The organism is Agromyces sp. NSFZ, from assembly GCF_056156205.1.
In genome coordinates, this window is record NZ_CM149585.1 from 3,375,700 (window position 1) to 3,485,394 (window position 109,695).

Genomic DNA, 109,695 nt, shown 5'->3' on the forward strand with positions numbered 1-109,695 from the left:
TCCTCGCCGTCGACGAGGTCGCCGATGACGTCGAGCACGGCGTCGCGGTGGATCGCGTAGTTGTAGTCGAGCTCGTCGTTGCCGGCGTAGTTGACGCCCACGAGCGCACCCTGCGGGTCGACCAGCGGGCCACCCGAGTTGCCGCCGCGGATGCGCGCATCGTGCTCGATGACACCGTCGATCGAGGCCCACGGCGTCTCGCCGCTCGTGCTCGCCTTGGAGACGATGCCCTTGGTCTCGGTGAACGTCGGGTCGCCGAGCGGGAAGCCGGCGGCATACACGTCGAGCGCGGTCTCGATCTCGCCCCTGCGCCAGTCCATGAAGGGATAGCTGCCCTTCTCGAGCTGCACGACGGCGAGGTCGAGGCACTCCGAAGAGCCGAGCACCTTGGCGCTGAGCTCGTTCGTGGTGTCGCCGCCACGCCACACCTTGAGGGTGCCCGCGCCCGTCACGACGTGGTTGTTCGTGACGGCGAGCCCGTCGGAGGTGATGAGGAAGCCGGAGCCGCGGCCGGCGGCCTCGTAGCCGCCCTCCTCCGGCGAGACGAACGTGCCGACGGCTTCGAGCTGGATGGTGGCGGACTGCACGCCGTCGAAGCCGACGGGGCGGTCGGCGGAGCCGGTGGAGACGCAGCCCGCGAGCATCGCGGCGACGGCAGTGGCGCCCGCGAGCGCGCCGAACTTGGTGAGGTTCTCAGACATGTGCACGAACGTATGGCCGGGGGCGTATACGGCAGCACCGGGGTACCACCGGGGGCGGGCAGCGGTGCCCCTGAACGCCGACCCGGGGTTATCCCCGAGACACGGCGCGTCGCGGCGAGGCTCGAGCCGGCCGCACCGCTGTTGCCGGTCATGCGGAAGCCGCCTCCATCGACCGTGATCGTCTGCCCGGTGATCCACCGCGCCTGGTCGGTGAGGAGGAAGAACGCCGCACGCGCGATGTCCCAGTTGTTGCCTTCGGTCTGCAGCAGCACGTTGTTCGCACGCAGGCTGCGCTGCTCCTCCGACATGCCGCGCGCGGCGAACGCGCCCCAGATCATGCCGACCCGTACGCGGTTCACGCGGATGCCCCGTGCTGCGAGGCTTCCCGCCGCCCCTGACGTGAGCTTCTCGAGCGCGGCCTTGCCGAAGGAGTAGGGCAGCCCCGGCCCGCGTCCTTCCGCGGCCGCCGACGAGATGGTGACCATGGATGCCCCGCGATCCATGTGCCGTTGGGCATGCCGCATGACGTACCAGACCGCGGCCCCAGGACGATCGCCCTGGCGATCAGCACTCGCTGGCGTTGGCCGCCGCTGAGCTCCTGCGGGAACCGGTGGACGAAGGATTCCGCGGGCGTCAGTCCGACCAGCTCAAGCGCCTCGATGACCTTGGCGTAGACCTCGTCGCGCCCCCTGGCGATGCCGTGCAGCGTGACGATCTCGCCGATGGTGCGACCGACGGTCTTGCGGGGGTTCAGCGAGCCGGACGGGTCCTGGAGCACGGCCTGCACGGTACGCCGGTAGCCCTTGCGCTGGGCGGCGTTCATGTGCGCGATGTCGACGCCGTCGACCTCGATGCTTCCGGATGTCGCGGGGATGAGCCCCAGGAGCATCCGGGCGAGCGTGCTCTTGCCGGACCCGCTCTCGCCGACGATCGCGACGAACTCGCCGGGCCGGGCGGTGAGGTCGGCGTCGACCACGGCGGCGACGTCCTGCCCGCCGCGCCGCGACCGGAACACCTTCGACGCGTGCTCGACCTGGATCATGCGTTCGCTCCGTCCGTCACGAGGGCGTCGATCTCGCGGCGCAGCTCGGGGGTGATGGACCACAGGTCCACGCCGTCGTCGGTGAGGCTGCGGACGCTGCGCAGCAGGGCCTGGGTGTAGAGGTGCCGCGGCGCGGTGAGCACCTGCCGGGACGGCCCGGATTCGACGACGCGACCCGCGTGCATCACGGAGATGGTGTCGGTCATGCTCGCGACCACCGCCAGGTCGTGCGAGATGAGGATCAGCGAGGTGCCGAGGGTGGTGACCGTCTCGTCGAGCGTGTTCAGGACCTTGCGCTGCACGGTGGCGTCGAGCGCGGTCGTCGGCTCGTCGGCGATAGCCCGGCGGCCCGACGATCGTTCGCCGCTGCCGACCCGTGAATAGTGGCAACAGCCGACGGCGCGCTCAACGAACGCTTCCATCATGCGGAAGCGTTTGGTCCCGGCGATGGCCGCGCGGCGGCGCCGTGCGTCGCGCTCGATTTCGCCTCTCGCGCGTGCTGGCTTAGCCTCGTGACATGAGCACCGAAGTTGTTGCCGATGTCGTCGTCCGTCCCATCCGCGACTCGGATGTGGAGGCGCTGGGTCGGGTTCACGCCACCTGCTGGCACGAGACCTACGACCACCTGATCAGCGCGGCCGCCTTCGAGAACCTGTCACCGCGACGCATGGCGGAGCTCTGGACGCACATGGCCGCACGGGGCGAGGAGTACAACCAGTACGCGGCCCTCGTCGACGGCGAGATCGTCGGGTTCGTCGGCTCGGGGCCCGCTCGCGATGACAACCCGCCCCGCGAACGCGAGCTCTACTTCATCTACCTGCTCCACGCGTACCACGGCACCGGCATCGGCCAGAAGCTCTTCGACGCGGCGTGCGGCGACCGCCCCGGCTACCTCTGGGTCGCCAAGGACAATCCCCGCGCGCACGCGTTCTACAAGCGCAACGGCTTCGTCGCCGACGGCGCCGAGCAGCTGCAGCCCTTCCTCGGCGAGGAGATCCTCGAGGTGCGCCTGGTCCGCTAGCAGCGCGGCGCCGACGCCCGACGGGTTCGGTGCCAGACGGGTTCCCTCGGTGGAACCCGTCAGGCGGCCGCGCGTGCCGTCAGCGTGCTCGTGAACTCGTACAGCCCGGCCAGGTCGAGCCTCGATCCGACGGCCATGGCCTGGGCGCGCTCGCGGGGCGTGAGCGCCTCGGCGACCCGCTGCCGGTGCACCTCGACGTCGGCGCCCTCGGCGATGACCGGGTTGTAGTCGTAGCGGGCGCCGAGCCGGTCGACCGCGGCGAAGATCACGGCCCCATCGTAGTGTCGCTCGAGGAGTGCGCACGCGCCGCCGACGAGGTGCGAGAGCGCGAGCGCGCTCGTCGGATGCCCCTCGTCCAGCGCCTCCCCGATGCCCGGCACGAGCACCGCGATGGCGTCCCTCCCGCGCCGCACGTCGACGAGCACCTTGCCGGTCAGGTACGTGGCCGAGCTCGCGATCCACTCGTATCCCGTGCGCAGGGCCACCGAGCGGGCCGAGTGCAGCGCCTCGAGCGCCTGCGCCGGCCGCCCCAGGCTCCGCAGCGCCTGGCCCTCGCAGAGCAGGACCGAGCACTGCACCCATGGTGCGACGGAACCGAGCAGGGCCTCGGCCTGCGCGACGAGCGACTCGGCGGCCTCCTGGTCGCCGAGCAAGCTCCGTCCGTAGGCGGAGTAGCCGAGCAGCACCGCCTGTCGATCGACGTCACCGGCCGCCCGGGCTGCGGCGAGGGCCGGTTCGGCGTACGGGAGGGCCGCCTCGACACCGCCGCTCTGGAAGGCGAGCAGCGCGACGCCGAGGAGCGCGCGGGCCTCGACGGCGGGATCCGCCACGCCGGGCACGGCGAGCGCCCGAGCCACCTCGGCGCGACCGTCGACGAGTCGACCCTCGCGCATCCAGTGTTCGGCCTGCCCACCGGCGATCCGAAGCGCCGTCTCCCGGTCACCGGCGTCGATGGCGGTGTCGAGCGCCAGCCGGAGGTCGGGCGCCGCGGCGATCAGCTCGTCGCGCGCGGCGTGGCGTTCGTGGCCGCGGATCTCGGGCCCGAATCGATCGGCGAGGTCGGCGTACCAAGCGGCGTGCCGTGCACGCCAGGCCGCGGCATCCGCCGCGCCGAGCGGATGCCTCGCCCTGACGAACGCCTTGACGGACTCGAGCACGCGGTAGCGGCGGGGCCGACCCTCGCGCTCGACGACGGCGAGGAGCGACTGCTGGGCCAGGCGGGCGCCCGCGGCGACGGGGTCGTCGCCGTGGACGGTGCAGACGGCCGCGACATCCGCGAGATCGAAGGTGCCGGCGAACCACGCCAGTTGTGCGAGCAGCTCGAGCTCGGCCTCGTCGAGCAGGTCGATGCTCCAGCCGATCGCGGCGTTGAGACTCGAGTGCCGTCCGCCGCGCGGCTCGGCCGCTGCGGCCGCGGATCCGAGCATGGAGTGCACGAGCCGATCGATCTCCATGACGCCGAGCCGCGCGGCCGCGAGCTCGAGCGCGAGCGGCACGCCGTCGAGGGCGGCGCAGAGCGACCGCACGTCGTCGAGGTTGGTGTCGTCGAGCACGAAGCCGGGGCGCGCGTCGGCGGCGCGTTCCGCGAACAGCTCGACCGCGTCGTCGGCGGTGGCGCCGCCGAACGGCGCGACCGGGACGAGGCGCTCTCCGGGGATGCAGAGCGGCTCCCGGCTCGTGACGAGCACCGCCAGCCCCTCGCACCGCTCGAGCAGACGGCGCGTGAGCGCGCGGCACTCGTCGAGCACGTGCTCGGCGTTGTCGAGCACGACGAGCGCGCGACGCCCGTCGAGCCGCCGCACGATGGCGTCGGCGTCGTGGCTCGTCGCACCGACCGCGTCGGCTGCGGCCGCGACGACTCCCGCACCCTCGGGCACCGCGGCGAGGTCGACCATCCACTGCTCCTCATCGAGTTCGCGGCCGCTGCGGCGCGCGCTCTCGATGGCCAGTCGCGTCTTGCCGACGCCGCCGGGGCCGACCAGGGTCACCAGCCGGGCACCGGTGCGCGCCTCGGCGATCGCCTCGAGCACGTCGAGCCGACCGACCAGCCGGGTCAGCGGCAGCGGGATGCCGTGCCGCTCGACGTGGGTCCGGCGGCGAGCGGGCGCGATGACCGACCGATCGGCCCGCAGCACCGACGTCCGCAGTTCGGCGAGTGCCGGCGGAAGCTCGAGGCCGAGCTCATCGGCGAGCACGTCGCGGAACGCGTCGATGGCGCCGAGGGCCTCGCTCGTGCGCCCCGCGCCCGCGAGCGCGAGCGCCTCGAGCCGTACGGGCTCCTCGGCCAGCGGGGTGCGCGACCGGAGCACGGCGATGCCGGCGAGGGCGGTCTGGAAGTCGCCGCGTTCGAGGTGCAGTGCGGCCAGTTCCTGCCCCGCGAATCGTCGCTCCTCCGCCAGCTCCGCCCGGAGTTCGACCGCGAACGGCAGGTCGGCGAGGTCGGTGACGGGATCGCCGCCCCAGAGCACGTCGGCGAAGTCGAGTCGGTTGAGCAGGCCGGGGTCGGGGAGGCCGGATGCCACGGCGGCGCGCAATTCGCGGATCGCGCCTCGAAGGCGCAGCACGTCGACCTGCGCGGGGCCGACGTCGAGCCGGTATCCGCCGCGCCCGCCCGAGAGCCAGGGCCCGAGCGGTCCGGCTCGCAGCTTCGACACGTTCACGCGCACCGACACGGAGGCGGTGTCGGTCGGCTCCGCCCAGAGCGAGCGGACGAGCTCCTCGGTCGACACCGCGTCGCCTGCGGCGAGGGCGAGCCGGCCGACGATGCCCCGGGCGATCTCACCCCGGAGGGGCAGATCGGCGCCGTCGACGCGGACGACGAGGCGCCCGAGGAGTTCGACGGCGAGAGGAGTAGGGTCCTTCGCGGTGGTCACCGCGTGATTCTAGGCGTGCCGGGTCGACCGGCGCTCCCCCGCGTTCGAGGGAGCGCCGGTGCCGGTTCAGCGCCGGGCGCGGGCCACGGACCGTGCCGTCAGGACGATCCCGCCGGCGACGACGAGGCCGCCGGCCAGCATCACCGCGGGAAGCAGCGGGAATCCGGTGTCGGCGAGGCCGGTGGCCCGGTCGCCCGAGGAGGCGGGCGCGGCCGGTGCGGCTGGTGCGCCGGCGCCATCCTGGTCGCCGCCGTCGGCGCCACCGGGCGTCTCGTCGCTCGCCTCGACCACGGTGTACACGATCTGCGTCGTCGTGACGTTGCCGGCGTTGTCGCGCGCCGCGAGATTCACCGACTGCTCGCCGAGCTCGTCGGTCGGCAGCGCGCTCAGTGCGGCGGTCGCCGGCCGGTTGTCGGAGGCACCGCAGGATTCGATGCCGGAGTGCGCGTCGACGCACTCGAACTCGAGCGGCACGACCTCGCCCTGCTCGACCTCGAACTCGCTCTCGGCGAGCGGATTGGGCAGTGCGGGCGACGCGATGTCGATGCGCGGGACCACGGTGTCGATGCGCACCGTCGAGGTGCGGCGCTCCGAGCTGTTGCCGGCGATGTCGATCGCCCAGTACGTGATCTCGGTGACACCGTCGACGTCGAGGTCGAACGTCGCCTCGGGCTCGCCGACGACGTCACCGTTCGACGAGACCGCGCCGTCGGTGACGTAGTGCACGGAGGCGATGCCCGATGCATCGGACGCGACGACCGCGGCGCCCAGGTGGCTCCGGTACCAGCCGGAGGCCGGTTCGGGGGCGAGGCGCAGCTCCACGGCGGGAGGCGTGTCATCGGACCCGACCACGGTGTACCGGTACTCGGCGTTCGTCACGTGGCCGGCCGCATCCGACGCCGCGACGTGCACGACGTACTCGCCGGGGGTGTCGGTTCGGAGCCGCTCCTTGTTCGGCACGTCCGCGTCGCAGGACGTCACGCCCGAGATCGCGTCGTCGCAGACATACGTGAACACCGCATTCTGGCCGACCGTGAACACGGTGGCCGTGGGCAGCGTGATCGTCGGCGCCACGGTGTCGACCTTCACCGTGTGGCGCTGGTGGAACGACTCGTTCCCGGCGGTGTCGATGGTCCAGATCTCGATCTCGTGCACGCCCTCGGCCGACATGTCGATCGCGATCTGGTCGTCGTGCTCGATGACGACCGGACCGCCGTCGATCGAGTACGAGATACTGTCCACCTCCGAGCCGCCGCGCTCGATGGCGTGCGCCCGGTAGCCCGGGTCGCCGTGGTGCCATCCGCTCGGCGCAGGCGCGAGGATGCTCGTGTTGAGCAGCGGCGGCGTCGTGTCGGGCCCCTCGGGCTCGGCGGCCACTGCGGCGGCGGCCATGACCGCGGGCACCGCGAGCCCGATGGCGGCGGCTCCGGCGACGGCGAAGATGGGAGCGCGCTTGAGGCGCCCGCGATGGCGAGGAAGGGATCGAGTCATGCCACGATCCTGCGATCCGTCCGCCGTGCCGACCGACCGATGGACGCACCGATTACCTCCCGGTTACGCGTGTGATCACGCGGCCGCGGATTGCACCGCCAGCGTGCGCACGAACCCGAGGAGTTCCGCGACGTCGAAGCCCGACCCCACCGCCGCGGCCCGTGCGCGCTCCCGAGGCGTCAGCGCCTCGGCGATGCGTCGCCGATGGACCTCGGCGTCGGGACCCTCGGACACCACGGGGTTGTAGTCGTAGCGGGCCCCGATGCGGTCGACCGCGGCGTGGATCACGGCACCGTCGGCGTGCCGTTCGAGGAGCGCGCACGCGCCCCCCACCAGGTGGAGCAGCGCCAGCGCCCCGAGTGTCTCGCCGTCCTCGAGGACGGCGATGATGCCCGGGACGAGCACGTCGATCGCATCCTGCGCACGACCCACGTCCACGAGCACCTTGCCGATGAGATACGTCGCCGAGCCCGCGACCCAGGCGTAGCCGATGCGCACCGCGAGCGCGCGCGAGGCATGCAGGGCCTCGAGCGCCTTGGCGGGATTGCCGAGCGTGCGGTGCGCCTGCCCGACGCAGAAGAGGACGGTGCAGCGTGCCCACGGAGCCGCCGAGTCGGGCAGCGACTCGGCCTGCGCCACGAGTGCCTGCGCGACCGCCGCGTCGCCGCGAAGGCACTGGCCGTAGGCCATGTACGCCGACAGTGCGGCCCGCGTGTCCACGTCGCCGGCGGCGTCGGCGGCCGCGAGGCCGCGGTCCGCATACGCGACGGCGGCCTCGAAGGCGCCGCCCTGGTACGCGAGCAGCGCGACGCCGAAGAGCGCCCTGGCCTCGACGCCCGGGTCGGCGTCCCCGTCGACCGCGAGCGCGCGTTCGACGTCGGCGCGCCCGTCGACGAGGAGCCCCTCGCGCATCCAGTGCTCGGACTGACCGCCCGAGATGCGCAGGGCGGCCTCGCGGTCGCCGGCGCTCACTGCCGCGTCGAGCGCGAGCCGGAAGTCGGGATACGACGCGAGGAACAGGTCGCGCACCGCACGTCGTTCGTGTCCCCGCAGCTCCGACGCGAGCCGATCGGCGAGATCCGCGTACCACGCGACGTGCCTCGCCGACCAGGCGTCAGCCTCGACCTCGGAGAGCGGATGCCTCGACCTGACGTGCGCCTTCACGGACTCCAGCATGCGGTAGCGACGAGACCGGCCGTCGCGTTCGACGACCGCGAGCAGCGACTGCTGCGCGAGTCGCACCGCCACGGCGACCGGGTCGTCTCCGTGCACCACGCAGACGGCGGCGACATCCGCGAAGTCGAAGGTGCCCGCGAACCGGGCGAGCTGGGCGAGCAGTTCGTGCTCGGCCGGGTCGAGCAGGTTCACGCTCCAGGCGATGGCGTCGACGAGGCTCGCGTGCCGGTCGCCCGTCGGTCGCGACACGGCGGAGTCGAGTACGGAGCCCGCCAGCTGGGTGAGGTCCATGACGCCGAGTCGTGCGGCGGCCAGTTCCAAGGCGAGCGGCATGCCGTCGAGGGCCGCGCAGAGCGAGCGCACGGCGTCGCGGTTGCCGGCGTCGACCATGAACCCGGGGCGTGCATCGGCGGCACGCTCGGCGAACAGCTCGACGGCGTCGTCGGCGGTGGCGCCGGCGAAGACCGGCACCGGCACGAGGCGTTCGCCGGCGATCCCGAGCGGCTCGCGGCTGGTGACGAGCACGGCGAGTCCTTCGCATCGCTCGAGCAGGCCCCTGGCGAGCGCCCGGCACCCGTCGAGCACGTGCTCGGCGTTGTCGAGCACGATGAGCGCTCGCTGACCGTCCAAGCGGCGCACGATGCCGTCGAGATCCTGGACCATCGCTCCGACCGCATGGGCCACCGGGCCGACGACGTCCGCACCCGCCGGGATCGACGCCAGGTCGACCATCCACTGCACGTCGTCGAACTCGCGGCCGGTACGGCGGGCGCTCTCGACGGCCATCCGGGTCTTGCCCACTCCGCCGGGGCCGACGAGAGTCACGAGACGCGCATTGCGCCGTGCCTCGGCGATCGCCTCGAGCACGTCGATGCGGCCGACCAGCCGGGTCAGCGGCAACGGAATCCCGTGCCGCTCGACGCGGTCGCGTTGCCGGCCGCCCGGCATCAGCGCGGGATCGGCGCGCAGCACCGACATCCGGAGTTCGGCGAGTGCCGGCGGCAGCTCGAGGCCGAGCTCGTCGGCGAGCAGCTCGCGGAACCCGTCGATGGCCCCGAGCGCTTCGCTCGTGCGCCCCGCTCCGGCGAGCGCGAGCGCCTCGAGGCGCACGGGTTCCTCGGCCAGCGGAGTACGCGCCCGCAGTACCGCGATCGCCGCCAGGGCCGCGGGGAACTCCCCGCGCTCGAGTTGCAGCGCCGCGAGTTCCTGCCCGGCGAATCGCCGCTCCTGCGCCAGCTCCGCCCGCAGTTCGATCGCGAACGGCAGCTCGGCGTGGTCGGTGAGCGGCTCGTCGCCCCAGAGCACGTCGGCGAAGTCGAGGCGGTCGAGCAGGCCGGGATCGGGAAGACCGGATGCCACCGCCGCACGCAGTTCGCCGATCGCTCGCCGCAGGCGCAGCACGTCGACCTGCTCGGGGTCGACGTCGAGCCGGTACCCGCCGCGGCCGCCCGAGAGCCGCGGCCCGAATGCACCGGCGCGGAGCTTCGACACGTTCACACGCACCGAGACCGGGGCGGTGTCGGTCGGCTCCGCCCAGAGCGCGCGGACGAGCTCTCCCGTGGGCACCGCGTCGCCGGCGGCGAGGGCGAGCCGGGCGACGATGCCGCGGGCGATCTCACCCCTGAGAGACACGTCGGCGCCGTCGACGCGGACGACGAGGCGCCCGAGGAGGTCGACGGCGAGAGGAGCAGGGTCCTTCGCGGTGGTCACCGCGCGAGTCTAGGGGTGCACTCGGCCGCGGCGCTGTCCCACCTTCGCGGGATACGGCGAAGCGGATGCCCCGGGCGCGTGCCCGGAGCATCCGCTCGTCGTGGGTGGTCTTCGGGTCAGAAGACCGCGACGAAGCTCGCCAGGACCCGGTCGATCGCCGCGATGTCGGCATCGGTCGCCGCCTGGGCGCTGACCAGGATGATGTAGTCGCCGGCCACCGAATTCGCCGCGACCACGACGGCCGAGGTGCCCACGCCGCCGCAGTCCGTCCAGTAGCTGTACACGCCGAGGTGGTAGCCGTCGTCGTAGCTGTCGGCGTCGGCCTGCTGGCAACCGTCGGTGGCCATCGACGAGGTCATGAGCTCGTGCAGCGCCTCGGGGGTCGTGGTGGCCACCGCCGACTGGGAGGCGTAGATGGCCACCCCCGGCACGTTCCAGGTGCTCTCGAACTCGGCGAGGTTCGTGCTCGCCTGCACGCCCACGAACTCGTTGCCGGCGTTGTCGGTGAACGGCGCGCCGTCGACCTGCGACCAGTTGGCCGGGACCTCGACGATCACGACGCCGGAGTCGTCGGTGACGGTGACGAACTCGCCCGCGGAGGCGCTCGAGCTCGTCGTGCCGGTCGCATCGGCGATCACGCTCACCGGCTCGAGTTGCTCGTCGCCGTTGAACTGGCCGCGGTAGTAGGCCTCCTCCGCCGGGCGGTAGAGCTCGACCGAGAGCGTGGCGTCGTGTCCGTGGGTGCGCAGCACGTCGCAGTACTCGGTCATGGTGCCGTTCAGGCCGAGGCTCACGCCCTCCATGCGGGTGAGCAGGTCGCCGGGCTCGACGCCGGCCTTGTCGGCCGAGGAACCCGACTTCACGGAGTTCACCCAGATGCCGAGTCCATTGCCCTCCTCGTCCTGCAGCGCGGTGCCGTTGATGCCGAGGCTCAGCACGTCCTCGCCCTCGCGCATCTTCTTCACCGCATCGGTGACCTCGTCGCGGTGGATGGCGTAGTTGTAGTCGAGCGCGTCGTTGCCGGCGTAGTTGACCCCCACGACCGCGCCGTCGGCGTCGACCAGGGGGCCGCCCGAATTGCCGCCGCGGATGCGGGCGTCGTGCTCGATGACGTTGTCGATCGACGCCCACGGCGTCTCGCCGTCGGTCGACGCCTTCGACACGATGCCGCGCGTCATGGTGAACGTCGGGTCGCCGAGCGGGAAGCCGGCGGCGTAGACGTCGGTCGCGGTGCCGATGTCGCCCTTGTGCCAGCCGAGGTACGGGTAGCCGTCGCCCTCCAGTTCGATCACGGCGAGGTCGAGGCACTCCGAGGTGCCGAGCACCTTGGCGCCGATCTCCTCGGTGGTGTCGCCGCCGCGCCACACCTTGATGGTGCCGGCGCCGGTCACGACGTGGTTGTTCGTCACGGCGATGCCGGAGTCGGCGATGAGGAAGCCCGAGCCGCGCCCCGCGGCCTCGTAGCCCCCCTCGGAGGGATCGACGAAGGTGCCGACGGCCTCGATCTGGATGGTGGCGGACTGCACGCCGTCGAACGAGACGGCGCCTCCGCTCTGCCCTCCGAGGGGGAGTTGGATGCATCCGGTGAGCGACAGCGCGACGGGCGCGGCGATCACCGGGATGAGCGCGCGGCGGATCGCCCGCGCGCTGGGCCGCGTGCGGCCGGGTTCACGGCTGCCGTGGCGCGTGGCGCGCGGCAGCGAGGAGTCATGGTGTGCAGTCATGGCTACGACGGTAGGAAGCGGAGCAGCCGAGCGGATGCCCCGGATCAGCCCGACTACGTTGCGATTACGCTGCACGGGGCCTGCGTAATCGGCCCGACCGCACCCGAGGGCATGGGCGCCGGCCGGCAGTCCGTCTTCCGGCGTCCAATACGCTTGCCGTATGCCGATCCCCATCGTGCTCGACGTCGACACGGGCGTCGACGATGCCATGGCCATCCTGTTCGCCGTGAGGCATCCGGGGATCGACGTCCTCGGCATCTCGTGCGTGGCCGGCAACGCACCGCTCGCGCAGGTCGTCGACAACACGTTGCGCATCCTCGACGCCGCGGACGCACCCGAGGATCTTCCGGTCGCGGCCGGCGCCGTCAGGCCCCTGCTCGAGCCGCCGCGGGCGGCTCGTCACGTGCATGGACCCGCCGGGCTCGGCGACCTCGTGCTCCCGCCGACCCGGCGCCAGGCCGTCGGGGAGAGCGCGGTGCAGCTCATGCGGCGCCTCATCCTCGAGCACCCGACGCCGGTGACCCTCGTGGCGCTGGCCCCGCAGACGAACCTCGCCCTGCTGCTGCGCACGTATCCCGAGGTCGCCGGCAACCTCGAGCGCATCGTCTTCATGGGCGGATCGGCGAGCGTCGGAAACGCCACCGCCGTCGCCGAGTTCAACGTGTGGCACGACCCCGAGGCGGCGGCCATCGTGCTCGACTCGAACGTGCCCGCCTACATGTACGGGCTCGACGTCTTCAACCGCGTGGCCGTCGACCACCAGGTCGCGGTGGCGCTCGAGCACGGCGACGACGCGCTCGGGCGGGTCGTCGGCACGTTGCTCGGCCATCGCGTCGCACTCTCCGAGGACGAACGCGCCGAGTACACGGGCCTCATCGGCGATGCGGGCGCCGTGTGCTCGCTCGTCGACCCGCTCGCGCTGCGCACCGAGGTGCGGCCGGTGCGGGTCGAGCTCGCCGGCTACGGACGCGGGCAGACGCTCGTCGACCTCCGCGAGCTCGGCCGCGGGGAGAGCATGGTGCAGGCGCGCCCCGACGAATGGACGAGCGTGGAGGTCGCGCTCGAGGTCGACGGCGAGCGGATCGCGCGCCTGTTCCTCGACACGCTCGGCCTCGCCTGACGCTCGCCGATTGGTTCCGTTCCCGCGCAGTGTTGCCCGCGGAGCGGGCACCCCGCGCGGGAACGGAACCAATCGGCGCAGGCGGATCGGGCGGGCCGAGTGTCGCCCGGCGCTAGCGGAGGGCGCCGACCGAGGCGAGGGCCTGCTTCAGCAGCAGCCCCCTTCCGCCCTCCATCTCGGCGGCCACGCCGGGGGACACCGCCTCGGCGGGGGTCATCCAGGTGACCTCGAGGGCGTCCTGACGCGGTTCGCAGGTGCCCGTCACGGGCACCACGTAGGCGAGCGACACGGCGTGCTGGCGTTCGTCGGTGAACGGGGACAGACCGGGCAGCGGGAAGTACTCGGCCACCGTGAAGGGCACGGGGCTCGCGGGCAGCAGCGGGAACGCCATCGGCCCGAGGTCCTTCTCGAGGTGGCGGAACAGCGCATCGCGCAGGGTCTCGCCGTACATGACGCGCCCCGACACGAGCGTGCGCGTCATCTCGCCGAGCGCGTTCGCGCGCAGGAGCACGCCGACCTCGGTGACCTGCCCGAGCCCGTCGACGCGCACGGGCACCGCCTCGACGTAGAGCAGCGGCAACCGTCCGCGGATCTCGGCGAGCTCGAGGTCGCTCAACCAGCCCGGATTCACCGGCGGTCGCGCGACGGGCTCGTCGTCGGGCGTCCAATCGGGGTCGGGAGTGCGCACGCTCATGCCTCGATTCTGCCCCACGGGGCGGCTGAGCCCACGGAATCGGCGGGTACGCTCGAACACGGGCATGAACGCGGACGGCCGGCTCGTGGCATCCGCCGCCCGGACTGGAGGACCCATGCCCGACCTGCGCGTCGATGATCAGGCCGTGATCTGGTCGGCCTCGGAGGCCGATCGCGAGGGGCGGCCGTTGCTCGTGCTGCTGCACGGCTACAACTCGAACGAGGGCGATCTCTTCGGCTTGGCGCCGTACCTGCCGCTCGAGCCAGCGATCGCGTCACTGCGCGCGCCGATCTTCACGGGGTACGGTCACGCGTGGTTCCCGCTGCTCGCCGAGGGCCGCGAACTCGCACTCGCGGCGGCGGATGCCTCGACCGACGCGATCCTGGCCTGGCTCGACCGCACGGCGCCCGACGCCACCGCCGTCGGCCTGCTCGGGTTCTCGCAGGGCGGCGCCATGGCGCTCGAGCTCCTGCGGCGCGCACCCGAGCGCTTCGCCTTCGCGGTGAACCTCTCGGGGTTCGCGCTTCCCGGCGAGCGCGAGGGCGACCCCCGGCTCGCGGAGCTCGCGACACCCGTGTTCTGGGGCCGCGGCACGGCCGACGGCGTCATCTCCCCCGACTACGTCACCTTCACGCAGGAGTGGCTGCCCGGGCATTCCGACCTCGACGAGCGCATCTACGAGGGACTCGCGCATTCGATCGCCGAGCGGGAACTCGCCGACGTCGCGGCGTTCCTGCGCGCGCGGTACTCGCGCGCGGCCTGAGCACGGTGGCGCCGGCCCGGGAACGACGCGGCCGCGTGTCCTCCCGGAGTCGAACGGTCGCAGATGCACGGTTCCACCCTGCATCCGCGACTTCTCGATGCCGGGGCGGTCCTCCCGCAATCGGAGGGTCGGCCGCCGGTTCCGTCCGGAGTCGAACGGTCGCAGATGCACGGTTCCACCCTGCATCCGCGACTTCTCGATGCCGGGGCGGTCCGCGGGCGGTCCGCGGCGACGGCGCGCGGAACTAGACCCCGCCGCCGCCCTTCGCGGCCCTGGCGGCGTCGCGCTCGGCGACCCGCCGCTTCTCGGCGCGCACGGCGGCCTGCGTGGCCCGCTCCTGCACGAGCCACTCGGGCGGGGCGGCGAGGAGCGACTTGATCTGCGCCGTGGTGAGCGGCTCGGTGACGCCGCCGCGGGCGAGTCCGGAGTTCGAGACGCCGAGCTTCGCGGCGACGACGCCGCGCGGGTGCGGCCCCTCGCGGCGGAGCACCTGCAGCCACTCGGGCGGATCGGCCTGGAGTGCGGTGAGCTCGTCCCTCGTGACGACGCCCTCGCGGAACTCCGCGGGCGCGGCCTCGAGCAGGATGCCGAGCTTCTTCGCGGCGGTCTCGGGCTTCATCGACTGGCTCTGGCTCACCCTGACACCGTAGCCGATAGCCTGAACGGATGGTCCTGAGGCTCCGCTACGTCGCCGGGGTGAGTCCCGCCAAGTGGCTGCGGGCCTGGGCCGAACGTCGGCCCGACCTGCCCATCGAGGCCGCCCGGGTCGAGGAGCCCGTGCAGCTCGACGAGCTCCTCGCCGGCGACGCGGACGTCGCATTCGTGCGCCTTCCCGTCGAGGCCGAGGGCCTGCACCTGATCCCGCTGTGGGAGGAGCGCACGGTGGCGGTGCTGCCGGCGGGTCATCCGCTCGCCGAGGCCGAGTCGGTCACGCTGGCCGATCTCGACGGTGAGACGCTCGCCCCCGTGCAGCCCGATTCGGCCATGACGGTCGAGCTCGTCGCGGCCGGCACGGGCCACGCGCTGCTCCCCCACGGCGTCGCGCGGCTGCACCACCGTCGCGATGTCGTCGCCGTTCCGGTGACGGATGCCCCGACCACGCGCATCGCGCTCGTCTGGCGGGTCGAGCGCGACGACGCCGACGTGCAGGAGTTCGTGGCCGTGGTGCGCGGGCGCACCCCGCGCAGTTCCCGCGGTGCGGCGGCCGGCCCCGAGGCATCCACCGCGTCAGGAGCCGCGCAATCGGGCCAGCGCGCGAAACCCGCGGGCAGTGAGCAGAGTGCCCGGCGCGGGGCATCCGCTCGACGTGGACGACCGGTGCGCAAGCGCGGCCGCGGGCGATGAAGCCCTACCTGTTCCTCTCGGCACGCCCCGAGATCGAGGCCGTCGGGCCCGAGTACGAGTCCGTGCGCCGGGCGATGGGCGTCGACGCGTCCCGCCTCGAACACCTGCGGCTCGATGCGGAGGCGCTCGGCGACGTGCGGCTCGAGGAGTTCTCGGGCATCGTCGTCGGCGGCAGCCCCTACAACGTGACCACGCCCGATGCGCACAAGCACGCGGTGCAACGCCGCGTCGAGTCCGACCTCGCGCGCCTGGCCGAGGCTGCGCTCGCACGCGATCACCCGCTGCTGTTCACGTGCTACGGCATCGGCGTGCTCACGCGAGTGCTCGGCGGCCACGTCGGCACCCTTCACGGCGAGCAGGCGGCCGCAGTCGAGATCACGCTCAGCGCCGAGGGTCTCGCCGACCCGCTCACGGGCATCCTGCCCGAGCGGTTCGACGCGCTCGTGGGGCACAAGGAGGCGACCGAACGGCTCCCGGCCGACGCGGTGCTGCTCGCGTCCTCCGCCGCATGTCCCGTGCAGGTGTACCGGGTGGGCCGTCGCGTCTACGCGACGCAGTTCCATCCGGAGGTGTCGGCGAACGACTTCGTGGCGCGTGCCCAGGTGTACCGGCACCACGGCTACTTCCCGGCGAGCGAACTGCGCGCGGTGAGCGAGCGGCTCGCCGCGGCATCCGTCACCGAACCGCAGCGGATGCTCCGGCGCTTCGTCGAGCTCGCCGAGGGCTGACTGCGGCTGCCTGTGCCCCGAACGCCATCGAGCGGATGGCGGGAGTCCCGCCATCCGCTCGACGCGTGGTGTTCCCGGATCAGGTGGTGCGGGTCCGGTTCCGCGTGACGAGACCCCAGATGAGCAGCACGATGATCGCACCGGCGATCGCGAGCAGCCAGGTGCTCAGGTCCCAGAACTCCTCGAGGCCGACGCCGAAGAGCAGGCTACCGAGCCAGCCGCCGAGGATGGCGCCCACGACACCGAGCAGCAGCGTCACCAGCCAGCCGCCACCCTGCTTTCCGGGCAGGATGAGCTTGGCGATGGCACCGGCGATCAGGCCGAGGATCAGAAATGCAAGGAAACCCATTGTGTGCTCCTTCTTTCGTTGGGGGCCCCACTTCGGGGGTGACTCAGAGAACCACAACCTGAGAATCTGCCGCAACCCCTTGCCGAGCCCTGAGATTCAGCAGTATGCGCACCAGATCGGGCGCTCGCGGTGCAGACTGGTCGCGTGAGCCTCCCCGGGGAGAATTGGGTGCTGCACGTCGACCTCGATCAGTTCATCGCGGCCGTCGAGGTGCTGCGGCATCCGGAACTCGCGGGGAAGCCGCTGATCGTCGGCGGCCGAGGCGACCCGGCCGAGCGGGCCGTGGTCTCCACCGCCTCCTACGAGGCGCGCGAGTTCGGCGTCGGTTCGGGGATGCCGCTGCGCATCGCCGCCCGTAAGGTGCCCGATGCCGTCATCCTGCCGGTCGACCACGAGGCGTACACCGCGGCTTCCGCCGAGGTCATGGCGACCCTGCGCGGACGACCGGGCGCCACCGTGCAGGTGCTGGGCTGGGACGAGGCGTTCATCGGCGTGGCCACCGACGACCCCGAGGGCTATGCCAGGCAGCTGCAGCACGCCGTGCATGACCGCACCGGGCTGCACTGCAGCGTCGGCATCGGCGACACGCTCGTACGGGCGAAGGTCGCCACGGGTTTCGGCAAGCCGCGCGGGGTCTTCCGGCTCACCGCGTCGAACTGGCTCGAGGTCATGGGCGATCGGCCGACCATCGAGCTCTGGGGCGTGGGCTCGAAGATCTCGGCACGCCTCGCGCGGCATGGCATCATGACGGTCGCAGAGCTCGCCACTGCCGACCCCGCGGTGCTCATCAGCGAGTTCGGGCCAAGAATGGGTCCGTGGTACGGCCTGCTCGGCCGTGGCGAGGGAGCCCGCATCGTCGACGACACGCCGTGGGTGGCACGGGGGCACAGCCGGGAGACCACGTTCCAGCAGGACCTGGTCGAGCCGGGCGAGATCGTGGCCGCGGTGCGGGAACTGGCGGCCAAGGTGCTCGAGGACGTCGCGACCGAGGGTCGACCCGTGATCGGCCTGACCCTCAAGGTGCGCTACGCGCCATTCATCACGAAGACGATGCAGCGGAAGATCCCCGAGACCGGCGACCCCGAGGTCGTCACCGCCCGGGCGCTCGAGCTGGCCGAGAAGATCGAGGCGGGGCGGCCGATCCGCCTGCTCGGGCTGCGCGCCGAGATGACCATGCCCGACGACGCCCGCGAGGGGCACACGCCGACGCGCAGCGGGTGGTGAGACCCCGCTGAGTGCCTACGGCGAGAGGGATGCAGGTCCCTCGCACGGGGGCCTTGTCGCCTGTCGCCCGCGAGCATATTCTTCGAGGAATCCTCGCGTTCTGAAGCGAGCGCCAACCCGAATTCCCCTTCGACGCGACCTTGCCTCCGTACGCGAGGAGCGGGGGCGCAGCCGCGTTCCCGCTGAGCCGGGCGACGATGCCCGGTGGATTCCGAAGGGGGGAATCATGCGGAAGATGCTCGCAACGCTCGCACTCACCGGCTTCCTGGTCGGCGCGTCGGCGATGGGCGCGGTGGCGGCGCCACTTCCCGAGAACTGTGATCGCGTCCAGGGAACGGTGACGTGCACGACGTTCGAGGGGCCTGGCAACAACCAGGCCGGTGTCGGCTCGACCGAAACCACTGAGACCCAGGGCAACACCACCAACAAGAGCCCCGAGCCTCAGGACCTGCAGGACGACTGCACGGTCAACCCGCCGAAGAGCCAGGGGGCGCCCGACTCCTGCCCGTGACGGCATGAGCGGATAGCCGCACTCCGAAGCCCCCGGTGAGCCCCTGGCTTGCCGGGGGCTTCTCCCATTGCCACCACCGGTCGCCGCAGCACCCCGGATTCGGCATTTGTTCTTTTACGCGTACATACATAGTCTTGTAATAAACATCTGCTCGTGGAAGAGAACACCTGCTCGACCGACTCCCAGGAGGATCCTCGAATGCCCATGCCCGCCGCCCTGAAACCCTGCCCGTTCGCCGATCGGGTCCCCACCGACCTGACCGACGACGAGTGGACGGAGGTCGCGGGACAGGCGACACCGAACCGCGTCGCCGGTACGGAGCTGGAGTACCGTGCCATCCGCACGGGCGCAGGGCTGCTCGACTTCTCGATGCTGCCGAAGTGGGAGATCATCGGCGTCGGCGCCCTCGACGCCCTCAACGAGATCTTCAGCCGGGACGTCAGCGCACTGCGCCCCGGCAGCATCGCATACGGGGTGATCGTCGACGACGCGGGCATGATGCTCGACGACTGCACCGTGCTCGTCTACGGTCCCGACCGGGTGCGCATCACCGGGGGCAACCTCGAGGTCGAGGACGTCATCCGCCGCTACCTCACCCCGGGGCTCGAGCTGGTCGAGCTCCGTGACACGCTCGCGACGCTCTCGGTGCAGGGCCCGAAGAGCCGGGAGATCCTGCAGCGGCTGACGACCGCCGACCTCAGCAACGAGGCGTTCCCGTACTACACCTTCCAGACCGGGATCGAACTGGCCGGCATCCCCGCCCACCTCAACCGCATGGGCTTCACCGCCGAACTCGGCTACGAGGTCATGGTGCCGATCGAGCGCGGCGTCGAGCTGTGGGACGCGATCGTGGCGGCGGGCGGCGACGCCACCGTGGCGGGCTGCGGCGGCGACGCGCTGATGATCGTGCGCACGGAGGCCGGCCTCATCATGGGCGGCCTCGAGTACGACGACGAGACCACGCCGTTCGAGTGCCGCATGGGCTGGGCGGTCGACCTCGAGAAGCAGTCGTTCCACGGCCGCGACGCATTGCGTGCGATGGGCGCGGCACGACGTACGGTCGTCAGCCTCGTGACGGATGCCGCGGCCGACGACGTCGACGGCGCCGTGCTCCACGACGGCGACGCCGAGGTCGGCCGGATCACGATGGCCGTGCCGTCGCCGCACCTCGGCGGACGCACCCTCGCCCTCGCTCGCGTGGCGAAGGGGCACCACGCGCCCGGCACACTCCTCACCGTGCAGGCGTCGGCCGGGAGGACCGTCACGGCGGAGATCGTGGACACCCCGGTGTACGACCCGCAGCGGCTGAAGGTGCGCTCCTGATGCCCGAGGCGACGACCGCGGTCGCGTACGTCCTGACCGTGCACTGCCTCGACCGGCCGGGCATCGTCGCCACGGTGTCGCAGGCGATCCTCGGGGTCGGCGGCAACATCGTCGACAGCGCCCAGTACGCGCACGAGCGGAGCGGAACCTTCACGCTGCGGATGGAGGTCGACGTCCCGTCGGAACAGCACGAGCACTTCGGCGAGCGGCTGCGGAACGACCTGGCCAGGTTCGACCCCGAGATCTCCCTTCGGAGACGATCGGACCTGCGCCGGGTCATGCTCATGGTGAGCACGGCCGACCACTGCCTGTTGGACATCCTCTACCACTGGTCCTCCGGCGACCTCCCGATCGAGATCACCGGGGTCGTCTCGAACCACGAGAAGCTCCGGCCGATCGTCGAGGCCAACGGCATCCCGTTCCATCTGCTGCCGATCACCCCCGACACCAAGGCCGAGCGCGAGCGGCAGCTGCACGACCTCGTGGCCGCGACCGGCACCGACTTCATCGTCCTCGCCCGCTACATGCAGATCCTGAGCGACGGGTTCTGCAGCCGTTATCCCGGCCGGATCATCAACATCCACCACTCGTTCCTCCCCGGCTTCAAGGGCGCGAAACCGTATCACCAGGCCTACGATCGCGGGGTCAAGCTGGTGGGCGCGACCGCCCACTACGTGACTGCGGACCTCGACGAAGGCCCGATCATCGAGCAGGACGTCGTGCGGATCTCGCACCGCATGCTCGAGGACGATCTCGTGAAGATCGGTCGTGACGTCGAACGCCGGGTGCTCACGCGAGCGATCCGCTGGCACGCGGAGGACCGCGTGATGCTCACGGGTCCACGTACCGTCGTGTTCGAGTGAAGGCACGCTCGGAAGCCCGCCGGCCCGGTGAACCTCACTTGATGGCAATGGCATTCGGCGGAGAGCCGACGCCGCCGGGCAGGTTCAGCGGCTTGCAGCTGACGAAGAACTCGTAGACGCCGTCGGTCGCGCAATCCTCGGCCAATTCGTCGAGCTTCCACAGTTCCCCGACCGCCATTCCCAGAAGGGCGATCAGCGGCCGGTGCAGCATGCCACTGTGGTCGACGCCCTTCTCGGGCACCGAGTCACCGGGCGTGCGGAAGTCGGATTCCACCACTGGATCCGCCTCGACGGCGAGATTGTCGGCGGCGACGAGTGCGATCTCGCGATCCCAGAGCCACCGGAGGATCGCCTCGCGTTGCGCGAGGCCGGGCGAGCTCCGCCACGGTGCGACGCGTCTCATCTCGGGCGTCAGAGCGAGCCAGTGCTCGGCCCAACCCGTGCGCAGAAGCAGCAGATCACCACCGTGCCACGAGACGCCTTGGGCAGCAGCGACGTCGTCGAGGAGGTCGGGACCGATCGCGAGGGTCCGGGCGGAATCGTATGGCCGTCCGTGCTCGGCGAAGTACCGGGGGACGTCGAGCAGCACCCCGCGGCCGGCGATGCCCGCCGTCGCCCAGTTGTGGATGCCCAGCTCGGTCGACCGCTCGTCGTTTCGCGCAGGATCGAGGCCGTTGTAGAACCCGTGCTCGGGATGCGCGATGTGCCGGAGCGCGTCCAGCTGCGAGGAGGATTGCAGGTAGAACGAGTCCACCCAGTCGTCGCGGTGCCACTCGTTGTTCGCGAAGACGTGGTGCTCGAGCGGGCGGCGCGTGCCGGTCGGATACGGCTCGAATGCGGTGATCGGATAGTCGAGCCCGAACCGTCTGCCGGTTCGGACCATCGTCGCTCCGGCCGCCACACGATCAGGGGTCAGGAAGTTGATCGTGCCGAGCTGGTCGCCCGGCCCGAAGAACTCCCAGCTCGAGTGGGGCGGCGTCGCCGAACCCAGATCGTCGTATGTCATCAATCGAGGTCTCCCTCTCAAGGCGCCCGCAGGCGGAGTCATGGTGCGTCGGCAACGGGGGCCCCGCCCCCCAGCTCGTCGCTGAGGGCGGCCGCGGTGTCGCCGACGCGGGCGATCACCGCGGCCCGCGACACGGGATCGGCGAGCTGGTCTCCGCCGAGCACGGCGACGGTCGCCGCGATCCCGTTGTCATCGAACACGGGCGCGGCAACCGAGTAGAAGCCGTCGGGCAGCGTGGCGAACGCGGTCCCCGTTCGCCGGACGTTGTAGATCGCCGTCTCCATCTCGGAGCGATCCGTCGGCGACAGCGTCGCCAGGATGCCCTCGATGACCTGGTGGTCGGTGAGGTGTGCGAGGAAGACGCGGATCTGGGCCGACGACATGTCGAGCCGGGTGCCCGGACGCACCGTCACCATGACGGTGCGTGAGGTGTCCTCCTGCACGAGGGCGACGACCGGTCCACCGGCCCCCCAGAGGCTCAGCACGGACGTCAGGCCGACGGCCGTGCTGAGCTCTCGGAGGAACGGCTGGGCGAGATCGACCACCCGCCGCCGGTCGAGCGCCTGGATCCCCAGCTGGAGCATGAGCCCGCCGAGCACGAAGGATCCACGTCGGGGCCCGCGATCCAGGATGCCGGCGGCGACGAGCGACGCACAGTAGCGGTACGCCGTCGTCCGGTTCAGCCCGAGCCGCTCGGCCACGTCAGCGGCGGTCAACTCGGTGGTCTGGGGTCCGTACAGGCTGAGGATCTGGCCCACTCGCGACACCGACTGGATATCGAAACTCGTGCCTTCGCCGACCTCGGGGTTCGCCATCGCTAAATCGTATTTCATGGCATACCTCTCCGATTGCGGGTCGGGTCAGAGGTCGGAGCACGACGTCAGCCGGCCAGCCAGTTCGTGAGCTTCTCCGTCGCCTGGTTGAAGTTGTCGGCGTACCACGGAATGTCCTGGAGCACGCTGTCTCCCGTGTTCACGTCGCCGTAGACCTCCACCTGCGCGGCGTACTCGTCGAGCTTCGGCTTCGCGGCGAGATTGATCGGGGCAACGCCGAGCAGCTCGGAGATCTTCGCGACGGGCCCGGGCTGCGTGACACTCGCGATGAACGCCTCGGCGGCGGCCTTCTTCGTGGAGCCCTTCGGCACGGCGAACCCGTTGATCGAGGCGACGGTCACGTCCCACACCACCGTGAGGTCGTTTCCGTCCTTGAGCAGCGGCACGATGCGAGAGTCCGGGAGGAAGAACATGTCCACCTGCCCTGAGGCGACGGCCTGTTGCAGCGCACCGACGTTCGGTGCGAACGTCGTCACGTCGCGGATGGTGTCGAGGCTGTCGAGCGCCCGGTCGACGTCGAGCGGGTACAGGTCGTCGGGCGCCACTCCGTCGCCGAGGAGCGCGTACTCGAGGATGCCGTTCTGCAGGTTGGTGACGAATCCGCGCTGTCCGGGGAACTTCTCGACGTCGAAGAAGTCCTCGATGGTCTCGGGCGCCTTGCCTTCGGGGAAGGCGTCGGTTCGGTACGCCATCGGCGTGGCGTTGATCCAGTTGCCGACGTAGCACTCGCCCACGGCACCCTCGAGCAGGTCGGTGGTGTCGATGTCGGACGTGTCGAGCGGCTCGAAGAGCGTGTCGCAATTCTGCTCGGCCGCGTAGGGGGCGACCGCCATGACGTCCCACTGCACGGCGCCGTTCTCGACCTGCGCCTTGACTTGGGCGACATCGGGTGGGGAGGTGTTGATGAAGGTGACGTTCGGGTGCGCTTGCGTGTACGGCTGCTGCCACGCCTGGATCTGCGCGGCCTGACCGTCACCGCCGTAGCCGACATAGGTGATCGTGACGGGCGCCTCCGCCTCATCGCCGGCGGGTGCCGATGCCGGCGATGAGGCGCAACCGGCGAGGAGGCCCGAGACGGCCACGGTGGAGAGCGCGAGTACTGCGATTCGTGATCGGGAGGACATGGTCTGGTTCCTTCGTGACGGGAGGTCGGCCGCCATTGGCCGACTTCGTTGGACTGATATGTTCGTATTGCGAAACTTAAGTAGCGTTATTTGAACATGTTATACAGCGCCCTTCCCGTCGTCTCGTGGATGACGGTAATCCGGGAACACTGATACCAAATCGTGAAGTTCGTTGTTCACGATGCGAACGAGCGACCGAAGGACCGCTCACGCGGCGACGACGCGCTGCCGTTCAGGCCGCCACCACACCCGAACGCGCTCCCCGATCGAGGGGCCCGACTCGAATGCCGGCACGCGAGCGGTGCCCGGGATTCCCGCGTCTCCCAGGCCCAGCACGAGCGTTCGATACGAACCCATGAACTCCAGGTCGCGCACCACCGCGTCGGCCGCGTTGACGCCGGGCGGGACGCCGTCGGGAGTGCGGGCGATGCTGACGTCCTCGGGACGCACGACCACCGCGCTCCGCTCCGCGACACCCGGATGCGGCGCCACGGTCGAGGCGTCGACGACCCATTCACGGCCGCCCCATGAGACGGTCGGACCGGTCGCGCGGGGCTCGAGCTCGAACACGTTCGAGTCGCCGAGGAAGCGTGCAGCGAACAGCGTCTCGGGAGACTGGTAGAGCTGCTCGGGTGTCCCCACCTGCTCGATGCGACCGTCGCGGAAGAGGGCGATGCGATCGGAGAGGTTCATCGCCTCCTCCTGATCGTGGGTCACGAACACGAACGTCGATCCGACTTCACGGTGGATGCGTCGGATCTCGATCTGGAGGGCGGCACGCAGGTTCCGGTCGAGCGCCCCGAGGGGCTCGTCCAGGAGCAACGCGTTCGGACTGAACACGATGGCCCGGGCCAGGGCGACGCGCTGCTGCTGTCCGCCCGACAACTGGGACGGGTAGTGGCCGTCGCGACCGGTGAGTTGCACGAGCTCGAGCACCTCGGCGACCTTCCGCCTGATCTGCTCCTTGGGCAGCCGGCGCTCGCGGAGCGGATAGGCGACGTTCTGCGCCACGTTCATGTGCGGGAAGAGGGCGTAGCTCTGGAACAGCATGCCGAGATTCCGCTTGTGCGGCGGCAGCCCGCTGACCTCGCGGCCGTTGAACGAGATGGCCCCGCTCGTGAGCGTCTCGAAGCCCGCGATGAGGTTGAGCGTGGTGGTCTTGCCCGATCCCGACGGACCGAGCAACGTCATGAACTCACCGGGTTCGATGGTGAGCGAGATGTCGTCGACGGCGGGCGCTGCCAGCCCGTAGTCCTTGGTGACCGCGTCGAGGCGGATCCGGGTGCCCTGCGCGGCGCGGGCGGCGGCGACGGCGGGAGGGACCAGGGCGGTCGGTGCGGGGGTACGTGTGGACATGGGTTCTCCTTATCGGCGCGAGCGACGGGGGCGCACGAGCTGGGGCAGCAAGAGGATGGCGGTGACGGACACCACGACGAGGCTCGAGGCTGCGGCGATGGTCGGGTCGATCTCGACGGTGACGCTGTTGTACATCTGGACGGGCAGCGTCTGGAATGTCGGCGAGCGAAGGAACAGGGCGATGACCACCTCGTCGAGCGACGTGACGAAGGCGAAGATCGCTCCCGTCAGGATGCCGCGGCTGATGAGCGGCATCGTCACGCGGACGAACGTCCGCGTGGGCGAGGCGCCCAGCGACGCCGATGCACGGAGCAGCCTGGAGTCGAAGCCGCCGAGGGCGCTGGTGACCGCGACGAGCACGAACGGGACGCCGATCGCGGCATGGGCGAGCACGTAGCCGCCCAGGGATCCGGTCAGGCGCCACTGGAGGAACGAGCCGTAGACGGCGACGGCGATGACGATGGCGGGCGTCACCATCGACACCATCAGGAGGGTCCGCACGAAGCGGGCCAGCCGCCCGGTGAGCGCGTGCAATCCCAGCGCGGCCGCGGTTCCCACCACAGTGGCCAGCATCGAGGCGAGGAGCGCCACGAGCAGCGAGTTGCCGAGGGAGCCGATCCACACCGGGTTCGTGAAGAAGTTCTCGTAGAGACGGAGCGAGAACCCCTTCGGCGGGAACTGGAAGGTGGAGGAACTGCCGAAGCTCATGGGGATCACGATCAGCGTCGGCAGGATGAAGTAGACCGCCACCAGCACGCCGATCGTGGTCAGCCACCACGGCGTCGGGTCGACGCCCCGGTCACGACGCCGACGCCGACGTCGCGAGGCATCCGCTGACGGCGACTCGACCTCGGGGGCCGGCGCGAGCCGCGCGCTCGAGGATTCGGTGAGGAGCGGTGAGGCGGTCATCGGTCGTCCTTCGTTCCCGTGGTGGCCACGACGCCGATCGCGGAGACCGCGCCGCCCACTCGGTTGGCCCATGCCACGAGCACCAGGGTGACGACGAGCACGAGCATGCCGAGCGCGCCGGCGCCGGCGAAGTCGAGCAGCTGCGTCGTGCGCTGCGCGAGCAGTTGGGCGACGAGCGATTGCTGGGGAGAGCCGAGCAGCGCGGGCGTGACGTAGAAGCCCAGGCTGAGCGTGAAGACCAGGATGACGCCCGCCGCCACCCCGCCTCGGGAGAGCGGCCAGTAGACCCGCCAGAACGCGACGATCGGCGGCGAGCCGAGCCCTCGGGCGGCGAGGAGCAGCTTGCGGTCGATCGCGCTGAGGGCGCTGAACAGCGGCAGCACCATGAACGGCAGCAGCACCTGGCTCATCGCGATGGTGACCCCGACGGTCGTGCCGACGAAGGCGATGTCATGCGCGCCGAAGAACTCGAGGAACGTCTGCAGCGGCCCTCCGCGCTGCAGGATGATGATCCACGCGAAGTTGCGCGCCATGACCGAGGTCCAGAACGGGATGAGGGCGACGATCAGCAGGACCGCCCGCGCCCGCGGCCCCACCCTCGTCATCAGGTAGGCGTACGGATATCCGAGCAGGAACGCGACGACGGTGACCACGGCCGCCGTCGCGGCGGTTCGGCCGAGCACGGTCAGGGTCACGCCGTCGGTGAACAGCCGCGCGTAGTTGTCGAGCGTCCACGTGGGGCGGGAGAGGCTGGTGAGCAGGCTCTGGGCCAGTGGCACGAGCAGGATGGCGGTGAGCAGGGCCAGGGCGGGCAGCAGCAGCAGCCAGTTGCGGTCGGGCGGTCGCAGCCGTCGTTCGGTGGGATCGGACATCGTCGTCTTCCGGATCTTGGGCTCCGAGACTGGGCTCGGAGCCGGGCGGTCAGGGGTCAGGGGGTGACGAGGGAGCTGAGCTTCTCGGCCGCGTCTCGGAGGGCCGCGACACGGTGTTCGGCGCCCTCACCGGACACGAGCATCGCCGACGTGCCGATGATGCCGATGGCGGCCTGCACGTCCTGGCTCCCGAACACAGGCGCAGCCACGGATGCGACGCCGACCCGGTCGAGGTCGGCCCACGCGAGGCGGTCGCGGCGCACGCGTGCGAGCTCCGTCTCCTCGCCGCGAAGCTGCGCGGGCGAGAGGCCGGCGTGGGCACGGGCGACGACCGTCGGGTCGGATTGGAAGGCGAACAGCGCCCGCGACTGTGCGGCTTTCAGCTCGAGCATCGTGCCGACGCGCACCGTGATGAGGATCGTGCCTTCGTGGGCCTCCTCGACGTGGGTGACGACCGCGCCGGATCGGCCCAGGAAGCTGAGCACCGCAGTCAGGCCGGTACGGTCCGAGAGTTCGCGCAGCACCGACGGCCCGACGGAGAGGATCTGCTGCCGCACCGAGACCAGGGCCGACAGCTGGTCGAGGAGCTGTCCCGGCCCATACGCGGAGTTCAGGAAGCCCGACGCCTGCAACGACTGGAGATAGCGGTGCGCGGTGGTGCGGTTGAGCCCGAGCCGCTCCGAGACGAGCGCCGGGGTGAGCGCGCTCGTGTGCTGGTCGAGCAGCGACAGCACATCGGCCGCCCGCTCGATCGATTGGATGACGCCGCGGTCGCCGGCAGCCGGAGCGATCACGGGCGGGCTTCCGGTGTCGTCGAGATTCGGGGATTCGATCGCCAAGTCGCCTCCTCGTCGAGGTTCGTGGTGGAGCGGGTCAGGGCCTCAGTAAAGCAAGAGAATGTTCATAGTGCAATCACGATTTTCAGAATACGAACGCCCGCCATGGACCGACGCACCACGAAAGTGCCGAGAACACGCTAGACAAGGCGGTACCCGATCCGTATTCTGAACCTCGGTTACACGATCCGAACACAAGGAGGCACTCGGAGCATGTCCGACGACCGTCAGAAGCCATCCCCCGCCTTACGCAGAGTCCTCGAGGGCGCCGTCGACCTGCACGTCCACTCCGGACCCAGTCCCTTTCCACGACGCCTCAACCATGTCGAGGCGTCGTACGACGCGGCCCGGATCGGGATGCGGGCGATCCTGATCAAGTCGCACCACCACAACACCGTGATGGACCTCCTGGCCATGCAGGACCAGCTGAAGGATGCCCCCACTCCCGCGTACGGCGGCGTGGCGCTCAACTCCGAGGTCGGCGGCGTCAATCCGTCGGCCGTCGCAGTGGCGATTCAGATGGGGGGTCGGGCGGTGTGGTTCCCGACCGTCTCGGCCGCCCAGCACATCCGCGCGCACAGCCACGACGACGGCTTCCCAACGATCGGCTCCAACCTCGAGGAGAAGGAGGAATCCATCTGGGATGATGCGGGGAACGTCTCGGCGCAGACCGTGCGCGTCACGCAACTCGTCGCCGAGGCGGACATCATGATGACCGGCGGGCACCTCGACCCCGAGTCGATGACCGCGCTCTTCGCGACCGCGAGCGAGCAGGGGGTGCGCCGGATGCTGCTGCACCACCCCGACTTCATCGTCGACGTGCCCGAACAGGACATCGAGCAGATGCTCCGGTACGGCGCCTTCGTCGAGCACGAGATGTCGATGTACCACCCCGACGTCGAGGCTCCCGGATTCCCGATCGAGCAGCTGGTCGACTGGATCCACAAGATCGGCCCCGAGCGCACGGTCATCGACTCGGATCTCGGCCAGCTGATCAACCCGCTGCCTGTCGACGGGTACCTCTGGGTCATCCAGGCACTGCTCGACCACGGCATCGCCGAGAACGACATCCGGCAGATGATCTGTCGCAACACGGCCTTCCTGCTCGGCCTCGAGGAGACGAACTGATGCGCAGGGCGGAGAAGGTCATCATCACCACGGCGGTGACGGGATCGGTCAACGTCCCCTCTCAGAGCCCGTACCTCCCGCTCTCGGCCGATCAGGTGGTGGATGCCGCGATCGGGGCGGTCGACGCGGGGTCTGCGATCGTGCACATCCATGCCAGGCACCCCGACGGCCGGCCGGCGTTCGAGCCCGAGGTGTTCGAGGAGATCGTCCCCCGCATCACCGAGCGCACCGACGCGATCATCAACATCACCACCGGCGGTTCTTCGGCGATGACGATGGAGCAACGACTCGCGGCCGCCATGCGGTTCCGTCCCGAGCTCGCGTCGATGAACATGGGCTCGATGAACTTCGTGTACTCGGGGATCGCCGACAAGGTGACGGACTGGCGATACGACTGGGAGAGGCCCTACGTGCTGAACACGTACTCCCAGCCCTTCATCAACACGTTCGATCGCATCGAGCACACGCTCCTGACGCTGGGTGCGAACGGCACCCGATTCGAGTTCGAGTGCTACGACATCGGTCATCTCTACTCGCTCGCCTACTTCGTCGACCGGGGCCTCGTGACGCCGCCCCTGCTCATCCAGGGGGTCTTCGGAATCCTCGGCGGCATCGGCGCCGACCACGAGAACCTCGAGCACATGGTGCGGATCGCCGACAAGCTCTTCGGTGACGACTACTCGTTCTCGGCGTTCGCGGCCGGACGCGACCAGATGCAGTTCGGCACCCACAGCGCATGGCTGGGAGGTCACGTGCGGGTGGGGCTCGAGGACAGCCTGTGGATCGCCAAGGGCCGTCTCGCCGAGAGCAACGCGCAACAGGTGCGCAAGATCCGAGGGGTCATCGAGGACCTCGGCAAGCAGATCGCCACACCGGCCGATGCCCGGGAGATGCTCGCGCTCAGCGGCATCCGCGCCACCGACGGGAGCACCCTCGCATGAGCACCTACGCGGCCGACGACATCCGATCCCGACTCGCCACCGCGACTCCCACGCGCGTGGTCGACGCCGCCACCCCCATCAAGCCGTCGCAGTGGATCGAGTTCCGCGAACTCCCGCCGGCGGAGGTCGGCCCGAACGGCAGCCGGACCTGGCTCGCCCGCGCGGCCAACCTGGTGATCGCCTATACCGACGCCAAGGCGGGCGACGTCTTCGCCAGGGCGGCGCAGCCCGACGAGTACACGGTGCTCATGTACTCGGAGAGCGCGCCCGTGACGGTGACGGCCGGCGGCACGACCGAGTCCGTCGACGAGGAGGCCTTCGTGGTCGTGCCGCCGGGCGACAGCGAGGTCCGCGTCGATGGCGACGGACCGCTCATCCGCCTCTTCTCCACCGAGGCCACCGATCTCGCCGACGCTTCGCTCAACGCTGACGCGTACCGGGAGCCCGACGAACGCACGGCACCGCTCGAGCCGTGGCCCGACCCGGTGGGCGGGTTCGCGCTGCGCGTCTACCGACTCGCCGACACCCCCATCGCCGAGGGCCGCTTCGGGCGCATCTTCCGAACGACCAACGTCATGGTCAACTTCCTGGCCGAGGAGCCGGCGCCCCGCAACGAGCGCAAGCTCTCACCGCATCACCACGACGACTTCGAGCAGATCTCGCTCGCCGTCACGGGCACATTCGTGCACCACATCCGCTACCCCTGGGGACCCGACTCCACGCAATGGCGCCCCGACGAGCACCGCGAGATCGGCAGCCCGTCGATCTGCATCATCCCCCCGCCGACCGTGCACACGACACAGGGCGTCGGGCCGCGCCAGCAGTTGATCGACATCTTCGCGCCACCGCGGGTCGACTTCTCGGCCTCGGGGTGGGTGCTCAACGCCGACGAATACCCCGCGCCATGATCGACGCGACCGGGCGGTCGAGCCGCTTCCGCGAAGCCCTGGCCCGTGCCGACGCCCCCGCCCTCGGCACGTGGGTCAAGATCCCGGCCATGGAGATCATGGAGTTGGTGGCACTGGCGGGCTTCGACTTCGCCGTCATCGATCTGGAGCACTCGCCGATCACCCTGGAATCGGCGTATCGGCTCATCGGGACCGCGCTGTACACCGGCGTCTCCCCCCTCGTGCGAGTGCCGGGTCTCGATCCCGGCATGATCCAGCGAGTGCTCGACGCGGGCGCCGAGGGCATCATGGTGCCGCACGTCGACAGCGTTGAACAGGCCAGGGCCGCGGTAGCGGCGGCGCGCTTCCCCCCGCTCGGCGCGCGCGGTGTCGGTTCCACGAGTCGGGCCGGATCCTGGGGCGGCCGATCCCGCGACGAGTACCTCCGGTACGGCCAGCAGGAGGTCGCGCTCATCGCCCAGATCGAGAGCATCGCGGGCGTGCAGAACGCCGGCGCGATCGCCTCGACCGAGGGCGTGGATGCGCTGCTCGTCGGAGCAGCCGACCTGTCGGTGAGCGAGGGCACCGTCGAGTCCGACCCGGTCATCGTGCAACTCGTCGGGCGAGTGGTCGAACAGGCCCGGCACGCCGGGGTTCCCGTCGGCAATGCCGGCGCGTCCACGGTGGATTCCGTGCGCGCCGCCGTCGAGACGGGCTTCACGTTCACCATGCTGAGCAACGACGCGAGCCTGTTCGGCGCCGCGGCGAAGGCGGCGGTCGACGCCGCGCGAACGGTCAGGTACCGATGACCCGCGGCGGCGTGCGCGCCGAGAAGAGAAGCTCCGAGAAGAGAAATGGAGATGCAATGCCCGACCCACAGGCCACCCCACCCCCGCTCGCCGGCAAGGTCATCCTCGTCGTCGGCGCGAGCGCAGGCATCGGTGCAGATGCCGCGCGCGTCCTCGCCGCCGACGGCGCCAGCCTCATGCTCGTCGCGCGAACCGAGGGTCCCCTCGTCTCACTGGCCGACGAGCTTCGATCGGCCGGGCATGACGTCGCCCACACCACCGGTGACGTGGCGAGCGCGGCGGAGGTCTCGAGCTTCGTCCGCGGCACGGTCGAACGGTTCGGCCGGCTCGACGGAGCCTTCAACAACGCGGCGATGACCCAGGCCGGTCGGCTCGACCGGGTCCCGGAGGAGGAGTTCGACCGGATCATGGCCGTGAACGTGAAGGGCACGTGGCTCTGCATGCGGGAACAGGTGCGGGTGATGGAGCCGCACGGTTCCGGGGCCATCGTCAACATGAGCAGCATCGGCGGCCTGCGGGGCAGCTCCGGCATGGGCGCGTACCAGGCCACGAAGCACGCCGTCATCGGTCTCACGCGCACCGCGGCCCACGACTTCGGGCCGCTCGGCATCCGCGTGAACGTCATCGCGCCGGGGCCGACGGAGACTCCCATGCTCGAGAAGACCCGTGCGGCCATCCCCGGCGGGGTCGAGGCTCGCGTCGCGGCGACGCCGCTGCGGAAGGTCGGAACCGGAGCGGAGGTCGGGGCAGCAGCGTCGTTCCTGCTGAGCGACCGAGCCAGCCATGTCAGCGGCGTCGTGCTGCCCGTCGACGGAGGCTTCAGTGCCTGAGCGACCGGTCCCCTCCCAGCACGGTGGCATCGGGACGCTCCGGCTGCCGTCGCGAGTGCATTTCGGCTCGGGCGCTCGGGCGCAGCTGCCCGAGATCCTGCGCGTGCACGGCCGCCGCGTACTCGCGGTCGTCGACCCGTTCCTCGTCGGCACGGCGTACTTCGACGACACCCTCGGTGCGCTCGACTCGGCCGGCCTCGACGTGCGCGTCTACTCGGACATCACGCCCGAGCTCCCGGTCGACTCGCTCGACACCGCTGCGGGCGTCGCACGCGACTTCGGCACCGACGTCGTGCTGGCGATCGGCGGGGGCAGCGCTCTCGATGCGGCGAAGCTCGTCTCCCTGCTCTCCGCGCACGAGGGCCCGCTCAGTCGCTACTACGGCGAGAACCTCGTACCGGGTCCGGTGCTGCCCATCGTGGCAGTACCGACCACCGCGGGGACCGGGTCGGAGGTGACTCCGGTCGCGGTCGTCTCGGACCCGGCGCGAGCGATGAAGGTGGGGATCTCCAGCCCATTCCTGGTACCGATCGCCGCGGTGGTCGACCCCGAGCTCACCCTCGGCGCTCCGCGGAGCGTGACGGCGTTCTCGGGCATCGACGCTCTGGTGCACGCCGTCGAGTCGTTCACCGCCGCCCCCCTCGATGTCGACTGGTCGGCGCAGCTCCCGGTGTTCATCGGGCGGAACCTCCTCGTCGACGCCATCGCGTTGCAGGCCGCGCGCCACCTCGGCCCATGGCTCCCCCGTGCGGTCGACGACGCCGACGATCTGCGCGCTCGCGAGGAGGTCGCCATGGGCGCACTCCTCGGCGGGGTGGCCTTCGGCTCGACCGGCACCCACCTCTGCCACGCGCTCCAGTATCCGATCGGCGCGCTCACCAAGACGCCGCACGGCCTCGGCACCGGCCTGATGCTCCCCTATGCCCTCGACTCCCTCATCACGGACGCAGGCACCGCCGAGCGCATCGCTGCGATCGGGGCGGCCCTCGAAGGCATCCCACGGGAGGATGCATCCCCAGAACGAACGCTGGCGCGGATCCTGGAGATCAACCGGCGAATCGGCGTGCCAGAGACGCTGGCCGAGATCGGACTGACGCGCGATCAACTGCCCCGGATCGCCGAGCTCGCGCTGGCGTCCACACGACTCCTCGCCATCGCGCCGGTCCACCCCTCCCACGACCTGTTGCTCGACATCCTCGAGCGCGCCCACGAAGGAGCCTTGATGTCTCGGAGCGCCGCATGACCGTCTTCACCGACCTCTTCATCGACGGCCGATGGCGGGCCGGCTCCGACGGACGGCGTTTCGACGTCGTCGATCCCGCCGACCTCTCGACGATCGGCCGATTCGCGATCGCGACGGAGCAGGACTGCATGGCCGCCGTCGATGCCGCCGCCGCGGCACAGGCGGGGTGGTCTGCGACGCCGCCTCGCCAACGCGGTGAGCTGCTGCGGACCGCGTACGAGATCCTCACCGAGGAGATCGAGGCGGTCGCCGAACTCATGGTGCGTGAGAACGGCAAGTCCTGGGCCGACGCGATCGCCGAGGCGAACTACGCCAAGGAGTTCTTCCGCTGGTTCTCGGAGGAAGCCGTGCGGATCCCCGGCGACTACCGTCTCTCGCCGTCCGGCGACAAGCGGATCATCGTCGATCGCCAGCCGATCGGGGTGTCGCTTCTGATCACCCCGTGGAACTTCCCCGCCGCGATGGCCACGCGGAAGCTCGGCCCCGCGCTCGCCGCCGGGTGCACCACCATCCTCAAGCCCGCCCGCGAGACGCCCCTGACCGCGGCATACATCGTCGATGTGCTGAATCGGGCCGGGATTCCCCGTGGGGTGGTGAACCTCGTCACTCCCGCACCCACCGGGCCGCTCGTGAAGCTGATGATCGACCGCCCAGAGGTCAGGAAGGTGTCCTTCACGGGTTCGACCGAGGTCGGCCGCGAACTGCTGCACGCGTGCGCCGACAGCGTCGTGAGCACCTCGATGGAGCTCGGCGGCAACGCTCCGCTCATCGTGCTGCCAGGCGCCGACCTCGAGACCACGATCGCGGGGGCCCTGCTCGCCAAGATGCGCAACGGCGGTTCGGCGTGCACCGCGGCGAATCGGTTCTACGTCCACGGCTCCCTGCACGACGAGTTCGTCAGCCGCATGGACGCCGAGCTCTCGAAGATCTCGGTGGGGCCTGGGCTCGACCGATCGAACGGACTGGGGGCCCTGGTCTCCCTGCTCGAGCGCGACAAGGTCGCGAGTCTCGTCGAGGGAGCGGTGGCTGACGGCGCGAGCCTGGTGCGCGGGGGCCGGGCCTCGAGCGCGGGCGCGTTCTACGACGCCACCCTCCTCACGAACGTCGAACACGGGTCGAGGATCAACACCACCGAGGTCTTCGGCCCGGTCACCGCCGTGGTCCGGTTCGATGACGTCGACGACGCGGTGCGCATGGCGAACGACACGGATTTCGGCCTCATGGCCTACGTCTTCGGTGAGGAACGCGCGGCGATCGACGTCGCCCGGCGTCTGGAGGTCGGCATGGTCGCCGTCAATCGCGGCGTCGTCAGCGATCCGGCCGCCCCGTTCGGGGGCGTCAAGCAGAGCGGCCTCGGACGCGAGGGCGGCTCCGAGGGCATCCTCGAGTTCCTCGAGGAGAAGTACCTCGCGCTGACCGCGTGAATCGTCCGGTCCTTCGCGCCCCGACGTCGCCAGCCGGAGGAGGATCACCCCGGGATCTGATAACACGCACTCGTGACCCGCAAGCTCAGCACGGAATCGGATGGTTCGTACCCGAGAGAGATGTCCGGGTGGCCCTCCACGTCGGTGGGGACGAGGTGTCGGCGGTCGAGCGCGGCGGAGCTTGGGACGTAGTCGCCTTCTCCCGCTACTTCCCATCCCGCTCGCTCGTAGTCATCGCCAATCCGCCTGAGAAGCGCACGCGGGCCTGGTCCGTCGCCCATTGCTCCGCGGCCGGCTGCTCCGCGAGCGGCACTCTGCTGATGCATCCGGTCAGCAGCAAGGGCTGAAGGACGCCCCTCCTGGATCCTCATCTGGCGCTCGCGAGGCGCAGCCGGAGTTCGGGGTCTCGGTGGGCGTTATTACGCGGCACTTTGACTCTCGAGCGCGCTCGTGACCTCGCGAACGGGGAGAAGGGGGGATGACCGCTCTCGGCGGAACGACGAAGGCCCCGATTCCCTTGAGCATGCAAGGGAATCGGGGCCTTCGCGTTTGGCGGTACCGGTGGGATTTGAACCCACGGTGGGCGTTAACCCACACAACTTTTCGAGAGTTGCACCTTCGGCCGCTCGGACACGGTACCGGGATCGATCTTAGACGACCTCGCGAGATCATCCAAAACGCCCGGATGCCTCAGCGACATGAGATCCGGCACCGCGCGCGCACGCAGCATCCGCTCAGCCGACGGTCAGCAACGCGTCCTACCGTCGCTTCCGTGCGCGAGGATCGCCCGGGGGCGGCGGCAGCCCTCATCCCGCTCGGAGTCGCCGCCGGCATCGTGACCGGCGTCGTGCTCGCGGTTCGCGCCGCGTGGCGGGCGTTCCGCGCTCGCCTCACCGCGAACGCGGCCATCATCAACGAGACGCTCCCTGTGCACTCCGCGTGGTGGCGCGCCCATGCGAAGCGGCGCGGTGAGGTGCTCTACGTCGCCATGGGCGACAGCGCTGCGCAGGGCATCGGCGCGAGCAGACCCGATCGCAGCTACGTCGGCGTGCTCGCCCGCGACATCCGCGAGGTGACGGGTCGAAGTGTGCGCGTCGTCAACCTCAGCGTCTCGGGCGCGACCGTCGAGCTCGCCGTGCGCGACCAGCTGCCGAAGTTCGCGAAGTTCAAGCCCGACGTCGTGACCGTGGCGATCGGCGCGAACGACATCGCCAAGTGGGACCCCGAGGTCTTCGAGCGCGGCATCCGCGAGCTCTTCGCCGCGCTGCCGCCGCACGCCCTCGTCGCCAACCTCCCGTTCTTCTACTTCCCGCGCAACGAGCGCAGGGTGGCGGTCGCGAATCGCATCCTCCGCACGGTCGCCGAGGAGTTCGGCCTGACCGTCGTGCCGCTGCACACGGTGACCCGGCTCCGCGGGGTGCGGCGCATGTTCACGCACTTCGCCGCCGACTTCTTCCATCCCAACGACCACGGCTACAAGGTCTGGGCCGAGGCGTTCCGTCCGTCGCTCGTCGCCGACCTCGTCGCCAGGTTCCCGGCGGATGCCACGGCGCCGACGCCGGCCGAGATCCCCGACGCGCCCGGGGTGGCCCCCGAATCGGTCCGACCCGCGACACGCGGATCGCACGCCGCCGCCATGTGACCGGATGTCGGGGGCGGCGCCTACGCTCGGAGCATGGCCAAGCCCACCTCCGCCTTTCGCTGCACGGAATGCGGGTGGACCACCGCGAAATGGGCGGGTCGCTGCGCCGAGTGCCAACAGTGGGGCACCGTGGTCGATGCCGCCGAGCAGACGGGCATCGTGCGCTCGCTGCAGGCCGTCGTCCCGAGCGCGGCGCGCGTCGCGCGCCCGATCTCCGAGGTGCAGACCGAAGACGCGGCGCACCGGCCCACCGGCATCGGCGAGTTCGATCGCGTGCTCGGCGGGGGCATCGTCGCGGGCGCCGCGATCCTGCTCTCGGGCGAACCGGGCGTGGGCAAGTCCACGCTCCTCCTCGAGGTGGCGGCCCGGGTGGCGGCCGCAGGCCGGCGCGTGCTCTACGTGAGCGCCGAGGAGTCCACGGCCCAGGTGCGGCTCCGTGCGGGGCGCACCGGCGCGTTGCACGACGAGCTCTACCTCGCCGCCGAGACCGATCTCGCCACCATCCTCGGCCAGGTCGACCAGGTCGCACCCGAACTGCTCGTGGTCGACTCCGTGCAGACGGTGTCCAGCTCCCTCTCCGACGGACTGCCCGGCCAGCCGAGCCAGGTGCGCGAGGTGGCGTCGACGCTCATCCGGGTCGCGAAGGAGCGGCAGCTGCCCGTGCTCCTCGTCGGCCACGTCACCAAAGACGGCTCCATCGCCGGCCCGCGCCTCCTCGAGCACCTCGTCGACGTGGTGTGCCAGTTCGAGGGCGACCGGCAGACGGCGCTCCGGTTCGTCCGCGCCCTGAAGAACCGCTTCGGGCCCACCGACGAGGTCGGATGCTTCGAGATGACGGGCGACGGCATCGCCGAGGTGCCCGACCCATCCGGTCTCTTCCTCAGCCGTTCGCGCAACGCGGTGAGCGGCACTTGCGTGACCGTCGCACTCGAGGGGCGTCGTGCGCTGCCCGTCGAGGTGCAGGCCCTCGTGGTCACGACCAAGGCCCCGCAGCCGCGTCGCGTGGTCAACGGCGTCGATCCGTCGCGCGTGGCCATGATCATCGCGGTGCTCGAGCGTCGGGCGGGGCTCAGACAGCTCGGCGAGCACGACGTCTACGTGTCCACCGTCGGCGGTGTGCGGCTCGTCGAGCCCGGCGCCGATCTCGCCATCGCGGTCGCCATCGCCTCGGCCATGCGCGATCGCGCGGTGCCGCATGAACTCGCCGCGTTCGGCGAGATCAGCCTCGCGGGCGAGGTGCGGCCCGTGACCTCGGCCCGCCAGCGGGGCAACGAGGCTCGGCGACTCGGCTACACGACGATCCTCGACGTCGAGGCCGGCAGCGTGCATGCGGCCGTCGAGCGCGCCATGGTCGCGGCGTCCTCGAGCCGTGAACGCGAGCTCGACGCCGCCTTCTGACGGCCGCCGGTCGCCGGTCAGGCCTCGAGTGCCCGCAGCAGTTCGGTGGGCGACGCCTGCATGGGGTGCGGCCCGGCAATGTCGAGGAACACCGTCGTGATCGTCGACTCGTATCGCTTCAGGAATGAACGAAGCCACGCCGGGCTGTGCAGGCCGACCGCGGGCGGCAGGTTGGCGGGCTTGTTCGCCGCGTCGCTGAAGAGCAGGAGCGCGACCTCGCCCGACTTGGGGTCGCGGTACGTCCACACCTCGCCGCCGTCGAGCGGACGATCACGCGGGCCCGGCTTGAGGAGCGGTACGACCGTGTTGCCGTTCCTGAGGGCGAGCGCCACCGCGGCCATGTCCTGCCGTTCGAGCGCCTCGGCGAGCGCCTGCGAGCGGAACTCCATCGGCTCGCCCCTGCCCGGTTTCCTCCGCTGCGCCATGGTTCCCAGCGTATCGAGCGGATGCCGCGAGCCGACGCTCGTCCGCGAGCGGCGAACGCACCGAGCGTCTGGGCGCTACGAGCCGCCGAGATCGCCGTTCAGCAGGCCGATGCGCAGCGACGGGTCGAGTTCGTCGCGCTGGCGCTCGGCTCGCTCGAGGCGGTCGACGTCTCGGGCGTCCACCGCCGCCTCCCCGTTCGGGACCGGCACCGCACCTTCCGCCCGCAGGCGGTCGCGCACCTCGTGCTCCACGAGCACCGGCACGAAATCCCGGATCGGATTCCCCTCGAGTTCGAGGTGCTCCTCGGCGACGATGGCCGCGACGCGCTCGCGCGTCACCGTCGGAAACCGCTCAGCGAGGCGATCGACCACGTCGTCGAGCGCCCGAGCTTCGTCATCGGTGTGCATGTCACGAGTCTCCCTCCCCCGGGGCGTGCGAACAACCCTCGGGGCCCGATCGCCGCGGTCAGGATTCCCGGCCCTCCGGGCCGACGCCCGCGGCGAACCGATCCTCGTACCGTCGCTCCGCCTCCTCGAGGAGCGTGTCGGTGAGCTCTGCCACGAACACCGCTTCAGCGAGGAGCGGCTCGCAGTCGGGGCCCCGACCGACCAGCGTGCCGTGCAGCACCCAAGCGATGCGATCGGGATTGCGGTCGCGCAGGTGCTTGTACTGGCAGAGCTGGCGTGCCAGCCAGTCCTCGGTCGGGCGCGTCCACCAGGGTTCGGGATCCAGCGGGTTCGCCGAGAGGCCGGGCAACTCGAGCCCGCTCTCGGTGTCGACCGAGGTGGACTCGAAGTCGTGGTCGGGCCCTTCCGAGTACCGGACGTACAGCGGCTTGGTCCCGAGTTCGGACCCCAACGCCTGCAACGAGTCGAGTCGGCGATCAGGGGAGTCGCTGTGGTGCACCCTCGAACGCTAGACCGGTCGGGCATGAAGTGGGAGGGGATTGACTACTCGGGTGGCTCAGGCACCACCGTGAGTCCCCGGGTCGACCCCGCGGCCTCGGCGAGGTGCTCCAGCCAGGTTCGGTTCAGCACGGGGTGACGGTTGCCGTGGTAGACGAATTGCAGGGGCGTCTCGGGAGTCATCCAGATGACCCGCTCCTGCTTGCCGTCTTCGACGACGAGCGGGAACCGCTCGTCCCTGCGAAGCTTGTCGATGATCACGACTTGAAGGTGTGCGAGGGTGCGGTCCTCGATGTCCAGTTCGAAGTCACGGTCATACACCAAGACGCCCACGCCTGCTCCTGCCGATCGCTTCCCTGACCCTACTCTGCCCCTTGCAGGAGCCACTTCGCCACTCCCGCGGCACACGCACGGCGCGTCGACGCGCCGACGCGCCGACGCGTCGCCTGGGCGCGGTATGGAGGCGCCGTCAGTAGAGCAGGAACTGCTTGTCGGCCGCCGACTCGAAGCCGTCGACGCTCACCCCGAGGTGGTACGACGCTCCCCCGGCCGGCACCGCCTCACGCGGGCCCTCGCACGTCTCCGCGCTCGAGCGGGTGCGGTCCCAGACGATCGGAACGCTCGAGCTCACCGGCGTGCCCGGGGCGAGCGAGACCTCCGCGTCGACGGGGTCGACCTGGCAGTCGGTCGACCGCCAGTACACCTCGGAACCGCTCGTGATCGTGAAGACCTGGGCACTCGTGCCCGCGTTCAGCACGCAGACGTTCTTCCCGATGTTCGTGATGGTGACCGACAGGTGCGGCTGCTCGCCCGCCTCGTAACTCGACTTGTCGGTGACCGCCTCCACGATGAGGCTCGTCTCGGCGCACGCGTCGCCGTCGGCGGCCGTCGCCTCCGTCGGGATGGCCGTCGTGGCGGGCTCGGTGGCCCCGGTCGTGGCCGGCGCGTTCGCCGTCGGAGGATCGGTCTCGTCGCCCTGGCTCGAGCCCGGTCGCACGATGATGAGCACGATCGCCACGATGACCGCGATCAGCCCGAGCAGCACCATCAGCCGACGGCGCCGGTACACCTGCGGCGATTGCCGCCGTGCGGGGGCGGGATTCGTCGACATGGTCACAGGGTACGACCGGGGAGCCCCGGCGGGCGGCATCCGTTCGGCGCGCCGGAGCGCTCTCAGAGAAGCTTCAGCATGCGCGTGTTGCCCAGGGTGTTCTGCTTCACGCGAGCGAGGTCGAGGAACTCGGCGACACCCTCGTCGTGCGAGCGCACGAGCTCCGCGTACACCTCGGGATCGACGGTCTCGTGCCCCATGTCCTCGAAGCCGTGGCGGGCGAAGAAGTCCACCTCGAAGGTGAGGCAGAACAGACGGGTGAGGCCGAGTTCGCGGGCGTCGACCTCGAGCGCGTCGAGGAGCGCATGACCGACGCCCTTGCCGAGCCAGGCGTCGTCGACCGCGAGGGTGCGGACCTCGCCGAGGTCCTCCCACATGACATGCAGCGCACCCGCGCCGATGAGCCGACCCTCATCGCCGGCGGCTTCGGCCACCCTGAACTCCTGCACGTCGCCGTAGAGATCGACCCGCTCCTTGCCGAGCAGGATGCGTCGCTGCACGAGCGGCTCCACGAGTGCGAGGATCTTCGGCACGTCGCTCGTGCGCGCTCGGCGCACCGTGAATGGCCCTGAGCCGGGCGAAGGGGTCATCCGATCATCGTAGGCGCAGACGAAGGGGGCGGATGCCTCGCAGGACTCGTGCCGAGCCCGTCGAAGCATCCGCCCCCTGGTCGTTCAGCTCACTCGCCGGATGCCGCGGCGAGGTCGGGGCTCACGGGCCCCGTGCCGATCGCGGCGCCCGTGTTCACGCCCACGCCCACAGGCAGCGCCCGCTGCGACGTGGTGAACACGAACTCGCCGTCCTTGAAGTCGACGTGCACGTGGTCGCCCGAGTTGAGCTCGCCGTGCAGGATCTTCTCGGACAGGCGGTCTTCGACCTCATGCTGCACCGCGCGACGCAGCGGCCGGGCGCCGAGCGCGGGGTCGAAGCCGACCTCGATCAGGCGCTCCTTCGCGGGAACCGTGAGCTCGACGGTCATGTCGCGGTCGAGCATGCGCTCGCCGAGGCGCTTGATGAACAGGTCGACGATCTGGAGGAGCTCCGCCTTCGACAGCTGCGGGAAGACGATGATCTCGTCGACGCGGTTCAGGAACTCGGGCTTGAAGTGCTTCTTCAGCTCCTCCTTCACCTTGCCGCTCATGAGGTCGTAGCCCGTGCGGGTGTCGCCCTCGATCGCGAAGCCCACGGGCCCGCTCGAGATGTCCTTCGTGCCGAGGTTCGTCGTCATGATGATGACGGTGTTCTTGAAGTCCACCACGCGACCCTGGCCGTCGGTGAGGCGGCCCTCCTCCAGGATCTGGAGGAGCGAGTTGAAGATGTCGGGGTGCGCCTTCTCGATCTCGTCGAAGAGCACGACGCTGAACGGCTTGCGGCGCACCTTCTCGGTGAGCTGGCCGCCCTCCTCGAAGCCGACGAACCCGGGAGGGGCACCGAACAGCCGTGAGACCGTGTGCTTCTCGCCGTACTCCGACATGTCGAGCGAGATCATCGCCGCCTCATCGTCGAAGAGGAACTCGGCGAGCGCCTTGGCCAGCTCGGTCTTGCCGACGCCCGTGGGCCCCGCGAAGATGAACGAGCCAGAGGGTCGCTTCGGGTCCTTGAGGCCGGCGCGCGTACGACGGATGGTCTTGGCGAGGGCCGAGATGGCCTCCTCCTGGCCGATGACACGCTCATGCAGCGCCTTCTCCATGAAGACGAGCCGCGAGCTCTCCTCCTCGGTGAGCTTGAACACCGGGATGCCGGTGGCCTGGGCGAGCACCTCGGCGATCAGGCCCTCGTCGACGACCGCAGTGGTCTTGACGTCTCCCGACTTCCACTGCTTCTCGAGCCGCAGGCGCTCGCCGAGCAGGTTCTTCTCCTCGTCGCGGAGCGACGCGGCCTTCTCGAAGTCCTGCTCCTCGATCGCGGTCTCCTTCGCGGCCCGCACCACGGCGATCTTCTCGTCGAACTCGCGCAGCTCGGGTGGCGACGACAGGATCGACAGGCGCAGGCGGGCGCCGGCCTCGTCGATCAGGTCGATGGCCTTGTCGGGGAGGAACCGGTCGCTCACGTAGCGGTCGGCGAGGTTCGCGGCGGCGACGATGGCACCGTCGGTGATGGACACCTTGTGGTGCGCCTCGTACCGGTCGCGCAGGCCCTTGAGGATGTTGATCGCGTGCGGCAGCGACGGCTCCTGCACCTGGATCGGCTGGAAGCGGCGCTCGAGTGCGGCATCCTTCTCGAAGTGCTTGCGGTACTCGTCGAGCGTGGTCGCGCCGATCGTCTGCAGCTCGCCGCGGGCGAGCAGCGGCTTCAGGATCGATGCGGCGTCGATCGCGCCCTCGGCCGCACCGGCGCCCACGAGCGTGTGGATCTCATCGATGAAGACGATGATGTCGCCGCGGGTACGGATCTCCTTGGTGACCTTCTTCAGGCGTTCCTCGAAGTCGCCGCGGTACCGGGAACCGGCGATGAGCGAGCCCAGGTCGAGCGAGTAGAGCTGCTTGTCCTTCAGCGTCTCGGGCACCTCGCCCTTGACGATCGCCTGCGCGAGGCCCTCGACGACGGCGGTCTTGCCGACGCCGGGCTCGCCGATGAGCACGGGGTTGTTCTTCGACCGGCGGGAGAGGATCTGCATGACCCGCTCGATCTCCTTCTCGCGCCCGATCACGGGGTCGAGCTTCGACTCGCGCGCGGCCTGCGTGAGGTTCCGGCCGAACTGGTCGAGGATCTGCGAGCCGCCCGCGGGCTGCTGCTGGTCGTTGGCACCCACCTGCACCTGCTCCTTGCCCTGGTAGCCGGAGAGGAGCTGGATGACCTGCTGGCGCACACGGTTGAGGTCGGCGCCGAGCTTCACGAGCACCTGGGCGGCGACGCCCTCGCCCTCCCGGATGAGACCGAGCAGGATGTGCTCGGTGCCGATGTAGTTGTGGCCGAGCTGCAGGGCTTCGCGGAGCGAGAGCTCCAGCACCTTCTTGGCGCGCGGCGTGAACGGGATGTGACCGGTGGGCTGCTGCTGCCCCTGGCCGATGATGTCCTGCACCTGCTCGCGCACCGCGTCGAGCGAGATGCCGAGCGACTCGAGCGCCTTGGCGGCGACGCCTTCGCCCTCGTGGATGAGACCGAGCAGGATGTGCTCGGTGCCGATGTAGTTGTGGTTCAGCATCTTGGCCTCTTCTTGGGCCAGGACGACGACACGACGGGCTCGGTCGGTGAATCTCTCGAACATCTCAACTCCTCACGACCCCTCTGGGCAGGGGCGCCGATACATCGAGCGTAAACACTCCGGATGTCGCGTGGGCCGCTGTTCGCCGTGGGCGCAGCGTTCGCAGCCCCCTTGACCTCGGTTGTGCAGTCTGCGTAACATATCGATCATCGTTATTATCGATATTCGTTATTCATCCCACGATCGCCATGACCGACTCCGGAGCAGACATGACCGCAACGCGCACCCCTCCCGCACTCGGCATCGCGGACCGCATCGGCATCGTCGGCGTGCTCGCCATCGCGGTCGCGTGGCCCGCGCTCATGCTCGTCTCGCTCTGGCTCTCGCTCAAGCAGAAGGTGATCGACGGGCTCTACGTATTCGGCTTCACCCTGGCCGGCCAGACCCGCGAGATCGACCTCGGCCCCACGGATCCCGTGCGGGTCGAGCGCGCGGCCCAGTCGAACGAGGTCTGGGTGCAGGCCACGAACGTGAGCGACGCCGTCGTCGGCCTGACGATCGCCGGTCACCTGCTCGGGGCCGTGCTCTCCGTGTCGATCGCCGCCGCCGCCGTCTACCTGGGGGTGCGCCTCTGGCGCGGCCGACCCTTCGTCCGCTCCCTGACGGTCACGTTGCAGGCGCTCGCCATCGTGCTCCTCGTCGGCGGAACCGGGCTCGAGGTGATCGTGAACCTGGCCGATTCGATGGCCCTGGCCGAACTCACAGCGAGCAACCCGGACACGCCGCTCAGCACGACCTGGGCCTGGACGTTCACCGGCGGCTGGCTCTTCGCCGGCGTCGCGCTCGCGCTCGTCGCCGGCGCGTTCCAGGTCAGCGAGCGCCTTCAGCGCGACACCGAGGGACTCGTCTGATGTCCCCGGCCGAGCCCGACGAGGCATCCGACATCCACTGCCGCCTCGATGAACTGCTCGAGGCGCGCGGACTGACGCTCAGCCGACTCAGCGAGCTCGTCGGAGTGAGCGTCGTGAACCTCAGCATCCTGAAGAACGACCGGGCCCGCGCCATCCGGTTCTCGACGCTGCAGGCCGTCTGCGAGGCGCTCGACTGCGAGGTCGGCGACGTCCTCGTGATCCGCGCGCGGAGCGCGGCGACGCGGCCTACTTGACCGGGACCGTCACGGTCTCGCCGACGACCTCGACGATGAGCTCCTCGGTCGTGGTGACGTGCACGGGGGTCCAGAACACCGTGGTGTGCGGAACGAGATCCATGGTGCAGGGCTCGTCCTCATCGCGCTCGACGACGTCGATCGCGACCCGGTTGCCCTCGCCGGCCTCCTCGAGCACGCGGATACGGCTGCCGACGACCGGGCAGGTGGAGCTGCCGGGTATCGTCACCGCGAGCTGGCCGCCCTGCTGCAGGTAGACCGCCTGCACGGCGTCTTCGGCTCCGGACTCGTGCCCGTCGGCGTCGCCGGCGTGGTCGCTCACCGGCAGCCCGCGGTAGTCCTCGACGGCGGCGCTGCCGGGATTGCAGGCGGAGAGCAGGAAGACGGATGCCGCGGCCACGGCCACGAGGCCGGCACGGCGGAGGGAAACGGAGGAGACCATGCCGTCATGCTATCGGTCGTGACGCCGCCGTCGGAGCACGCGGGTAGCATGCCGGACATGAGCAACCTCGAACGCGATCCGGTCGAGCTCACGTGCCCGCCCGACGAACCGTCGAGCCCGGTCGTGCAGGTGCTCATGCCCCGCGACGTCCCGCTCGGCGGCCCCCGCGCCATGAACGTGCGACGCACGCTCCCCCAGCGCGGGCGCACCACCGTCGGCGCCTGGTGCTTCGCCGACCACTACGGCCCAGACGACGTCGCCGTCTCGGGCGGCATGGTCGTGCCGCCGCATCCGCACACCGGGCTGCAGACCGTGAGCTGGCTCTTCGAGGGCGAGATCGAGCACCGCGACAGCGCCGGCAGCCACGCCCTCGTGCGCCCGGGCGCCGTGAACCTGATGACCGCCGGGCGCGGCATCTCCCACTCCGAGGTGTCGACCGCCGGCACCACGCGGCTGCACGGCGTGCAGCTCTGGGTCGCGCTGCCCGAGGCATCCCGTCACGTCGGGCCGTTCTTCGAGCACGCCGAGACCGTGCCCGTGACGATCGACGACGCGACCGTGCGGGTGTTCGTCGGATCCCTCGCCGGCGCCGCGTGCGACGTGACGGTGTTCTCGCCGCTCCTCGGCGCCCAGGTCGACCTGCCCGCCGGCGGTCGCGTCGAGCTCGAGCTCGAACCCGGATTCGAGCACGGCGTGCTCGTCGATCTCGGCCCCGTCGCCGTCGCCGTCGATTCCGATGGCACGGATGCCCCGGCCGACGTGAACCGGTCGGAGCTCGCGTACCTCGAGCCCGGCCGACGGCGACTCGTGCTCGCCGCTCCCCACGGGCCGGCGCGGGTCGTGCTGCTCGGCGGCGTGCCGTTCGGCGAGCAGCTCGTGATGTGGTGGAACTTCATCGGCCGCTCGCACGACGAGATCGTGGAGTTCCGGCGCCAGTGGCAGGCCGACGTCATCGGCCGCGACAACCCCGACGGACGCTTCGGCACCGTCGCCGGATACGACGGCGCGCCGCTGCCCGCTCCCGAGCTTCCGACGGTGCGGCTGAAGCCGCGGTCGTGACGGCGGGCGCCCGATGCCACGGCGTCGGGCACGGGGCATCCGCCCGCGACCCCCGCCGGCCGTGCGACTACTGCAGCGCCGACGTGAGCCGCGCGAGGTTGTCGAGCACCGTGGAGCGCAGCGGCTGGCGCTCCCACTCCTCGAGCGAGAGCTCGCGGCTCTCGCGGCGGTAGCCGTCTTCGACGGCGCGCATCTCGCGCACGAAGGATGAGCCGCGCACGAGGAGCGACACCTCCATGTTGAGCTCGAAGGAGCGGATGTCCATGTTGCTCGAGCCGATGACGGCGACGTCGTCGTCGATCGTGAAGTGCTTCGAGTGCAGGATGTAGGGCGCCTTGTAGAGCCAGATCTTCACGCCGCCGCGCAGCAGCGCCTCGTAGTACGAGCGCTGCGCGTGGTACACGAGGGCCTGGTCGCCGATCTCCGAGACGAAGAGCTCGACGTGGACGCCCCGTTGCGTCGCCCCGGTGATGGCACGGAGCATCGCCTCGTCGGGCACGAAGTACGGGCTCGTGAGGATGATGCGCTCGCGCGCCGCGTACATGAGCGCGAGGAAGAGCTTGAGGTTGTTCTCACTCGTGTAACCGGGGCCACTCGGGACGACCTGGCAGTCGAGGTCCTGCGCCTCGCTCGCCTGGCCGAGGGGCACGATCTCCCGCATCGGCGCCTCACCGGTCTCGAGGTACCAGTCGGTCGCGAAGATGGCCTCGAGGCCCGACACGATCGGCCCCTCGACCCGTGCGACGAGTTCCTTCCACTTCAGGCCGCGACGGATGTTGCCGGGCTTGTTGTACGAGCGGTCGATGATGTTCTGCGAGCCCATGAAGCCGATCTCGCCGTCGACCACGAGGATCTTGCGGTGGTTGCGGAGGTCGGGGCGCTGGTACCGTCCGAGCCAGGGCTGCACGGGGAGCATGAGCTGCCAGCGCACGCCCATGTCGTCGAGGCGCTTCAGCGTCTTGCGGTAGCCGGCCACCCTGGCCGAGGCGATGTGGTCGAGGAGCACGCGCACCTCAACGCCCCGCGACGCCGCCGCTCCGAGCGCGTCGAAGAACGGCGCGGTCGTGCGGTCGTAGGCGAAGATGTAGAACTCGACGTGCACGTAGCGCTCGGCACGCCGGATCGCCTCGGTCATCGCGTCGAGAGATCCCTGGTAGTCGCCGATGAGCGTCGCGCTGTTCGAGCCGATGAGCGGCATCGCGCCGAGGTTGCGGTTCAGGCGCACGACGCCGTCGAACCACGCCGGCCACGTCGTGCTGTCGCTCACGCGCTCGACGCCGAGCGTCGACTCGCGGATGTACTCGTCGACCTCCGCCTGCTTCTCACGCCGCCGCTTCGGCAGCTTCGGATTGCCGATGAGGAGGAAGAACAGGACGCCGATGACCGGGAGGAAGAAGATGGCGAGGAGCCACGCCATGCCGGCGGTGGGGCGGCGGTTGCGCGGCACCACGATGACCGCGATGACGCGGATGATGATGTCGACGACGATGACGGCGGCGGCGATGATGGCGGTGACCGTCGACGCCGTGATGTCGATCGTCATCCGGCGGGGCGTTCGCGACCGAGCTTCGCGCGCTCCTCGGCTTCGATGCGGGCGTAGGCGTTGCGCTCACTGCGATCGGCGCGGATGACCGCGCGCAGCACGAACCAGAAGATGAGCCCGATGAGCACGGTCGGCGCAAGCGACCAGATCGCATTCGCCCAGAATTCGTCCATAGTCCCCTCAGGATACGGTCAAAACCTCGGAATCCGCCCATCGCGCCCGCCATGGCAGCCTGTGGCGCCCGACCCGGGCGAGACGAGGCGAGACAGGAGCAGGGCATCCAGAAGTCGCGGATGCACGGTGCGACCCGCCATTCGCGCCCGTTCGGTGTGCGGGGGGGCGGGCTGGCCGGAGGCGGGGTCCGGCTCAGCCGTCCGGCTCAGCCGTCCGGCTCAGCCGCCCGTGACGATGCCCCAGATCCCCGAGCCGACGAGGTACAGGCCGATGGCGCCCACCACGATCCAGAGCATGAGGCGCGCGTTCGACGGGCGCTTCGGGTCGGGGTCGGGCTCGAGTTCCTTCTTGGGCAGGTAGTCGTTCATTCGCGGCATCCGCTCACTTCACCAGCGGGAACAGGATCGTCTCGCGGATGCCGAGCCCCGTGATCGCCATGAGCAGGCGGTCGATGCCCATGCCCATGCCGCCCGTCGGCGGCATGCCGAACTCGAGCGCGCGCAGGAACTCCTCGTCGAGGCGCATGGCCTCGGGGTCGCCGCCCGCGGCGAGCTTCGCCTGCTCGACGAAGCGCTCGCGCTGCACGACCGGATCGACGAGCTCCGAGTACCCCGTGGCGAGCTCGAAGCCGCGCACGTAGAGGTCCCATTTCTCGACCACGCCCGGGATCGAGCGGTGCTGGCGCACGAGCGGCGAGGTGTCGAGCGGGAAGTCCATGACGAACGTGGGCCGCTCGAGGCGTGGCTTCACGTGGTGCTCCCAGAGCTCCTCCACGTACTTGCCGGGCAGCGGGTGGTCGATCTCGATGCCCTCGGTGTCGGCGAGCTCCTTCAGCCGCGACATCGGCGTCTCGGCGGTGATCTGCTCCCCCACCGCCTCCGAGAGCGAGTCGTACATCGACAGCCGCTCCCACTCGCCGCCGAGGTCGAACTCGGTGCCGTCGGCCCACGTCACCACGTGCGAGCCCGCGACGGCCACGGCGGCATCCTGGATCAGCTGCTGCGTGAGGTCGGCGATGGAGTGGTAGTCGCCGTAGGCCTGGTAGGCCTCGAGCATCGCGAACTCGGGGCTGTGCGTGGAGTCGGCGCCCTCGTTGCGGAAGTTGCGGTTGATCTCGTAGACCCGCTCGATGCCGCCGACGACGGCGCGCTTCAGGTAGAGCTCGGGCGCGATGCGCAGGTAGAGCTCGGTGTCGAACGCGTTCGAGTGCGTGACGAACGGGCGAGCGGATGCCCCGCCATGCATGACCTGCAGCATCGGGGTCTCGACCTCGATGAACCCGAGGCTCGTGAACGTCGCCCGGAGGCTCGCGTTGACCTTGGCCCGGTCGACGACGTTGCGACGCGACTGCTCGCGAGCGATGAGGTCGAGGTAGCGGCTGCGCACGCGCGTCTCTTCGGAGAGCTCGTTGTGCAGGTTGGGCAGCGGAAGGATCGCCTTCGACGCGATCCGCCACTCCTTGACGAGGATCGAGAGCTCGCCGCGGCGGCTCGTGATGACCTCGCCCGCGACGAACACGTGGTCGCCGAGGTCGACGAGCTCCTTCCATCCGGCGAGCGAGGCCTCTCCCACCTCGGCGAGCGACACCATCGCCTGGATGCGGCTGCCGTCGCCCGACTGCAGGGTCGCGAAGCAGAGCTTGCCGGTGTTGCGCGAGAACACGACGCGGCCGGCGAGGCCGACCTGCTCGCCGCTCGCCTCATCGACGCCGAGGCCCACGAACCGGTCGCGCACCTCGGGGATCGTCGCGGTGATCGGCAGGCTCACCGGGTACGCCCCGAGCGCGAGGTCGTCGGATGCCGCGATCAGCCGGTCGCGCTTGGCGAGCCGCACGGCCTTCTGCTCGGAGATCTCGTCGGCGCTGATCTCGTCGGCGCTGATCTCCGCGGCGGTCGGCTGGGGTGCGGCATCCGTGGGGGTCTCGGCCATCGTTCACTCTCGGTTCGCGGAAACGTGCGTGCACCAGCCTACTTGGGCACGGCAGGCCGCCCGATCGGCGGAACTGCTCGAGCCAGTGCAGGAGCTCGAGCTCGTGCAGGAGAAGTGCACTCAGCACGCCCCTCAGGCAGGGATGGGTCCTTTTCTCCTGCGCAAGCCGGGCTGGGGCCCGCGGGAGCCGGGCCGAGGCCGGGCCGAGGCCGGGCCGAGGCCGGCGGGAGCAGGCGCGAGCCGGTCGGCTCAGCCGACCTCGACGTACGCGTTGTCGATGAGGCGGGTACTGCCGACGTACGCGGCGACGAGCACGAGCGCCCGCCCCCGGAAGTCGTCGGCGATCGGCAGGAACGTGTCGGGGTCGACGACCACGAAGTAGTCGAGGTTCACGCCGTCGTGGTCGCCGAACGCGGCGACGCCCTCGGCGAGCAGCTCCGACGGGCCGTCGGCGGCCGCGGCCTCGGCCGCGCGCAGCGACTCGACGAGCACGAGGGCCGCCTTCCGCTGCTCGGCGTCGAGATAGCGATTGCGACTCGAGAGGGCGAGCCCGTCGGGCTCCCGCACGGTGGGCACCACCTCGAGACGCACGGGCAGGTCGAGGTCGGCGACCATGCGCGTCACCAGGAACACCTGCTGGCCATCCTTCTGTCCGAAGACGGCGTCATCGGGCCCGACGATGTTGAAGAGCTTCGCCACGACCGTGAGCATGCCGTCGAAGTGCCCCGGTCGCGACGCGCCGTCGTAGCGGGCGCCGATCGGACCCGCGTGCACGGTGGTGCCGCCTTCGCCGCCGCGGGGGTACATCTCGTCGACGTCGGGTGCGAACACCGTGTCGACGCCGAGGCCGGCGAGCGCCGCGACATCCGCCTCGAGGGTGCGCGGGTACTTGTCGAGGTCCTCGTTGGGTCCGAACTGCAGCGGGTTGACGAAGATCGACACGACGACGACGTCGGCGATCTCCCTGGCCCGGCGCACGAGGGCGAAGTGCCCGTCGTGCAGGGCGCCCATGGTCGGCACGAGGGCGACGGATGCCCCGGCGGCGCGTCGCTCGTCGAGCAGCGCCCTGAGCTCCGCGATCGTCGTCACGGTGCGCGTGCCCGCGGCCACCTCGGTCACCCGATACCTCCCAGCGGCCGGTCGGTACCGGCCTCGTCGATCGTACCCGCCCCGTCGGGGAGCGGCCCCGCGTCGTGACGGGACAGCGCGTTCTCCACCGTGCTGCGCACGAGCGACGCGAGCACGGCGCCGGCCCGCGGCACGCCGATGCCCTCGAGGAGCGCGCTCGCCTGGTCGACGATCGCCGTCGAGAACGACACGGCCGTGTCGATGGCCTCGCCGTAGGCGGCCCGGTCGTGCTCGGCGACCACGAACGGCTCGCCGCCCATCTCGACGACGAGCGCCTGGCCGATCGGCAGCACGGGTGCGGGAGCGGTCACGGCGAACCAGGTGCCCGGCAGGCGCGCGAGGTCGATGCTCGTGCCCGTGAAGCTCATCGCAGGGTGCACGGCGAGCGGGATCGCACCGGCCCGCATCGCCGGCGCGAGCACGCCCGTGCCGAAGCGCGCCGCCGTGTGCAGCACGAGCTGCCCCGGCTGCCAGACGCCGGCCTCGGCGAGACCGGTGACGAGCGGCTCGAGTTCGTGCTCGGGCACGGCGAGCAGCACGAGTTCGCTGCGCTCGACGATGTCGGGGATGGGCAGCACGGGAACGGCCGGCAGCATCGCGGCGGCGCGCTCGCGGCTGGCTTCCGACACGGCCGCGATGCCGGTGAGCGCGTGACCCGCGCCGGCGAGTGCGGCGGCCAGCACCGCACCGACGCGGCCGGCCCCGATGGTGCCGACGCCGAGGCGCCCGGCGCGCTCAGCCGGCATCGGCGACCTCCGCACGGAGCCCCCAGTGGTCGGACGTATCGGCCACGGCGCGCTCGACGGCCTCGTCGGCCAGCCGTTCGAACAGCGAGAACGCCTCGACGCGGTCGGCCACGGGCAGGCTCGCGGTCACCGGCCCGGCAACGGTGTGCAGGCGCAGGGACGCGAGCCGGAGCATCCGGCCGACGGGCCCTGCGGCCACCGCCACCGACTGCATGCGCGCGAGGGGCACGAGGATGAGGCTGCGCTGCAGCCAGCCGCGGCGCACGAGCACGACGCCGTCGGCGAGGGCCCAGCCGATGCGTCGCCAGGAGAACGGACGCAGCCAGGCGGCACGGGCGGGGGTGCGGGAGAACCCGCCGGTCTCGGACCGGCCGACGAGCCCGGCATCGAGGACCGGTTCGATGGCGGATGCCGCGTCGGGAAGCAGCAGGGCGAGCACGCGGTGCACGTCGGCGACGGTGCCCACGGGCAGCACGAGGGTGCGCTGCGCCGCGTCGTTCGAGGCGCTCACCGACTGCCCGGCCACGTTGATGCGGATCGACCACCAGCGGAACGGCCGCCAGAGGATCCACTGCGACACCTCGATCGCGTGGATGCGTCCGGGCGGGATCGTCTGGTTGCCGGTGGAGAGCAGCCCGTGCCCGATGCGGACGCCGTCGGGGGTGCCCGCGATCGAGTACCGGAGCGACTTCGTGATGCGCGACCAGACGTAGCTCACGAGACCGATGAGGGCGGGCACGAAGGAGAACAGCACCCACCACTGGCCGGTGCCGAAGCCCACCGCGATGACGCCGACGAGCACGGCCAGCCAGACGATCGATCCGCCGAGGAAGGTCGACGCGATCACTCGGCCGAGCGGCAGGTGCACGACCGACTCGGGCGGCGCGAGCGTGGGGTCGAGCTCGGGCGCGAGGAACTCGTCGACGCGGTGGCCGATCACGGCCGGCACGCGCAGGCGGGCGTCGTGCGGCCGGTCGGCGCCGCCGACGGCCGAGTCGCCGCCGACGGCCGAGTCGCCGCCGACGGCGGCACCGTCGATGACGGCCGCCGGGGCATCCGTCGCCTTGGCGGCGGCATCCGCCGCACTCGCCGCCTTCGCCGCCCTCGCGCCCGACGCGAGCCGAAGGATGTCGGCCCTGAGGCCGTCGGCGAGCGCGGAGCCGAGGTAGGCCAGCTGCACGTTCGCCGACTGCCCGGCGACCGAGAGCTCGAGCTTGGCCGTGCCGAACAGCCGGGCGAACAGCGGGCGATTGACGTTGATGCCCTGGATGCGATCGAGCCGGGCACTCCGGTGGGAACGGAACAGGATGCCGCTGCGCACCTCGACCGCCTCATGCGTCACCCGGAAGGTGTGCATTCGCCACGACAGCCAGAAGCCCACGACGAGCGCGGCGATGACCAGGGCGAGGCCGGCGAGCGCCCAGCCGAGCAGCCCGTTCGAGACGATGCCGCCGATCGGGTCGTTCGCCCAGTCATCCTGCCAGCCGGGGGTTCCGGGACGGAACGCCGGACCGAGCTCGGGAGCGAAGACGACGAGGAACATGTCGACGAGCCGTTCGCGCAGGTTCGCGATGATGAACCCCAGCACGGCGAGGATCGCGAGGCCGCCGCGCAGCAGCGGGCTCGCCGGATGCAGCCGATGCCACTCGCCGTCGGCGAGGTTCGTGACCCGCGCAGGGCGCACGGCTGCGCTCACAGCCCCGCCCGGCGGGTCTCGGCGAGCGCGACGAGGCGGTCGCGCAGCCGGTCGGCCTCCGCCATGGGAAGCCCGGGCACGGTGACCGCCGTCGCGGCGGCGGCCGTGACGAACTTGAGGTCGGCGAGCCCGAGCGCCCGGGCCACGGGTCCGCGCGTGATGTCGACGAGCTGCATTCGGCCGTATGGCACGGCGACCTGCCGCTGGAACATGATGCCGCGACGGAACAACAGGTCGTCGTCGCGGAGGCGATAGCGGATGGAGCGCACCCGGCGCGGCTCGAAGGCGATGCTCACGAGGGAGATGACGCCCACCCCGATCGCGGCCCACAGCCACCACCACTGCCCCCACAGGAGGTAGGCGACCGTGAACGCGCCGACGAAGATCGCCATGCCGATGAGCGAGCCCACGACCTCGACCACGACGTACTTCGGCGAGACGCCGTGCCAGTCGGTGTCGGATGCACCGGTGTCGGATGCCGGGCCCGCCGCAGCGCCGGGTGCCGCGTCGCCGGATGCCGCGGCCGCCGCCTCGGAGGCCACGGCCGGCACCTCTGGCGTCGGCACGGACTCGACCGGTTCGTCGCGATGAGCGGCCTCAGGCATGCGCGTGCTCTTCCTTCTCGGTCTCGGTGTCGTCGGGCGGCAGCGTGCAGAAGTGCTCGGCGACGAGCCCGCCGGCGAGCAGCAGTGCCGCGCCGATCGCGGTGGCGAGCGCGAGCCACACCGTCTCGGCCGACGGCAGCACGCTGCGGGTGACGAGGAAGAGCGTGATGCCGAGGCCGAACCCCAGCACGAGCGCGCCGCTCAGGCTGCACGCCTTCGCGAGCACGGCGGTGCGCATGGCCCGGAACGGGTCGAGGTGCTTCGTGGTCTTGCCCTTGACGGCGCGCCGGATGGGCCAGGCGAGTGCGACGACCATGATCGCCACGCCCGTGAGGGTCACCGGGAGCGAGAGCGGCGGCACGATGGCCTTGCCACCCGACGACACGGTGGCGAGATCGCCCAGGTATCCGAGCACGACGCCGGCGAGCGTGAACGCGATGACCGCCGACGGATGCGTGCGCCTCATCGACGAACCACCTCGTCGGTCGCGGCCCGACGCAGTTCGGCGACGGAACCCCGCCCGGGCAGCACGGCGTCGGGCTCCACGTCGAGCCACGGCTGCAGTACGAAGGCGCGCTCCCACGCGCGCGGGTGCGGCAACTCGAGCCGGGCGTCGAATTGCCGGCGCCCGCCGAAGTCGATGAGGTCGAGATCGAGCGTGCGGTCGCCCCAGTGCTCGGTGCGCACCCGGCCGTGCGCGGCCTCGATGGCCTGCAGCACGTCGAGCAGGCGGTGCGGTTCGAGCGCCGTCTCGACGACGAGCACGCCGTTGAGGTAGCCCGGGGCGTCGCGGTCGACGCCCGCGTCCTTGATCGCGGGTGTCTCGTACACGTGCGATACGGCCACGAGGGTGATGCCCTGCGTCTCGGCGAGCTCGCGGGTCGCCGAGGCGATGGTGGCCTCGCGCTCGCCGAGGTTCGCACCGAACGCGATGATCGCCCGGGTCATCCGCGGCCTCGCACGATCGTGACCGACACATCGGTGAACGGCACCGTGATCGGGGCCTGCGGCTTGTGCACGGTGACCTCGACCTCCTCGACCGCGGGGAAGCCCAGGGCGACCCCGGCCACGCGCTCGGCGACCGTCTCGATGAGGTCGACGGGATCCCGCTCGACGGCGGCGGCCACGGCCTCGGCGAGTTCGCCGTAGTGCACGGTGCGGTCGAGGTCGTCGCCGGATGCCGCGGCCGCGAGATCGACCGCGACGGCGACGTCGATCACGAACTCCTGCCCCTCGACCCGCTCGAACTCGAACACCCCGTGGTGCGCGCGCACCCGGATGCCCGTCAGGGCGATGCGATCACGTGTGCCGGCCACGTCGTCCACTCTGCCACGCCCCGAGGACGTCGAGCGCGCGTCTCGTGGCACGCACGTCGTGCACGCGCACACCCCATGCGCCGGCCTGCGCCGAGAGCACGCTGACGACGGCCGTCGGCAGGTCGCGCTCCTCCATGGTCGCGTCGTCTGGCAGCATCGCGCCGAGGAATCGCTTGCGCGACGCGCCCACGAGGATCGGCAGCCCGAGCTCGCCGAGCACGTCGAGGCGGCCGAGCAGCTCCCAGTTCTGGTCGCCCCGCTTCGCGAAGCCGAGTCCGGGGTCGAGGATGAGCCGCTCCGTCGAGACCCCGGCCCCCACCAGTGCGTCGACACGCGCCGCGAGCTCGTCGCGCACCTCGGCGGCGACGTCGGCGTACTCGGCGAGCGAGTCCATGCGGTCGGAGTGCCCGCGCCAGTGCATCGCGACGTAGTGCGCGCCGGTCTCGGCGGCGATCGCGGCCATGGCCTCGTCGGCGAGGCCGGCGGACACGTCGTTGATGATCTCGGCGCCGGCTTCCACGGCGGCGAGGGCGGTCGCCGCGCGCATGGTGTCGACGCTGACCCGGATGCCCCGGGCCGCGAGCTCGCGGACGACGGGCACGACCCGCCGCAGTTCCTCGTCGGGCTCCACGCGCGCCGCGCCAGGACGCGTCGACTCCCCGCCGACGTCGAGCACGTCGGCGCCGTCGGCGACGAGTTCGAGCCCGTGGGCGATGGCCGCCTCGGCGTCGAGCCAGCGGCCGCCGTCGCTGAAGGAGTCGGGCGTGACGTTGACGACGCCCATCACGAGCGTCCGTTCGCGGCCGCCCGCGACGTCACTCATGGTGGGCCGCCCCGATGAGTGCGATGATCTCGGCGCGTGCCGCGGGCTCGGCCAGCGCGCCGCGGCTGGCGATCGTGATCGTGGAGCTGCGCTCCTGACGTGCCCCGCGCGTGGTCACGCAGCGGTGCTGCGCGTCGAGCACGACGAGCACGCCCCTGGGGTCGAGACCCTCCTGCAGCGCATCCGCGATCTCCTCGGCGAGTCGCTCCTGCAGCTGCGGCCGGGCGGCGAGCGTGTCGACCACGGCGGGGATGCGCCCGAGCCCGACGACGCGGTCGCCAGGGAGGTACGCGACGTGGGCGGTGCCGACGAACGGCAGCAGGTGGTGTTCGCACACCGACCGGAACGCGAGGTCGCGCAGCACCACCGCGTCGGAGGTCGCCGGCACGCCCTGCTCGCTCGAGCCGATCGGCACGGAGTCGGCGAGGTGCGTCAGCGGATCGATGTGCAGGCCGTCGAAGAACTCCGCGTATGCCGCCGCCACCCGCTGGGGCGTGCTCGCCAGCCCCGGCCTCGTGGGATCCTCGCCGATGGCGAGCAGGATCTCGCGCACGGCGCGCTCGATGCGCGCGGTGTCGACCTCGGCCATGGCCACCCCTCTTCGGGTCGGTGAACGACTACGCCGTCGCGGGGCGCGGCTTCGTGCGCGGTGCGCGGGCTGCGGCCGGCTCCTCCACCGGGGTCTGCCCCGAGTCGACGCCGCCGTCGACGGCGCCCTGGTCGATGGGCATCTTCTCGGTCGGGAAGGAGATCGGCGGGCGGTCCGAGACGGGCCGCTTGTCGCTCGACAGCCACAGCGGCCGCTGCGGCAGCTTCCTCACGTTCTTGAAGATCTCGGCGATCTGGTTGTGGTCGAGGGTCTCGTGCTCGAGCAGCTCGGCCGCCAGGTGGTCGAGGATGTCCCGGTTGGCGTTGAGCACCTCCCACGCCTCGTCGTGCGCCTGCTCGATGAGCGCCCGCACCTCGATGTCGACGGTCTCGGCGATCTCCTCGGAGTAGTCGCGCTGGTGGCCCATGTCGCGACCGAGGAAGACTTCGCCCTGGGACTGCCCGAGCTTCACCGCGCCGACGGTCGCGCTCATGCCGTATTCGGTGACCATCTTGCGAGCGGTCGACGTGGCCTTCTCGATGTCGTTCGAGGCGCCCGTCGAGGGGTCGTGGAAGACGATCTCTTCGGCGACACGGCCGCCCATGGCGTAGGTGAGCTGGTCGAGCAGCTCGTTGCGCGTGACCGAGTACTTGTCTTCGAGGGGCAGCACCATGGTGTATCCCAGTGCACGCCCGCGGGGAAGGATCGTGATCTTCGTCACGGGGTCGGTGTAGTTCATCGCCGCCGCCGCGAGCGCGTGTCCGCCCTCGTGGTAGGCCGTGATGAGCTTCTCCTTGTCCTTCATCACGCGAGAGCGCCGCTGGGGGCCGGCGATGACCCGGTCGACCGCCTCGTCGAGCGCGCGGTTGTCGATGAGCTGCGCGTTCGAGCGAGCGGTGAGCAGTGCGGCCTCGTTGAGGACGTTCGCGAGGTCGGCGCCCGTGAAGCCCGGCGTCTTGCGCGCGAGCACCTCGAGGTCGACGCCCTTGGCGAGCGGCTTGCCCTTGGAGTGGACCTGGAGGATCTTCTGGCGGCCCTTGAGATCGGGCGCGTCGACGCCGATCTGCCGGTCGAAACGACCGGGGCGCAGGAGCGCGGGGTCGAGGATGTCGGGGCGGTTCGTCGCCGCGATGAGGATGACGTTCGTCTTCGGGTCGAAGCCGTCCATCTCGACGAGCAGCTGGTTGAGCGTCTGCTCGCGCTCGTCGTGCCCGCCGCCGAGGCCGGCGCCGCGGTGGCGACCGACCGCGTCGATCTCGTCGACGAAGATGATGGCCGGCGCGTTCTGCTTCGCCTGGTCGAACAGGTCGCGAACGCGGGATGCACCGACGCCGACGAACATCTCGACGAAGTCGGAGCCCGAGATCGAGTAGAACGGCACGCCCGCCTCACCCGCGACCGCGCGGGCGAGCAGCGTCTTGCCGGTGCCGGGAGGACCGTAGAGCAGCACGCCCTTGGGGATGCGTGCACCGACGGCCTGGAACTTGGCGGGGTCCTTCAGGAAGTCCTTGATCTCGTGCAGCTCCTCGATGGCCTCGTCGGCCCCCGCGACGTCGTCGAAGGTGACCTTCGGGCTCTCCTTCGAGACGAGCTTGGCCTTCGACTTGCCGAACTGCATGACGCGGTTGCCGCCGCCCTGCATGCCCGAGAGCATGATCCAGAAGAAGAGGCCGATGAGCACGAGCGGCAGCAGGATGCCGAGCATCGAGAGGAACCAGTTGGGCTGCGGCACTTCGTCGTTGAAGCCGTCCTTCGGGTTCGCCTCGTCGATGGCGGCGATGACGTCGACGCCGCGCGGCGTGACGTAGTAGAACTGTACCTGCGATCCGAGCTCCTCATCGGGCTCGGCGAGGGTCAGGTCGACGCGGTTCTCGCCGTCGACGATCTTGACCGCCGAGACCTTGTCGTCCTTGAGGAGTTCGAGGCCCTCCTGCGTGGAGACCTCGCGGAAGCCCGACGCCGTGATCAGGCTGGATCCGATCCACACGGCGACGATGGCGAGCAGAATGTAGATGATCGGCCCGCGCAGGATCTTCTTCATGTTCATGGTCCTGCAAGGCTACCGTCCCGTTCCTGTGGGGCGGCTCCCCGTTCGCTGAGGGCTGCACCGGCGTCGAAGGGGAACGGGACTCAGCTGTAGACGTGCGGCGCGAGCACCGCGACATCCCGCAGGTTGCGGTACCGCTCCGCGTAGTCGAGCCCGTAGCCGACGACGAACCGGTTCGGGATGTCGAAGCCGAGGTACTTGACGGTCACGTCGACCTTCGCGGCATCCGGCTTGCGAAGGAGGGCGCAGATCTCCACCGACTCGGCGCCGCGCGACTCGAGGTTGCCGAGCAGCCAGCTGAGCGTCAGGCCGGAATCGATGATGTCCTCGACGATGAGCACGTGGCGGCCCGTGAGGTCGGTGTCGAGGTCCTTGAGGATGCGCACGACGCCGCTCGACTGCGTGCCCGCGCCGTACGAGGAGACGGCCATCCAGTCCATGTTGACGTGCGATCGGAGCTCACGTGCGAGGTCGGCCATGACCATGACCGCGCCCTTCAGCACGCCGACGAGCAGCAGGTCCTTGCCGTCGTAGTCGGCCTCGATGCGACGCGCGAGCTCGGCGAGCTTCGAGCGGATCTCGGCCTCGGTGACGAGGATCTCGTCGAGGTCGGGGTCGATCTCGCGCGCGTCCATGCTGCTCCCTGTCTCGGTCGGCGAACGGATGCCACGAGCCTACCGCCGCGCACCACTGCACCCCGCGACGCTCAGGGCTCGACGACGTCGGTCGTCTCCTCCGCCTTCGGCTCGGGCCGCGAGCTGCGCAACCAGAGAGACGTCACGAGGATGAGCGGCACCTGCAGGGCGGCGTACAGCGCGTGGAAGGCGTAGTGCATGGGCGTCTGCGCGGGCTCGAACGGCAGGATGCCGAGGGGCAGCACGCTGACGACGCCGCCGATGAGGGCGATCCACGCCCATACGAGGAGCGCCCAGGTGACGATCCGGCGGATGGGCCGCACGAACCACAGCACGACGAGCACGAGCGTGACGAGCGTCGGCAGCAGGGTCTCGACGCTCAGGATGTCCTGGCCGGGGAGGTCGGCGACGTTGTGCAGGTAGACGCCCAACCACGCGAGGAGGGCGGAGACGACGACGGCCACGGGCCACCTCCGCACCGCGGAGCGATCCATGACCCGACCGTGGCACACGGTGGCCCCCGCCGCAAGAGCGGTCGGCCCGTGCCGCATCGCCGGTGGACGCGTCGATGCGGCATCCGCACCCCGCGCAGAATTCAGGAACGCGCCACCCGCGCCCGCGCAGAATTCAGGAACGCCCCACACACACCCGCGCCGAGTTCGGCAGCACTCCGGCCGTCACGTTGCGATCATGACGGCGATACGCCGTCGTCCCCCCGTGCCGGCGGTGCCGCGTTCCTGAATTCCGAACCGCCGACTCCTGAATTCTGAAAGACGACGAGACCGCCCTCACGCCGCGCCCGCACGCCCCCGGGCAGGTCGATCGGACCCTGCCCGCGCCAGTCGGTGACGAGCCGCGCGACGTCGAGCGTCTGCGACCGCGACAGCGAGGCGCCGAACTCGCTCGCCACGACGTGCCGGATGATCCGCTGCCGGAGTGCCGCCGGGTTGGCCGCCAGCGCCCCGACTGAAACCGCGATGCCCGCCTCCGCCGGTTCGCAGATCTCCTCGATGAACTCGTCGATCTGGCTCGTGAACGCCTCGTCGTCTTCACGCAACTGGTCGGCCGTGCGCGCGAGGGCCTCGGCGACGCCGGGCCCGAGCTCGGCCTCGAGCACGGGCAGCACGCGTTCGCGCACGCGCACGCGCGCGTACGCGGGATCGGAGTTGTGCGGATCGTCCCATGGCGTGAGCCCGGCGTCGCGGCACGCCTGCCGCGTGGTCGCGCGGCGGATGCCGAGCAGCGGCCGCGCGTACCGGCCGGCCCGGGCCGGCATGCCGGCGAGACTCGCGGTGCCCGACCCGCGAGCGAGTCCGAGCAGCACGGTCTCGGCCTGGTCGTCGAGCGTGTGGCCGAGCAGCACGAGCGCGGCATGGGTCTCGTTCGCGGCGGCATCCAGCGCGGCATACCGCGCGGCGCGAGCGGATGCCTCCGGGCCGCCCTCCCCCGTCACGACGACGCGTCGCACGAGAACGGGGTCGAGCCCGAGGCCACGGGCGGTGTCGGATGCCGCCGCCGCGACGTCCGCCGAGGCATCCTGCAGCCCGTGGTCGACGACGACCGCGCCCGCGCGGAGTCCTGCCCGTGGCGCCTCGAAGGCCGTGGCCGCGGCGAGCGCGAGCGAGTCCGCCCCGCCCGACAGGGCCACGACGACGAGTGGGGCACCGCTCCCTTCGACAGGTTCAGGGAGCGAAGCCAGCACGGCACGCACCGCGCGCCGTACGTCGGCGATCGGCGGGGTGAGCCGCGGGCGGCGCGGGCTCGCGGCATCCGGCTGGTCAGGACCCATCAAGTAACCTTATTCCGCCGCACGCGCCGCACCCTCGCGGGCGATCGCCGGCCGAGCTTCCACCACCGAGCTTCCACCGCAGAGGAGAACCAGCATGGGCGAGTACGCCGCCGTCATCGAGATCCCGAAGGGGAGCCGCAACAAGTACGAGGTCGACCACGAGACCGGCCGGGTGTTCCTCGACCGCGTGCTCTACACGAACTTCGTCTACCCGACCGACTACGGCTTCTTCGAGAACACGCTCGGCGACGACGGCGACCCGCTGGACGTGCTCGTGCTCACCCAATACCCGCTGTTCCCCGGCGTGGGCGTGAAGGTGCGCCCGGTCGGCGTCTTCCACATGACCGACGACGGCGGCGGCGACGCCAAGGTCATTGCGGTGCCCGCCGGCGACCCCCGCTGGGACTACATCCAGGACGTGGACTCGATCCCCGAGTACACGAAGAAGGAGATCGAGCACTTCTTCGAGCACTACAAAGACCTCGAGCCCGGCAAGTGGGTCAAGACCGAGGGCTGGGCGGATGCCGCCGAGGCCGAGTCGCTCATCGCGAAGGCGATCGAGGCGTACCCCGGCCACTGAGCCGGGGGCTCCCCGCCGCCGCCGCCGCGACGCTTCTGAGGAGATCGGCGATTCTGAGGGCGACCCGAGCGGGCGACACCCGGTCCCCAGTCCGCTCGATCTCCTCGGAAGCGTGGGGCGGGCGTCAGCCCGCGGGGCGGGCGGCCGCCGACGGGGAGCCCCAGATGAAGTACTCGCGCACGGGCACGCCCTCACGGGGCGCCTCGAGGATGCGTCCGCCGCCGAGGTAGATCGCCACGTGGTAGTAGTCGCCGCCCGATCCCCAGAAGAGCAGGTCGCCCCGCCGGATCTGCGAGACGGGCACGGCGAGTCCGCGACCGGCGAGCGTGTAGTACTGGTTCGTCGCCGAGTGCGTGCCGATGTAGATGCCTGCGTTGGCGTAGGCCACCTTCGTGAGCCCTGAGCAGTCCCAGACGTTCGGGCCGGCGCCGCCGAGCCGGTACGGCTCGCCGAGCTGCTGGCTCGCGAACCAGATGGCCGCCTCCACGGCGCCCGAGTCCGGCGGTGCCGGAGCCGGTGCCGGCACGGGATCCGGCGCAGGGGCGGCAGGAGCGGGAGCGGCGGGCTGCGCCGGCTGGGCGACTGCGGCCGCGGCGCGTTCAGCTGCGGCCGCCGCGGCAGCCGCAGCGGCAGCCGCAGTTGCAGCGGCCTCTCGCGCCTGGCCCTCGGCGCGCTGCCGCTCCAGGTCGGCGGTCGTGTCCTTGAGGCTCGCGAGCTGCGCGTAGAGCTCCTCGGACTTCTGCTCCTGCATGGTGACGGCCGCGTTCGCGGCGTCGGCCGCATCGCGCGCGTCGTCCGCTCGCGCCTCGGCCAGCTCGGCGAGGAGCTGCCGCTCCCTCGCGGCCTCGCCCGCCTGACGACGCAGCGCGTCCGCGATGTTCCGGTCGGCGATGGCCTGCTCGGAGATGTCGTTCGCCTGCCGCCCCAGCTGGGACGCCATGCCGAGCTGCTGGAGCAGCTCCTGCGTCTGCTCACCCGAGAACACCAGCTCGGTCGTGAGGTCGTTGCCCGCGGTCCTGGCGAGGTGCGCGGCGAGGAGTCCGGCGCGCATCTTGGAGATCTCGGCGACCGCATCGGCCTCGTCGGCCTGCCGCCCGAGCGCTCGCTCTCGGTCGGCGGCGCGGTCACGCTCGTCGATCGCGATGCGCCAGGCCTCGTCGGCCATCATCGACGCCTGCACCGCGGCATCCGCTGCCTGCTGCAGCCCCGAGAGCAGGTCGGCGACCCGGGCGATCTCGGCCTGCTTGGTCTGCTCGTTCTGCTTCGCCTGCTCGATCTCGCTCCACGACGGGTAGTCGGGTTCGGCCATGGCCGGCCCGCCCGAGGCGACGACCGACGCCGTGACGGCCCCGACCGCGACGGTCGAGAACAGGGTGGCGGGCTTGACCCGCGACACCGGACGGGTGCGCTGATCAGCCAAAGTACACTCCGCGGTCGGCCATGAACGGAACCGGGTTGATGCGGCTGCCGCCGATGAACACCTCGAAGTGCAGGTGGCAGCCCGTCGAGGCGCCCGTCGTGCCGCTCGAGGCGATGTTCTGTCCCGAGTCCACCCACTGCCCGGCGCCCACGAACGTGCCGCCCGGACGGATGTGCGCGTAGCCCGTCCAGACGCCGCCGCCGTGGTCGATCTGCACGTAGTTGCCGTAGGTGCCCGACCAACCCGCGAAGCGCACGACGCCGCTGTTCGCCGCGTAGATGGGCGCGGAGCATCCGGTGCCGAGGTCGACCGCGTAGTGGAAGGAGTTCGAGCATCCGCCGCCGGAGCAGATCGAGCCGCGGGCGCCGTACCCCGACGTGATGCGACCCCATGCGGGCTTGGCCCATCCCGAGCTCGCCACCGAGCTCGGCCCGCCGCTGGACATGGCGGCCCGCAGCCGGGCCTCCTCCTCCCGGCGACGCCGCTCCTCCTCGGCCTTGCGGATCCGCTCGCCCTCCTCGTAGGCGGCCGCGGTCTTGGCTTCGGTGTCCTTGAGGAAGGCCAGCTGCTGCTCGAGCTCGATCTTCTTCGCCTGCGATTCGGCGAGCGCCGCCTCGGCCGCCGCCTGCGCGGCCTGCGCCGCGGCGAGTGCCTCCTCGGCCGCGATCCGCAGCTTCTCGCGTTCGGCCCGAGCGACCGCGGCCTGGTCGCCGAGGGCCTGCGCGGAATTCTGCTTCTCCTGCGCCCGGTTGTAGATGCCCGACGTGCGCTCGACCATCTTCTCCATGCTGCCGAGCTTGGCGAGCAGCGCCTCGGTCGCGGCCGCGTTGCCCGCATCGAGGAAGAGGTTCACGCCGACGTCACCGGTGCCGGCGCGGTACAGCTGGGCCGCGACCTGTCCGGCGTTCTTCTCGGCGGCGGCGGCTTCGGCGGCCGCCGCGTCGGCCTGGGCCTGGAGCTGGTCCGCGCGCAGCACCGCGTCGTCGAACTTCTGCTGCGCCACGATGAGCTCGTCGGTGCGGCGTTCGGCCTCGGCGCGGGTGGCGGCGACAATCGCCTCGAGCTGCCCGATGAGCGCCGTGATCTGCACGACGGCGGCAGCGGCAGCGGCGGTGTTGGCCTTCGCCGCCTGCAGTTCGTCCCACGTGGGATACGTCGCGGCCTGCGCACCGGCGGGCGCCGCCACGGATCCGACGATCGCCATCGCGGCGATCGAGAACCCCGCCATGACGTGCCGTACGCGACGGCCGAGCGCGCGCGCGCGATCGCTCCGGCGGCTCCCGGTGAGGGGAGTGCGTCGGGCTCGAACGGTCGGGCTGCGGTCGGTGGTTCGGTTCATGGTTCCCCGGTCCACGCGGGCTCGGGCCCCGCGCTCCTGGCTGCGGTACGGACAGGTGCAGCCTTCACGATAGGCACGCGGGGCGCGGTTTCCGGGGATTTCGATCGCGCGTGGCGGATGCTGCGAAGGGCGTGACGGATGTCCCGACCCGGCGGCCCGAGGCATCCGTCGCCGACGTTTTGCCATTGCGGGCGATGGCACGTATGCTTGCTTGTCGGCGGTCATGCCCTCGGACATGGCCACTGGCCCCATCGTTTAGTGGCCTAGGACACCGCCCTTTCACGGCGGCAGCACGGGTTCGAATCCCGTTGGGGTCACCACGACGAGTCCACTACAATTGAACAGCCGGTGTTCGCGAGAACACCAATCGAGGCCCTGTAGCGCAGTTGGTTAGCGTGCCGCCCTGTCACGGCGGAGGTCGCGGGTTCAAGTCCCGTCAGGGTCGCTCAGGCGACAAGCCCTTTCCCTTTCGAGAGAAGGGGCTTTCTCCTTATCGAGGCGCTCGCTCCGGTTTCGATCGGTCGGATGTCCCGAGGCTCTGTAGCTCAGTTGGTAGAGCGTTCGACTGAAAATCGAAAGGTCACCGGATCGATGCCGGTCGGAGCCACAAGTGAAACCCCCGGGCGACCGGGGGTTTTCTTGTTTCAGCGGGTCATTCCGCGAGGCCGCCGTGTCATGTCGCAGGACATCGGTGACAGTTCTGAATCATTAGATCGGTGACGGTTCGGAGCGGTTTGGTGGTGACAGTTCCCCTCAGATGTTTGAGGGATGAGCCGCAATGAGCCTGTCGATCCTCGTGTCCGCCTCGCGATCTCGCAGTGGCCGCCGGATGCGCCACGTGGGGCGGTGTCGACGTTCTGCCTGGAGCACGGGATCTCGCGGAAGACGTTCTACGAGATCCGCAGGCGGGTCGCGGTTGACGGGCCGGCCGCGGCGCTCGAGCCGCGGAGCCGACGGCCGAGGACGAGCCCGACGGTCATCGCGGACGAGCTCAAGGCGCAGGCGGTCGGGGTGCGGGCCGCGTTGGAGCGGTCGGGGTTGGATCACGGGCCGATCAGCGTGCACGAGAAGATGCGCTCGCTCGGGATGATCGCACCGTCACCGGCGTCGCTGGCGCGGATCTTCCGCGACGCCGGCGTCGCGAAGCTCGAGCCGCGGAAGAAGCCGCGGGCGGCGTTTCGCCGGTTCGTGTATCCGGCGCCGAACGCGTGCTGGCAGTTGGACGCGACCGAGTACGTCCTGGCGGGTGGGCGCAAGTGCGTGATCTTCCAGCTCATCGATGACCACTCGCGGTACGCGGTCGCGTCTCTGGTGGCGGACGCGGAGACCTCGGACGCAGCGATCGCGGTCGTGGACAAGGGCATCGCCGCGCACGGGGTGCCGCAACGGCTGCTCACGGACAACGGGTCTGCGTTGAACCCGTCCCGGCGCGGCCACGACGGCCAGCTCGTCGCGCACGTGCGAGCGCTCGGCGTGCAGCCGATCACCGGGAAGCCGTACCGGCCGACGACGCAGGGGAAGAACGAGCGGTTCCACCAGACCCTGTTCCGGTTCCTCGACAAGCAGCCCATCGCCGGCACCCTCGCGCAGCTGCAGGAGCAGGTCGACCGGTTCGACGCGATCTACAACACCGAACGGCCGCACCAGGGACTGCCCGGCCGGATCACCCCACAGCAGGCGTGGGACGCGACCCCGAAAGCCGACCCTCCGAAGCCCGGCCCACCGCCGCCACGCACGCCGATCGCGTTCCGCACCGACGGCCGCGACGACCAGGTGCGAGTCGTGAAGGTCGCCGGGAACGGAACCGCGTACGCCCGCGGGATCTGCTTCCAGACCAGCCGCGACCACGTCGGCCAGCACGTGTACGTCGTCTACGAGCCCGACGGCGTCATGATCTTCGACGACCGAGGCACCCTCATCGTCGAGCACCCCTGGCCGGCACCCGGCACCCGGTACGTCGGCAGTGGGAAGCCCCGCGGCCGACGACCCAAGACCCTCCCACCGTCACCGATGTCCTGACACATGAAGTGTCACCGATGTCCTGAGGCAGAACAGTCACCGATGTCATGAGACATCACATCCGCGAGGCCGCCGGTGAGGCCGTGCCATTAATGTGCCATTAAGGGTTCGCCTGGTTCGGCGTTGTGCCACTTCCGGTTCTGGTTGGGCCGCCCTGACGCCGCTCTTGTCGGCGCTCTGGTCGGTTCTCGCGTCGACGCTCTCGTCGGCTCGCTTGAGCGCGTCGTTGAAAACGGCACCGGCTCGGAGCGCGACTCCTTCGCGGGCACGCGAGTAGCGCTCGGTGACCTGGAGGCTCGAGTGGCCGAGGGTCGCCTGCACGTCGGGCGCGGTGGCGCCAGCGTCGAAGAGGATCGTCGCAAACGTGTGCCGCAGGTCGTGGATGCGCAGGTCGGGCCGACCGATCGCCTCGCGGAGTTCTTCCCAGCTCACGGCGCGACGAGCATTGTGGTTCGTGAGTCGCCCGCCGTCGGGTCCGTCGAAGAGCAGGTCGCTCCCCCGCTTGCCGCGCGCGGCGGCTTCAGCGTACGGGCGCAGGGCGTCGATCAGCGGGACATCCCGTGACTTGTGACTCTTGGGCGACTGCTCGATGAGCTCGCCGCGCATGCCCGGACTCAGCGAGCGACTGACCCGGATGACGCCGCGCCCGAAGTCGACGTCGCCGACTCGCAGCGCGGTCGCCTCGCCCGCGCGCATGCCCGTGTAGACGAGGGCGGCGAAGTAGCGGCGGTAGACGCCGTCGGGAATGAGGTCGAGCAGAGTGGCTATCTGCTCGAGCGTGAGCGCCCGCGACACCGGCGAGATCGACTCGCGCATGCTCGGCCGCTTCACTTCGCGGGCCGGGTTGTAGTCGATGAACCGCGAGCGCCGGGCGCCGTCGAGCAGGCGCGAGAGCACCGCAAGCGCGTCGTTCTTGGCGGATGCCCCGCCCGACCAGGCGACCATCGCCGACTCGATCATGGGCGAGGTGATCTCGTCGAGTCGGTGCCGGCCGAGGCTCGGCTTCACTCGGAGGCGCCAGGCGACGCCGTAGCTGCGAGCGGTCGCCGGACGGATGGAGGACTCGATCGCGGGCCAGTACCTATCGTGCCACTGGTCGAGCGTCATCGACCCGTTCGGGTTGCGGCCCGCGACCATCTTCGCGAGTTCGCGCTTGGCCTCGGTGAGCGTCAGGAACGTGCGGGACCGCTCGGCTGCGCCGCCCTCGACGCTCGGCCCGACGACGCGGATCTGGTAGCGCTGACGGTCGGCGCGCCAGCGAATGCCCTCGGGCAGCGGCCGACCCGTGCGCGGATCGACCCGCGACGGGGTGTCCTTCGTCGGCCGCCCCGCCATCAGTGTCCCGTTCCACCCCGCGCGAGCAGCTCGTCGATCGTGTCGGCGCTCCAGAGCAGGTGCTTGCCCATGCGTGCGTCGGGCTCGGGAATGAGCCCGTCGTGGCGCAGTTTGTCGAAGCTCGAGACCGGGATGCGACACCGCTCGGCCGCCTCGACTCGGCTCAGGTACTCCACCCTCCACGCGGTGTCGACCATGACGCTCCCCCTCGACTCTTCGGCCGCCGGCTGGCATCTCGTGCATGCCGACCCACGCGCGGCTATTTGCAAGTACCTGAGATTATCACCGCGACGCGGGTTTCGGCAAGTACCTGAGTTGTGTGGCTAGACTCGTCGCATGCTGGACTCCCCGCACCGCCCAGGCGACCAGACATATGACGGCCTGCTGCTCGCCGAAGACCTACCCGAGGGCTGGAACCTGCCGAGCCGGTTTCCCGGCGAGCGCGACGACGACGCGAGCGCGCAGATCGACGCGGTGCTCGGGTACGACGACAGCGCCACGACCGAGTCGCAAGTGAACGCCCACCGCACCTCCGACGAGAACGGGACGATGGATGGACGCTGGCGCTACCTCGAGCACGAGGCCACGCATACCCGCGTCATGATCCGCCTTCAGCGCCAGCTCTTCGCCGTGCCCGAGGAGATCCGCATCACCGGCGTGATCTACCTCCCCTGGCGCCCGGGTGACCCGATCACGAGCCAGCTCCTTCGCGAGCTGCCGACCGCCCGCATCGAGGCCGCGATCAACAAGCGCCTCTTCGCGATGAAGCGCAGGGAGACGATCACCGGCGGCAAGATCGTGCTGCCCTCAGGCCGGAAGGTCAGCGAGCGCGACCTGCTCAAGCCGCTCGGCGACCCGAAGAAGGTGCCGGACTTCTACGAGCTGGTCGCGCTGCAGCACGGTCGCCTCACACAACAGGGCGACGCAAACCCGAGCGCGACGATGGCGGAGATCAACGGCGTCGCCCTTTCCACCGCCCAAGGCTGGATCACGAAGGCTCGCGATCGCGGATTGCTACCGCCAGGGCGGCGCGGACGAGCGGGCTAGCTGGGCGGGGTGACGTCGGCCGAGTAGTCCCCGACCGCTCGAGGCTTCGGCCGCAGGGTCATGCGGATGACTCGCCCACTCATCGTCAGACCCCGATGGGGTGGTGGGGCATTGACCCCGAACATGAGGCGTCCACCCCAGAACTTGCGAAGCTCCTCAAAATCCACATCCAGGCTCAAATCCAGGCTGTCGGGACTCGTTTGGTCCCTGACTAGCGAAGCGAGACGGTGCCATTCGTGCTCCACGTTCCGCAGTTCGGATCCCGTGTACGGCCACGAGTACAGCGGCTCATCTGTTGAAGACAGCTCGAACGCCGACGCCGCCAAAGCGTCGAGTGTAGAGGGACGACCGAACAGGAACTCGGTGGCCGAGCGGGCGATCGAATCGTTCAAGGCTTCGAAGTCGACTTCGTTCCACACGTGCTCAATAATCGCGGTCCACCGATCGTCAACGAATCGACCCACAGTCCGGCTGTCGCGAGGGAAAATGCCAATCACCGCTCGAGGATCGGCAGGTACAGCCCAGCCCCTCTCCCCGCCATTCACGTCCCTCATCGGGAGAATGCCTAGGTCGTTTCCAACCACCTGCCTTCCGTCCACGCGATGGAAAACCACCCAGCGAGCACACGCAACTGGCGCGAGACGGCGTTGGAACTCGAGAACGCGCCCACCATTGGGATCCGTATACTCGGCCAACTCGGGCCCACTCCGACTCCGAAATCTCCTGTCAAACTCACGACCCCGGACAAAGAGGGACGCCACATAGGGCACAAGGACACGCGCCCAGTCCTCAAATCCAATCGCGACGCCGTCTACTAACTGGTCCAAGACTTCCGTTAGCCGGCCCTCGTATGCCCACAGTTCGTCAGTCGTCCGGTCGGCACCGATCGCATACAGGTCGTTTGCGAACGCAAAACCTCGCGGTGCGGCCATCCGCGAACTCCCCCATCCTTTGCGCAATAATCCAACAGACCGGTCGCGATACGAGCCCTGAGACTCTGCGGAAAATCGGCCGATGAGTGCGGCCGGGATAAAATGATCCTTCGCCATGGTGCCGTCAGTCTCTCAGGCGAGGGGCACCCATTGCCCTCCCATCGGCGGGCGCGTTATGCGCTCTGCCGATCAACGTGACGTCCCTACCAAGAGCACTCGCGGCCACGGCCGATTCCTCGTTGCATGATCGCCGGCATTGGTGAAGACGCCGGACGCCCGCTCCTATCAACGCTGTGGCCAGACCTGATCGGGGTCGAGCTTCAAGTTGCGATCTCGAGCGAGTTCGGCCAGCGTGCGCGCGGCCACCTCATGCGCAACCTCGCGGAAGGGGCCGTTGCCTGAGACGTTTGGAAGAAGCAACGCGTCGATCGATGAGCGTCCTCGCCCGAGGCGCGAGAAGTCCATCGCCTGCCGTGGCATCTCATCGGGGCGAATACCGAGCGCGCGCATAAGCACGAGATCGGTAACCGAGGATCGCGGGGGCCAACGCTGCTCGTACATGGGCGGCCACAACGGCGTCACCGCTGCGCGCAGAACACCCAGACCGGCATGTGCCCGAAACGCGAAGTCGTGGGTTGCGACGACGATGACCACCTCCCGAAGCCAGAAGATTACGAGGTGGCCCAGTGCACCCCCAGCAAGGTCGTGCATGTAGGACGATGCGACCGGGCCTGTCGAGGAGAACTCACGTTGCTGCTCGACATTCACTGCCGCGACGAATAGGGGCAGGTCATCCAAGCCGCGACGACGAAAAGATCTCGCGAGCTCTCGATCGATCGGAAGCAACTCTCCGGTGACAACCTCGCCGCGCACGATTGCGGCTGCCAATGCCCACTGCGCAACGTCCTTCTTCGTGCGCTCACCGAGCTCGATGTCATCCTCACGCGTGATCATGCTCGCGACGACCGGCGCTGCCTTGTCTTCTAGTGCGCTCATCCAGCCGTTATTGCATGGCCCGCAAAGCACCTTGGGTTGAACTGAAAGCGTGTGCGCTCCACGCTCCCACGTCCGCTGCTCGGCGTGCCTGGGATAGGACTGCCTGAAATCGATTCGGGTGATCATGTCACGCGAGGTGGCGCCGGAGGGCAGAACATCGCGGATAGCACGAGCGATAACGTGCGCGCGAGTGACAGGGCTGCCATCGCACAGCACACAACGATTTCGAGCACTCGCACCACTGGCACTGTCTCCTGCCATGGATCGAGAGTAAGCCCGCCCTGCGTCACCACGGCCGGCGCGACACACCGCTCCAAGTCCGGCTCCACAACACAGGAGCGGATTCAAACCTGTCTACGCATGAATGCACGTATGCTACCGTAGGTAGTTGCAAGAACCTGAGGTAGCTCGGAGGAAGGCGATGCGAGGTGGAGTGATCCTGTACCGGGGTTCAGGGGCCGACGCGCGCCGGTACCTCGAGTCCGATCGCTCTCGCGCCGACGACTATTACCTCGAGGGCGGCGCGGCGCTGGCCGAGTTCTCCGTCGTCGACGGCAACGGCGACCTGATCGGCGAGGGCGCCCTCACCCCCGGCCAGTACGCCCAGTGGGTCGACTGGATCAACCCGCTCACCGGCGAGTCGATGGGCACGCCACGCCAAGCCGGCGACGCGCGCCACGGTTCGCCGCGGTTCGCGGAGATGGTCGTGAACGCGCCGAAGTCGCTGTCGATCGCCGCGTCGCTGCACCCCGAGGTATCCGATGCCCTCGATGCGGCGCAGCGCGACGCGGTCGCCGAGATCCGCGTCTGGCTCGGCCAGCACTCGGTCACGCGGGTCGGCCCGCGCGGTGCGCAGCGGGTGGTGCTGGTCGAGCAACTCGAGGCGGTCGCGGTCTCGCACAAGACCTCGCGGGCCGGCGACCCGCACCGGCACATCCACTTCCAGATGGGCACGCGGGTGTGGGCGGATGCCGCGTGGCGAGGTCTCGACACGGCGGCGCTGTTCCGGCAGCAAGGTGCGATCCGATCGCTCGGCACGGCTGTGATCGCGGCGCATCCGCGGCTCGCGGCCGCGCTCGACGCGCACGGCCTCACGCTCGATCCGGTGACAGCCGAGGTCACCGAACTGCAGCCGTTCAACGCGGCGATGAGCAAGCGTGCCGAGCAGGTTGCGCGCAACCTGGCGCACTTCGAGAAGGACTGGCGTGCGCAGCATCCGGACCAAGAACCCGGACCCGCCGCGATGTCGCGACTGACCGCGATGGCGTGGGATCACGAGCGGCCGCACAAGAAGCCGACCCAGCTCGGCAACGAGGATGCGTGGCGACGCGAGCTCGAGGCATCCGGCTACCGACCTAATCTCGAACGTGTGCAGGCGCAACGGGCCGTCGCGCTCGATGAACTGAGCGTGCAGGATGTCGCGTCCCGCGCGCTCGATCGCTGCGCGGCCGCCGCGTCGACGTGGACGGTGCACGACATCCAGGAGCGCGTGTCGCATCTCGTGACCGAGACCGGTGTGCGTGCCGGCCCGACACCACTGCGCGAGTTCGTCATGCTCGCGACGGACCTCGCGACGGTGGGCTGCGTGTCGGTGCTGCCGCCCGATGGGCCGCGTCCTGAGCACGTCGCGCACCTGACGAGCGTGCACGTCATCGCCGTTGAGACCCGGGTGCGCGATCTGCTCACGGCCCGTGCCGAGCGGCCGCAGGTGCGCACGCCGGACCTGCGGAGCATTGCACAGCGACTCCGGCTCGACCCGGCACAGGCGCGCGCGGCTGCGGCGGTGGCTTCCGCTCAATCGCTCGTCGTCGTGGAGGGTGCGGCAGGCGCGGGCAAGACGACGATGCTCGCGGCTGCGATCAAAGCGGCGGCGATGCAGGGTCGCAAGACGCGGGTGGTCACGCCGACGAAGAAGGCGGCCGACGTTGCGCACCAGGAGCTCGGGGTTGCGGCCGACAGCGTCGCCAAGCTCGTGCACGAGCACGGGTGGCGGTGGAATCGCGACGGCGTGTGGACGCGACTCGCCATCGGCGACCACGACCCCGATACGGATGCCGCGTATGCCGGCCCTTCGGCATCCGTTCGGCTGCGCCGCAGCGAGCGAATCGTCGTCGACGAAGCGGGCATGCTCGATCAGGACACCGCGCTCGCGTTGCTCACCATCGCCGACGAGACAGGCGCTACGGTCGCCCTGGTCGGCGACCGTGCGCAACTCTCGGCGGTCGGCCGCGGTGGCGTGCTTGAGATGTCCGCGCAGCTGCTCCCCCGCGTGCATCGCATGACGGCCGTGCACCGATTCGTCGACCCGGAGTACGCCACGCTCACCGTGCAGATGCGGCGCGGAGATCGTCCGGAGGGGGTCTTCGATCGGCTGTGCGCGCTCGGACTCGTTTCGATTCACGAAAGCCCGGCTGCGCAGCTCGAGGCGCTCGCTGGCGAGTGGCGCGAGGGTTGCGCGATGACCGTTGCGACGAACGACGAGGCGCGCGAGCTGAACGCGCGGATTCGCGAGGAGCGAGTGCGCGTCGGCGACGTGGATGACGGCCGCACAGTGGTCGGGAGCGATGGTCTGAGCATCGGGCGCGGTGATGTGATTCAGAGTCGGCGGAACGACTCGGGTGTGCGGGTGGCGAACCGGCAGATGTGGGTTGTTCGGCGCGTGGACGAGGATGGCTCAGTGTGGGCGACGGAGCGTGTCGTCGGCCATCGGCCACGATCAGTGCGAGTGCCAGCCGAGTACGTCGCCGAGCACACGCATCTCGCGTACGCCGCGACGGCGCACGGGGTGCAGGGCATGACGGTGGGCGAGTCGCACACGGTGGTCGGCGATGCGATGGGGGCGGCGGGCGTCTACGTGGGGTTGACTCGCGGGCGGCACTTGAACCGCGTGCACCTGGTGGCAGCGGGCGTGGATGAGGCACGCGAGCAGTTCGTGGTCGCGCTGGATCGAGATCGTGCCGACCGTGGGCTCGCGAAGGCGACTGAGGCTGCTCGCGATTCCGTATGGGGGCTCGCGACCGGCTCCGTACGGAGGCGGGCGTCGCAAGTTGGGCCCAGCCGATAAGCACCCGATGGCCGCTCAACCTGGCCGTTTGCGCTGAGCGGTGATGTCCGGTTCGGTTGTCGAGACGCGGGCTTATCCGATCACCACAAATCGAGCCGCCGGCCAGCACCTAGATAGATCTGGATCAGCGCTCCGTTGCCCGCCGTTTTGTCTCGTCGCTGGAGCCGCTGCCGTGCCAGTGCTCGGCGTTGGCGTCCTTCCAGCGCTTCGCTCGCTCTTCGGCCGGTGTCGTGTTCTCGGCGGCGGCATCGCTGGTCGCGTCACCGTCGAGCGTGCCTCCGTCCGTCTCCCAACGTTCGTCCGCGAGTGCGCCCTCTTTGCGCGTGCGCTTCGACATAGCCCTATTCCTCCGCTACTCATAGGTGGATCGATGCGGCCGGAAGTCGATCCGCGCTGCGGCAGCGACCACTGCGGCGGCTCTGCTGGTCTCTACGCGCACCTGCTCGGCCGCGGTCTCGTCTCGACGGACCTTCTCGGCTGCGGCCTGTGCCCCGATGTCCGCGAGGATCTGGCCAATCATCTGGGCAAGCCCAGCGGCAAGCTCATCGAGGTTCGTGCGCTCGATGATCAGCCGACGGTCGGCGACACGCAATCCGACATCGGGGTAGCCCGCTTCGACCAGCCTCGCGTGAACGGCTGGTTGCTCGAGCAGTTCGAGCTCACGCGGGTCCGGTCGTCGCGTGAAGACCGCGGCGACGTCATACCGGGCCGCCGCGTCTGGCGTGCCAAGATCGGCCGGCAACTCGTTCACGAGGATGTGACTGACCCCGAACTCCTCGTTGGCGTCGGGGGTCATCACATGCCCGCTTTACGAGCGGGAACCCACGACGCGCGCACGCTGTCGGCCCACCGCGTCACGCTCGACGGATGGCCGTCGAAGTGCACCCAGAACGCGTGAGCGCGGGCGATCATGGATGCCTCGACCCGAAGCGCAGCGCCTGCCGCGCCACCCGGCACAATCTGATAAATGTTCACGTTCTTAGAGTAGGTGTCGCGGATGTGAGCGCCCACAGGTTCGCACCGGCATAGCCTGCACGCGGAATGCGAACGGGGATGGATCACTCGCCGTGGGAGTTGTCAAGGACCTCTCGTCGTGGCCCCATTCTTCGTACTCTTCTAGTGTGTGGACCTTGATCATCGTGTTGCTCGCCGTCTGGGCGATCCTGGCGATCGTCGGGTTCGTCTTCGAGGGCCTACTGTGGCTCGCAATGATCGGTTCCGTCCTGTTCGTCGGCACCCTCATCATCGGCATCATCCGTCAACGCGCACGGAAGCCTCCCGCCTAGCGTTGCCGCCACCGCATGCCCAGCCTGGCGTGCGGTGTCGTAGAGAGCGGCCCCATCATGACCTCCGACATCTCCCCAGTCCGCAGGACGCACAAGCCGTCGAGCGTGCCCGCGGAGTCATCCACCAGCTCGTTCACCGATCTGGCTCGCATCATCAAAGGTGCCGGCCTGATGCACCGACGATACGGCTACTACTGGACAAAACTGATCAGCGTGCCACTCGCCTATGCGGCCGCTATCGCACTGTTCATCTGGATCGGCGACACCTGGTGGCAGATGCTGAGCGCCGTCGGCTTCGCCGTTCTGTTCACGCAAACCGCGTTCCTCGGCCATGACGCCGCGCACCGGCAGATCTTCCGATCCGGCAAGTGGAACGACTGGACCAGCCTCATCCTCGGCGGGTTCGTCGGCATGAGCTACGGGTGGTGGCAGCACAAGCACACCCGGCACCATGCGAACCCCAACCAGATCGACGTGGATCCCGACATCGACCTGCCCGTGGTCGTGTTCACGCCGGAGCAGGCCGAACGCGACCGGGCGGCGATCCTCCGCTGGGTCATCGGGCACCAGGGCTACTTCTTCTTCCCGATCCTGCTGCTCGAGGGACTCTCGCTGCACGCGTCGAGCGTGCACCGGGTGTTCGCCAGAGCCACTCTCCCGCACCGTTCGGTGGAGATCGCGTTCCTCGCCGTACGCATCATCGGCTTCCTGGCGCTCGTGTTCCTCGTCCTGTCGCCGGACAAGGCGGTGGTGTTCCTGGCGGTCCAGCTCGGCCTGTTCGGCTTCTACATGGGCATGGCCTTCGCGCCGAACCACAAGGGGATGCCGCTCGTGCCGAAGGGCGTGAAGCTCGACTTCCTCCGGCGGCAGGTGCTCATGAGCCGCAACATCCGCGGCAACCGCGTGATCGACGTCGTCATGGGCGGGCTCAACTACCAGATCGAGCACCATCTCTTCCCATCGATGCCGCGTCCGCATCTCCGACGCGCGGCGCCGATCATCGAGGCGTACTGCCACGACCACGAGGTCCCGTACACCCGAACCACGCTGTTGCGCTCGTACGTGATCGTCTTCCGGTACATCAACCGGGTCGGCCTCGGCGAACGCGACCCCTTCGAGTGCCCGCTCGTGATGCAGCGCACCAGCATCTAGACACCAAACCCTCGAATGGCTCCAGCTGCGCGGCCGCAAACGGCCAGATCACTCACCGTGCGCCCTTTGGCAACACGCCTTGATCCGGCGCCGGACTTCCGTCGCCACGAGACCCGCCGACACCGAAATCTGTGCCATTAATGTGCCATTAAATGAGCGAAAACCATCTGAAACCAACTGTGACCGTTTCGAAGAATCCCTGATCAGCGCGATATCGCAACCATAGGAATTGAGTGAGAACCGCCCAGGCTCACTGAAAATCGAAAGGTCACCGGATCGATGCCGGTCGGAGCCACAGATGGAAACCCCCGGGAGACCGGGGGTTTTCTCGTGTCAGCGGGCCATTCCGCGGGGCCGCCGGTGATGCACGTCGACCACGGAATGACCGAGCACTCGTGCCAGGCCCGGTCTTCGGGAAGCCATGGCCACCGTGCGGCGAGGCGACACGCTCGTGGTCTACCAGCTCGACGCCTGGCCGGATCGCTGCCTGACGCGCGCGACATCGCGGACGAACTGACGAAGAAGGGCATGTCACTCAGCCTCGGCGGCAGCGTCTACGACCCGAACGATCCTGTCGGTCGGCTGCTGGGCAGGCAACCGAAGCTGTCCCCATCGCTGCGAAGGCACCTGCTCGACACTTACGACGGGGGCACCCACACCCAGGAAGAGCTCGCTCATCTCTTGCGGGTCTTCCGCCACCACGATCTACCGCGAGCTGCAGCGCCGAGTCTGGCAGATCCTACTCGGCGGGCGCGACCACAGGTTGGCTCCTCCCCCGATATGCGGGACGACACGATCGTCGCGTTCCCATCGCCCCGCCTTCACCCTCGACCACCGCGATATCCGCTCCGTCGGAGGGATCCCGGCGAGGGATCCCAATGGGAAGTCCGCCCAGGTCGACGGCGTCCTCCCGTCCGGGAGTGGCTCGGTGGTCAGTCGACGGGTGGACGACGCAGCCGCTTGACGTCGGTGCGCCGCTTCTTCGCCTCCAAACGCCGTTCCCTCGCACCGCGGCTCGGTCTCGTGGGTCGTCGCGACGGTGACGGCGGCCGCAGGGCGTCGGCCACGACCGCGGCGAGCCGAGCACGCGCCGCATCCCTGTTGCGCAATTGCGCGCGATGCTCGGATGCCGCGATCGTCAGTACGCCGTCGACGATCCGATTGCCCAGACGCTCGAGGAGTCGTTCACGCTGGAGCGGAGAGAGGACGGCCGAGCCTGCCACATCCCACACGAGTTCCGCGCGGGAGTCGGCAGTGTTCACACCTTGCCCGCCGGGACCGGACGACCGCGAGAACCGCCACGACAGCTCGGACTCGGGGATCGTGAGTCCAGCGTTGACCCGAAGACCTGGACGGTGGGCGGCGGGCATGGGTCCATCATCCTCTTGCGGTCGGAATGCGCGCGCAGACGTATCCCTGAGTGAACCCGGCCGACCATCACGTCGGCATGCTGGACCGTCGAATCAGCCACTGGGGCACGCCGGGCCTGCGCACCGCGCTCAGAAACCGAGGTCGAACGCGTCCCCCGCGTCCGGCGCTGAGGATGAGGGCGAGTCGAGGCCGAGGTCGGGCGTGCTCCAGGTGCTCCACGCGACCGAGATGAGCGAGTACCACACGACGGTGTCGAGGATCGATGCACCGACGAACGCGTTCGTCTCCGCTCGCGCCGCGGTGTCTTCGAGGGTTCGGGTGATCGAGCCCGGCCGGCGACCCTCCGCCAGCGCCGCCGATCGGGCCAGGCTCTCCGGCCGGGCGTCGACCGGACGCTCATCGTCGGCTGCAGCCGACGCCGTGAAGCGCTCATAGAGCAGGTCGAGCTGGGCGGGAGTGAGCCGTGCGAACGCCTCGACATGTGCCTGCTCGATGACGTCCCGCGGTGCCGTGCGCAGCATGCGTTCGTAGTGGTCGACGGCCGCGGCATCCCTGATCGGGATCCCGGCCGTGGTGGATTCGGTGTCGTCTTCGGCCCTCCGGCCGAGAAGACGGTCGAGCAGACCCATCGGATGCTCCTCTCCTGTCGTCGTACCGTCCACGTTGCGAGCCTGGACGCGGTCAGCCGAAGGTGAAGCAGTACACCTCGGCGCCGGCCTCGAGGAACTCGATCTCGAACAGGCGGTCGGTGATCGGCCCCGGCTGGCGGACGAGCTGGGAGGTGTTCTGGTCGCGGACGATCCCCCGACCATCGGAATCCACGTCGGTACCGTGCGCGTCGCCGACGGCCCGACCATCGAGCGTGACCCGGAACGGGATCGAGCGGCCCGGGCTCCGCGGCCCCATCACGAGGTTGACGTCGCGAGCGTGGAACCGGAAGGCGACCCGGGCGTCTGGAGCGTTCGAACCGGCGGCATGGCCTGCGACGGTCCAGTTCCCCGAGAGGTCCCAGGCGTTGAGCGGCAGCGAGGGAGCCGCAGCGTACTCGTGCGGCCGGTCGAATGCCGCGACGCGCTCCGACGCGAAGCCGCTGCTCTGGAGGTACCCGAGATACGTCTCGGGCGAGCGCAGCGACGGCCAGTCGGCCGGAACCTCGAGTCCGCGCGGTTCGACCGCGACGAGATCCTGGTCGAGGTCGCGGGCTCCGGCATCGAACAGGAGCCGCTGGATCACCATCTCGGTCTGCGCGTACTCCCCCTCGCCGAAGTGGTGATGCCGGAGGCGTCCCTGGGTATCCGCGATGTAGACGGCCGGCCAGAAGCGGTTCGCGAAGGCACCCCACACCCGGTACCCGCTGTCGACGGCGACGGGATACTCGACGCCCAGCTTCCGGGTTTGCGCGGTCACATTGTCGAGGTCGGCTTCGAAACCGAACTCCGGGGTGTGCACGCCCACGACGGTCAGGCCGGCGTCGGCGTACTTCGAGGCCCACGCGCGGACGTAGGGCAGCGTCCGGATCCAATTGACGCAGGTATAGGTCCAGAAGTCGACGAGGACGACTCGCCCGCGAAGCGCGTCGGGCGTCAGCGGCTCGGAGTTGAGCCATGCCGTCGCACCGTCGAACGAGGCGAGCCGCCCCTCGTCGGGAAGCGCGCCCTCGTCCTTCGCCAGCCAGTGGGCGATGGAACGGACGATGCCGGGGCGGCCCGGGGCATCCGGTTCCGTCCCGACCGCGGCATCCTCGGTCGGTCTGCGTTCATCGAGCATTCGAACCACCTCCTGGGACGGCACCTTGGGCGAGTTTCAGGCGAGTCCAGACGTTCATGTTGATGACGACCGCGGCGATCTCGGCGACCTGGAGCTCGCTGAAGTGGAGGCGAAGCTCGTCGTGCAGCACGGCGAACCCGGCGAGGTCGTACGTCGTGAGTCCCTCGCAATAGGCCAGCGCGGCCTGCTCGGCGAGCGAGAACATCGCGCTCTCGCGCCAGCCCGGGAGATGGGCGATCACCTCGGGCGGGATCCCGACTCGGCCCGCCTCCCGGACGTGCAGGATCAGGCAGTACGGGCAGGGTTCGAGCTGGGCCACGCGGAGTCGGAGCAGTTCCGCCAGGCGTGGATCGAGCGACAGCCGCGCGGTGTATCCGAACTGGGCGGCCATCTGCTTCGCGAGCGCGTGGAACGGCGTGAGATCGGGGTCGAAACGCGTGTTCTCGAACCGGACCCCTCCTCCGGTGTCCGCCGCGACGTCCGCCATCATGGCCTCCATTCGTGGATCACCCGGTCGTGCCGGCGACGGAGATGATGGTCTTCCCCCGCACGTGCCGTTCGGGGGCGAACGCCGCGGCGGAATCCGCGAGGGGCCGCACCGCGCCGACGATGGGTCTGAGGCGCCCGTCCTGGAGACGGTGGGCCAGCTCGGCGAGACCCACGCGGTCGGGCTCGACGACGAAGAACACCGCCTGGCCGTCCAGCGGCTGTCGCGGAGGGGGGCCCGCGATCGTCACGACCCGGCCGCCCGGGCGCAGGACGGCGAGGGATCGCTCGAAGACCTCGCCGCCGAGCACGTCGAACACGAGGTCGACCTGTCCGATCTCGCCGAGCGCGCCCGACTGCAGATCCACGAACTCGTCCGCGCCGAGCTCGAGCACGGTGTCACGGTCGCCGGCCCTGCCGGTGCCGATGACCCGGGCGCCGGCCTCGCGGGCGAGCTGGACCGCGATCGAGCCGACGCCGCCTGCCGCACCGTGGATGAGCACCGTCTGCCCGACGGCGAGGTGCCCGTGATGGAAGAGGCCCTGCCACGACGTGAGCCCGGAGATCGGCAGTGCCGCGGCGGTGACGAAGTCCACGCTCGCCGGCAACGGTGCGAGGTTGCGCGCCTCGACGGCCGTGAACTCGGCGAGCGAGCCGTTGCGCGTCCAGTCGGTGAGCCCGAAGACACGCTGGCCCACGGTGAGGCCGGTCGTGCCGTAGCCGAGTTCCACGACGACGCCCGCCAACTCGTGGCCCGGCACGCTGGGCGCGCGGTCCCGACCCGCACGGTCGATCCAGGTCCCGGGCCACGTCAGTTCGCCGGTCGTGAATCCGGCGGCATGGACGCCGACGATCACGTCGTTCTCGGCGGCGTGCGGATGAGCGAGGTCGGTGAGCACCATCGCGTCGACGCCGAGCCCCTCGCGGGCCACGGTGATGGCCTTCATGACGCTATCCCGCGCCGAGGAAGGTCGTCACCAGCTCGAGCATCTCTTCGGGCGCCTGTTCGGCGACCCAGTGCCCGACGCCGGGGATGACGGCGGTTTCGACATCGATCGCGGCCGGCATGATGCCGCCGGCGGCGGCCGGACCCCAGCTGTGCTCTCCGCCGATCCCGAGCACCGGGATCGTGAGCTTCTCCTGCTGGCGCAGGCCATTCTGCTCGAGCGTGGCGTCCCATGCTCGATAGAGCCCGAAGCTGGCACGTAGCGCATCCTTGTCGCGGTTGTAGAGATCGACGTAGTACTTGATGACGGGGTTCGGGAGCGTCTGCCCGCCGCCTTGGATCGCGAACTCGTACCGATAGAACTCATCGGCGTTGCTCCGGACCATGTTGATGATGAGTTCGTCGTCGACGCGGTTGAACGGGATGTGCCACAGCCGGTTGTTGAGGAACTCGGGAAGGAACAGCGGTGGCGGCGGGTGTTCCTCGTCCGTCAGGCCGGGAGGGCCGGGGATCTCCGCGACCACCATCCGCTCCACGCGGTCTCGGTGATCCGCAGCCAGCGCGTACGCGATGATGTATCCCGTGTCGTGGCCGACCAGGGCGAACCGCTCATGTCCGAGCTCGGTCATCAGCGCGGCGAGGTCGTCGGCGAGGGTGGCCGAGTCGTAGCCGTCCGCAGGTGTGTCCGTCAGCCCGATGCCGCGCTGGTCGACCGCGATGACGGTGAAGTCCTGGGCCAGCGTGGGCATCAGGAAGCGCCACGCGTACCAGTTCTCCGGCCAGCCGTGCACCAGGAGCAGCGGCGGACCGTCGCCGCCGACGACCGCATGCTGGCGGATCCCGTTGGCCTGGATGAACCGGTCCTCGAAGAGGTCGGCGAACCCCGCGGGAAGCTGTGGGGCGTCGGCGAGGGAGCCGTCCGGACCGCCGTTCGGAGCAGCAGCGGCCGCCGTCGACCCGGAGAGGATCGACATCCCCGTCGCGACCGCGACGCCGCCGATCAATCCGCGCCGAGTCAGCCCGTTCCGTGTCGGATGCACCGTGGGCACAGCGTCGTCGGCGCCCGGCGTTCCTTCTTGATCGTGCATGGGTTCCTCCTCACCCGATGGTGGGTATGGTTCGCGAAGTACGGTCCGCGAGTCCGGTCAGCGCAGCGGGCGGAAGGCGGCCCGCAGCTCGTCGGTGAAGATCTGCGGCTCCTCCCACGCGGCGAAGTGGCCGCCGCGTTCGGCTTCGTTGAAGTAGGCGAGATCGGGGTAGACCGCCTCGACCCAGCTGCGAGGGGAGGCCCAGATCTCGCCGGGGAACGTGGTGAAGCCGACCGGCACGGAGACCGGGGGTGGGGCCTGCCCGCTCGCGAGGGAGGCGGCGAGGGCTCGCGCGTCCTCCCAGTACGACCGAGCCGCCGAGTCCGCCGTGCCGGTCAGCCAGTAGAGGGTGATGTTGTCGAGCACGCTGTCGCGGGTGAGGCCGCCGACGGGCTCGCCGTCGACGAACGCCCGGGAGATCTTGTAGTAGCTGTCGGTGTCGTGGTCGAGCAACCAGGCCGCCAGTCCGACGGGCGAATCCAGCAGGGAGTACGAGATGGTCTGCGGTCGGGTGGCCATCTCGAGGAAGTAGCCGAAGCCGTCCTCCCGGAACGTCCCGAACGCCGCGGCCGCGGCGCGTTCCTGTTCGGTCTCGCGGGGGAAGTGATCGCCGACCGCGAGCGTGGCCGTGAGCAGGCTCAGGTGGTAGCCGACCAGGCCGTCGACACCCTGCCGACCCATGAGGTCGGTGACGAGGGCGCCGACATCGCCGCCCTGGGCGACGTACCGGGTGTAGCCCAGGCGCCGCATGAGCTCGGCCCACGCCCGCGCGGTCCGGGCGGAGTCCCAGCCGAGTTCGATCGGCTGGCCCGAGAATCCGTACCCGGGCAACGACGGGAGCACCAGGTGGAATGCGTCGTCGGGGGTGCCGCCGTGCGCCGTCGGGTCGGTCAGCGGGCCGACCGTCTCCAGCAGCTCGACGACCGAGCCGGGCCATCCGTGCGTCATGATCAGCGGCAATGCGTGCTCATGGCGAGACCGGACGTGGATGAAGTGGAGGTCCACGCCGTCGATCTGCGTGACGTACTGCGGCAGGGCGTTCAATCGCGCCTCGCCGCGGCGCCAGTCGTAGTCGCCGGCCCAGTACCTGGCCAGGGCCTGCATCGTCGCCGACTGCACCCCCTGCGAACGATCGGGTACGAGTTCCTGGGACGGCCAGCGCGCGGATGCGACACGCCGCCGCAGGTCGTCGATCGACGACTGCGGGAACTCGACGGTGAACGGGCGGATGGCGGTCGCGTCGGCGTTCTGTCCGGCTTCGGACCGACGCTCGGTGATGGTCATGGCATGCTCCTGCGATCGTGGCGGCGGATGTCGCGAGTCGAATCTGTCGCGCCGACGGCCGGGCCGCGTCCGTAGGACTCCGCAATCCGGGCAGGACCCACGCGAGAGTTGAGGGAAACCCCTCAACTCCGGCGTGCCTCGCCGGCTGATGCGAGGTCGGCCTACGCGAAGCCGTGGCGGAGGGCGTAGGCGGTCGCTTCGCTGCGCCGAACCACCCCGATCTTGCGATAGAGGCTCGTGACATGACGCTCGACCGTGCGGTCGCTGAGCCACATGAGACCGGCGATCTCCTTGTTGCTGAGACCCTGGGCGAGCAGGCCGAGCGTCTCGATCTCGCGCCGCGTCAGGTGGAGGAGCGGAGTGCGCGTGTGCGAGGCATCCGCTCGGTCGGAGGACACCCTCGGGATGGCGCGCTCGACTCGGGGGCGATCCGATTCGGGCGACGACACGTCGGCGATGAGGCGGGACGCGGCTCGGATGCGACGAGCGACCGATTCGAGCGAGGTGTGCGTGTCGTCGACGAGTGACCGGAGGAGTTCGCTGTGCCGGACCAGCGCGGCCTCGGCCACGGACCGCGCCGCCTGCTCGTGCGCGAGGCGACGTGCGGTGTGGATCGCGATCGCCGCCTGGCTCACGGCGACGCGCAGCAGGTGCGTCTCCCTCGGGGTCGGGAAGTCACCGCGTCCGGAGGACACGAGCACCAGGCCGGTGTCCCACGGCAACGCGAGCGGGAGCCGAGTGACCCGGAAGACACCGAACTCCTGCGCGTCGACCTCGATCGTCGTGAGCCCCCCGGTGAGGGCCCCGCCCGCCTCGAGCACCAGCTGCAGCTCGAGGGGCTGGCGCTGCCCCGACGGACGCCAGCACTCCAGCGGACCGCCGTCGTCCTGGGAGTCGTCGAAGCGCGCATACGCCCCGTCGGCCCGCAGGATGCTGAAGAGCACACTCAGCAGGCCCGTGGCGATCTCGATCGGCTTGTGGTCGACCCACATCGCCGGGAGCGCGAGCAGTGCGCCGAGATCGCGCAACCACTTCCGGGAATCCCCGATCGCCGGGTCACCCGGCTCGGGCACCAGTGAGTCGCCGGTCGACACTGCGTCCACGCCGCATCCGATTCGCTTCAGCGCCCCACGCGGGGGCGGCGCTCCTGCAGGAACTCCGACGGAGGGACGAAGAAGGGGTTCTCCTGCAGCAGCCCGCCGATCAGGACCATCGGATGCGTGCGGAGGATGTCGATGACGAATGCCCCCTCGAACCTCGTGGCGTCGTACGAACAGATCACGACGTGCTCGTGGTGCGCGTGGATGAAGTTCGCACGCGCTTCGAACTCGATGAGGTGATTCGAGACGTCCGAGCGGTCGGCCGCCCAGCCCATATCGCACCACATCCGGATTCGCGGCTCGTCGTGGCCGACCAGCACGTCGTCGAGCAGTTCCAGCATCGCGGTCTGGTCGAAGTCGCCTCCCCTGAGGTAGGTCTCGGTCCACGTGCGCACCTCGGCCTGACGTCGCTCCAGGAGCACGGCGGCGTCGTATCCGAGATGGCGCAGCCGGTTCACCGGAGCTGCCGACGCGGCGGGGTCGACCAGGTAGAGCAGCCGATCGCCGCCGTCGATGCCCTGCCTGATGAACGGATCGAGGACGGCATCGACCTCGCCCTGGTCGTTCACGAAGGCGCACACGTGGCGGTAGCGGTCGAGCACCGCGCCCGCGAACGTGACCGGGTCTGCCGTGCCATCCCCGTCCGCAGCCATCTCGATCCCCTTTCGCCGGATGGGTCGCCCGGGGAACCGCGACGCGAGCAACCGCCAGGCGGGTGCAGCGCGTGCCTCACCGCCGGTTCCTGAGGAAGCCTCATGCCCAGAGTAGGGCCCTACGATATCAGGGCGAGCGGCGTCGGATGAAGATCCCGTGACGAACGACCACCCGCTACCGGCACGCACCACCGGCTGCTAGCGTGGCACGCCCGCACCCCGGAAAGGATCGCCGATGTCGTCGACGCCCTACCTCTTCCGCCCGCCGCGCAGCACGCCCGAGTCCAGGGGTGGCCGGCCACCAGAGCCGCGCACCGAGCACGTCGACGGGATGATCATCGAATGGGATGTCACGGTCACGACCACGGCCGGACGCACGGTGATCGCCGACATCTACCGTCCCGACGGCGGAGCCCCTGCACCCGTCCTCATCGCGTGGTCGCCGTACGGCAAGCACAACCCGGCCCCCATCGGCGTGATCTATCCCGACAGCGGAGTGCGACCCGAGGACATCGGCCCGAGGACGACGTTCGAGGCGCCCGACCCCGACTACTGGATCCCGCACGGCTACGCGATCGCCGTCGCCGACATCCCGGGCACCTGGTACGCCACCGGCCCGGCGACGTACTGCTCGCCCGAGGAGGCCGAGGACTTCCGGGACTTCATCGAGTGGGCGGGCACGCGCGAGTGGAGCAACGGGAAGGTCGGGCTGTCGGGTGTCTCGTACCTCACCGTCTCCCAGTGGCGGGTCGCGGAGCTGAACCCGCCGCACCTTGCCGCCATCAACCCGTGGGAGGGGTGGAGCGACACGTACCGGGAGGTCGCCCGCCACGGGGGGATCCCCGAGACCTCGTTCTGGCCGTACATCTGGGAGCGCTGGGGCGCGGGCACGGGAGACATCGAGGACCTCGAGCAGGAGACGATCGACCACCCGTTCCTCGACGAGTTCTGGGAGACGAAGGCCGCCCGGCTCGAGCGTATCGAGGTGCCCGCCTGGGTGGTCGGCAGCTGGTCGGACCAGGGACTGCACAGCCGCGGTACGCTCGAGGGCTTCCGCCGCATGGGCTCGGAGCTGAAGTGGCTCGACATCCACGGCCGGAAGAAGTGGGCGGAGTACTACCGGCCCGAGAACGTCGAGCGGCAGCGCCGGTTCTTCGACCGGTTCCTCAAGGACGTCGACAACGGGTGGGAGGACCGAGCCGCCGTGCGGTACGAGGTGCGGGAGGCCTACGACCGGGGCGAGGTCGCGACAGCGGATGCCTGGCCCGTTCCGGGTGTGCGGTACGCACCGTTGTACCTCGGCGAGCGCGGGGCACTCGCCGAGACTGCGCCCCGCACGGAGTCGCTCGTCGAGTACGACGGACTCGCGAGCGGCATCGGGGCGCACCGTGTGCTGTTCGAGCACACCTTCCCGCAGCGCACCGTGCTCGTCGGTCACGCGACCGCCGAGCTCCAGGTGTCCGCCCCCGATGCCGAGGACATGGACCTGTTCGTCGGCCTGTTCAAGCGCGGCGCGGACGGCGAGGTCGTGGGATTCGCGCACTACGCGCAGTTCGAGGACGGCCCCGTCGCGCTCGGCTGGCTGCGGGCGTCGCACCGGGAACTCGACGAGGAACGCTCCGAGCCGTTCCTGCCGGTGCTCGCCCACCGGCGGGCACTGCCCTTGGAGGCGACCGGGCCGACGCGCGTGACGGTCGAGGTCCTGCCGTCGGGGACCGTCTTCGAGGCCGGTGACACCCTCGTGCTCGTCGTCCAGGGACGCGACATCATGGATCACCCCCAGCTCGTGTACGCCCGCCATCGCGACACGGTGAACCATGGCCCGCAACGCGTGCACCTCGGGGGCGACGATCCGTCGCGGCTCATCCTGCCGTATCTCGACTGATCGTCGCCGCGCTCCTGCGAATCCGACCGCCGCGCTCCTGCGAATCTGTTGCGAGCCCTCACGTTTCCGCCGGAGTGGGCGTAGGTTTGCGTTATATCGCGTATCCGACCCGGATGGCGACGCCGGGGGAGGATGTCGCCGGGCCATCGACCCGGCCGTGTGGCATCCGCTCACCGACGCCGTCCCCCGAACCTGGAGGTGGTCGTCGTGGAGATCCTCGGCTGGGTGCTCCTCTCGCTCCTGGTCATGGTCGCCGTCTCGATGGTGACCGTGTTCCTGGTCCTGCGTGCGGTCGTCAGACGCGTTCGTCGCAACCGGGCGCTGGGCGACGCGGTCCTCCGGACGCGTGCCCGGTTCAGCACCGGACCCCGGGGTACGGTCCGGCGGCTCCGGGTCCGCCTGCACGAGACGCTGAGCAGCGGCCGTACCGCGGTCGAACTCACCGCCCGCGGAGCCGGTCCGCGCGGTGAGCTCGTCGGCATCTTCCGGCGCATCCAGCAGGAGGGCGAGGCGCTCGACCTCCAGCTCCGACTGCTCGAGAGCGAGACGGATGCCGCGGCGCTGGCCGAAGACCTCCCGAGCGCCACGCAGCGGGTCGATCAGGTCGCGGTCCTGGTCCGTCGCCTGCGCTCGGCGGTCGCAGCGGGGCTCGCCGGCCTCTCCGACGACGGCCTCGCGGAGCTCAGCTCCGACGTGGAGCATGAGGTCGCCGCCCTGCACGCCGGGGTCGAGGCGCTTCGCACGCTGAACGGCCGCGCTGCACACCTGGAGCCGACCGCCACCGAACGATCACGACCACCGATCGAGATGAGGGGAAACCGATCATGAGCGACAACCGGTCGCGCATCCGCACGATCTTCCGGACCAAGACCTCGAAGGCGCTGGACAAGATCGAGGACCCCCGAGAGCTGCTCGACCACAGCTACGACCAGCAGGTGAGGATGCTGCAGCAGGTGCGCCAAGCGCTCGCCGAGGTCGCCACGGCGAAGAAGCGCGTCGATCTGCAGGGTCGGGAACTCGGCTCCCGCTACGCGCGACTGGGCAGCCAGGCCCGCGAAGCGCTCAGCCAGGGCAGGGAGGACCTCGCCCGCGCCGCGCTCGAACGCCGGTCGCTCATCGAGCGGCAGGTGGCGCAGCTGCAGGACCAGTACACCGGGATGCAGCAGCAGACGGCGCAGCTCGAGGAGCGCGAGCGCCGGCTGTCCGAGCAGGTGGCGGCCTTCCGCATCGAGAAGGAGACGATCAAGGCGACCTACACCGCGTCCGAGGCGCAGGTGAAGGCGAACGAGGCCGTGGCGGGAATCGGCGCCACGATCGACGACGTCGGCACCAGCCTCGACCGTGCGCGTGACCGGGTCGCCCAGATGCAGGCTCGCGCCGCTGCCACCGACGAGCTGCTTGCCAGCGGTGCGTTGAAGGACCTCACCGCCCCGCCCGACGCCGACATCGAACGGCAGCTCGCCGCGATGAGCGCGCAGGCCGAGATCGACCGCCAGCTCGAGGAGCTGAAGGGCGATGGCCGCGCGTCCGGCGGCCGGCGTGCACCCGGCGACCCTGACGATGCGGGCGAGTGGCTCAGCATCGGTGGAGCTTCGTGACGATCGGGCACGGCGTCAACCGAGGTCGCTCATCGCCTCGATGAGTTCGCCGACGGTGTGTGCGGCGTTCGACGGATGCCGCAGCGGCCGGTCGGGGTGCAGCACGTAGTGGTTGCGCCGTCCGCGCCGTTCGCGCTCGAGGTATCCCGCGCCCTCGAGGTCGTTGAGGATCGTGACGGCCGACCGCGTGCTGACGCCCACCGCGGCGGCCAGGTGCTCGATCGTGGCATCCGGATCCTTCGCGACCTGCAGGAGCACGTGGGCATGGTGCGTGAGGAACGTCCACTGCGGCATGGGTTCATTGTGGCGTGTCAGTCGCGCCGGGCGCGGCTCTCGGCCAGCTCCTCCTCCGTCGCCTCGCGGAACATCGGGGCGTGAGGGCCGCTGAGCGGCCGTCGGCCCTGCCCCCGGGTGGCGACGAGGCTCGCGATCACGGTGACCGCGAGGATGCCGACGATCACTCCGAGCGAGAGGGTCGTCGGGACCTTCCACACGTCGTGCAACGCCATCTTGGCGCCGACCCAGATGAGGATCGCCGCGAGGCCGATCTTCAGGTAGACGAAGCGGTGCACGAGGTCGGCGAGTAGGAAGTACATCGCGCGCAGCCCGAGGATCGCGAAGGCGTTCGCGGTGAAGACCAGGAACGGCTCACTCGTGACGGCGAAGATCGCGGGGATCGAGTCGACGGCGAAGACGATGTCGGTCACCTCGATGAGCACCAGCACCGCGAGCAGGGGAGTCGCGACGAGCGCCCCTCCCACGCGGGTGATGAGCTTCTGGCCGTGGAAGACGTCGGTCATCGGAACGAATCGACGGAACAGCCGCAGGATGCGCGAGTCGGCGGGGTTGCCGTGGTCGTTGCGATGACGGAGCATCTGGATGCCCGTGACGACCAGCAGCGCGGCGAACACGTAGAGCACCCAGGCGAAGCTCTCGAGCAGGGCCGCGCCGAGTGCGATGAAGATGCCACGGAAGACGAGCGCGCCGAGCACCCCGAGGAAGAGCACCCGGTGCTGGTACCGCGCGGGTACGCCGAAGCTTGCGAAGATGATCGCCCACACGAACACGTTGTCGACCGCGAGCGACTTCTCGATCACGAAGCCGGCGAAGTACTGCTGGCCGAACTCGGCGCCGAACAGGCTCCAGATGATCACGCCGAAGGCGATGCCGGACAGCACCCAGAACACCGACCAGCCCAAGGCCTCCCGGAGCCCGATCTCGTGCGCCGAGCGGTGTGCCACCAGGTCGATGACGAGCATGACGACGATGACGGCGAGCACGGCGAGCCATGCCCAGAGTGGGATCTCCACGATTCTCCTTTCCTTCGAATCAGTGAAGCACGCTTCACGTGTTGAATCGAAGTGTGAAGTGAACTTCACAGGTAATCGGAAGGTGTTCCCACCATCACGTCCGACGATGATCCGCAATCGGCCGAACAGCATCCGATTCCGGAAGAATCCTCGCCCTGTACGCGTCGCTGCGACGACGCGGTGCTTACGGTACCTCCACGGCCGAGGTCGAGACGTCGAAGCCTGGGGGGAGCTTCGCCGCTCGACCCCGCTGCCGCGTCCCCCGTACCCGAGCACCGCGACGGAGGCCCGCCATGGGCACGCTCATCTACAACGGTCGGATGTCGCTCCCCCTCGACGACCGCACCCTCGCCCATGTCCAAGCCGTCGTCGTGAACAAGCTCCGACGGCGCGAGCGCTTCGCGTTCACGGCGACGGTCGACGGGGCCGAGGTCGTCTCGTGGATCGGGACATCGACGCCGCTCGAGTTCGTCTTCTCCGGCAACCGCCGCCCGGTGCTCAACCGCGCCTGGCTCGAGCTGCTCGCCGACGCAGCGTCCTCGAACGGCGGGCTCGTCATCGTTCCCGAGCCACCGGAGCCGGCCGAGCCGCAGGACGCCGCCAGGACGGCCGGCGCGGCAGTGCCGATCAGCGTCTGAGCGTCTCCGACGGTTGCTCGCCGAACACGCGCCGGTACTGTTCGGCGAAGCGCGGAAGATGCGCGAAGCCCCAGCGGCGCGCGACTGCGGCGACCGTCATGTCGGCCCCGCCCGCGAGCAGTTCCGATCGGATGGACTCGAGTCGGATGCGCCGCAGGTACTGCATCGGCGTCTCACCGCGTTCACGCGTGAACGCCGCGTGGAGTCCACGCGTGGAGACGAACGCGGCTGTCGCGACATCCGTCATCGTGATCGGCTCGGCCACGCGTTCGCGCATGAACTCGATCGCCCGGCGCACCACGACCGAACCCCCCGACCGGCCCTCGCCGGTGTCCAGCCAGTTCGTCGGGAAGACGTGCAGGAACGCGGTCGCGAGCTGGTGGAAGGCGGCGGTCGCGATCATCGGATGTGCGAAGAGGTCGGGCGTGGCCTCGATCGACGTGCGGATGCCGCGCACCGTCGCCTGCCAGTAGGCGGCGAGCTCCGGCGACAGCGGCGCGGTGCCGGTCCCTCGGATCCGCAGCTCGCCGTTGCCCGTGGCCGTTCGCGCGATGCGCTCGACGGCGCGCGGGTCGAGGGCGACGACCGTCGCGCGATGCGCCTCCCATGTGGCATCCATGCCCTCGGCGGGAGCGAGGAACGGGTGGCGGATGTCGACGGCCTCACGCCCGTGCACGCCGTCGAACCGCCCGGAGATGGTGACGGCCGTCAGGCCGGCGGCGCCCGTGACGGCGGTTCCCGGCGTGTCCCACGCCAGGTCCACCATCGAGAATCGGTCGGCCGTCAGGGCGTCGATGCTGACGCGGAATGCATCGGGCTCCGCTCGCCCGTACCTGATGTCGGGGAACGAGTCGGTGAGGTGCTGCGCCACCGCATCGGGTGTGCGCAGCGTCATGGAGGCACGTCGCACGCCCGTCATGCTGCCTCCTTCCCCCCGGCGGCGCTGCCGGGAGAACCACCTTACGGACATTCCGGCGTGATGCAACCTCGGCCACGTCAGAATGAGCAGATGACAATCAACCCGATCGAACGGGCGCAGATGCTCAAGGCGATGGCCTCGGAGACGACCGAGGCCATCACCCTGCTCGCCGAGAGCGGCGAGGTCACCCCTGGCAGCGCGGTCTTCGACGCCGTCGCCAAGCTCGCCATCCAGGCGAACGGGATCTCGAACGTGCTGGTCGAGGTGCTGAACGAGCTCCGAGTGCGCGGATGAGCTACGAGATCATCTGGACCTACGAGGTGGAGCCCGACCGGCGCGACGCATTCGAGCGGGCGTACGGCGCCGAGGGGGACTGGGCGCGGCTGTTCGCCCGCGGGGACGGCTTCCTCGAGGTCGTGCTGCTCGCCGACGCCGACGTGCCTGGGCGGTATGTCACCATCGACCGCTGGCGGGACGCGGCATCCTTCGACCGCTTCCAGGAAGAGCACGGCGACGCGTACGCGGCCCTCGACGATCGGCTCGCCGATGTGTCGGGGCGGGGCACGAGGCTCGGCGGGTTCGTGCGGCGCTGACGCGCACGGCTCACTGCACGGCGTGCGGTATTGCACGGTTGATCAGCGGTTCCCGTGGCCCGTGGATGTCGGTGGGTGCTGCTTGGATGGAAGCATGTCAGCCGCCCCCGATGCCACGCCGCGCGAGGCGCTGGAGCGTGAGCTGGCGTTGATCAGGTCGCACGAGGCGGCCATCCGGCGGCGGCACGCCGAGCAGTACCGGCGCATCCAGCGGGCGCGTGAGCTCGCGGCGGTGGTCGAGGGCGTCACGCCGGCGAGTACGTCTGCCGAGCGCGACCTGGCGACCCGTTCGTTCGTGGCCGAGCTCGCGACCACGCTCGGCCAGCACGAGGCATCCGCGTCACGGCTGATGGGCGAGGCCGAGCGGTTGACCGGGCCGCGTCGGGCCACGCTCGACGCGCTCGAGGCCGGCGAGCTCGGGGTGACCCAGGTGCGGTCGGTGCTCGAGTTCACGCAGGGCGTGCCCACTGAGGTCGCCGCCGCCGTCGAGCGGGTCGCGCTCGATGCGACATCCGACGCGGCGGCGCACGGCATCGTGTCGACGAACACCGACCTGCGTCGCCGCATGCGCCGGGTGCGCGAACGGATGCACCCCGAGCCCCTCGTCGACCGGCACGCGCGCGCCGTCGCCGAGCGACGCGTCTGCGTCGACCCGGCACCCGACGGGATGGCCTGGTTCGGCCTCTACGTGCAGGCCGAGCGGGCCGTCGCGATCCACGCGCGACTCCGGGTACTCGCCGCCCGCGACGCATCCGACGACCACCGCACGGCCGCGCAGCGGGCCGCCGACCTCGCCGCCGACCTGCTGCTCGGTGGGACGCTCGCCGACGACGAGCGCACCCGTTGGGGTGTCGCCGGCGCGACCGGTGCGGTACGACCGTGCATCAACGTGACCGTGCCGGTGCTCACCCTGCTCGGCCTCGACGACGAGCCGGCCGAACTCGAGGGCTACGGCCCCATCGACGCCGACACCGCCCGCCTCCTCGCCGCACACGCCCCGGCGATGCGGCGCATCCTCGTGCACCCCGAGACCGGTGTCACCCTCAGCTACGGTCGCGACCACTACCGCGCACCGGCCGACCTCGACGGGTTCGTCCGCGTCCGCGACGGGCAATGCCGCTTCCCGGGCTGCAACCGCCGCGCAGAGTACGCCGACCTCGACCACACCGACGGTTGGGCGCACGGCGGCGAAACCGATGCCTCGAACCTCGCAGTCCTCTGTCGACACCACCATCGCCTCAAGCACGAGAGCGGCTGGCAAGTGCTGCACGAACCCGGCGGCGTGATGCGATGGACCTCACCCGCCGGACACGTGCTGCGCACCCTGCCCGAACGGCCATTCGCGCCAGTGCGGATGGGTGAAGGCGTGAGTCCGCCAGACACGGAGCCGATCGTCGACGACCCGCCGATCCCACCCGACCCCCTCGGCGCGTCATTCGACGAGGAGTTGCGGTGGCTGCTGGAGCAGTACGACCCGGCGCCGTTCTGACATCTCCAGGCTCGGCGCTTGCGTGCCGCGCTCCCGCACGCGGCGAGGCAGAGGCATCCGCTCGCCGCCGTGTCAAGGGGCGGCGGGCGGGCGGCGGCCGTGCGACCCTGAGCGCATGGACACGCAGGACGCACCCATCGAAGACGGCCACGACGAGGCGAGTATCGACGACAAGATCGCCGGGATCACGGAACAGATGCGCGGCGACGCCGCCCTCCGGCACGTCGACGGCCTCCGGTCGATGGCGCGGCAGCGTCTCGAGGAGGCACACCTGCCTGCCGATGAGTCGACGGTCGACGCCGTGGTGCGCGCGGTGGGGCGCCCGTAGCGCTCAGAACAGCGACGGGACGAGCTGGAGTCCGAGTCCGCTCGCGATGAACCGGTTGCGCCGGTCGTTCGTGAACTGCGCGACCCAGTCGAACCGCCCGATGTCGGCGATCTCGACGTACTCGCCCGCTCGGCTCTCGGCACCGAAGCCCACCCGGAGACCGTCGTAGTACCGCGACTCGAGCGGCTCGGTGATCACCTCGACGTGCGGCAGCGTGCCCGCCAGTCGCTGCACGAGACGCGCTACCAGCGCGCGCCCCCGCTCGTCGACGCGAACGGTGGCGCGCCGCCGCGAGAACGAGACCCCGAGCTCGCGCGCGCACGCGTCGAACAGCCGGTCGTACGCGTGCACGTGCCGCGCGACCGCCTCCACCTCGAACCCGTCGTCGGGCAGAGCCCGTCCGGCGTCGGCGAGTGCGAGCAGCCGGAAGTGCCTGGAGTGTGCGCCGTCGTCGTTGCCGAGCCCCTGCGCCCGAAGCGTCTGATGCACGGTCGCGAGGCGCACCACGGGCTCCGTCGCATCGAGCAACCGGCGTGCACACTCCAAGGCCAGCACGTTGGTGGGGTCGGAGACCACTTCGGTGCTGCGCGTCGTGGTGACCGTCCGATCCTGGGAGGTGGGTGCGATCACCGAATTGACTCCGAGCGGTGCCACCGGCGAGAGGAGCACGGCGTCGAAGCCGTCGGCGGCCTCGAGCGCGAGGCGGTCGAGGGTGTTCGCGAGGCGCTGGTCGAGCATGCTCGGCGTCACGGAATCGTCGCGCCGATACTGGGCGAGCAGGTCGGCCGGACGCCGGCGCGCCGCCTGCTCGCGCACGAGGCGAAGCAGCTCGCCGCGCGTCCGACTCGGTGATCCGTGCATGCGGATGCCGTTCAGACCTTCGCGCCCGCCCACTCGAGCACGCGCTCGGCGGGCCAGGTCGTGACGATGCGGTCGGCCGGCACGCCGTTCGCCTCGGCCCGGGCGGCCCCGAGCTCGAGGAACGAGAAGTGGCCGGGCGCGTGCGCGTCGCTGTCGATCGTGAAGCGGCATCCGGCCTCCAAGGCCAGCTGGATGAGCTCGTCGGGCGGGTCCTGCCGCTCGGGCCGCGAGTTGATCTCGACGGCGACGTCGTGCTCGGCGCACGCGGCGAACACGGCACGCGCGTCGAACGTGGACTGCGGTCGCGTGCCGCGGGAGCCCTCGACGAGCCGGCCCGTGCAGTGGCCGAGCACGTTGGTGTGCGGATCGGCGATGGCGCGGAGCATCCGTGCCGTCATCTCCGGCGACTCCATGCGCAGCTTCGAGTGCACGCTCGCGACCACCACATCGACGCGCTCGAGCATGTCGGGCGTCTGGTCGAGCGCGCCGTCGAGGAGGATGTCGACCTCGATGCCGGAGAGGACCCGGATGTCCCCGGCGGCGCCGCTCGCGTTCAGCTCGTCGAGCACGTCGAGCTGTTCGAGGAGCCGCTCGGTGCTGAGCCCGTTCGCGACCCGCAGGCTCGGCGAGTGATCGGAGAGCACGAGGTACTCGAGCCCCATCATCGCCGCGGCGCGCGCCATCGCCTGGATCGTCGTGGTGCCGTCGGACCAGTCCGAGTGCGCGTGCAGGTCGCCGCGCAGCTGCCCCCGCAGGCCGCCGTGCTTCGCAGCGATCGCGGGGCCGATGCGGGCGCGCAACTCGACGAGATAGCTGGGCACATCGCCCGCGACCGCCTCGGCGATGACCGTGTAGGTCGTGTCGCCGATGCCCTTGGTGCGCTTCAGGCGGCCGTCGCGCACGCGCGCCGCGAGCTCCGCACCGGAGTACTCGCCGATGACGTCGGCGGCCCGCCGGAACGCCTTCGACTTGAACGACGAGGCGCGGTCGCGCTCGAGCAGGAACGCGATCTCCTCGAGGGCCGCCACCGGATCCATCTGCCCATTCTGGCCCGGCACGGGGCATCCGTCACTCGGGATGCTCCCCCGGCGGGCCGGCGAGCACGGTCGGGATGTACTCGAGCAGCTGCAGACGACCATCGAACAGGCGGTGGTCGACGAGCTCGAGCGCGACGTCGGGCCAGCCGTCGTAGATGCGGTCCTGGCCGGTGGCGCCGTTGATCACGGGGAAGAGCACGACCCGGAATCGATCCACGAGCCCCGCCTTCAGCAGCGACCGGCACAGCGAGACACTCCCGAGCGTTCGTAGCGGCACGCTGCCGTCCCGCTTCATCCGGCGCACCGCCTCGATCGCGTCGCCCGAGACGAGCCGGGCGTTGGGCCAGGCGAGCGGCTCCCGGATCGTCGAGGAGAACACGACCTTCGGCATCGCCGCGAGCTCCGCCATGCCGTCCTCATCGGGGTACTCCCGGGCGAGCTCGGCCATGAGGCGGTACGTGTTCGCCCCCATCAGCACAGGGCGATCGCGTTCGGGTGATTCGGCCAGCCAGCCGAGGTACTCAGGGCCGCCCATGCCCCAGAGGCCCGGCCATCCCTCGGCGGCTCCGAAGCCGTCGAGCGAGGTGATGAAGTCGATGGTGAGCTCGGGCATCGGATGTCCCCTCCTGCCGTTTCGAACGACCAGATACGAGTGGCAGGCTAACTCGAACATTGGTGTTCGACAACCCATTCGCCGCAGGCGGCGGGACTAGGGTGCAGACGGAGACGAACTTCCAGGAGGATGCGTGGCCCGAATCACGAGTGCGGATGTCGCGCGGGAGAGCGGCGTGTCCCGCACCACGGTGAGCTACGTGCTGAACGGCACGCCGGGCGCGTCGGTCTCCGAGGCGACACGCCGTCGTGTGCTCGACACCGCCGCGCGGCTCGGCTACGCCCCGTCCGCCGCCGCCCGGACCCTGCGCAGCGGCCGCAGCGACCTCGTGCTCTGCGTGCTCCCCGACTGGCCCGTGGGTCCGGTCGTCGAGACGATGCTCGACCACCTCGCCGACGACCTCGCCGAGCGCGGTCTCTCGGTGCTCGTGCACCACGTGCGCGGCGATCGCCCACTGTCCGACCTCTGGCGCGCGGTCACGCCGCGCACCGTCGTGGGCCTCACGGCGTTCGAACCCGAGGAGGTGCGCGCCATGCGGCGGGCGGGCATCCAGGTCGTCGACACCAGCGCCGACGAGCCCGGGGCGGAGGACCCGCAGCCGCGCATCGGCCGCCTCCAGGCCGAGCGACTCATCGACGCCGGGCGCACCCGGCTCGGATACGCCACGACCGCCGACCGACGGGTCGCCGAGTTCGCGGAGCAGCGCCTCGCGGGCGTGCGCGCGGCGTGCGCCGAGCACGGGCTGGCCGAACCCGCGGTGGTGCCGGTCGACGTCGACGCGGCATCCGGAGCCGCGGCCGTCGAGATCTGGCGCGAGGCAGGAGCCACGGGTGTCGCCGCGTACAACGACGAGGTCGCGTTCGCGGTGCTCGCGGGTGCTCGAGCCGCCGGGCTCGCGGTACCGGACGACCTCGCGGTCGTCGGGGTCGACGACGTGCCGCTGGCGGCGCTCGCCTCGCCGCCGCTCACCACCGTCACGCAGTCGATGGAGCGCGAGGCCGCGTACCTCGCGGCCCGGGTGCGCGCGGCGCTCGACGGCGAACCGGCGCCGAAGCGCCCGGCCGGCGGGCCCGCGCTCGTGGTGCGCGGGTCCGCCTGACCCCGGGGCCGAGTCAACCTTGCATCAGGGCAGCGGGTAGCGCACCAGGTACTGCGGCACGCCGATCTTCGTGGTGTCGGCCTGCCCGCCGATGCCGTTCACGACGTGCTCGATCGTGCCGGCGCTGAGGTTCACCGTCATGATGTGGTGGAGCACGACGCCCGGAGCATCCGGCGCCTCGAACCCGTTGGCGGTCACGATCGACGGGTTGTTCTGGTTGAACACGTAGACGCCGCCACCGTGGAGCGTGTGCTCGGTGACCGTGTCGGCGACCTTGTAGCCCGCGTACCCGAGCGTGCCGTCGGGGCGGGTCCAGTCGGCCTGGGTGGGCGGGTCGTACGGCAACTCGTTCTGGTACAGCACCGTCGTGCCGCGCTCGCCGTTCCAGACGGTGTTGAACTGCTGGAAGTGCTCGACGAACAGGCCCGTCGCCGTCACGTCGTCGCCGTTCACGATGACGCCGGTGCGACCGGTGTTCGTGTTCCAGCGATCGGTGTCGCCGTTCACGCCCTCGGTGAAGCCCTCGACGCCGTGGTCGCCGCGCCACACCCAGGTGTGGTCGATGAGCACGTGGTCGCTGTTCACGACGAGCGCCGTGTCGACCTTGCCGATGTGCGGCCCGCCGACGCGGAAGTACACGTCGGAGAGCGTGATGGGGTTGGTCTCGTCGACCTTCGCCGACTTCCTGTCGCCCGGCTGACCCACCTGCAGCAGCACCGGCGACTCAACCGTGCCCGCGTCGATGGTCACGCCGGCCACGACGATGCCGGGAGCGTCGGCGAGCTTGAGCGGAACGGCGCCGTCGACCGCGGTGAGCGTGGCGTGGCCCATGCCCAGCACGACGGTGTCGGCGCGCTTGACGTTGATCGTGCTTTCGACGTCGTACACGCCCGGCGTGAGCAGCAGGTGCTTGCCCTTCGCGAGCGCGGCGTTCATCGAGCCGACCGGGTCGCCCGGCTTCGCGATGTGGAAATCGGTGATCGGGATGCTGCGGCCGGGCGTCTCGCCGTCGGCCCAGGTGATGCCGCGCGTGCCGGTCTGCGCGTCGGGAACGCGCACGGCGTAGCGACCCTCGTCGTCGACGAAGAGGTACGGCCTCTCGCGGCTGACGGGCGTCTCGTCGAGGGTCGTGTACGGCGGGTTCGGGAACTCCGCGTCATCCGGAGCCCCCTCGACGCCCGAGAAGACCTGGTTCCACACGCCGTTCGACCAGCCGGCCACGGAGCTGTTGCGAGTGAGCCACTGCTGCTGCGACCCGTTGATCGTGAACGGCAGCCGCGAGTCGGCGATGAATCCGCCGCTGGCGTACTGGGGTCCGGCGGTGCAGTAGTCCATGAGCGAGAGGTTGCCGCCCGACACGTCGAGTCGGCGCATCGAGACGGCCTGCGAGACCGCCCAGAAGTTCGCCGAGGCGCGGCATCCGTCTTGGCCCGCCCCGTTCACCTGCAGCGAGAGGTTCGAGATGGTGCGCCAGAAGTTCACGAGCGCGATGCAGTTCGAGGTGCCGCCGCCTTCGAGGCAGCGGTTGTACACCTCGAGCTTGCCGGTGATGTCGACGTCGCCGGGAAGCGCACCGAGCCCGGCGACCTCGGTGTAGTAGCCCACGCGGGCCTGCAGCGGGTCCTCGTCCGAGCCGTAGGCGCCGGGCAGGAACAGCACGCTGTGCCGTGCCGTCGACATCTCGGCGTCGGTCTGCGCCGCGGCGAGCGCGTCGAGCATCGCCTGCACCTCGTCCTGCGGCATCGCCGGATCGACGATGGTGACGTTCGGGCCGAAGTCGGGCGCGAACGGGTCGATCTCCGCCGCGCTCTCGGCGTGGGCTGCGCCGGCCGTGCCCACGGCGGTCAGCAGTGCTGCCGCCACGGCGAGTCCGGGGGTCGCCCGGCGCAGGGTGCGCTCGGGTCGGGTCAGGGTGCTCATTCGGTCGAGTCCTCCTCGTCGAGGTCGGCGCCGTCACGCGGGCAACGGAGTCGTTGTCGCGCAAGTGACTCGTGTCACCTCGGCGTACCCGCTCAGGTTAGGGGCGTGCGCGAGATCCCGCAAGAGCGCGCAGCGACGCCCGCCGCTACAGCTCGACGACCGTCATGCCCGAGCCGGGCCCGCCGGCCGTGCCCATCGCGGCGAGCGCCTCGGGCACCTGTTCGAGCGTGATGCGCCGGCCCACCAGCTCGATCGGACGGAAGTCGCCCGACGCCACCGCGCCGAGCATCGACGGGTACTCGTGCGCGGCCATGCCGTGGCTGCCGAGGATCTCGAGCTCGCCGGCGATGACCGCGTCCATGGGCATCGCGGCCATCGCGCTGTCGCCGAACATGAGGCCGACCTGCACGTGCCGGCCGCGCTTCCTGAGGCTCCGCGCCGAGGCGAGCGCGGTCTCGCTCGAACCGAAGGCGTCGACCGAGACGTCCACCCCGCCACCGGATGCCTCGAGGATGCGCTCCGCGGCCCCGTCGCCGCCGCGCACCGGCACCGCGCCGAGCTTCTCGGCCGCCTCGAGGGCGGCGTCGGAGACATCCACCCCGTAGACCTTCACCCCGGCGGCGACGGCGATCATGATCGCCGAGAGTCCCACCCCGCCGCACCCGTGCACCGCGATCTGCTCGCCGGGGGCGAGGCGGCTGCGCGACACGATCGCACGGTAGGCGGTGGCGAAGCGGCATCCGAGCGACGCGGCCTCGACGAAGCCGAGCCCCTCGGGCAGTCGGATGAGGTTGAGCGCCGCCTCGTCGATCACCACGTACTCGGCGAACGACCCCCAGTGCGTGAAGCCCGGCTGGGACTGCGCGTCGCACACCTGCTCATTGCCCGAGCGGCACTCGGGGCACCGTCCGCAGGCGCAGATGAACGGTGCAGTGACGCGGTCGCCCACGCTCCAGCCGGCCTCGTCTGACACCTCCCGGCCGAGCTCGGCGATCTCGCCGGCGAACTCATGGCCGGGAACATGCGGCAGGGCGACGCTCTCGTCGTGCCCCATCCAGGCGTGCCAGTCGCTGCGGCAGACGCCCGTCGCGCGCACTCGGATGACGGCGCCGCGCGGCGGGCAGGCGGGCATGGGCACTTCTGCGAGCACAGGGGCCTTGCCGAATTCGGTGAAGAGAACGGCGCGCACAGGGTCCTCCGGTTCGGGGTCGATCCTTCGACGAGCTCAGGACATCGCGGATGTCGCGAAGCCGAACTCCCCCGTGACCGACGTCGTCTGCGACATCCGCGAGCCTACCGGCACGCAGGGGCCTGGACCGCCGCAGTCACACTGACCGTCGGATTGTGTAACAATATCGCATGCGCTTCGTGATCGCCGTGCTGCTCGCCTCGGTGTGCTTCGGCACCACGGGCACGGCCCAGGCCCTCGGTCCCGACGCGAGCGCCGCCTCGGTCGGTGCCGCACGCATCCTCATCGGCGGCGGCGCGCTGGGGCTCGTCGCGCTCGCCGTCCTCATCGCCGGGCGTGGGCGCGGTGCGACCGGGACATCCGCCGCGACGTCCGCCGGCTCGTCGCGCCCCGGATCGCGCCTTCGGCTGCCCTCGTGGCTCATCGTGGTCATCGGGGCCGGCGGCGTGCTCGGCTACCAGCCCGCGTTCTTCGCCGGTACCGCGGCCAACGGCGTCGCGGTCGGGACCGTCGCGGCCCTCGGCTCCGCGCCCGTGATCACGGGCGCGCTCGACTGGCTGCTGCGCCGTCGTTACCCCGGTCACCGGTGGCTCGTCGCCACCGCGATCGCGACAGTGGGGGTGGGCGTCCTCGCCGCCGCCACCGATCCGGGGCACGCGGCGATCGATCCCGTCGGCCTGCTCGCGTCGCTCGGCGCCGCCACGTCGTACGCGGTCTACACGCTCGCCGCCAAGGCGCTCCTCGACCGCGGGTGGACGCCCACCGGCAGCATGGGCGCCCTCTTCGGCGGTGCGGCGATCGTGAGCCTGCCGTTGCTCGCGACGACGGATGCCTCGTGGCTCGCGACCGGCCCGGGGCTCGCCATGGCGCTCTGGCTCGGGCTCGTCACCACGACGCTCGCCTACCTGCTGTTCGGCGCGGGCCTGCGCGGCCTCGCGCCGGCCACGGTGTCGACGCTCACCCTCGCCGAGCCGTTGACTGCGGGGATCCTCGGCGTCGCCCTGCTCGGCGAGACGCTGAGCGCCGGCGCGATCGTGGGCCTGCTGGTGCTCGCGACCGGGATCCTGGTCCTCGCGACGGGCGGCGCGCGGCGGATTCCGAGGCCGGTCCCGGCCTGACCCACCGGCCCGACCGGATGTCGGCGGCCGTCGGTAGCGTGCCCGTATGGACGTCATCCTCATCCCCGGCTTCTGGCTCGACGCCTCCTCGTGGCAGGAGGTCACCCCGCTCCTCGAGCAGGCCGGGCATCGCGTGCACCCGCTCACGCTGCCGGGCCTCGAGTCGGCCGACGCCGACCGCGCGGGCATCGGCCTTCGCGACCACATCGAGGCAGTCGTGCGGGTCGTCGACGGCTTCCCGGGCGAGGTCGTACTGGTGGCCCACTCCGGCGGCGGTGCCATCGCGCACGGCGTCGCCGATGCCCGCCCCGACCGCATCGAGCGGGTCGTGTACGTCGACGCGGGGCCGCCCGCAGACGGCGATCCGATCAACGACGAGCTGCCCGTGGTCGACGGCGAGATCCCGCTGCCCGACTGGTCGGAGTTCGAGGAGGCCGATCTCGTCGACCTCGACGACGACCTTCGCGCCGCATTCCGTTCGCGGTCGATCCCCGAGCCGAAGGGCGTGGCTTACGACCCCATCGAGCTCCGCGACGAGCGTCGCTACGACGTTCCCATCACGATCATCGCGTGCGAGTTCCCGAGTGCGGCGCTCACCGAATGGATCGCGGCCGGTTCGCCGTTCACGCGAGAACTCGCGAAGGTGAAGCACGTCGACTACGTCGACCTGCCCACCGGCCATTGGCCGCAGTTCACGAAACCCGTGCAGCTCGGTCAGGCGATCGCCGCCGCGATCGGCTGACCGCGAGCCACGTCAGAGCTGCGAGCCGTCGATCGAGAAGGTGTCGCAGGCTCCCGCGCCCTGCTCGTAGCCGGTCTCGAACCAGCGCACGCGCTGCTCGCTCGTGCCGTGCGTGAAGGTGTGCGGGTTCACCTGGCCCTGCGTCGCCTCCTGGATGCTGTCGTCGCCGACGGCCGCCGCCGCGTCGATCGCCTGCGTGTACTGCTCGCGAGTGATCGGCTGCAGGAACGGCACGCCCTGCTCGTCCTCGGTCTGCGATGCGGCCGCCGCCCATGATCCGGCGAAGCAGTCGGCCTGCAACTCGACCCGCACCGCGTTCGACGTCGGGCCGGTCTGGCCGTCCTGTGCGCGTTCGAGCACGCCCGCGAGGTTCTGCACGTGGTGGCCCCACTCGTGCGCGACCACGTACATCTCCGCGAGCGGGCCACCGCTCGCGCCGAAGCGGCTCTCGAGCTGGTCGTAGAAGCTCGTGTCGATGTAGATGGTCTGGTCGGGCGGGCAGTAGAACGGCCCCGTCGCCGATGAGGCGTTGCCGCACCCGGTCGAGACCGCCTGCTCGAACAGGATGAATTTCTGCGGACCCACGTAGTCCAGGCCGATGTTCGGCGCCTCGGCCTGCCAGTAGTCCTCGAGCGACGCCGACGCGCCCTTCATGCGGCAGTCGATGCGCTCGTTGGCGTCCTGGCCGGTCTGGCACTGCTCGAGCGCCTGGTCCTCGGCCGCCGGCTGACCCCCGGCCCCACCGATGAGCCCCGACAGGTCGACGCCGAGGAACTGGGAGAGCAGGAAGATCGCGATCACGCCGATGCCGCCGCCGCCGATGGCGAGGCCGGTGTTCCGTCCTCGATGGGAGGTCTTGCCGCCGCTGATGTCCGAGTTCGGGTTGAACGTCATGCTCCGACGCTACTCCGGAGGGCGGTAGGAGGACCGTCGAGGCCCCGGTTCGGCCGACCCGTTGACAACGGCGTCGGATTCGGCTTCGGTTCCGTCGTCCTCTTCCTCGTCGTCGTCGTCCTCGTCCTCGTCGTCGTCGTCCTCGTCGTCCTCGTCCTCGTCTTCGCCTTCCTCGTCGTCGTCCTCGTCGTCGTCGTCCTCGTCGTCGTCCTCGTCGTCGTCGTCGTGGTCATCCTCGTCGCGATCGCCGCCGTCGTCCTCGCCTTCATCGCGTTCGTCCTCGCCCGACTCCGCGGGGTCCTCGTCCTCGTGCCCGGCGAACCGGTCGGTCGCGCGGATGAGCGCATCGAGGATGCCCGGCTCGTCGAACGCGTGCCCGGCGTCCTGGATGATCTGCAGCTCGGCCTCGGGCCACGCGAGGTGCAGCTCCCACGCCGTCATCACGGGCGTGCACATGTCGTATCGGCCCTGCACGATGACGGCCGGGATGCCCGCGAGGCGCGTGGCATCACGGATGAGCTGCCCCTCCTCCCACCAACCGCCGTGGCGGAAGTAGTGGTTCTCGATGCGCGCGAAAGCGGTGGCGTACTCGGGCTCGGTGAAGCGGGCGATGGTGTCGGCCTGCGGCAGCAGGGTGATCGTCGACGCCTCCCAGCGCGACCACGAGACCGCCGCGGACTGGTGCACCTCGGGATTCGGATGCTGCAGCAGTCGTCCGTACGCCTCGATGAGATGCCCGCGCTCGAGCAGGGGGATGGGCGCGATGAAGTCCTCCCAGAGGTCGGGGAACACCGCGGCGGCGCCGCCTTCGTAGAACCAGTCGAGCTCCTGGCGCCGCAGCGTGAAGATGCCGCGCAGCACGAGCTCGGTGACCCGCTCGGGGTGGGTCTCGGCGTAGGCGAGCGCGAGCCCGCTCCCCCACGAACCGCCGAAGACCTGCCAGCGGTCGATGCTCAGGTGCTCCCGGAGCCGCTCCATGTCGGCGACGAGGTGCCAGGTGGTGTTCGCCGACATGTCGACCTCGGGCTCGCTCGCGTGCGGGATCGAGAACCCGCAGCCGCGCTGGTCGAACAGCACGATCCGGTAGCGCTCGGGATCGAACAGGCGCCGATGCACGGGACTCGTGCCCCCGCCGGGGCCACCGTGCAGGAAGACGACCGGCTTGCCCTCCCGGTTGCCGGAGACCTCCCAGTAGATGTGCTGGCCGTCCCCCACATCGAGCATTCCCGTCTCGAGGGGCTCGATCTCCGGATACAGGTCTCTCATGCCCACACGGTAGACGACCTGCGGATGCCCCGCCATCATGCCGCGCCGCGCTGCCGCTGCCGCCGGGGCGTCGAGGCATCCGTTGGTGCGTGCCGGACCTTCCCAGCCGACCGGCCTACGCTCGCCGCATGCGACCCGTTCCCGATCAGGTGCGTCCCGGCCAGGAATCGGTGTGGGACTACCCCAGGCCACCGCGCGTCGAGCAGGTCGACCGCCGCATCACCATCGAACTCGGCGGTGAGCGCATCGTCGACACGCGTGACGTCGTGCGCGTGCTCGAGACGAGTCATCCGCCGGTCTACTACCTTCCGATCTCGGCGTTCGTGCCCGGTGCGCTGGCACCGGATCGTGGTTCGTCGTTCTGCGAGTTCAAGGGGCCGGCGCGCTACCTCAGCGTGCGCGGCGGCGATGCGACGGCGCACCGGGCGGCGTGGAACTACCCATCACCCGAGCCGGGGTTCGAGGTGCTCGCCGACCGGGTCGCCGTGTACGCGGGCGCGATGGACGCCTGCACCGTCGACGGCGAGCGCGTCGAGCCGCAGCCGGGCGGGTTCTACGGCGGGTGGATCACGTCGCAGGTCGCGGGGCCGTTCAAGGGTGGGCCGGGCACCTCCGGCTGGTGACGCGTCGCGAGTACGGCCGTCGCCGGGGCGTAGGCTCGCCGTATGAGGGTCAAGCCGGTCACCATCACCGTCACGGGCGCCGGCGGCCAGATCGGCTACGCCCTGCTGTTCCGCATCGCCTCCGGGGCGATGCTCGGCCCCGAGACCCCGGTGCGGCTGAACCTCCTCGAGATCCCGCAGGGGCTCCGCGCCGCCGAGGGCGCGGCCCTCGAACTGCAGGACTGCGCGTTCCCCCTGCTCCACCAGGTGGAGGTCTACGACGACGCGAGGGCCGCCTTCGCGGGCGCCAACCACGCCCTGCTCGTCGGTTCCCGCCCACGAGCCGCCGGCATGGAACGCGGCGACCTGCTCGCCGCGAACGGCGGCATCTTCGGACCGCAGGGCGAGGCGATCAATGCGGTCGCCGCCGATGACATCCGGGTCGTGGTCGTGGGCAACCCGGCGAACACGAACGCGCTCATCGCCTCGGCGCACGCTCCCGACGTGCCCGCCGACCGGTTCACCGCGTTGACCCGCCTCGACCACAACCGCGCGCTCGGGCAACTCGCACCGGCCGTCGCCACACCCGTCGGCGACATCCGCAACGTCACGATCTGGGGCAATCACTCGGCCTCGCAGTTCCCCGACGTCGCCCATGCGACGGCCGGCGGCGATCCGGTGCCGGCGCTGCTCGCCGCACGCCTCGGCGGCGTCGACGCCGCACGCGAATGGATCGTCGACGAGTTCATCCCGCGCGTGGCGAATCGCGGCGCCGAGATCATCGAGGTGCGAGGCTCGTCTTCGGTCGCGTCCGCGGCGAACGCGACGATCGACCACATGCGCGACTGGGTGCACGGCACGACCGGCGGCTGGACGAGCGCGGCCGTCGCCTCCGACGGATCGTATGGCGTGCCCGAGGGCCTCGTGTCCTCGTTCCCGGTCGAATCGGTCGACGGCAACTGGCGCATCGTGCCCGGGCTCACGCTCGACGCGTTCGCGCAGCACCGCCTCGCGACCAGCGTCGCGGAACTCGACGACGAACGCGAGGCCGTGCGTTCCCTCGGCCTGATCTGAGCCCGAAACCCATGGAGGAGGATGCGGCCATGACGGATGCCCCGACGCTCGACCTCTCGGACTACCGCCTCCTCGTCGACGAGCAGTTCGGCGGCCATGAGCTCGCGCGAACGCGGTGGCTGCCGCACTACCTGCCGCACTGGAGCTCGCGCGCGGCGTCCGCCGCCCGCTACGACGTGTCGGAGGGCACGCTGAAGCTCCGCATCGACGCCGACACTCCGCCGTGGTCGCCGGAGTTCGACGGCGACGTGCGCGTCTCGCACGTGCAGACGGGTGAGTTCGCGGGCCCGCTCGGCAGCTCGGTCGGGCAGCACCGGTTCCGATCGGGACTCATGGTGCGCGAGGAGCAGGATGAGGAGCGTCTGTGGCTGCCGCACTTCGGCGTCATCGAGGCGCGGGCTCGCGGCATCCGCCACCCCGCGGCCATGGTCGCGCTGTGGGCGATCGGCTTCGAGGAGGAGCCGGCCGAGAGCGGCGAGATCTGCGTCTTCGAGGTCTTCGGCCGCGAGCTCGACGACGCCGGCGGGCTCGTCGGGGTCGGCGTGAAGCCGCAGCACGATCCGCGACTCCGACCCGACTTCGAGAAGCTGCGCGTCGACGGCGACCTCACCGCGTTCCACGACTACGCGGTCGAATGGCTGCCCGACCGCCTGCGGTTCTTCATCGACGGGCGCCTCGTGAAGACCGTGGAGCAGTCGATCGCCTACCCGGTGCAGCTCATGCTCGACGTCTACGAGCTGCCGACGAATGCCCCGCGCGACACGTCGCAGCATCCGCTGGTGTTCGAGGTGGCGCACGTGCGCGAGTACGTGCCGCGCTGACCCGCTTAGGCTGGTGGCATGGCCTCCGAACCGATCTCCCCCGCCCGCCGCAAGCAGCTCATCGTGGGACTCGTCGTCGGGGCGCTCGTCGGCGTCGTCGTCAGCCTCTGGACGGGATTCTGGCTCTGGCTCGCCGCCGGTCTCGCGGTGGGGCTCGCGTACGGGGCCCTGCTCAAGCCGCCCTCGGAGTAGCTACCGCAGGTCGGTGCTCGCCGCTGCGACGTACGCCTCGATGCCTTCGATCACCCTCCCGAGGCCGAACCGGAAGGCCCGCTCGGGATCGGCGGGGCTCACGTACTCGTCGCCCGCAGCCTGGCCGACGCGCCCTGAGATCGGATACCGCGCAGGGTCGATGATCTGCTCGAGGACGGGGGCGTTCCGCTCCCACCACTCCTCGTCGCTCTCGGTCGTCGAGCGGTGCAGGCGCTCGGCATCGACGTAGGCTCGCGCCGGCCCGACCACGAACCCCGCGATGAGCGTGACCACCTGGTCCATGTCGATGTCGCTGAGCCCGAGCCCTTCGATCGCCCGTAGGCTCCATTCCCACCGGTCGGAGACGTTGGGGCCGAGGGGCGGCCGGCTGGTGTCGATCGACAGCAGCCACGGATGCCGCAGGTACTCGTCCCACGAGAGGCGGGCCATCTGCTCGAGGCGCTCGCGCAGCGTTCCGGCCGGCTCGGGCAATGGGCGCTCGCCGGCGACGCGGTCGACCATGAGGTCGATGAGCTCCGCCTTGCCCGGCACGTACGTGTAGACCGACATGGGCTTGAGCCCGAGGCGGTCAGCGATTCGGCGCATCGACAGCGCCTCGATTCCCTCGTCGTCGGCGATCTCGACGGCCGTGTCGACCACCGCGTCGACGCTCGCGCGCTGTTTCGGGCCACGTGAGCCGACCGGCTCTCCGAGTCGGTGGCGCCAGAGCAGCCGGAGGGTGCGGTCGGGTTCGCCTCGCCCGGTGGATTCGGTCGACATGCGGGCCAGCCTACATTCTCCGTATGGCGTACGGTCAAGGAATGACGGCGGCGCTGAACGACCACGGAACCTGACGAAGGCCGGGTCCCGCGGGGCCCGGCCTTCGTACGTGCGGATGCTACTTCTTCGACTTCTCGGGAACGGGGAGCGTGCCGGCGGCACGCTGTGCCGCGTAGTACGCGCGAGCCTCGTCCTGGCGCTCCTGCTCGGCGCCCGACGCGATCTTCGCGCGCAGGTGCTCGGGCTTGTAGCCGAAGGCGTCGACGAGGTCCTGCGCGTGGGGCCGCAGGCGCTCGAGGAGACGGTCGATGTACGCCGTCACGGCCTGGGCGCGCTGAGGCGAGAGGCGACCGTGGATCAGGTACCACGCGAGGTGCTTCTCGACGAGCCCGAGACCGAAGAGGTCGCGCACCCAGGTGAGCACCTGCCTCGTGCCCGGGTGGCTCGTCTGCTCCAGCGCACGCGTGAACGCCTCCCACTGCAGCAGCTCGGCGTGGGCCCGCGCGGCTTCGATGAGCTCGTTCTGGTTGCGGTTGAAGGCCGCCGCGGCATCCGCCTTCGGCAGCTTGCGCGCGTCGCGGAGGCGGCCCGCGATCTCGGCGACCATCGTCTCGACACGGTCGGTCAGCAGCTCGCGCTGGGTGTTCGTGTCACGCAACTCCGACACCGAGCGGGCGGTCGAGCCGAAGTCGGCGATCGTCTGCGCCAGGCGACGCAGGCCCGTGCCGTGGTACGCGCGCTCTGCGGTCTGCGCGACGACGTAGCGGGCCATCGCGCCGGCGTCGGCCTTCGCGAACTGCTTCGAGAAGTCGGTGAGCAGGCGCTTCGCGACGAGTTGGAGGAGCACGTTGTTGTCGCCCTCGAACGTCGCGTAGATGTCGAGGTCGTGACGCAGCCCGACGATGCGGTTCTCGGCGAGGAAGCCGGCCCCGCCGGTCGCCTCACGCGCCTCCTGGAGGGTGTCGAGCGCGTGCCACGTCGACAACGGCTTCAATGCGGCCGCGATCGTCTCGAGGTCCTGGCGGTCGTCGTCGGTGTCGGCCCTGCCCGAGAACACGGCGTCGAACTTCTGCAGGAACTCGTCGTGCGCGAACACCTGCGCGTACGTCGTGGCGAGCCTCGGCAGGAGACGCCGCTGGTGACGCTGGTAGTCGAGCAGCACCTCCTCGTCGGTGTCGCTCGCGGCGTTGAACTGGCGGCGCTGGTTGCCGTACGTGATCGCGATGGTGAGTGCCATCGCCGACGCGGTGGTCGCTGCGCCGTCGAGCGAGACGCGGCCCTGCACGAGGGTGCCGAGCATCGTGAAGAAGCGGCGGCCGGGGCTCGAGATGGGGCTCGAGTAGGTGCCGTCGGGAGCGACGTCGCCGTAGCGGTTGAGCAGGTTCTCGCGCGGGACGCGAACGTCGGTGAAGTGCAGCCGGCCGTTGTCGATGCCGTTGAGCCCGCCCTTCAGCCCGTCGTCCTCACCGCCGACGCCCGGGAGGAACCGGCCGTCGGCATCGCGGATCGGCACGTAGAAGGCGTGCACGCCGTGGTTCACGCCCTTCGTGATGAGCTGTGCGAACACCACGGCGGCGATGCCGTGCAGGGCGGCGTTGCCGAGGTAGTCCTTCCACGCGCCGCGGAAGGGCGTGTGGATGACGAACTCCTGCGTCGACTCGTCGTAGGTTGCGGTCGTGCCGATGGCCGCGACA

General features: G+C 70.3%; 112 protein-coding genes, 4 tRNA genes and 3 pseudogenes (2 of these 119 cut by a window edge). 45 read left to right on the forward strand and 74 right to left on the reverse strand.

All coding sequences use genetic code 11. From position 1 onward, the window contains the following. From ACVFI9_RS15995 to ACVFI9_RS16010, 4 genes and pseudogenes are all read right to left on the reverse strand, one after another. A protein-coding gene (locus tag ACVFI9_RS15995) for a S1C family serine protease (RefSeq protein ID WP_474763176.1) crosses the window boundary here: on the reverse strand, window positions 1-701 show its beginning. The gene continues 802 nt to the left of window position 1, outside the view; 701 of the gene's 1,503 nt are visible here — the first part of the coding sequence; the start codon lies at window positions 699-701; the stop codon falls past the left edge of the window. Window positions 702-922: 221 nt separating this feature from the next. After that, window positions 923-1,225 (reverse strand): annotated as a pseudogene (locus ACVFI9_RS16000) (SDR family oxidoreductase); the annotation flags it as partial. Between the two features lie 74 nt (window positions 1,226-1,299). Beyond that, a pseudogene (locus tag ACVFI9_RS16005) lies at window positions 1,300-1,743 on the reverse strand (ATP-binding cassette domain-containing protein); the annotation flags it as partial. Beyond that, window positions 1,740-2,168 carry an ABC transporter ATP-binding protein gene (locus ACVFI9_RS16010; RefSeq protein ID WP_474763177.1) on the reverse strand — a complete coding sequence of 143 codons (429 nt, stop codon included), beginning with the start codon at window positions 2,166-2,168 and terminating at the stop codon, window positions 1,740-1,742. The gene ACVFI9_RS16010 and the pseudogene ACVFI9_RS16005, both read right to left, overlap by 4 nt. A gap of 92 nt (window positions 2,169-2,260) precedes the next feature. Between ACVFI9_RS16010 and ACVFI9_RS16015 the strand changes: the two genes are divergently transcribed. Next, entirely contained in the window at window positions 2,261-2,764 is a 504-nt protein-coding gene (locus tag ACVFI9_RS16015; RefSeq protein ID WP_474763178.1) for an N-acetyltransferase family protein, read from the forward strand. Between the two features lie 59 nt (window positions 2,765-2,823). Here the strand turns inward: ACVFI9_RS16015 and ACVFI9_RS16020 are convergent, their stop codons facing one another. The 4 genes from ACVFI9_RS16020 to ACVFI9_RS16035 form a co-directional block, all read right to left on the reverse strand. Beyond that, entirely contained in the window at window positions 2,824-5,637 is a 2,814-nt protein-coding gene (locus tag ACVFI9_RS16020) for a BTAD domain-containing putative transcriptional regulator (protein WP_474763179.1), read from the reverse strand. 66 nt (window positions 5,638-5,703) lie between these two features. Next, a complete protein-coding gene (locus ACVFI9_RS16025; RefSeq protein WP_474763180.1) occupies window positions 5,704-7,128 on the reverse strand; it encodes a hypothetical protein in 1,425 nt (474 codons plus the stop codon). Between the two features lie 75 nt (window positions 7,129-7,203). Continuing rightward, window positions 7,204-10,014 (reverse strand): BTAD domain-containing putative transcriptional regulator, encoded by a 2,811-nt coding sequence (locus tag ACVFI9_RS16030; RefSeq protein WP_474763181.1) that lies wholly within the window; start codon window positions 10,012-10,014, stop codon window positions 7,204-7,206. Between the two features lie 116 nt (window positions 10,015-10,130). Next, window positions 10,131-11,738 carry a S1C family serine protease gene (locus ACVFI9_RS16035; RefSeq protein ID WP_474763182.1) on the reverse strand — a complete coding sequence of 536 codons (1,608 nt, stop codon included), beginning with the start codon at window positions 11,736-11,738 and terminating at the stop codon, window positions 10,131-10,133. Window positions 11,739-11,898: 160 nt separating this feature from the next. Between ACVFI9_RS16035 and ACVFI9_RS16040 the strand changes: the two genes are divergently transcribed. Beyond that, the gene (locus tag ACVFI9_RS16040; protein ID WP_474763183.1) at window positions 11,899-12,858 is read left to right on the forward strand and encodes a nucleoside hydrolase; all 960 of its coding nucleotides are present in this window, start codon (window positions 11,899-11,901) and stop codon (window positions 12,856-12,858) included. Between the two features lie 112 nt (window positions 12,859-12,970). Here ACVFI9_RS16040 and ACVFI9_RS16045 read toward each other — a convergent pair whose 3' ends face one another. Next, the gene (locus ACVFI9_RS16045; protein ID WP_474763184.1) at window positions 12,971-13,552 is read right to left on the reverse strand and encodes an NUDIX hydrolase family protein; all 582 of its coding nucleotides are present in this window, start codon (window positions 13,550-13,552) and stop codon (window positions 12,971-12,973) included. A gap of 64 nt (window positions 13,553-13,616) precedes the next feature. Here ACVFI9_RS16045 and ACVFI9_RS16050 point away from each other — a divergent pair, with 64 nt between their 5' ends. After that, complete coding sequence (locus ACVFI9_RS16050; RefSeq protein ID WP_474763185.1) at window positions 13,617-14,315, forward strand: alpha/beta hydrolase; 699 nt, start codon at window positions 13,617-13,619, stop codon at window positions 14,313-14,315. A gap of 244 nt (window positions 14,316-14,559) precedes the next feature. On the opposite strand, the gene ACVFI9_RS16055 is transcribed toward ACVFI9_RS16050, so the two are convergent. Continuing rightward, window positions 14,560-14,934 carry a DUF5997 family protein gene (locus tag ACVFI9_RS16055; RefSeq protein ID WP_474766291.1) on the reverse strand — a complete coding sequence of 125 codons (375 nt, stop codon included), beginning with the start codon at window positions 14,932-14,934 and terminating at the stop codon, window positions 14,560-14,562. Between the two features lie 47 nt (window positions 14,935-14,981). On the opposite strand from ACVFI9_RS16055, the gene ACVFI9_RS16060 reads away from it, so the two are divergent. Continuing rightward, on the forward strand, window positions 14,982-15,659 hold the full coding sequence (locus ACVFI9_RS16060) for a LysR family substrate-binding domain-containing protein (RefSeq protein ID WP_474763186.1): 678 nt from the start codon (window positions 14,982-14,984) through the stop codon (window positions 15,657-15,659). Further along, the gene (locus ACVFI9_RS16065) at window positions 15,656-16,387 is read left to right on the forward strand and encodes a glutamine amidotransferase (protein WP_474763187.1); all 732 of its coding nucleotides are present in this window, start codon (window positions 15,656-15,658) and stop codon (window positions 16,385-16,387) included. The genes ACVFI9_RS16060 and ACVFI9_RS16065 overlap by 4 nt, the downstream gene beginning before the upstream one ends. Window positions 16,388-16,466: 79 nt before the next feature. Here ACVFI9_RS16065 and ACVFI9_RS16070 read toward each other — a convergent pair whose 3' ends face one another. Next, on the reverse strand, window positions 16,467-16,736 hold the full coding sequence (locus ACVFI9_RS16070) for a GlsB/YeaQ/YmgE family stress response membrane protein (RefSeq protein ID WP_474763188.1): 270 nt from the start codon (window positions 16,734-16,736) through the stop codon (window positions 16,467-16,469). Window positions 16,737-16,880: 144 nt separating this feature from the next. Here ACVFI9_RS16070 and ACVFI9_RS16075 point away from each other — a divergent pair, with 144 nt between their 5' ends. From ACVFI9_RS16075 to purU, 4 genes are all read left to right on the forward strand, one after another. Continuing rightward, window positions 16,881-17,960, forward strand: coding sequence for a DNA polymerase IV (locus ACVFI9_RS16075; protein WP_474763189.1), 1,080 nt, complete (start codon window positions 16,881-16,883; stop codon window positions 17,958-17,960). Window positions 17,961-18,186: 226 nt separating this feature from the next. Beyond that, window positions 18,187-18,471 (forward strand): hypothetical protein, encoded by a 285-nt coding sequence (locus tag ACVFI9_RS16080; protein ID WP_474763190.1) that lies wholly within the window; start codon window positions 18,187-18,189, stop codon window positions 18,469-18,471. A gap of 198 nt (window positions 18,472-18,669) precedes the next feature. Further along, a complete protein-coding gene (locus ACVFI9_RS16085; protein WP_474763191.1) occupies window positions 18,670-19,794 on the forward strand; it encodes an aminomethyl transferase family protein in 1,125 nt (374 codons plus the stop codon). Further along, a complete protein-coding gene (gene purU / locus ACVFI9_RS16090) occupies window positions 19,794-20,657 on the forward strand; it encodes a formyltetrahydrofolate deformylase (protein WP_474763192.1) in 864 nt (287 codons plus the stop codon). The genes ACVFI9_RS16085 and purU overlap by 1 nt, the downstream gene beginning before the upstream one ends. A 34-nt stretch (window positions 20,658-20,691) precedes the next feature. On the opposite strand, the gene ACVFI9_RS16095 is transcribed toward purU, so the two are convergent. The 7 genes from ACVFI9_RS16095 to ACVFI9_RS16125 all read right to left on the reverse strand — a co-directional run bounded on the left by ACVFI9_RS16095 (window position 20,692) and on the right by ACVFI9_RS16125 (window position 27,596). Next, entirely contained in the window at window positions 20,692-21,663 is a 972-nt protein-coding gene (locus ACVFI9_RS16095; protein ID WP_474763193.1) for a cyclase family protein, read from the reverse strand. A 38-nt stretch (window positions 21,664-21,701) separates the two neighbouring features. Next, window positions 21,702-22,478: an IclR family transcriptional regulator gene (locus tag ACVFI9_RS16100; RefSeq protein ID WP_474763194.1), complete on the reverse strand. Its 777-nt coding sequence runs from the start codon at window positions 22,476-22,478 to the stop codon at window positions 21,702-21,704. Between the two features lie 65 nt (window positions 22,479-22,543). Next, window positions 22,544-23,620, reverse strand: a complete 1,077-nt coding sequence (locus tag ACVFI9_RS16105; RefSeq protein ID WP_474763195.1) for an extracellular solute-binding protein — start codon at window positions 23,618-23,620, stop codon at window positions 22,544-22,546. Between the two features lie 207 nt (window positions 23,621-23,827). Further along, entirely contained in the window at window positions 23,828-24,976 is a 1,149-nt protein-coding gene (locus ACVFI9_RS16110) for an ABC transporter ATP-binding protein (protein ID WP_474763196.1), read from the reverse strand. Window positions 24,977-24,985: 9 nt separating this feature from the next. Continuing rightward, a complete protein-coding gene (locus tag ACVFI9_RS16115; RefSeq protein WP_474763197.1) occupies window positions 24,986-25,885 on the reverse strand; it encodes an ABC transporter permease in 900 nt (299 codons plus the stop codon). Continuing rightward, entirely contained in the window at window positions 25,882-26,757 is an 876-nt protein-coding gene (locus ACVFI9_RS16120) for an ABC transporter permease (protein ID WP_474763198.1), read from the reverse strand. Before ACVFI9_RS16120 ends, ACVFI9_RS16115 begins: the two co-directional genes overlap by 4 nt. A gap of 56 nt (window positions 26,758-26,813) precedes the next feature. Beyond that, window positions 26,814-27,596, reverse strand: coding sequence for an IclR family transcriptional regulator (locus ACVFI9_RS16125; protein ID WP_474763199.1), 783 nt, complete (start codon window positions 27,594-27,596; stop codon window positions 26,814-26,816). A gap of 210 nt (window positions 27,597-27,806) precedes the next feature. On the opposite strand from ACVFI9_RS16125, the gene ACVFI9_RS16130 reads away from it, so the two are divergent. The 7 genes from ACVFI9_RS16130 to ACVFI9_RS16160 are packed head-to-tail and all read left to right on the forward strand — an operon-like array spanning window position 27,807 to window position 34,855. Then, the gene (locus ACVFI9_RS16130; protein ID WP_474763200.1) at window positions 27,807-28,721 is read left to right on the forward strand and encodes a DUF6282 family protein; all 915 of its coding nucleotides are present in this window, start codon (window positions 27,807-27,809) and stop codon (window positions 28,719-28,721) included. Continuing rightward, a complete protein-coding gene (kce, locus tag ACVFI9_RS16135) occupies window positions 28,721-29,662 on the forward strand; it encodes a 3,5-dioxohexanoate:acetyl-CoA acetone transferase (protein ID WP_474763201.1) in 942 nt (313 codons plus the stop codon). The genes ACVFI9_RS16130 and kce overlap by 1 nt, the downstream gene beginning before the upstream one ends. After that, window positions 29,659-30,570, forward strand: coding sequence for a cupin domain-containing protein (locus ACVFI9_RS16140; RefSeq protein ID WP_474763202.1), 912 nt, complete (start codon window positions 29,659-29,661; stop codon window positions 30,568-30,570). The genes kce and ACVFI9_RS16140 overlap by 4 nt, the downstream gene beginning before the upstream one ends. Next, a complete protein-coding gene (locus tag ACVFI9_RS16145; RefSeq protein ID WP_474763203.1) occupies window positions 30,567-31,358 on the forward strand; it encodes an HpcH/HpaI aldolase family protein in 792 nt (263 codons plus the stop codon). The genes ACVFI9_RS16140 and ACVFI9_RS16145 overlap by 4 nt, the downstream gene beginning before the upstream one ends. Before the next feature lie 56 nt (window positions 31,359-31,414). Beyond that, a complete protein-coding gene (locus tag ACVFI9_RS16150) occupies window positions 31,415-32,188 on the forward strand; it encodes an SDR family NAD(P)-dependent oxidoreductase (RefSeq protein ID WP_474763204.1) in 774 nt (257 codons plus the stop codon). Beyond that, window positions 32,181-33,431 carry an iron-containing alcohol dehydrogenase gene (locus tag ACVFI9_RS16155; RefSeq protein ID WP_474763205.1) on the forward strand — a complete coding sequence of 417 codons (1,251 nt, stop codon included), beginning with the start codon at window positions 32,181-32,183 and terminating at the stop codon, window positions 33,429-33,431. The genes ACVFI9_RS16150 and ACVFI9_RS16155 overlap by 8 nt, the downstream gene beginning before the upstream one ends. Continuing rightward, window positions 33,428-34,855, forward strand: coding sequence for an NAD-dependent succinate-semialdehyde dehydrogenase (locus ACVFI9_RS16160; RefSeq protein WP_474763206.1), 1,428 nt, complete (start codon window positions 33,428-33,430; stop codon window positions 34,853-34,855). Before ACVFI9_RS16155 ends, ACVFI9_RS16160 begins: the two co-directional genes overlap by 4 nt. A gap of 550 nt (window positions 34,856-35,405) precedes the next feature. Here ACVFI9_RS16160 and ACVFI9_RS16165 read toward each other — a convergent pair. Then, window positions 35,406-35,495, reverse strand: a tRNA-Ser gene (locus tag ACVFI9_RS16165). 132 nt (window positions 35,496-35,627) lie between these two features. On the opposite strand from ACVFI9_RS16165, the gene ACVFI9_RS16170 reads away from it, so the two are divergent. Further along, window positions 35,628-36,497 carry an SGNH/GDSL hydrolase family protein gene (locus ACVFI9_RS16170; protein ID WP_474763207.1) on the forward strand — a complete coding sequence of 290 codons (870 nt, stop codon included), beginning with the start codon at window positions 35,628-35,630 and terminating at the stop codon, window positions 36,495-36,497. Between the two features lie 33 nt (window positions 36,498-36,530). Next, window positions 36,531-37,895: a DNA repair protein RadA gene (gene radA / locus ACVFI9_RS16175; protein WP_474763208.1), complete on the forward strand. Its 1,365-nt coding sequence runs from the start codon at window positions 36,531-36,533 to the stop codon at window positions 37,893-37,895. 17 nt (window positions 37,896-37,912) lie between these two features. Here radA and ACVFI9_RS16180 read toward each other — a convergent pair whose 3' ends face one another. The 7 genes from ACVFI9_RS16180 to ACVFI9_RS16210 form a co-directional block, all read right to left on the reverse strand. Continuing rightward, window positions 37,913-38,320: a dehydrogenase gene (locus tag ACVFI9_RS16180; RefSeq protein WP_474763209.1), complete on the reverse strand. Its 408-nt coding sequence runs from the start codon at window positions 38,318-38,320 to the stop codon at window positions 37,913-37,915. A gap of 75 nt (window positions 38,321-38,395) precedes the next feature. Further along, window positions 38,396-38,728 carry a three-helix bundle dimerization domain-containing protein gene (locus ACVFI9_RS16185; protein WP_474763210.1) on the reverse strand — a complete coding sequence of 111 codons (333 nt, stop codon included), beginning with the start codon at window positions 38,726-38,728 and terminating at the stop codon, window positions 38,396-38,398. 58 nt (window positions 38,729-38,786) lie between these two features. Further along, window positions 38,787-39,227 (reverse strand): DUF6098 family protein, encoded by a 441-nt coding sequence (locus ACVFI9_RS16190; RefSeq protein WP_474763211.1) that lies wholly within the window; start codon window positions 39,225-39,227, stop codon window positions 38,787-38,789. Between the two features lie 44 nt (window positions 39,228-39,271). Further along, window positions 39,272-39,559 carry a DUF7882 family protein gene (locus ACVFI9_RS16195; protein ID WP_474763212.1) on the reverse strand — a complete coding sequence of 96 codons (288 nt, stop codon included), beginning with the start codon at window positions 39,557-39,559 and terminating at the stop codon, window positions 39,272-39,274. Window positions 39,560-39,695: 136 nt separating this feature from the next. Beyond that, window positions 39,696-40,337: a hypothetical protein gene (locus ACVFI9_RS16200; protein WP_474763213.1), complete on the reverse strand. Its 642-nt coding sequence runs from the start codon at window positions 40,335-40,337 to the stop codon at window positions 39,696-39,698. A 62-nt stretch (window positions 40,338-40,399) separates the two neighbouring features. Further along, window positions 40,400-40,927, reverse strand: a complete 528-nt coding sequence (locus tag ACVFI9_RS16205; RefSeq protein WP_474763214.1) for an amino-acid N-acetyltransferase — start codon at window positions 40,925-40,927, stop codon at window positions 40,400-40,402. Between the two features lie 89 nt (window positions 40,928-41,016). Then, on the reverse strand, window positions 41,017-43,545 hold the full coding sequence (locus ACVFI9_RS16210) for an ATP-dependent Clp protease ATP-binding subunit (protein WP_474763215.1): 2,529 nt from the start codon (window positions 43,543-43,545) through the stop codon (window positions 41,017-41,019). 206 nt (window positions 43,546-43,751) lie between these two features. Between ACVFI9_RS16210 and ACVFI9_RS16215 the strand changes: the two genes are divergently transcribed. Both ACVFI9_RS16215 and ACVFI9_RS16220 read left to right on the forward strand, forming a co-directional pair. Continuing rightward, window positions 43,752-44,393, forward strand: coding sequence for a hypothetical protein (locus ACVFI9_RS16215; RefSeq protein WP_474763216.1), 642 nt, complete (start codon window positions 43,752-43,754; stop codon window positions 44,391-44,393). Beyond that, complete coding sequence (locus tag ACVFI9_RS16220) at window positions 44,393-44,647, forward strand: helix-turn-helix domain-containing protein (RefSeq protein WP_474763217.1); 255 nt, start codon at window positions 44,393-44,395, stop codon at window positions 44,645-44,647. The genes ACVFI9_RS16215 and ACVFI9_RS16220 overlap by 1 nt, the downstream gene beginning before the upstream one ends. Here the strand turns inward: ACVFI9_RS16220 and ACVFI9_RS16225 are convergent. Then, on the reverse strand, window positions 44,640-45,089 hold the full coding sequence (locus ACVFI9_RS16225) for a hypothetical protein (RefSeq protein WP_474763218.1): 450 nt from the start codon (window positions 45,087-45,089) through the stop codon (window positions 44,640-44,642). The genes ACVFI9_RS16220 and ACVFI9_RS16225 overlap by 8 nt on opposite strands. Window positions 45,090-45,146: 57 nt before the next feature. On the opposite strand from ACVFI9_RS16225, the gene ACVFI9_RS16230 reads away from it, so the two are divergent. Further along, window positions 45,147-46,148 carry a pirin family protein gene (locus tag ACVFI9_RS16230; protein WP_474763219.1) on the forward strand — a complete coding sequence of 334 codons (1,002 nt, stop codon included), beginning with the start codon at window positions 45,147-45,149 and terminating at the stop codon, window positions 46,146-46,148. A 67-nt stretch (window positions 46,149-46,215) separates the two neighbouring features. On the opposite strand, the gene cls is transcribed toward ACVFI9_RS16230, so the two are convergent. From cls to tilS, 17 genes are all read right to left on the reverse strand, one after another. After that, a complete protein-coding gene (cls, locus tag ACVFI9_RS16235; RefSeq protein ID WP_474763220.1) occupies window positions 46,216-47,691 on the reverse strand; it encodes a cardiolipin synthase in 1,476 nt (491 codons plus the stop codon). Continuing rightward, the gene (locus ACVFI9_RS16240; protein ID WP_360517319.1) at window positions 47,688-47,864 is read right to left on the reverse strand and encodes a hypothetical protein; all 177 of its coding nucleotides are present in this window, start codon (window positions 47,862-47,864) and stop codon (window positions 47,688-47,690) included. Before ACVFI9_RS16240 ends, cls begins: the two co-directional genes overlap by 4 nt. A gap of 219 nt (window positions 47,865-48,083) precedes the next feature. Beyond that, on the reverse strand, window positions 48,084-48,233 hold the full coding sequence (locus tag ACVFI9_RS16245) for a hypothetical protein (protein ID WP_474763221.1): 150 nt from the start codon (window positions 48,231-48,233) through the stop codon (window positions 48,084-48,086). A 13-nt stretch (window positions 48,234-48,246) separates the two neighbouring features. Further along, window positions 48,247-49,794, reverse strand: a complete 1,548-nt coding sequence (gene lysS, locus ACVFI9_RS16250) for a lysine--tRNA ligase (protein ID WP_474763222.1) — start codon at window positions 49,792-49,794, stop codon at window positions 48,247-48,249. 249 nt (window positions 49,795-50,043) lie between these two features. Beyond that, a complete protein-coding gene (gene panC / locus ACVFI9_RS16255) occupies window positions 50,044-50,904 on the reverse strand; it encodes a pantoate--beta-alanine ligase (protein WP_474766292.1) in 861 nt (286 codons plus the stop codon). A gap of 5 nt (window positions 50,905-50,909) precedes the next feature. After that, window positions 50,910-51,668: a Rossmann-like and DUF2520 domain-containing protein gene (locus ACVFI9_RS16260; RefSeq protein WP_474763223.1), complete on the reverse strand. Its 759-nt coding sequence runs from the start codon at window positions 51,666-51,668 to the stop codon at window positions 50,910-50,912. Next, window positions 51,658-53,364 carry a PH domain-containing protein gene (locus ACVFI9_RS16265; RefSeq protein WP_474763224.1) on the reverse strand — a complete coding sequence of 569 codons (1,707 nt, stop codon included), beginning with the start codon at window positions 53,362-53,364 and terminating at the stop codon, window positions 51,658-51,660. The genes ACVFI9_RS16260 and ACVFI9_RS16265 overlap by 11 nt, the downstream gene beginning before the upstream one ends. Then, window positions 53,361-53,969: a PH domain-containing protein gene (locus tag ACVFI9_RS16270; protein ID WP_474763225.1), complete on the reverse strand. Its 609-nt coding sequence runs from the start codon at window positions 53,967-53,969 to the stop codon at window positions 53,361-53,363. Before ACVFI9_RS16270 ends, ACVFI9_RS16265 begins: the two co-directional genes overlap by 4 nt. Further along, entirely contained in the window at window positions 53,962-54,435 is a 474-nt protein-coding gene (locus ACVFI9_RS16275; protein WP_474763226.1) for a DUF3180 domain-containing protein, read from the reverse strand. The genes ACVFI9_RS16270 and ACVFI9_RS16275 overlap by 8 nt, the downstream gene beginning before the upstream one ends. After that, window positions 54,432-54,917: a 2-amino-4-hydroxy-6-hydroxymethyldihydropteridine diphosphokinase gene (gene folK / locus ACVFI9_RS16280; protein WP_474763227.1), complete on the reverse strand. Its 486-nt coding sequence runs from the start codon at window positions 54,915-54,917 to the stop codon at window positions 54,432-54,434. Before folK ends, ACVFI9_RS16275 begins: the two co-directional genes overlap by 4 nt. Next, window positions 54,914-55,285, reverse strand: a complete 372-nt coding sequence (gene folB, locus ACVFI9_RS16285) for a dihydroneopterin aldolase (protein ID WP_474763228.1) — start codon at window positions 55,283-55,285, stop codon at window positions 54,914-54,916. The genes folK and folB overlap by 4 nt, the downstream gene beginning before the upstream one ends. After that, on the reverse strand, window positions 55,269-56,108 hold the full coding sequence (gene folP, locus ACVFI9_RS16290) for a dihydropteroate synthase (RefSeq protein WP_474763229.1): 840 nt from the start codon (window positions 56,106-56,108) through the stop codon (window positions 55,269-55,271). The genes folB and folP overlap by 17 nt, the downstream gene beginning before the upstream one ends. Then, window positions 56,101-56,697, reverse strand: coding sequence for a GTP cyclohydrolase I (folE, locus tag ACVFI9_RS16295; protein WP_474763230.1), 597 nt, complete (start codon window positions 56,695-56,697; stop codon window positions 56,101-56,103). The genes folP and folE overlap by 8 nt, the downstream gene beginning before the upstream one ends. A 28-nt stretch (window positions 56,698-56,725) precedes the next feature. Continuing rightward, a complete protein-coding gene (ftsH, locus tag ACVFI9_RS16300; protein WP_474763231.1) occupies window positions 56,726-58,744 on the reverse strand; it encodes an ATP-dependent zinc metalloprotease FtsH in 2,019 nt (672 codons plus the stop codon). Window positions 58,745-58,827: 83 nt separating this feature from the next. Beyond that, window positions 58,828-59,379, reverse strand: coding sequence for a hypoxanthine phosphoribosyltransferase (gene hpt, locus ACVFI9_RS16305; protein ID WP_474763232.1), 552 nt, complete (start codon window positions 59,377-59,379; stop codon window positions 58,828-58,830). Between the two features lie 71 nt (window positions 59,380-59,450). Next, window positions 59,451-59,873 (reverse strand): hypothetical protein, encoded by a 423-nt coding sequence (locus ACVFI9_RS16310; protein WP_474763233.1) that lies wholly within the window; start codon window positions 59,871-59,873, stop codon window positions 59,451-59,453. A gap of 194 nt (window positions 59,874-60,067) precedes the next feature. Next, window positions 60,068-61,168: a tRNA lysidine(34) synthetase TilS gene (gene tilS / locus ACVFI9_RS16315; RefSeq protein WP_474763234.1), complete on the reverse strand. Its 1,101-nt coding sequence runs from the start codon at window positions 61,166-61,168 to the stop codon at window positions 60,068-60,070. A 94-nt stretch (window positions 61,169-61,262) separates the two neighbouring features. On the opposite strand from tilS, the gene ppa reads away from it, so the two are divergent. Next, window positions 61,263-61,748, forward strand: a complete 486-nt coding sequence (gene ppa / locus ACVFI9_RS16320) for an inorganic diphosphatase (protein WP_474763235.1) — start codon at window positions 61,263-61,265, stop codon at window positions 61,746-61,748. 124 nt (window positions 61,749-61,872) lie between these two features. Here ppa and ACVFI9_RS16325 read toward each other — a convergent pair whose 3' ends face one another. Both ACVFI9_RS16325 and ACVFI9_RS16330 read right to left on the reverse strand, forming a co-directional pair. Further along, window positions 61,873-63,168: a C40 family peptidase gene (locus tag ACVFI9_RS16325; protein WP_474763236.1), complete on the reverse strand. Its 1,296-nt coding sequence runs from the start codon at window positions 63,166-63,168 to the stop codon at window positions 61,873-61,875. Next, entirely contained in the window at window positions 63,161-64,507 is a 1,347-nt protein-coding gene (locus ACVFI9_RS16330) for a peptidoglycan DD-metalloendopeptidase family protein (protein WP_474763237.1), read from the reverse strand. Before ACVFI9_RS16330 ends, ACVFI9_RS16325 begins: the two co-directional genes overlap by 8 nt. Window positions 64,508-64,751: 244 nt before the next feature. On the opposite strand from ACVFI9_RS16330, the gene ACVFI9_RS16335 reads away from it, so the two are divergent. From ACVFI9_RS16335 to ACVFI9_RS16350, 4 genes are all read left to right on the forward strand, one after another. Next, window positions 64,752-64,827 (forward strand) — tRNA-Glu (locus tag ACVFI9_RS16335). A 51-nt stretch (window positions 64,828-64,878) separates the two neighbouring features. Then, a tRNA-Asp gene (locus ACVFI9_RS16340) sits at window positions 64,879-64,952 on the forward strand. 89 nt (window positions 64,953-65,041) lie between these two features. After that, a tRNA-Phe gene (locus ACVFI9_RS16345) sits at window positions 65,042-65,114 on the forward strand. A 161-nt stretch (window positions 65,115-65,275) separates the two neighbouring features. After that, entirely contained in the window at window positions 65,276-66,526 is a 1,251-nt protein-coding gene (locus ACVFI9_RS16350; RefSeq protein WP_474763238.1) for a DDE-type integrase/transposase/recombinase, read from the forward strand. A gap of 45 nt (window positions 66,527-66,571) precedes the next feature. On the opposite strand, the gene ACVFI9_RS16355 is transcribed toward ACVFI9_RS16350, so the two are convergent. Next, window positions 66,572-67,861, reverse strand: coding sequence for a tyrosine-type recombinase/integrase (locus ACVFI9_RS16355; RefSeq protein ID WP_474763239.1), 1,290 nt, complete (start codon window positions 67,859-67,861; stop codon window positions 66,572-66,574). Further along, on the reverse strand, window positions 67,861-68,058 hold the full coding sequence (locus tag ACVFI9_RS16360) for a hypothetical protein (RefSeq protein ID WP_474763240.1): 198 nt from the start codon (window positions 68,056-68,058) through the stop codon (window positions 67,861-67,863). The genes ACVFI9_RS16355 and ACVFI9_RS16360 overlap by 1 nt, the downstream gene beginning before the upstream one ends. A 139-nt stretch (window positions 68,059-68,197) precedes the next feature. Here ACVFI9_RS16360 and ACVFI9_RS16365 point away from each other — a divergent pair, with 139 nt between their 5' ends. After that, window positions 68,198-68,908, forward strand: a complete 711-nt coding sequence (locus tag ACVFI9_RS16365; protein ID WP_474763241.1) for a hypothetical protein — start codon at window positions 68,198-68,200, stop codon at window positions 68,906-68,908. On the opposite strand, the gene ACVFI9_RS16370 is transcribed toward ACVFI9_RS16365, so the two are convergent. After that, window positions 68,905-69,327 carry a hypothetical protein gene (locus ACVFI9_RS16370; RefSeq protein WP_133988493.1) on the reverse strand — a complete coding sequence of 141 codons (423 nt, stop codon included), beginning with the start codon at window positions 69,325-69,327 and terminating at the stop codon, window positions 68,905-68,907. The genes ACVFI9_RS16365 and ACVFI9_RS16370 overlap by 4 nt on opposite strands. 798 nt (window positions 69,328-70,125) lie before the next feature. Next, window positions 70,126-71,097, reverse strand: a complete 972-nt coding sequence (locus tag ACVFI9_RS16375; RefSeq protein ID WP_133988494.1) for a hypothetical protein — start codon at window positions 71,095-71,097, stop codon at window positions 70,126-70,128. A 172-nt stretch (window positions 71,098-71,269) separates the two neighbouring features. Between ACVFI9_RS16375 and mobF the strand changes: the two genes are divergently transcribed. Then, entirely contained in the window at window positions 71,270-73,900 is a 2,631-nt protein-coding gene (gene mobF, locus ACVFI9_RS16380) for a MobF family relaxase (RefSeq protein ID WP_474763242.1), read from the forward strand. A gap of 124 nt (window positions 73,901-74,024) precedes the next feature. Here the strand turns inward: mobF and ACVFI9_RS16385 are convergent, their stop codons facing one another. Genes ACVFI9_RS16385 through ACVFI9_RS16395 form a run of 3 tightly spaced genes read right to left on the reverse strand, consistent with a single transcriptional unit; the run spans window position 74,025 to window position 74,875 of the window. Beyond that, on the reverse strand, window positions 74,025-74,237 hold the full coding sequence (locus ACVFI9_RS16385; RefSeq protein WP_092668337.1) for a hypothetical protein: 213 nt from the start codon (window positions 74,235-74,237) through the stop codon (window positions 74,025-74,027). Between the two features lie 15 nt (window positions 74,238-74,252). Next, the gene (locus ACVFI9_RS16390) at window positions 74,253-74,696 is read right to left on the reverse strand and encodes a hypothetical protein (protein ID WP_474763243.1); all 444 of its coding nucleotides are present in this window, start codon (window positions 74,694-74,696) and stop codon (window positions 74,253-74,255) included. Next, window positions 74,696-74,875, reverse strand: coding sequence for a hypothetical protein (locus ACVFI9_RS16395; protein WP_133988495.1), 180 nt, complete (start codon window positions 74,873-74,875; stop codon window positions 74,696-74,698). The genes ACVFI9_RS16390 and ACVFI9_RS16395 overlap by 1 nt, the downstream gene beginning before the upstream one ends. 146 nt (window positions 74,876-75,021) lie before the next feature. Between ACVFI9_RS16395 and ACVFI9_RS16400 the strand changes: the two genes are divergently transcribed. Further along, window positions 75,022-75,186 (forward strand): hypothetical protein, encoded by a 165-nt coding sequence (locus ACVFI9_RS16400; RefSeq protein WP_474763244.1) that lies wholly within the window; start codon window positions 75,022-75,024, stop codon window positions 75,184-75,186. Window positions 75,187-75,243: 57 nt separating this feature from the next. Then, on the forward strand, window positions 75,244-76,338 hold the full coding sequence (locus ACVFI9_RS16405; protein WP_092668333.1) for a fatty acid desaturase family protein: 1,095 nt from the start codon (window positions 75,244-75,246) through the stop codon (window positions 76,336-76,338). Between the two features lie 932 nt (window positions 76,339-77,270). Here the strand turns inward: ACVFI9_RS16405 and arfB are convergent. From arfB to ACVFI9_RS16450, 9 genes are all read right to left on the reverse strand, one after another. Next, window positions 77,271-77,708 carry an alternative ribosome rescue aminoacyl-tRNA hydrolase ArfB gene (gene arfB, locus ACVFI9_RS16410; RefSeq protein WP_474763245.1) on the reverse strand — a complete coding sequence of 146 codons (438 nt, stop codon included), beginning with the start codon at window positions 77,706-77,708 and terminating at the stop codon, window positions 77,271-77,273. A 129-nt stretch (window positions 77,709-77,837) separates the two neighbouring features. After that, on the reverse strand, window positions 77,838-78,338 hold the full coding sequence (locus tag ACVFI9_RS16415) for a hypothetical protein (protein ID WP_474763246.1): 501 nt from the start codon (window positions 78,336-78,338) through the stop codon (window positions 77,838-77,840). 52 nt (window positions 78,339-78,390) lie between these two features. After that, window positions 78,391-79,476 (reverse strand): thioredoxin, encoded by a 1,086-nt coding sequence (locus ACVFI9_RS16420; protein ID WP_474763247.1) that lies wholly within the window; start codon window positions 79,474-79,476, stop codon window positions 78,391-78,393. Beyond that, window positions 79,466-79,963, reverse strand: coding sequence for a carboxymuconolactone decarboxylase family protein (locus tag ACVFI9_RS16425; protein WP_474763248.1), 498 nt, complete (start codon window positions 79,961-79,963; stop codon window positions 79,466-79,468). Before ACVFI9_RS16425 ends, ACVFI9_RS16420 begins: the two co-directional genes overlap by 11 nt. A gap of 19 nt (window positions 79,964-79,982) precedes the next feature. Continuing rightward, a complete protein-coding gene (locus ACVFI9_RS16430) occupies window positions 79,983-80,909 on the reverse strand; it encodes an NADP-dependent oxidoreductase (protein ID WP_474763249.1) in 927 nt (308 codons plus the stop codon). A 4-nt stretch (window positions 80,910-80,913) separates the two neighbouring features. Then, window positions 80,914-81,996, reverse strand: a complete 1,083-nt coding sequence (locus ACVFI9_RS16435) for an alpha/beta fold hydrolase (RefSeq protein WP_474763250.1) — start codon at window positions 81,994-81,996, stop codon at window positions 80,914-80,916. 57 nt (window positions 81,997-82,053) lie between these two features. Further along, window positions 82,054-83,280, reverse strand: a complete 1,227-nt coding sequence (locus ACVFI9_RS16440; protein WP_474763251.1) for an epoxide hydrolase family protein — start codon at window positions 83,278-83,280, stop codon at window positions 82,054-82,056. 161 nt (window positions 83,281-83,441) lie between these two features. Next, entirely contained in the window at window positions 83,442-84,383 is a 942-nt protein-coding gene (locus ACVFI9_RS16445; protein WP_474763252.1) for a helix-turn-helix transcriptional regulator, read from the reverse strand. A 17-nt stretch (window positions 84,384-84,400) separates the two neighbouring features. Further along, complete coding sequence (locus tag ACVFI9_RS16450; protein ID WP_474763253.1) at window positions 84,401-85,033, reverse strand: MEDS domain-containing protein; 633 nt, start codon at window positions 85,031-85,033, stop codon at window positions 84,401-84,403. A gap of 235 nt (window positions 85,034-85,268) precedes the next feature. On the opposite strand from ACVFI9_RS16450, the gene ACVFI9_RS16455 reads away from it, so the two are divergent. From ACVFI9_RS16455 to ACVFI9_RS16465, 3 genes are all read left to right on the forward strand, one after another. Next, window positions 85,269-86,918, forward strand: a complete 1,650-nt coding sequence (locus ACVFI9_RS16455; RefSeq protein ID WP_474763254.1) for a CocE/NonD family hydrolase — start codon at window positions 85,269-85,271, stop codon at window positions 86,916-86,918. Between the two features lie 207 nt (window positions 86,919-87,125). Next, window positions 87,126-87,746, forward strand: a complete 621-nt coding sequence (locus ACVFI9_RS16460; protein ID WP_474763255.1) for a hypothetical protein — start codon at window positions 87,126-87,128, stop codon at window positions 87,744-87,746. Continuing rightward, complete coding sequence (locus tag ACVFI9_RS16465) at window positions 87,743-88,516, forward strand: PspA/IM30 family protein (RefSeq protein WP_474763256.1); 774 nt, start codon at window positions 87,743-87,745, stop codon at window positions 88,514-88,516. The genes ACVFI9_RS16460 and ACVFI9_RS16465 overlap by 4 nt, the downstream gene beginning before the upstream one ends. 15 nt (window positions 88,517-88,531) lie before the next feature. Here ACVFI9_RS16465 and ACVFI9_RS16470 read toward each other — a convergent pair whose 3' ends face one another. Then, entirely contained in the window at window positions 88,532-88,810 is a 279-nt protein-coding gene (locus ACVFI9_RS16470; RefSeq protein WP_474763257.1) for a helix-turn-helix transcriptional regulator, read from the reverse strand. Window positions 88,811-88,827: 17 nt separating this feature from the next. Beyond that, on the reverse strand, window positions 88,828-89,826 hold the full coding sequence (locus ACVFI9_RS16475) for a TerC family protein (protein ID WP_474763258.1): 999 nt from the start codon (window positions 89,824-89,826) through the stop codon (window positions 88,828-88,830). Window positions 89,827-90,119: 293 nt separating this feature from the next. Here ACVFI9_RS16475 and ACVFI9_RS16480 point away from each other — a divergent pair, with 293 nt between their 5' ends. Further along, window positions 90,120-90,464, forward strand: coding sequence for a DUF7882 family protein (locus ACVFI9_RS16480; protein WP_474763259.1), 345 nt, complete (start codon window positions 90,120-90,122; stop codon window positions 90,462-90,464). On the opposite strand, the gene ACVFI9_RS16485 is transcribed toward ACVFI9_RS16480, so the two are convergent. Next, window positions 90,454-91,383, reverse strand: coding sequence for a helix-turn-helix transcriptional regulator (locus tag ACVFI9_RS16485; RefSeq protein WP_474763260.1), 930 nt, complete (start codon window positions 91,381-91,383; stop codon window positions 90,454-90,456). The genes ACVFI9_RS16480 and ACVFI9_RS16485 overlap by 11 nt on opposite strands. A 90-nt stretch (window positions 91,384-91,473) precedes the next feature. Between ACVFI9_RS16485 and ACVFI9_RS16490 the strand changes: the two genes are divergently transcribed. The 4 genes from ACVFI9_RS16490 to ACVFI9_RS16505 all read left to right on the forward strand — a co-directional run bounded on the left by ACVFI9_RS16490 (window position 91,474) and on the right by ACVFI9_RS16505 (window position 93,793). Beyond that, window positions 91,474-91,677, forward strand: coding sequence for a hypothetical protein (locus ACVFI9_RS16490; RefSeq protein ID WP_474763261.1), 204 nt, complete (start codon window positions 91,474-91,476; stop codon window positions 91,675-91,677). Continuing rightward, window positions 91,674-91,976 carry an antibiotic biosynthesis monooxygenase family protein gene (locus tag ACVFI9_RS16495; RefSeq protein ID WP_474763262.1) on the forward strand — a complete coding sequence of 101 codons (303 nt, stop codon included), beginning with the start codon at window positions 91,674-91,676 and terminating at the stop codon, window positions 91,974-91,976. The genes ACVFI9_RS16490 and ACVFI9_RS16495 overlap by 4 nt, the downstream gene beginning before the upstream one ends. A gap of 94 nt (window positions 91,977-92,070) precedes the next feature. Next, window positions 92,071-93,465 (forward strand): HNH endonuclease signature motif containing protein, encoded by a 1,395-nt coding sequence (locus ACVFI9_RS16500; protein WP_474763263.1) that lies wholly within the window; start codon window positions 92,071-92,073, stop codon window positions 93,463-93,465. Between the two features lie 115 nt (window positions 93,466-93,580). Beyond that, window positions 93,581-93,793 carry a hypothetical protein gene (locus ACVFI9_RS16505; protein WP_474763264.1) on the forward strand — a complete coding sequence of 71 codons (213 nt, stop codon included), beginning with the start codon at window positions 93,581-93,583 and terminating at the stop codon, window positions 93,791-93,793. Between the two features lie 3 nt (window positions 93,794-93,796). On the opposite strand, the gene ACVFI9_RS16510 is transcribed toward ACVFI9_RS16505, so the two are convergent. The 3 genes from ACVFI9_RS16510 to ACVFI9_RS16520 are packed head-to-tail and all read right to left on the reverse strand — an operon-like array spanning window position 93,797 to window position 96,304. Continuing rightward, complete coding sequence (locus ACVFI9_RS16510; RefSeq protein WP_474763265.1) at window positions 93,797-94,654, reverse strand: hypothetical protein; 858 nt, start codon at window positions 94,652-94,654, stop codon at window positions 93,797-93,799. Window positions 94,655-94,665: 11 nt separating this feature from the next. Beyond that, window positions 94,666-95,691 carry a PHP domain-containing protein gene (locus ACVFI9_RS16515; protein WP_474763266.1) on the reverse strand — a complete coding sequence of 342 codons (1,026 nt, stop codon included), beginning with the start codon at window positions 95,689-95,691 and terminating at the stop codon, window positions 94,666-94,668. A 31-nt stretch (window positions 95,692-95,722) separates the two neighbouring features. Next, the gene (locus ACVFI9_RS16520) at window positions 95,723-96,304 is read right to left on the reverse strand and encodes a dihydrofolate reductase family protein (protein WP_474763267.1); all 582 of its coding nucleotides are present in this window, start codon (window positions 96,302-96,304) and stop codon (window positions 95,723-95,725) included. 133 nt (window positions 96,305-96,437) lie between these two features. On the opposite strand from ACVFI9_RS16520, the gene ACVFI9_RS16525 reads away from it, so the two are divergent. Next, complete coding sequence (locus tag ACVFI9_RS16525) at window positions 96,438-97,403, forward strand: LacI family DNA-binding transcriptional regulator (RefSeq protein ID WP_474763268.1); 966 nt, start codon at window positions 96,438-96,440, stop codon at window positions 97,401-97,403. Between the two features lie 24 nt (window positions 97,404-97,427). On the opposite strand, the gene ACVFI9_RS16530 is transcribed toward ACVFI9_RS16525, so the two are convergent. After that, window positions 97,428-99,323, reverse strand: a complete 1,896-nt coding sequence (locus ACVFI9_RS16530) for an adenylyl cyclase (protein WP_474763269.1) — start codon at window positions 99,321-99,323, stop codon at window positions 97,428-97,430. A 145-nt stretch (window positions 99,324-99,468) separates the two neighbouring features. Continuing rightward, window positions 99,469-100,455, reverse strand: coding sequence for a zinc-dependent alcohol dehydrogenase family protein (locus ACVFI9_RS16535; RefSeq protein ID WP_474763270.1), 987 nt, complete (start codon window positions 100,453-100,455; stop codon window positions 99,469-99,471). 227 nt (window positions 100,456-100,682) lie between these two features. Between ACVFI9_RS16535 and ACVFI9_RS16540 the strand changes: the two genes are divergently transcribed. Next, window positions 100,683-101,630: an EamA family transporter gene (locus ACVFI9_RS16540; protein ID WP_474763271.1), complete on the forward strand. Its 948-nt coding sequence runs from the start codon at window positions 100,683-100,685 to the stop codon at window positions 101,628-101,630. A gap of 46 nt (window positions 101,631-101,676) precedes the next feature. Beyond that, a complete protein-coding gene (locus tag ACVFI9_RS16545; protein ID WP_474763272.1) occupies window positions 101,677-102,372 on the forward strand; it encodes an alpha/beta fold hydrolase in 696 nt (231 codons plus the stop codon). A 12-nt stretch (window positions 102,373-102,384) separates the two neighbouring features. On the opposite strand, the gene ypfJ is transcribed toward ACVFI9_RS16545, so the two are convergent. Further along, window positions 102,385-103,266, reverse strand: a complete 882-nt coding sequence (gene ypfJ, locus ACVFI9_RS16550; RefSeq protein ID WP_474763273.1) for a KPN_02809 family neutral zinc metallopeptidase — start codon at window positions 103,264-103,266, stop codon at window positions 102,385-102,387. Window positions 103,267-103,581: 315 nt separating this feature from the next. Continuing rightward, window positions 103,582-104,532: pseudogene (pip, locus tag ACVFI9_RS16555) on the reverse strand (prolyl aminopeptidase); the annotation flags it as partial. Between the two features lie 128 nt (window positions 104,533-104,660). Between pip and ACVFI9_RS16560 the strand changes: the two are divergent. From ACVFI9_RS16560 to ACVFI9_RS16575, 4 genes are read left to right on the forward strand one after another with little or no spacing between them, the layout of a single operon-like run. After that, the gene (locus tag ACVFI9_RS16560) at window positions 104,661-105,155 is read left to right on the forward strand and encodes a DUF427 domain-containing protein (RefSeq protein WP_474763274.1); all 495 of its coding nucleotides are present in this window, start codon (window positions 104,661-104,663) and stop codon (window positions 105,153-105,155) included. 42 nt (window positions 105,156-105,197) lie between these two features. Beyond that, a complete protein-coding gene (locus ACVFI9_RS16565) occupies window positions 105,198-106,208 on the forward strand; it encodes a malate dehydrogenase (protein ID WP_474763275.1) in 1,011 nt (336 codons plus the stop codon). Window positions 106,209-106,237: 29 nt separating this feature from the next. Next, window positions 106,238-107,029, forward strand: coding sequence for a glycoside hydrolase family 16 protein (locus ACVFI9_RS16570; RefSeq protein WP_474763276.1), 792 nt, complete (start codon window positions 106,238-106,240; stop codon window positions 107,027-107,029). Between the two features lie 18 nt (window positions 107,030-107,047). After that, window positions 107,048-107,221, forward strand: a complete 174-nt coding sequence (locus tag ACVFI9_RS16575; protein WP_474763277.1) for an HPP family protein — start codon at window positions 107,048-107,050, stop codon at window positions 107,219-107,221. Here ACVFI9_RS16575 and ACVFI9_RS16580 read toward each other — a convergent pair whose 3' ends face one another. Next, window positions 107,222-108,001 carry a TetR/AcrR family transcriptional regulator gene (locus tag ACVFI9_RS16580; RefSeq protein WP_474763278.1) on the reverse strand — a complete coding sequence of 260 codons (780 nt, stop codon included), beginning with the start codon at window positions 107,999-108,001 and terminating at the stop codon, window positions 107,222-107,224. It abuts the gene before it with no gap. Between the two features lie 118 nt (window positions 108,002-108,119). Beyond that, window positions 108,120-109,695, reverse strand: partial view of an acyl-CoA dehydrogenase family protein gene (locus ACVFI9_RS16585; RefSeq protein ID WP_474763279.1) — the 3' portion only. It continues 554 nt past the right edge of the window; 1,576 of the gene's 2,130 nt are visible here — the last part of the coding sequence; its start codon lies beyond the right edge, outside the window — the gene reads right to left on this strand; it ends in the stop codon at window positions 108,120-108,122.

What these genes read in the sequence shown, in the direction of transcription:
- ACVFI9_RS16010 (WP_474763177.1), bottom strand. Translation starts at nt 2,168, where the DNA reads ATGATGGAAGCGTTCGTTGAGCGCGCCGTCGGCTGTTGCCACTATTCA.
- ACVFI9_RS16015 (WP_474763178.1), top strand. Translation starts at nt 2,261, where the DNA reads ATGAGCACCGAAGTTGTTGCCGATGTCGTCGTCCGTCCCATCCGCGAC.
- ACVFI9_RS16025 (WP_474763180.1), bottom strand. Translation starts at nt 7,128, where the DNA reads ATGACTCGATCCCTTCCTCGCCATCGCGGGCGCCTCAAGCGCGCTCCC.
- ACVFI9_RS16035 (WP_474763182.1), bottom strand. Translation starts at nt 11,738, where the DNA reads ATGACTGCACACCATGACTCCTCGCTGCCGCGCGCCACGCGCCACGGC.
- ACVFI9_RS16040 (WP_474763183.1), top strand. Translation starts at nt 11,899, where the DNA reads ATGCCGATCCCCATCGTGCTCGACGTCGACACGGGCGTCGACGATGCC.
- ACVFI9_RS16045 (WP_474763184.1), bottom strand. Translation starts at nt 13,552, where the DNA reads ATGAGCGTGCGCACTCCCGACCCCGATTGGACGCCCGACGACGAGCCC.
- ACVFI9_RS16050 (WP_474763185.1), top strand. Translation starts at nt 13,617, where the DNA reads ATGAACGCGGACGGCCGGCTCGTGGCATCCGCCGCCCGGACTGGAGGA.
- ACVFI9_RS16055 (WP_474766291.1), bottom strand. Translation starts at nt 14,934, where the DNA reads ATGAAGCCCGAGACCGCCGCGAAGAAGCTCGGCATCCTGCTCGAGGCC.
- ACVFI9_RS16060 (WP_474763186.1), top strand. Translation starts at nt 14,982, where the DNA reads ATGGTCCTGAGGCTCCGCTACGTCGCCGGGGTGAGTCCCGCCAAGTGG.
- ACVFI9_RS16065 (WP_474763187.1), top strand. Translation starts at nt 15,656, where the DNA reads ATGAAGCCCTACCTGTTCCTCTCGGCACGCCCCGAGATCGAGGCCGTC.
- ACVFI9_RS16070 (WP_474763188.1), bottom strand. Translation starts at nt 16,736, where the DNA reads ATGGGTTTCCTTGCATTTCTGATCCTCGGCCTGATCGCCGGTGCCATC.
- ACVFI9_RS16080 (WP_474763190.1), top strand. Translation starts at nt 18,187, where the DNA reads ATGCGGAAGATGCTCGCAACGCTCGCACTCACCGGCTTCCTGGTCGGC.
- ACVFI9_RS16085 (WP_474763191.1), top strand. Translation starts at nt 18,670, where the DNA reads ATGCCCATGCCCGCCGCCCTGAAACCCTGCCCGTTCGCCGATCGGGTC.
- purU (WP_474763192.1), top strand. Translation starts at nt 19,794, where the DNA reads ATGCCCGAGGCGACGACCGCGGTCGCGTACGTCCTGACCGTGCACTGC.
- ACVFI9_RS16095 (WP_474763193.1), bottom strand. Translation starts at nt 21,663, where the DNA reads ATGACATACGACGATCTGGGTTCGGCGACGCCGCCCCACTCGAGCTGG.
- ACVFI9_RS16100 (WP_474763194.1), bottom strand. Translation starts at nt 22,478, where the DNA reads ATGGCGAACCCCGAGGTCGGCGAAGGCACGAGTTTCGATATCCAGTCG.
- ACVFI9_RS16105 (WP_474763195.1), bottom strand. Translation starts at nt 23,620, where the DNA reads ATGTCCTCCCGATCACGAATCGCAGTACTCGCGCTCTCCACCGTGGCC.
- ACVFI9_RS16110 (WP_474763196.1), bottom strand. Translation starts at nt 24,976, where the DNA reads ATGTCCACACGTACCCCCGCACCGACCGCCCTGGTCCCTCCCGCCGTC.
- ACVFI9_RS16115 (WP_474763197.1), bottom strand. Translation starts at nt 25,885, where the DNA reads ATGACCGCCTCACCGCTCCTCACCGAATCCTCGAGCGCGCGGCTCGCG.
- ACVFI9_RS16120 (WP_474763198.1), bottom strand. Translation starts at nt 26,757, where the DNA reads ATGTCCGATCCCACCGAACGACGGCTGCGACCGCCCGACCGCAACTGG.
- ACVFI9_RS16130 (WP_474763200.1), top strand. Translation starts at nt 27,807, where the DNA reads ATGTCCGACGACCGTCAGAAGCCATCCCCCGCCTTACGCAGAGTCCTC.
- kce (WP_474763201.1), top strand. Translation starts at nt 28,721, where the DNA reads ATGCGCAGGGCGGAGAAGGTCATCATCACCACGGCGGTGACGGGATCG.
- ACVFI9_RS16140 (WP_474763202.1), top strand. Translation starts at nt 29,659, where the DNA reads ATGAGCACCTACGCGGCCGACGACATCCGATCCCGACTCGCCACCGCG.
- ACVFI9_RS16145 (WP_474763203.1), top strand. Translation starts at nt 30,567, where the DNA reads ATGATCGACGCGACCGGGCGGTCGAGCCGCTTCCGCGAAGCCCTGGCC.
- ACVFI9_RS16150 (WP_474763204.1), top strand. Translation starts at nt 31,415, where the DNA reads ATGCCCGACCCACAGGCCACCCCACCCCCGCTCGCCGGCAAGGTCATC.
- ACVFI9_RS16160 (WP_474763206.1), top strand. Translation starts at nt 33,428, where the DNA reads ATGACCGTCTTCACCGACCTCTTCATCGACGGCCGATGGCGGGCCGGC.
- radA (WP_474763208.1), top strand. Translation starts at nt 36,531, where the DNA reads ATGGCCAAGCCCACCTCCGCCTTTCGCTGCACGGAATGCGGGTGGACC.
- ACVFI9_RS16180 (WP_474763209.1), bottom strand. Translation starts at nt 38,320, where the DNA reads ATGGCGCAGCGGAGGAAACCGGGCAGGGGCGAGCCGATGGAGTTCCGC.
- ACVFI9_RS16185 (WP_474763210.1), bottom strand. Translation starts at nt 38,728, where the DNA reads ATGCACACCGATGACGAAGCTCGGGCGCTCGACGACGTGGTCGATCGC.
- ACVFI9_RS16200 (WP_474763213.1), bottom strand. Translation starts at nt 40,337, where the DNA reads ATGTCGACGAATCCCGCCCCCGCACGGCGGCAATCGCCGCAGGTGTAC.
- ACVFI9_RS16205 (WP_474763214.1), bottom strand. Translation starts at nt 40,927, where the DNA reads ATGACCCCTTCGCCCGGCTCAGGGCCATTCACGGTGCGCCGAGCGCGC.
- ACVFI9_RS16210 (WP_474763215.1), bottom strand. Translation starts at nt 43,545, where the DNA reads ATGTTCGAGAGATTCACCGACCGAGCCCGTCGTGTCGTCGTCCTGGCC.
- ACVFI9_RS16215 (WP_474763216.1), top strand. Translation starts at nt 43,752, where the DNA reads ATGACCGCAACGCGCACCCCTCCCGCACTCGGCATCGCGGACCGCATC.
- ACVFI9_RS16220 (WP_474763217.1), top strand. Translation starts at nt 44,393, where the DNA reads ATGTCCCCGGCCGAGCCCGACGAGGCATCCGACATCCACTGCCGCCTC.
- ACVFI9_RS16225 (WP_474763218.1), bottom strand. Translation starts at nt 45,089, where the DNA reads ATGGTCTCCTCCGTTTCCCTCCGCCGTGCCGGCCTCGTGGCCGTGGCC.
- ACVFI9_RS16230 (WP_474763219.1), top strand. Translation starts at nt 45,147, where the DNA reads ATGAGCAACCTCGAACGCGATCCGGTCGAGCTCACGTGCCCGCCCGAC.
- cls (WP_474763220.1), bottom strand. Translation starts at nt 47,691, where the DNA reads ATGACGATCGACATCACGGCGTCGACGGTCACCGCCATCATCGCCGCC.
- ACVFI9_RS16240 (WP_360517319.1), bottom strand. Translation starts at nt 47,864, where the DNA reads ATGGACGAATTCTGGGCGAATGCGATCTGGTCGCTTGCGCCGACCGTG.
- ACVFI9_RS16245 (WP_474763221.1), bottom strand. Translation starts at nt 48,233, where the DNA reads ATGAACGACTACCTGCCCAAGAAGGAACTCGAGCCCGACCCCGACCCG.
- lysS (WP_474763222.1), bottom strand. Translation starts at nt 49,794, where the DNA reads ATGGCCGAGACCCCCACGGATGCCGCACCCCAGCCGACCGCCGCGGAG.
- ACVFI9_RS16260 (WP_474763223.1), bottom strand. Translation starts at nt 51,668, where the DNA reads ATGCCGGCTGAGCGCGCCGGGCGCCTCGGCGTCGGCACCATCGGGGCC.
- ACVFI9_RS16270 (WP_474763225.1), bottom strand. Translation starts at nt 53,969, where the DNA reads ATGCCTGAGGCCGCTCATCGCGACGAACCGGTCGAGTCCGTGCCGACG.
- ACVFI9_RS16275 (WP_474763226.1), bottom strand. Translation starts at nt 54,435, where the DNA reads ATGAGGCGCACGCATCCGTCGGCGGTCATCGCGTTCACGCTCGCCGGC.
- folK (WP_474763227.1), bottom strand. Translation starts at nt 54,917, where the DNA reads ATGACCCGGGCGATCATCGCGTTCGGTGCGAACCTCGGCGAGCGCGAG.
- folP (WP_474763229.1), bottom strand. Translation starts at nt 56,108, where the DNA reads ATGAGTGACGTCGCGGGCGGCCGCGAACGGACGCTCGTGATGGGCGTC.
- folE (WP_474763230.1), bottom strand. Translation starts at nt 56,697, where the DNA reads ATGGCCGAGGTCGACACCGCGCGCATCGAGCGCGCCGTGCGCGAGATC.
- ftsH (WP_474763231.1), bottom strand. Translation starts at nt 58,744, where the DNA reads ATGAACATGAAGAAGATCCTGCGCGGGCCGATCATCTACATTCTGCTC.
- hpt (WP_474763232.1), bottom strand. Translation starts at nt 59,379, where the DNA reads ATGGACGCGCGCGAGATCGACCCCGACCTCGACGAGATCCTCGTCACC.
- ACVFI9_RS16310 (WP_474763233.1), bottom strand. Translation starts at nt 59,873, where the DNA reads ATGGATCGCTCCGCGGTGCGGAGGTGGCCCGTGGCCGTCGTCGTCTCC.
- tilS (WP_474763234.1), bottom strand. Translation starts at nt 61,168, where the DNA reads ATGGGTCCTGACCAGCCGGATGCCGCGAGCCCGCGCCGCCCGCGGCTC.
- ppa (WP_474763235.1), top strand. Translation starts at nt 61,263, where the DNA reads ATGGGCGAGTACGCCGCCGTCATCGAGATCCCGAAGGGGAGCCGCAAC.
- ACVFI9_RS16330 (WP_474763237.1), bottom strand. Translation starts at nt 64,507, where the DNA reads ATGAACCGAACCACCGACCGCAGCCCGACCGTTCGAGCCCGACGCACT.
- ACVFI9_RS16350 (WP_474763238.1), top strand. Translation starts at nt 65,276, where the DNA reads ATGAGCCGCAATGAGCCTGTCGATCCTCGTGTCCGCCTCGCGATCTCG.
- ACVFI9_RS16355 (WP_474763239.1), bottom strand. Translation starts at nt 67,861, where the DNA reads ATGGCGGGGCGGCCGACGAAGGACACCCCGTCGCGGGTCGATCCGCGC.
- ACVFI9_RS16360 (WP_474763240.1), bottom strand. Translation starts at nt 68,058, where the DNA reads ATGGTCGACACCGCGTGGAGGGTGGAGTACCTGAGCCGAGTCGAGGCG.
- ACVFI9_RS16365 (WP_474763241.1), top strand. Translation starts at nt 68,198, where the DNA reads ATGCTGGACTCCCCGCACCGCCCAGGCGACCAGACATATGACGGCCTG.
- ACVFI9_RS16375 (WP_133988494.1), bottom strand. Translation starts at nt 71,097, where the DNA reads ATGGCAGGAGACAGTGCCAGTGGTGCGAGTGCTCGAAATCGTTGTGTG.
- ACVFI9_RS16385 (WP_092668337.1), bottom strand. Translation starts at nt 74,237, where the DNA reads ATGTCGAAGCGCACGCGCAAAGAGGGCGCACTCGCGGACGAACGTTGG.
- ACVFI9_RS16390 (WP_474763243.1), bottom strand. Translation starts at nt 74,696, where the DNA reads ATGACCCCCGACGCCAACGAGGAGTTCGGGGTCAGTCACATCCTCGTG.
- ACVFI9_RS16405 (WP_092668333.1), top strand. Translation starts at nt 75,244, where the DNA reads ATGACCTCCGACATCTCCCCAGTCCGCAGGACGCACAAGCCGTCGAGC.
- arfB (WP_474763245.1), bottom strand. Translation starts at nt 77,708, where the DNA reads ATGCCCGCCGCCCACCGTCCAGGTCTTCGGGTCAACGCTGGACTCACG.
- ACVFI9_RS16415 (WP_474763246.1), bottom strand. Translation starts at nt 78,338, where the DNA reads ATGGGTCTGCTCGACCGTCTTCTCGGCCGGAGGGCCGAAGACGACACC.
- ACVFI9_RS16420 (WP_474763247.1), bottom strand. Translation starts at nt 79,476, where the DNA reads ATGCTCGATGAACGCAGACCGACCGAGGATGCCGCGGTCGGGACGGAA.
- ACVFI9_RS16425 (WP_474763248.1), bottom strand. Translation starts at nt 79,963, where the DNA reads ATGGCGGACGTCGCGGCGGACACCGGAGGAGGGGTCCGGTTCGAGAAC.
- ACVFI9_RS16430 (WP_474763249.1), bottom strand. Translation starts at nt 80,909, where the DNA reads ATGAAGGCCATCACCGTGGCCCGCGAGGGGCTCGGCGTCGACGCGATG.
- ACVFI9_RS16435 (WP_474763250.1), bottom strand. Translation starts at nt 81,996, where the DNA reads ATGCACGATCAAGAAGGAACGCCGGGCGCCGACGACGCTGTGCCCACG.
- ACVFI9_RS16440 (WP_474763251.1), bottom strand. Translation starts at nt 83,280, where the DNA reads ATGACCATCACCGAGCGTCGGTCCGAAGCCGGACAGAACGCCGACGCG.
- ACVFI9_RS16450 (WP_474763253.1), bottom strand. Translation starts at nt 85,033, where the DNA reads ATGGCTGCGGACGGGGATGGCACGGCAGACCCGGTCACGTTCGCGGGC.
- ACVFI9_RS16455 (WP_474763254.1), top strand. Translation starts at nt 85,269, where the DNA reads ATGTCGTCGACGCCCTACCTCTTCCGCCCGCCGCGCAGCACGCCCGAG.
- ACVFI9_RS16465 (WP_474763256.1), top strand. Translation starts at nt 87,743, where the DNA reads ATGAGCGACAACCGGTCGCGCATCCGCACGATCTTCCGGACCAAGACC.
- ACVFI9_RS16470 (WP_474763257.1), bottom strand. Translation starts at nt 88,810, where the DNA reads ATGCCGCAGTGGACGTTCCTCACGCACCATGCCCACGTGCTCCTGCAG.
- ACVFI9_RS16480 (WP_474763259.1), top strand. Translation starts at nt 90,120, where the DNA reads ATGGGCACGCTCATCTACAACGGTCGGATGTCGCTCCCCCTCGACGAC.
- ACVFI9_RS16485 (WP_474763260.1), bottom strand. Translation starts at nt 91,383, where the DNA reads ATGACGGGCGTGCGACGTGCCTCCATGACGCTGCGCACACCCGATGCG.
- ACVFI9_RS16490 (WP_474763261.1), top strand. Translation starts at nt 91,474, where the DNA reads ATGACAATCAACCCGATCGAACGGGCGCAGATGCTCAAGGCGATGGCC.
- ACVFI9_RS16495 (WP_474763262.1), top strand. Translation starts at nt 91,674, where the DNA reads ATGAGCTACGAGATCATCTGGACCTACGAGGTGGAGCCCGACCGGCGC.
- ACVFI9_RS16500 (WP_474763263.1), top strand. Translation starts at nt 92,071, where the DNA reads ATGTCAGCCGCCCCCGATGCCACGCCGCGCGAGGCGCTGGAGCGTGAG.
- ACVFI9_RS16505 (WP_474763264.1), top strand. Translation starts at nt 93,581, where the DNA reads ATGGACACGCAGGACGCACCCATCGAAGACGGCCACGACGAGGCGAGT.
- ACVFI9_RS16510 (WP_474763265.1), bottom strand. Translation starts at nt 94,654, where the DNA reads ATGCACGGATCACCGAGTCGGACGCGCGGCGAGCTGCTTCGCCTCGTG.
- ACVFI9_RS16515 (WP_474763266.1), bottom strand. Translation starts at nt 95,691, where the DNA reads ATGGATCCGGTGGCGGCCCTCGAGGAGATCGCGTTCCTGCTCGAGCGC.
- ACVFI9_RS16520 (WP_474763267.1), bottom strand. Translation starts at nt 96,304, where the DNA reads ATGCCCGAGCTCACCATCGACTTCATCACCTCGCTCGACGGCTTCGGA.
- ACVFI9_RS16530 (WP_474763269.1), bottom strand. Translation starts at nt 99,323, where the DNA reads ATGAGCACCCTGACCCGACCCGAGCGCACCCTGCGCCGGGCGACCCCC.
- ACVFI9_RS16535 (WP_474763270.1), bottom strand. Translation starts at nt 100,455, where the DNA reads ATGCCCGCCTGCCCGCCGCGCGGCGCCGTCATCCGAGTGCGCGCGACG.
- ACVFI9_RS16540 (WP_474763271.1), top strand. Translation starts at nt 100,683, where the DNA reads ATGCGCTTCGTGATCGCCGTGCTGCTCGCCTCGGTGTGCTTCGGCACC.
- ACVFI9_RS16545 (WP_474763272.1), top strand. Translation starts at nt 101,677, where the DNA reads ATGGACGTCATCCTCATCCCCGGCTTCTGGCTCGACGCCTCCTCGTGG.
- ypfJ (WP_474763273.1), bottom strand. Translation starts at nt 103,266, where the DNA reads ATGACGTTCAACCCGAACTCGGACATCAGCGGCGGCAAGACCTCCCAT.
- ACVFI9_RS16560 (WP_474763274.1), top strand. Translation starts at nt 104,661, where the DNA reads ATGCGACCCGTTCCCGATCAGGTGCGTCCCGGCCAGGAATCGGTGTGG.
- ACVFI9_RS16565 (WP_474763275.1), top strand. Translation starts at nt 105,198, where the DNA reads ATGAGGGTCAAGCCGGTCACCATCACCGTCACGGGCGCCGGCGGCCAG.
- ACVFI9_RS16570 (WP_474763276.1), top strand. Translation starts at nt 106,238, where the DNA reads ATGACGGATGCCCCGACGCTCGACCTCTCGGACTACCGCCTCCTCGTC.
- ACVFI9_RS16575 (WP_474763277.1), top strand. Translation starts at nt 107,048, where the DNA reads ATGGCCTCCGAACCGATCTCCCCCGCCCGCCGCAAGCAGCTCATCGTG.
- ACVFI9_RS16580 (WP_474763278.1), bottom strand. Translation starts at nt 108,001, where the DNA reads ATGTCGACCGAATCCACCGGGCGAGGCGAACCCGACCGCACCCTCCGG.